The organism is Acetobacter pasteurianus subsp. pasteurianus LMG 1262 = NBRC 106471 (genome assembly GCF_000285275.1).
GTDB lineage: Bacteria > Pseudomonadota > Alphaproteobacteria > Acetobacterales > Acetobacteraceae > Acetobacter > Acetobacter pasteurianus.
The window spans coordinates 1-102,611 of record NZ_CADO01000001.1; the positions used below are offsets into that span (position 1 = coordinate 1).

The following is a 102,611-nucleotide window of genomic DNA, read 5'->3' on the forward strand; positions in this document are numbered from 1 at the left end:
CTTCTACACCCCACCCACACACACCGTCAACACCTAAAATCAGAAAAAATTCATATTCTTCAAAGAAATGCATTTTTTCATAAAAAAGGCGGCCATACGGCCGCCTAATTTTTATACTCAGTTTTTGGCAATAGCCTTGGTTTTCTCAGGGAAAGCAGTCTCCCACCCTCCCCCAAGGGCATTATAAAGCTGCACCAAATTACCCGACATGGTTGCTGTGCTATCTGCCAGCTGCGTCTGGGACTGCAAAAGCCGACGCTGTGTATCCAGAACCTGCAGATAACTTTGAAGCCCATGCTTATATTGGCTTTGCGCTAATTCTAGCGAACGTGCATCTGCCGCAACCTGATTGCGAATGTTCTGATTGCGCTTTTGCTCCGCCTGATAGGCTGTAAGTGCGTTGTCCACTTCCTTCCAGGCATTCAGAACCGTTTTACGATACCGCAGGGCCGCCGCTTTCTGGGAAGCCTTTTTCATATGCAGTTGGCCTGTCAGACGTCCACCCTGAAAAATGGGAAGCGTAATGGCAGGCCCGACATTCCACATACGGGAGCTCCAGAACCCCATATCTCGGAAAGAGAAGGACTGGAAACCAAACCCCGCATCAATAGTAACCTTTGGGTAGAAATCAGCTTCAGCCTGCCCCACCTCTGCAGTGGCGGCATGAAGTTCCTCCCCAGCCTCACGGATATCGGGGCGACGTTCTGCCAATTCTGATGGCAAGCCAACCGGCACCTGCGGCGGTACTGGCGGAATACCCGCCGTTTTCTCCAGCTCTGCATTCAATCCACCAGGAGGAGCACCCATCAGCAAGTTGATAGCATTGATCTGCATAGCAATGCGTTGTTCAAACTGAGGGATAAGCGCGCTTGTCCGCTCCACTTCTGACCGGGCGCTATCTACATCCAGTTCGCTCACCAAGCCGCTTTTATAGCGTGATGAACTTAACTGTAGGATTTCTGAAGCCGCATCACGATTCTCTTTCGTGATACGTAACTGTTCCTGCAGGTTACGCAGCGTCATGTAGTCTGATGCCAGCTCTGCCTGACGAGCAATCAGAATGCCCCGGCGCTCTTCCATGGTAGCTTTCATATACGCCTTGGCAGCTTCATACTGCCTGCGCACACGTCCCCAGAGATCGATCTCCCAACTAGCCTGCAGTCCATCCTGCCATTGGTTCAGCAAAGGAATGGAAATGGATGAGGACTGGGCAGAAAGCATTTCCCCCATTCCTGTTCCGGCCGCATTTTCACCAATACGCTCTACAATGCGTTGCAACTGCTTACTGCTATGCTGCGCCCGACGATATGACCCCGAAGCAGCAAGATCTGGAAACCGCTCCGCCCCAGCCAACAACAATTGGCCACGGCTAACTGCAAATTGTTCGGTGGCTTGCTGTACATCAAGGTTCTGATCTGCCAGACGTTTTTCAAGCGAAGTCAGTTCAGGATCATTAAAAATGGCCCACCACTGGGGATCGGGTGCCTGCGTTGTGGGGACACTGAGCAACTGTGATGTATCTTTATCTGCCGCACGCTGCCACTGAGAGGGAGACCATGTATCCGGTTTTTTATAATCTGGCCCCACCATGCACCCCGCCAGCATGAAAACCAGCGCCAACGCGCCTGTGCGCTGTGCATTCCGTTTTGCCACCCGTTCACCCTCACCGAAAATTATATGCCTGATAGAAAATACCAGCCCTTGCACTGACCGACCAGTTCGGTCAGCATGGTAACCTACCTTCTTTCCTCTGTGCGTCAATCGCCTGATCTTTAAAGTCTGAAATCCTGATGTCCGAATCTTCCTCCGTTTCCTCCCTCACTTCTACCTGCACAGGGGAATCTGAAGCAAAGCGAGAGCAGATTTTAAAAGGAGCCTACAACGTGTTTGCTGAACACGGTTACGAAGGCGCCAGTATGTCTGCCATTGCGCGGGAAGCAGGGGTTTCTAAGGGCACATTATATAATTATTTCACCAATAAAGCGGATCTCTTTGGGGCTTTTGTAGAAAAATGCTGCCGGGAAAAACTGCCCCCAGCTCTTGCGCCAGTGCAAAAAGAGGCATCCCCCAAAGAAACACTTACAGCCGTAGCACGCGCTATGGTGCAATTGATTACCCAGCCAGAAAGCTTGATGCTTTACAGAATGATTGTTTCTGAGGCGCCGCATTTTCCTCAGCTTGCAACCATCTTTTGGTCTCACGGCCCGCGGATTGCCATTGAAACCCTGTCTAACTGGATTCGCGAGCAAACCCAGCGTGGCACACTAAAAACGGATGACCCTGTTTTTGCCGCAGAGCAGTTTTTCTCACTTTGTCAGACACGGATCGCACATAGAAAGCGCTTTAACATGCCGTATGACAATATGGCTGAAGACGAAGAAAAAGTTATTCATGCATCTGTAAAGATGTTTCTGGCTACTTACGGTGCATAAATAGCCACTCAAAAAAAACCCCGCACACATAGCTGTATGCGGGGTTGCTTAAGCAAAGAGTTTAAAAGCGAAGATTTATTTCTTCAGCTCTTCAACCAACTGCGGCACAACTTCAAACAGATCTGCTTCCATTCCATAGTCTGCAACCTGGAAAATGGGAGCTTCTGGATCTTTGTTGATTGCCACAATCACGCGGCTGTCTTTCATACCGGCAAGATGCTGGATAGCGCCGGAAATGCCGAAGGCCATGTAAAGTTCAGGTGCAACAATCTTACCTGTCTGCCCAACCTGATATTCGTTCGGCACAAAACCGGAATCCACAGCAGCGCGAGAGGCACCAATAGCTGCACCCAAGGCATCAGCCAGCGGGTCCAGAGTATGGAATTTTTCTTCGCTCTGCATCCCACGACCACCGGATACAACCACGCGGGCTGTTTCCAAGTCCGGACGTTCGGAATCAGACAGCTGAACAGTTTCAAACTTGGAAACCGCTGGCGCATCCACTGCGTCCACAGCTTCAATCGGAGCATTGCCACCTGTAGATGCTGCAGCATCAAAAGCAGCGTTACGTACCGTCAGCACCTTTTTGGCATCTGAGGACTTAACAGTGGCCAGTGCATTGCCCGCATAAATAGGGCGCACAAATGTTTCTGCATCCACAATGCGGATAACATCTGGAATCGGCTGCACATCCAGCAGAGCAGCTGCACGTGGCAGCACATTCTTGCCCGTAGCACCCGCAGCAGCAACGATATGATCGTACTGGCCTGCCAGAGAAACAATAAGAGCAGCCAAAGGTTCTGCCAGTTCGTGTGCATAGCGTGCATCTGCTGCATGCAGCACTTTGGCAACGCCGGGCACCGCAGCCGCAGCCTGTGCGATGGAGGCATCACCCGCCACCAGCACATGCACGTCACCCAACTGGGCAGCTGCCGTTACAGCAGACAGAGCGGCCTTTCTGATCTGGCCTTCTTCATGATCCAGAAGAACAAGAGCGGTCATGATCAGATCACCTTTGCTTCGTTACGCAGTTTTTCTACCAGTTCCCCAACGGAACCAACCTTGATGCCAGCCTTGCGTTCCGACGGCTCAGCAACGGAAACAACGCTCAGGCGCGGCTTCATGTCCACACCCAGTTCAGCGGCTTCAATGGTTTCCAGCGGCTTCTTCTTAGCCTTCATGATGTTCGGCAAAGAAGCATAGCGTGGTTCGTTCAGGCGCAGATCGGCCGTAATAATAGCGGGCAATGTGAGGGAAACTTCCTCCGTGCCACCATCAATTTCACGGCTGACACGTGCATGGCCATCAGCAATTTCTACCTTGCTGGCAAACGTGCCCTGTCCCCAACCAAGCAGACCAGCAAGCATCTGGCCTGTGGCGTTCATGTCATCATCAATAGCCTGCTTGCCCAGAATAACCAGACCCGGTTCTTCCTTTTCCACCAGCTTACGCAGCACTTTGGCTACGGCCAGCGGTTCGGGGCTTTCTTCTGACAGAACCAGAATAGCGCGGTCCGCGCCCATAGCCATGGCAGTGCGCAGTGTATCCTGCGCTTTCTGAACACCAACAGAAACCACAACAACTTCGGAAGCCGCACCTTTTTCGCGCAGGCGCACAGCTTCTTCCACCGCGATTTCATCAAACGGGTTCATGGACATCTTGACGCCAGTGGTATCAACACCACTGCCATCTGCCTTCACACGCGGTTTGATGTTGTAATCAACAACCCGCTTTACAGGTACAAGTATCTTCATGACTTCTTTCGCTTGCAGACGCAGGATGGTTCGGACGCAGCCTTACCGTACTTTACTCCAAATTCACATACCGGCCGGATAATTAGGGCCACCACCACCTTCTGGCGTGGTCCAGTCTATATTCTGGGCGGGGTCTTTAATGTCACACGTTTTGCAGTGCACGCAGTTCTGCGCGTTAATCTGCAAGTGTGGGTTTGTGGCTTCGTCTGCCGCTTCATACACACCGGCAGGGCAATAACGGCTTTCTGGGGCACGGAAAACATCCCAGTTCACCGGTTTCCACAGGCTGGGATTACGCAGGCGCAGATGCACCGGCTGATCTTCCTCATGATTGGTAGCGGACAGAAAGACCGAAGAAAGACGATCAAATGTCAGCTTGCCATCCGGCTTGGGGTAGAACGGCTTTTCAGACAAGGAGGCAGGCTTAAGGGTATCACTGTCTTCATGCTTGAAGTGCAGTGTCCACGGCGCACGGCCACGAAGCAACATGGCATCAATAGCTGCATACACAGCGCCACCCTTGGCACCAAAATGCGCAAAAGCCGGACGAATATTACGTGCAGACCGCAGTTCCGGCCACAACCATGAACGCCGCACCTTTTCTGTAAAGGCACCGGGTTCAACACGGTCGGTTTTCATGGCTTCCACAACAGATTCTGCCGCCAGCATGCCGGACTTCATGGCTGTATGAGTACCTTTGATTTTAGGCACGTTCAGGAAGCCAGCAGAATCCCCAATCAATGCACCACCGGGGAAGGTGAGACGCGGAATGGCCTGCAAACCACCTTCGGAAAGAGCGCGCGCACCGTAAGAAATGCGGCGTCCACCTTCCAGATGCTGGCGGAAGGCCGGATGCAGCTTGATGCGCTGCATTTCTTCAAATGGAGAAAGCCACGTATTGGCGTAATCCAGCCCCACCACAAAGCCGTAGGACACCAGATTTTCACCAAAGTGGTACAACCATGCGCCGCCATAGGTGCTGTCATCCAGCGGCCAGCCAAAGCTATGCTGCACCAAGCCGGGGCGATGTTTTTCTGCCGGGATTTCCCATACTTCCTTGATACCAAGGCCGTATGTCTGCGGGTCCACATCTTTACGTAGATCGTAATGCGCCATCACCTGCTTGGTCAGGGAGCCACGGCACCCTTCTGCAAACAGGGTGTAACGGGCACGCAGTTCCATACCAGGCTGATAATTGGGGCCAGGTGTACCTTCCTTGGTCACACCCATATCACCAGTTACAACGCCAACCACGCGGTTACGCTCGATAATGACATCGGCACCCGCAAAACCCGGATAGATTTCCACCCCGAGTTCTTCTGCCTGCGTCGCCAGCCAACGGCAGACTTCCCCAAGGCTGACAATATAGTTCCCGTGGTTTGCCATATGCGGCATAACCTTATCCAGCAGCGGAACACGCAAGCTGCCGGTTTCGGTAAGATACAGCATATCTTCTGATGTCACCGGTGTGTTCAGCGGTGCACCACGTTCTTTCCAGTCAGGAATAAGTTCTGCCAGTGCGCGGGGTTCAATAACGGCCCCAGAAACAATATGCGCTCCGATCTCGCTGCCTTTTTCAATCAGGCAAACGCTCAGATCTGGAGAAAGCTGGCGTAGCCGAATTGCAGCGGCCAGCCCAGCCGGGCCACCCCCAACAATAACGACATCAAATTCCATCGATTCCCGCACAGGCTCGCTCATTCCCGTTTCATCCCCGTTTAAAGATATGCTGCTTCCCTAAACCCGATTTGGCGCAGAATTGCAAAAACGGGCACGCAGGCCCGTTCTGCCAGAAACAGCCATGTCAGAAAAATCAGTGCTGAACAGAACGCGGCCCAAACGCCAGTTCGTGCACTGCACGCCAGTTCTGATCAACAAAATTAACAATCAAGGTACGTCGTGTGCCTTTAATGGGCCGCTTTACAAAGCCGTGCCATGTCTTGTCCGACGGAATAAAAAGCACCGCCGAATTAAATGCACCTGATGTCCGCACAACTGATTGGCCATCTGGAGTCATCAGATCAGTCCCCAGTTCATCGGCCCCTTCTCCGGTTGAAAGAGAGATCAACAGTGTCAGTTTTTTAGCGCCGATATCTGTATGTGGTTCCAGCCAAAAACCATCCGAATCCAGACACAACTCCAGCCGCAGGGCTGCTGTATGCAGCTGCACATTGCAGATACGTTCAAAAGCCAGCCGCATGGCATCACTATCCAGCAAATGCGCCATGCGGTTGAGGCGTTCATCCTTTTGCCGAACGGCAGGATCAACAAACACGCGAGACTTGTTCCGCGTCTCACGTCGCCCTCCCACGTCTCCTGCAATAGCCGACGCGCCGGGATCCCATTCCAGTAATGCCGCACAGGCATCTGGTTCCAGCACGTTTTCCAACATCCAATGTGGAAAAGGGTCAGAAGCCACTGGCGTTTGCGCCAACAGATTTGGCAGAGAGAACGTCACGCTCTGATCGGGAGCAATGGCATCAGGACTCATGGCGTCCGATCCTTCATCTGTCACAGAATATCGGCTGAGTAAAAGACAGCGCTATAGCTGTCTTGCATAGCTCCCTTTCTTGGAGAGCCTTCCTTCCTTGCGCCAAAATACTGGCACAATCAAGACTTGGTTCTACTTAAAGGGCAGCAGAAAACTGTGGTGTGGCACCTTGCCCAGCACCTTGGGCCTGCTGCTGTAAAGCACGCCGGCGTGTATCAAACACGGCCGCGACATGCCTTACAAAAGGCCGCCCAAACGCCGTAATGCTGATTTTCTGGCCATCAATCTTTACCAACCCATCCTGCTCAAGTGGATGAAGTTGTGCAAGCTCTTCAGAAAAATCACCCCCCTGCCCTACAACGGCAAGATCAACCGCCATATCGCACATAATGCGTTCGATAATGGCCCCACGCAGTTTGTCATCTTCCGTAAAAGCAACACCACGCGCTACGGGGAGGGAATCGGAATTTTCAGCCATTGCCCGTGCATAAGCTGCCACGCTTGTAATGTTCTGGGTAAACCCAGCAGGCAGCATGGAAATGGCAGAAGCCCCCATGCCTAACAAAACAGGACAGGGATCTGTTGTATAACCTTGGAAATTACGGTGCAGCGTGCCTGCTTGCGCAGATTGAGCCAAACCATCTTCTGGTAAAGCATAATGGTCCAACCCTATGGGCCGATACCCCTGCGCCTGCAAAACTCTGTCTATTTCCGCCCGCTGCGCCAATCTTTCCTCAGACTTTGGCAAGGAGGCTTCTGGGATCAGACGCTGTCGTTTTTGCTTCCATGGCACATGGGCATATCCAAATACCGCCAACCGGTCTGGCCGCAACGATGCAATTTTAAGTGCGGTTGCGCCCACGCTTTCAACCGTCTGGTAAGGCAGGCCGTAAATCAGATCTATATTAACGCCAGATACACCGGCATCACGCGCAGCCTGAATGCTCGCTTGCGTCTGTTCAAAGGACTGATGGCGTCCACACGCTTCTTGCACCCGAGGTTCCAGATCCTGCACGCCAAGGCTGATACGAGTAAAACCCAGATCGCCCAATAAAGCAGGATAATCCTGCGGCACATGCCGTGGATCAAGTTCCATGGCCAATTCAGCCTGCGGATCAACCTGAAAGAATGTCCGGATAGAACGCATGATCTGACGCAAAGAATGCGGAGGCAAAGTGGTAGGCGTGCCGCCACCAAACTGCACATGCCTTACCGTGCGTTGTTCCCCCACAAGGGCCACAATACGGCGCATTTCCTCACGCAGAAGGTCACCGTAAGCCAGGCGCCCATCCTCATGCCGCATAACGGATGTATTGCATCCGCAAAATCGGCAGAGTTCATCGCAAAAAGGAACATGAAAATAGAGGGAGACAGGTTCATTCTCAGGTAAAGCTTTAAGCCAGCCTGCAACCTGTTGGGAACCGACCGCTTCCGTAAAGCTGGCTGCGGTCGGGTAACTTGTATAGCGCGGCAGATTCCCACCGTAGCGGGAAATCAGATCAGATACGGATGCCGCGCCCATAATATCTCTTAGAACCGGTAAGCAATACCAGCGGAAACCACTGTCGGATCCAGAGATTCGTGTGCTTTTACTTTCAGGGTTTCTTGCGGGTTTTCAACCCAAGCATGCATACGCACGAACATCTGCTTGACGTCTGCGTTGAAGAACCAGTTGCCGACGATCTGATAATCGAAACCAACGTTCACAGAAGGGCCACCGGTAAAGCCTGCGTTCAGCTTGGTCAGCCCCAGAGCTGCACCATGATTACCGTTCATGTTGTGGAACCACATAGCCGTTGCGCCAACACCCACATACGGGTTGAAGCGCTTATGCGGACGGAAATGCCAAGCAAATGTCAGCGTAGGGGGCAGAACCCATGCGCTACCAACGTCCAACTTGCGGGGACCATGCAGTGCAGGCACATCGCTACCCAGAGCAGCCACTTCATGGCGGGTGCTGGTGGCAATCAGGTCAACAGATAGGTTGTCTGTGATGAAGTATTCCACCGTCAGTTCCGGCATGGCCTGATTGGTGGTGGAAAGATGTGTGTGGTTCAGATGCGTGTAACTACCACCGCTGTTCGTGCTCAGGCTCACGTTGCTATCACGGTCCTGCGGCAGAACGCCGACACCGGACAGGCGGATCATGAAATCACCGCGGCCCAGACCGATCTTGGTGCTGGCGCAGGTTTCAAACAGACCACAGTGCCCTGCACCCGGCTTTGGTGCATCGGGAATGCGCTGCATGACAGGTGCATTCACATATGCAGCGTTAGGGGCTGCTGTCTGAGCCTTGGCGGTGCCGGCCAGAGCGGCAACACCAGCCACCACTGCCGTAAATAGGGAACGGAACTTGACCATGCCTGCGTGTCTTTCCACTGCGCTAGAGAACGATATCTGAAGCGGGAAAAATCATGCGCTCGTTTTTCCAGCCTTGATTTAGATCAAATCCCAGTCATCTCGGCCTCATATGCGACAATACTGTGTCATTTTAACCACAGCGCATTTTAAGGCCTATGGCTAAGGTAAATTGTAACCAATCCACCCCAGACAACCGCGCATTATTGATTTATATCAACAATGACATAATATTTACGCAACATATCTCTTTTCTTTCCGGTCCAGCACGCGCGCCATAATGCTGAAGGTACCGGTTTTCCCGGATTCTGCTCCCATGCCACCTTCTCCTTCCGCTCAGGCACTTCATCCCGCTGGCAAACGTACTGGGCGCGCTGATCCTGATTCCGCGCGATGCTTGATGTGCAAGGTGCGTGAGTACAACCTTTGCAGCAGCATAGAAGATCATGATGTGACGGTTTTGGCACAGGCTACACGCCAGATTTCCCTGCCACCGGGCACAGCGGTTATTGAGGAAGGCACCCCGGCATCCGCTTTTTTCAACGTGATTAATGGCACAGTTAAACTGTTTAAATCTCTGCCAGATGGACGCCGCCAGATTACCGGATTTGCCGATGCTGGGCAGTTTGTGGGCCTAAGCAATTCACGCACTTATTCCTTTGGGGCTGAAACTGTAAGCACTGTATTATTGTGCCGTTGCACGCATACGCAGATAGAAAATTTATTGGCAGAATACCCCGGATTCGCCCGTCATCTTCTCTCCGCTGTCACGCACGAACTGGCTGATGCGCAGGAGCAGATGCTGCTTTTGGGACGCAAAACAGCAAAAGAAAAAGTTGCCAGCTTTCTGCTAGACCGGATCAAGCAATATCATCGCACACATCCGCACGATCCTGATGCGGAAACGACAGCTTCCGTGCCCATGACGCGTGTGGATATTGCAGACTATCTTGGGCTGACAATTGAAACTGTAAGCCGCACCATCAGCACCCTCCGCCGCGATAAAATTATCTCCGGCACAGAGAATCACTGTATCCGCATCCTTTCCCTGCCCAATCTGCAAGATATCGCTTACGGCCTTAAATCCATTTAAGGCCGTAAAAGAAAAAAGGCTGGCCCATTTCTGAACCAGCCTTTCCAACGATTCGGATAACTTTAACCTTTAGTTATCGTCGTCATCACCACCATCATCAGGTGTCGGGGCGTTATTGCCGCCATCTGGAGAAATCGCGATAAACAGGGACTGATTATCCCGCATAACGCGCAACAGCACAGGCTTTTTGGCAGCCAGTGCTGCCTTCACGCTGGCAACTGCCGCACGTGGGGAATCTACAGCCTGGCTACCAATTGCCTGAATAACGTCTCCTGGCCGAATCCCTGCCTGATCGGCTGGGGAACCAGGGTCAACATCACTCACAACAACGCCACGCACATCTGCCGAAAGCCCCAACTGCTGGCGCACATCGCGAGAAAGAGGAGCCAAGGCAATACCAAGCCGCTGGCCACGTGCAACATCAGAATTGCTGCTGCTACCGCCATCACTGGAAGCGGTTTTCAGGTCTCCGATGGTTACAGTAGCTGTCTGGGCCTTCCCGCCACGCAGATAACCAATGGTTGCCTGCTTACCCGGAGCCATAGACGCCACACGCACTGCCAGATCATGTGGGTTGCTGACCTTCTGCCCGTTGAAATCGGTAATCACATCTTCTGATTTCAGGCCGACTTTTTCAGCCGGGCTACCGGGGCTTACGCTTGCTACCAGCGCCCCAATCGGGGGTGCTCCCGGCGTGGCGGGGGCTGGCAAGCCAAGCGCACGCGCCATAACCGGAGAAATAACCTGTGCGTTTACACCCAGGTAACCCCGCACCACATGGCCGGTTTTACGAAGCTGCTCGACCACATTGCGCACGGTATCCGATGGAATGGCAAACCCAATGCCAATGGAACCTCCGCCAGAGGGAGAAAGGATGGCGGTATTTACCCCAACAACTTTACCATCCTGCGTAAACAGTGGGCCACCGGAGTTCCCGCGGTTAATGGGAGCATCAACCTGAATGAAGTTGTCGTAAGGGCCTTCGTTAATGTCTCGGCCACGGGCAGAAACAATACCTGCGGTAACAGTGCCACCCAGACCATACGGGTTGCCAACGGCAATGACCCATTCACCGGGCTGCACATCATCCGATTCGCCCAATTCAATAAAGGGCAGTTTTTCGGACGTCGTGACTTTCAGCAGTGCCAGATCGGTTTTGCCATCACGCCCCACCACTTTGGCAGGCAGCGTTGTGCCGTCATCCAGTGTCACCGTAACCTTGGTGGCGCCTTTCACCACATGGTTGTTGGTAACCACATAGCCATCGGCTGAAATCAGGAAGCCGGAGCCTCTGGCCTCAATCGTCTGGTGTGATGGCTGGGGCATCATCTGGAAAGGGAACGGGAACGGAAAAGGCATTCCGCCCATACCACCGTTATCACCTTCCACGGCATCTGCCCGGATCATGGATGTAATAGACACCACAGCCGGCTTAACCTGCTTAACCAGACTAACAAAATCTGGAATACGCTGAGAAGTGGGGGTGTTTGGCTTAATAACACTATCAGCTTCTGCACGTGCTGGCGTGCTGCACCATGGAGCGGCGGCCGTTACCAATACACAGCTTGCCAGAAGGGCTGACATCCAATTACGGCGTCTGTTCCGCGCCCAAACTTTTGTCACAGATTTTCCCGACATCACGACTTCGACTGTTCCTTGTTTTATCCCGACAGGACAATTCCCGGACGGTCCAAACACCCAGCTCCGGCAGCCACCACAGATTGCCCAGAGTTTACAGTGCCTTACGCCTACAACGCTAACATGGTTTCTTAACCAAGAAAAAAAAGCTGTATCTTTATAATTTCACAAGATGTTATCGGCAGCGCAATTTCTGGAAAAAAGCTTTCAGCATTTCAGCAGCTTCCTGTTCCCTTACCCCGCCTATAACTTCCATACGATGCAGGGTTTCAGGCCGATAAGGCAAACGCGCACCATGCTCCACACCGCCGCCTTTGGGGTCATACGCGCCAAACACCACTCTCCCCAGCCGGAAATGCGCCATAGCCGCCGCACACATCGGGCATGGTTCAAGTGAGACAAATAAAGTGCAATCCGCCAGCTTTTGGCCCTGCCGCTGCTGCACGGCTTCACGCATGACCAACATTTCAGCATGGGCTGATGGATCGTGCAGCTCTTCTACCCGGTTACCTGCCTGCGCCAGCACATTTCCGTTGCCATCCAGCAGCACGGCTCCTACGGGCACTTCTCCATTTTCAGCAGCAAGCTGAGCCTGCTGTAACGCCAGTGCCATGCCGTTCTGTTTAATCATGCTGCGTGCTCACGAAATGTTACTTTCTACAATCCGAAACGTTCAGGTTTTTTTCGCTTTTATATGCTACAAAATATCCAGATTCTTCTTGCAATCATGCATGCTTTTTTGTCATCCTGCCTTAAAGGAGCCTTAATCCGTTCTGTAACAGAGCGTGAGGATGCCTTGTGGGATTGCTTTTTTGCAATCATACCAAACCCGAGCGAGGAGGGTCAGAAACATGCATAGCCTGTCTTTCATTCTGGCTGCTGCGGCCATTGGATTTGGTCTCGCCATCGCAGATGGTGTCAATTACGAACCAGCCACCTTGGCGCCGCCCCCTACCGCTACCAAAACACTTCCTATCAGTATTCCTTCCTTTCTATCCCGCTAACAAACAGGCTGGAAACGGATTGGCTGCACGGGTTTTTGTTTCCCGCGCTCATTCTTTGCTACATACGCCCTGAAAGAACGGTCTTTACCTCTCTCCCTCCCCCGTTCTTTCAGGATAGTGGCATATGATGGAAAAACGCCCCGTTATTGGTATTACACTTGATTTGGAAGATGGCGGCGAAGGCCGTTATTCCCGCTTCAAATGGTATGCCATGCGGGAAAATTATATGTCTGCCGTTTCCACCGCGGGCGGCTTACCTATTGCGCTCCCGTTATTTCCGCAGCTTTGTGCCGATTACATGCACATGCTGGACGGATTGATTATAACGGGGGGCGCATTTGATATTGACCCCACTTTGTATGGGGAAACACGTGTTCACCCCACCATAAACTTGCGCCCCCGCCGCACGCAGGCAGAAGCGACTTATCTGGCTGAAGCCCTACAACGCGATATGCCTGTTTTGGGAATATGCGGTGGTATGCAGCTTATAGCTGTGGCGCTTGGTGGCAGCCTGATCCAGCACATTCCGGAAGAATGCCCAACAGCTCTTCCGCATGAGCAGCCAAACCCACGGAATGAGGCCAGCCATAGCGTAACAATATCGCCCGATACCTTATTGGCACGTAGCATGGGCAGCCCTGCACGTATTGGCGTTAATTCCTCGCATCATCAGGCTGTCAAAACACCCGGGCGTGGCATTATTAACGCCGTGGCAGAAGATGGTATTATTGAAGGGATTGAAGATCCCACACATTCTTTCTGCCTTGGGGTGCAATGGCACCCGGAATTTGGCATAGACCCCGCAGACAAAGCACTTTTCAAAGCCTTCATACAGGCAGCAGGAGATTCAGCGTGACGCAGGAAACCCGAGGGGAACGCATAGCAAAATGGCTGGCCCGCAGTGGCGTTGCCAGCCGCCGTGATGCGGAGCGCATGATAGAGGAAAACCGTATCCGCCTGAATGGCCAACCGGTAACACACCCTGCCACCTTTGTAACAAATGGCGATATTGTGCAGGTTGATGGAGAACCCGTTTCTGCCCCGGAGCGCACACGCTTATGGCGCTACCATAAGCCAGATGGCTTGGTGACAACGCATAAAGACCCGGAAGGCCGGCCAACGGTTTTTGCTTCCCTGCCAGAAGGCATGCCACGCGTTATCAGCGTTGGGCGGCTTGATCTGAACAGTGAAGGGCTACTGCTGCTCACCAATGATGGTGAACTGGCCCGTAGGCTGGAACTCCCCTCCAACGGCTGGCTACGCCGCTACCGTGTGCGCGTATTTGGCGTAGTGGATGAAGAACGTTTGGCCAGTCTGGCTCAGGGCAGCGTGTTTGATGGTGTGCGTTACGGCCCCATTCATGCGGTTCTGGATTCGCGCAAAGGTGACAATGCGTGGCTGACAGTTTCCCTCAAAGAAGGGAAAAACCGTGAAATTCGTAAAGTGATGGCGGGCATGAACCTGCATGTCAGCCGCCTGATACGCACCAGCTACGGGCCTTTCCAGCTTGGTACCCTGCAGCGCCGCGAACTGGAGGAAGTTTCTCCCCGCGTGTTGCGTGATCAGTTGCCCAAGGCAACAGAAAAGGCTCCCTCAGCCCGGCGTGCACCCGCAAAACAGGCAGACTAATGGTTCGGATTATTGCTGGCAGCCGCAAGGGGCGGTTGCTAACAGCCCCAGCGGGACAGGCCACACGCCCCACGGCAGACCGGGTGCGACAAGCCTTGTTTGATATGCTGCTACATGCACCTTGGGGTGGGCATGCGCTTATTTCTGAAGCGCATGTGCTAGACGCTTTTGCTGGCACCGGCGCACTGGGGCTGGAAGCTCTTTCTCGCGGGGCAAAGCATGCAACTTTCTTCGAAACGAGCCGCCCTGCCCTAGCCGCGCTCCGGGCCAACATTCATGCCTGCAAGTGGGAAGAGAACTGCACCGTGATTGCACGGGATGTGACATCACCACCCGCTGGCACTTCCCCGGCTGGGTTGGTGTTTCTGGACCCGCCATATCATCAGAATCTGCCTGAACGCGCACTTAAAGCCCTGCAAAGCAAAGGCTGGATTGCCCCAAATGCCATTGCGGTTATTGAAACCGGACGTGAAGAAGCATTGCCTTTTTCCAACCCGGAAGAAGCGCCAGAAACAGCAAGCACACCGGCTTTTCTGGCAGAACGCCAACATGGTGCAGCCCGATTCTCCATCTGGCGGCTTTAAGCTTTCACCTGTTCGGCCAGTGCGCTACATAGGCAGAACGAAAACGGATTTTACGCAAATAGAAGGTAACGGCATTTATGGCTGGCAGCGTTAACAAGGTTATTCTGGTCGGCAATCTGGGCAAGGACCCCGAAGTGCGTTCCAGCCAGAGCGGTGCAAAGATTGTTTCCTTCTCTCTGGCCACCAGCGACACATGGAATGACCGCGCATCTGGTGAACGACGTGAACGCACAGAATGGCATCGCGTGGTTATTTTCAACGAACGTCTGGCAGATGTGGCCGAACGCTTCTTGCGCAAAGGCCGGAAGGTTTATCTGGAAGGCTCCCTGCAGACCAGAAAATGGACAGATCAGGGTGGGCAGGAACGCTACACGACGGAAGTGATTATCGACCGTTTCCGTGGTGAACTGGTGCTGCTGGATAGCCGCAATAGTAGCGAAGGCGAAGGTGAAGGCGGCGGCTTTGGTGGCGGAAGCGGCAGCAGCTACGGCGGCTATAACAGTGGCGGCGGTGGTTATGGCGCCCCATCATCCGCACCACGCCAGCAACCAGCACAGCGCAGCGGTAGCAATAACTCCGGCGGCTGGGATGCATCTGGCGGCAACGGAGATCTTGATGACGAAATTCCGTTCTAATCACTCAAACTGATTGGAGGCTGGCTGCAATATCAGGTGGCCAGCCTTATCCATTCCAGACATGCCTCCTGCTGTTTCCTCCCCACTCCGTGTCAAACTGGCTGGATATCTGACAGCAACAGGCTTGGTGTGTCTAAGCATCTTCCCATTTTTTCTATTCTATAGCCGCGCCCTTTCAGACACATTTGCTTCTGTTATTGGCGGGTTGTTTCTTCTGCACTGTTGCCTGTTGAGGCACTGGCAATGGGTTAAACAGCCTTGGCTTAAACTTGCTGCACTATTTTGTGGGCTATGCCTGCTTTCCTCTGTGCATGTTGGTATTACGGGGGCATGGGTGCAAGCGCTCTGCCTGCCACGGCTTTTCCTGTTTTGTGCGGCGCTGCAATGCTGGCTTCTTGCCACTGAGGAACGGCGCTTGTGGCTGGAGCGAATCTGCTTACTGGCAGCCTTGTGGTTGATAAGCCAATGCTGGCAACAGTATCTGACAGGCACGAATCTGATGGGTATGCCGCGCTGGGGTGATGGCAGCCTCACAGGCCCATTCACCAAGCCGCGTGCAGGCTTTACGCTGCTGATGTTGTTCTTTCCCGGCATCATGCCGAGCGTTTTGCGCCTGTTACGCCACAACAAGCTGAAATCCTGGGGGCTTGGCTGTGCACTCCTGCTGTTAGGCGTCACAACCATGGTGCTGATTGGCCAACGCATGAGCTGCGTGCTGCTCTTTTTTGGCCTGTCTCTTACAGCGTTTATTTTCCCCCGTTTTCGCCTGCCCTTTGGCCTCATTCTTGCTTGTGCGGGTGGGTTGATTGCCAGCCTGCCTGTGATCTCTCCGCCCGTTTACGCCAAACTTGTTCTGAAATTTTCAGACCAACTGCATCATTTCGCACAAAGCGATTACGGCAAGCTCTTCCGCTCTGCTATCACGATGGTTGGCCAACATCCCTGGATGGGGCTGGGCATGGATGGCTTTAGAAATTTCTGCCACATTCCTATTCAAACCCATGCTCTCTCTTTTCTGGGCATAGAAACCCTTACAAATGATACGGATCGGGGCTGCAATATTCATCCCCACAATTATTACCTGCAAATTGCCACAACAGCCGGTTTACCGGGCCTTATGGTATTTCTAGGTCTGGCTTTTCAATGGTTACACACTGGGTGGAAGGCACTAGATGTAGAGCATCACCCACAGCAAGCCATGCTATTTGTGGCCTGTTGCATTCTGTTGTGGCCCATTACTTCCACCAGTGCTGTTTTTTCTTTCCCCACAGCGGGATGGATTTTTATGTTCGTTGGGTGGCTTATCGCAGCATCCAACTCACAAAAACGTGCATAATTGTGTTAAGAAAGTGTTTATACAGCAGGGAACTTTCTTAAAATATTTTTTCATTACTCATTTTAAATGTAGTCTTTTCTTACTCTTACTTTATCCTTTGTCTCTTTTCTGCGTTTTTGCCCCATAAAATTGTTGGCGGGTGAGCGGGATGCCGCTATAAGCCGCGTCATTCTTTCAAGGCAGGCTGCCTGTCATTGCAAAGGCTGACGACAGACATGATTACCTTACCGCCAGATTATCGCCCCTCTGAAGATGAAGAGTTCATGAATCCCCTTCAGACGGAGTACTTCCGGCAGAAATTGCTTAAATGGCGCGCCGACCTTCTTAAAGAAGCAGGAGATACGCTTGCCAGCCTTTCCGAAGGCGGCATTCATGAAGCTGACATTACTGACCGTGCCAGCGTAGAAACAGACCGTGCACTGGAACTGCGCACGCGAGACCGTGCCCGCAAGCTGATTGGCAAGATCAACCTTGCGTTGCAGCGGGTTGAAAACGGCACATATGGTTACTGTGAAGAAACGGGTGAGCCCATTGGCCTGAAACGGCTGGAAGCACGCCCGATTGCCACACTTTCCATTGAAGCGCAGGAACAACACGAGCGCATGGAAAAAACCCACCGGGACGATTAATTTTTTCGTCTTTTTTACCGCATCTGGTCTTGCGGCGTTCCGCGCGAACAGCTAGAACGCCCGCAGACTATGCTGCTGTAGCTCAGTGGTAGAGCACTCCCTTGGTAAGGGAGAGGTCGACAGTTCAATCCTGTCCAGCAGCACCAGTCTTTCCATTACATTTTGCAAGAATCGCTTTTTCGGGCCGCGTTGTGCAAAGCAGCGCTATGTTTGCCCCTTTACGTGGTCGATTCTGCCTGCTGCACGTGAGGCATTTTAAATCTGCCTTGCCAAATGCCGAAAGATGGCATCGCCATTTTCAAAAAACTTTTCCTTGCTGAACTTTTCCAACACAAATTGTCTGGCATTCTGACCAACTTCAGAAAGCTTTTCTGGCTGGGCAAGAACTGCTGCCAATGTATCTGCCAGCATAACTGGGTCTTCGGGTTGCACTTTCCAACCGGTTACGTTTTCCACAATAGACCGATCCATCTCCCCCACATCACTACCAATTACAGGTAAGCCTGCCTGCATGGCCTCATGCATAGCAATGCAGAATCCTTCCCGCCGAGATGGCTGAAGATAAAGATGCTGGGTGTGCAAAAAATCCTGAGATGAAGATGCAAAACCTGAAAAACGAATATTCGTCAGCTTTAATTCTTTTACCATCTGCTCAAGGTGGGCGCGTTCTTGCCCCTCACCGGCTACCGTCACTTCAAACGCTGGCAAGGATGTGTAGGCCTGAAGGCGTTTAAGAGCTGTGCATAGAATATCGTATCCCTTGGCAATATGCAGCCGCCCAAGTGAACCTGCGCGAATCAGTTCTCCCGGCTTCCAAGGCTCTGCTGGCTGAATATCTGGCAAAGCCTGAAAAACCGGCCAAGACATAACTTTATTTGCAGGAAGGTTAAGACGTTCACACGTAATCTCTGCCACGCATTCCGAATCACACACCCACAGTTTTGAAAAAGATTTGGCGGCCCGTAAAAGGCGGATATTCCCCGGCTTCAGAAACGCGTTGTGCTGCCAGCTGATAACCGGCACCCTCAAACTACGCCCAACCTGCTGCCCAACAAGAGTAGAACGGGTTAAGGATGTCCAAATCTGGGTAGGCTGCCACGCTGCCAGCTTACGGCGCAGCCATAAATAGGCCTGAAGGTGATCACTTTCTCCACCTTCTCTAATGTGTATGTCCAACCCTGCCGCCAATAGTGCAGGCTCTGCGCGCCTATCCCGCGGGGTCAGCACAAATACGCCAACATCACACCCACGCGCCCGAAAAAAACCAGTAATGGAGGGCACCATGGCGCCCGTGCCGCCGCCTTCTAGCGAGTTAATAACATATGCAATTTTTTTAGGGTACAGCACGCCATCAGCCCCTGCGCAGAGAAACAATAAAACCCATCTGTTCAGAACTGATCAGGTAAGCAAAAAACCGTTTCCAGTAAAAAGGCAGCATCCTTCAAACTTTGAAAAATGCTGCCTTGGCAAGATTATCGGTGACCACCGCCACCGGGGCCACCACCGCCAGGGCCTCCATGACCGCCCGGACCGCCACCGCCTCCGGGATGACCACCGCCACCAGGACCACCACCTGGCGGACGACCACCACCTCCGCCGCCGGGGCGTGGGCCGGGGCCAAAGCCACCGGGGCCACCATGACCACCGGGACGCCCCCCAGGGCCAAAACCAGGCCGTGGGCGCGGGCCTCGGCCACCGCCGCCCCAAACGCCATAGCCATAGTAATCATCATATACGGGGCCGTATCCTGAATATCCGTAAGGATAATACAGGCCACCATCACCATAATAGGGGCCACCGCATGCGCTCAGGCTGCACAGCAACCCCAGAGCGGACAGTTTTAACGCCAGTTTTTTCACGGTAGCCTCCTTATCGGTCTATCAGGCTGAAACCCCAACCTTCACCAGAACATGGTGTTTTTTGCCAGCAGAAAGTTTAATGGCGCCATCAACCATATCCTGCTGTGTGATCAGCTTATTTTCGTCCTGTATCACATCATTATTAAGGCGTGCCCCGCCGCCGCGTACCAAACGCCGGGCTTCTCCATTTGTTTTAACCAGTCCTGCTTCTGCAAACAGGCGAAAAACCGGAATACCAGCAGCCATATCTGCCTCTGCCACTTCATGCACAGGCAGATCTGCCGCAGCTACGCGGCCTTCTTCAAACGTCTGGCGGGCGGCTTCTGCCGCAGCCAGCGCTGCGTTGCGCCCATGGCAAAGAGCTGTGGCCTCTGTTGCCAGCACTTTTTTGGCTTCGTTAATTTCCGCACCCTGCAAAGCTTCCAGACGCGCACATTCTTCCAGCGGAAGTTCAGTAAACAGCCGGAGAAAACGGCCAACATCTGCATCTTCCGTGTTGCGCCAGAACTGCCAGTAATCAAACACCGGCAAGCGTTTTTCAGAAAGCCACACAGCACCATTCGCTGTCTTGCCCATTTTGGCACCAGATGATGTTGTGAGCAGCGGTGTGGTAAGCCCCATAACGCTTTTCTGATCTGTACGGCGCACCAGCTCCACGCCAGAAATAATGTTGCCCCATTGGTCTGACCCACCAAGCTGCAACACCACATTCATACGGCGGTTTAGTTCACGGAAATCATAGGATTGGAGAATGGAATAGTTGAATTCCAGAAACGTCAGCCCCTGCTCACGTTCTAGGCGATTTTTCACGGAATCAAACGCCAGCATGCGATTGATGGAAAAATGCACGCCCACATCACGCAGCAGATCAATATAGGCCAGCTTGTCCAGCCAATCTGCGTTATTCACAAGGGCGGCTTCAGATGCACCAGACCCAAAGGTGAGGAACTGGCGTAGGCAGCCTTCAATACCCGCCAGATTGGTCTGGATGATATCTTCCGTCATCAACCGCCGGGCTTCTTCCCGGAAGGATGGATCACCAATACGGGCTGTGCCACCACCCACCAGCGCTATGGGCCGGTGGCCGTGTTTTTGCAGCAGCCGCAACATCATAATCTGGATAAGGCTGCCTACGTGCAGGCTATCTGCCGTAGGATCAAACCCAATATAGGCCGCCACGGATTTTTCTGCCATCAGCGCATCCAGCGCATCGGCATCCGTGCACTGGAAAATAAAGCCGCGTGCAGCGGCCTCCCGCATGAAAGAACTCTTAAACCCGTTCTCGACCATTTATCCTGTCCCTTCTCTCCGGCCCCTGTCTGCAGGGCAGAACCAGCAGACAGACGCTCTAGCATGAGAGAGCAGAGAACAGAAACACTCAGCCCAACAGCATTTGGCGGAAAAAAGCCTTAAGCTGTACCGCCCACGGTCAGTCCGGTCATTTTAAGGGCGGGCTGGCCCACCCCAACTGGCACGCCCTGCCCTGCTTTACCGCAAGTGCCAATACCGGGGTCTAGTTCCAGATTACCACCAATCATGGAAACCTGCGTCATGGCCTCTGCCCCGCTTCCAATCAGAGTTGCACCTTTTACGGGGGCCGTTACGCGGCCATTTTCGATCAGATAGGCTTCGGATGCCGCAAACACGAACTTACCCGAGGTAATATCCACCTGCCCACCACCAAAGTGCACCGCATACAGGCCGCGCTTTACAGAAGAAATCATTTCCTCTGAGGTCGAAGACCCGGGCTGCATGATGGTGTTGGTCATACGCGGCAGTGGCATATGCGCGTATGACTGGCGGCGTCCGTTCCCCGTAGGTGCCATACCCATAAGGCGAGCATTCAGCCTGTCCTGCAGATACCCCTGCAAAATACCATCTTCAATCAACACGGTGCGGCCCGTGGGCGTGCCTTCGTCATCAATAGTCAGGCTCCCACGCCGATCGGGCAGAGACCCATCATCCACTACCGTAACGCCGGGAGACGCCACACGCTTGCCAATACGCCCGGCAAATACAGAGGTGCCTTTGCGGTTGAAATCACCCTCTAGCCCGTGACCAACTGCTTCATGCAGCAAAATGCCGGGCCAACCAGCGCCCAGCACAACCTCCATGGCACCGGCTGGCGCAGGCTGGGCTTCCAGCGCAACCAATGCCTGCCGCAAGGCTTCATCCACAGCGCCCTGCCATGTTTCTTCATTCAGCAGACGGTTGATCTCATACCGGCCACCCAGCCCGTAACTACCGCTTTCACGCTTGCCATCATGTTCCACCACAACAGATACATTCAGTCGCACCAGTGGGCGCAAATCTGCCGCCCGCGTGCCATCGGCCCGCATGATCTGCACCGCCTGCCATTCCCCCGAAAGGGAGGCCATAACCTGCACCACGCGGCTATCTTTGCCACGTGCATAGGCATCTATTTTTGAAAGCAAGCCAGAGCGCGTTGCAAAATCACTATCACCCAGTGGATTGGCATCTGTGTAAAGCCGCTGGTTAGTGGCGCGTGGTGGTGCGGCCATCCGGCCAGAGCGCCCTGCACGCACAGCACTTACGGCATCTACGGCGCGTAGCAAGGAAGAACGGCTGAGTTCATCCGAATGCGCAAAACCCGTTTCTTCCCCCAATACAGCACGCAGGCCAAACCCACTGCTGGTATTAAAGGATGCCGAACGGATAACACCATCATCTAGCGAAATGCCTTCGCTTTCTCTGTATTCCAGAAAAAGCTCACCATCCTCCATTCCGGCCAATGCCGTTTTTGTCAGCTTTTCCGCATCATCTTTATGCAGTTGCGCATCTGGACGATGAAAAAACAGCTGGTCCGTCACGGCGAGAGCACCCGGATGCTGAGAGGAAGAAGACATGCACGACAACCCTTCAGGAAGAAATGGCCATACCGTAATGGCTCATACACAAAACATAGGAAGTTAAACCGCCACGTAAACCCGGCATGGTGGGCTTTTGCGTAGTAAATTTGGCTGGACCCGGCTTATACGCCGGGCAATTCATTAACCGTTACAACGCGCCAGCCCACGTCCAAACGTTCCAGAATGGTCAGCGCCAGATTCTGCACGGAAAAATGAAGTGCTGTTTCCGCATGAATCCGCAAGGCATGAGCCAAAGCCGCACGCACCACACCGCCATGTGTTACCGCTATAATATCTTGCTGCGCATATTTGTCTGCCAGCCTATCCAGCAAGCGGCCCACACGGGCGCAAACATCAATCATGCTTTCGCCTTCGGGCGGGCATTCCGTTGCCCCCACAGCCCAGAACGGATGCGGCGCAAGATTAAGATATTGCGGCAACTCCTCATAAGGTAGCCCCTGCCATGAGCCCAGATTCTGCTCGATCAGATCTGGCTCCACTGTCAGCTTGGCAGGGCCATACCCCGCTTCCTGCACAGCTTGTGCTGTGCGTTGTGTGCGAGATAACGGGCTTACAAGCCAATGCGCAGGCTTGGGCAATCGTTCTGCCAGTGCCCGATACATTGGACGTTGCGCAATAAGGCTATCCGGGCACAAAGGCACATCCATTGCGCCGTACATGCACATACGAGCATTTTCTTCCACCAATGCGTGGCGGATCAGCCAGAAGCGCGTAATACCCGGCGCCAATTTGGGGCCATCCAGAAAATGATCCTGAGATGAGGGTAAAACTTTGGGAAGGTCTCTTATTTCATTCATAGAGTGTGTTGTGCGGCTAGCCAACCGACGACGCAAGAGCCGAAATCGCTGCCCCTACAATGCAACAGGAAGCAATGCTTCTGCCTCAACATTCACTATATTTTCTGGCTGAGCAGACGCTAGCTTGTCCTCCGCTTTCTGCAAAAACGGCCAATAACGCAGGATCAGGGAAACCTTTTGCAGTGCATCCTGCACATTTTGTATCTCTTGCTCCAGATACGTTTGATACGTCATGCCTTGAGGCATATCTGAGCCAGAAATATGGCGTGCGCTCACAGAAATTCTTAAAGCACCCGCCATTTGCCCCTTTACCCGCGCATAGGGCACGGCAACAGGCTGCCCAAGCTGATAACCTCTGGCCATAATCTGGTACGCGGTATCTGGGCAGCCAATCGGCAGATAGCCGGAAAGATCCTGTTTTAACCACACATGCAGTTGCCGACATTCCGCAAGATTTAAAACAGGGGTTATGCCAGTGTTGCCCCCACCATTTACGAGAAAAGAAAAAATGGTTTGCTGCTGATCCCACGCATGGGGCAAAGCATCCCGCTTTACCAAGGTATCTGGCAACAGTTCTATTGTTTCATCCTGTTCCAGAATATGGCGTATTCCACCCAGAAACTGCTCTAAACGGACAGTTTTTTCTGAAGCAGGTACATGGGAGAAACGCTCGATTTCCGCACAAGCGCCAATCCAGCGGAGCAAGAGCCCCAAATTAAACCCATTGTTTAAAGAAGCGGTTGCCTTACAGGCTGGCCACTCTGCCTGATTGAAATAGGCCGCCAAACCCGAAGGCAACACAGCATGGTCCAACCGTTGCCGCCATGTTTCTGGCAATAAAAGCGCCCCACAAAAGGCTGGGCCCGTATAAAATTTGGACCCCGTAACCATAACTGCCCAGCCTTGCTGTAAATAGGCTTTTATACGTTCAGGCATCAGACGCGCCTGGCAAGCATCCACCACAACATCAATCTGGCCCGGATATGTATGGCATAGGGCCTGCACCACCTGCATATCGGGAACAAGCTGGCCGGTTTTTGAAGTGTCCAGCAAATAGAGCAGCACACGTTGGCCGGCCTGAACCGCGTTGTGAATCTGCTGCTGGCAGATATGAAAAATATTTTGCCTGGAATTCAGCTCCCCATTTTCGGTGCGCAATGGGGCTGTTACCAACTGCGTACCTGCAGGAAACCCAGCTATTTTTTCGCTTTTACGAACACGGAACCCCAGCGCAGTTGTGCTGGCAAAATGTCGTCCCTGCGTTGCCAATGGCACACCGCTGCCTGTTTCTTCCACTCCAGCCAAAACCACACCGACTGCTGGATTAACGGCCAAAGAAAGAGCTAACGCGGCCAGTACGGAATCTGTGCCTGAGGGTGCTAAAATACAGTTATCGGCTTTTTCAACGCCGTAGTATTGCGCCAAAAAAGCCTTGATATCCCCTTCCAGCGCAAGCAACGGCTTTTCCGGGGGCTGCGCCAGCATGTCCCGCACCAGCTCCAACCGACATTGCTCGACAGCATTAAATGCATGCAAAGATGGAGATGATGCCGTGGAAGAAGAATACTGCCCGCCTGCTACAGAAGGACGATACGTGCACCCGTAACGATTCTGATGGGTTTGAGGGTCAAGGCCGAGTCTTTCATCTCCACCTTCTGCCATCAGCACATCGGAAGATCCGAGATAGAGCCATACACGCTGCACCCACTGGCAAAAATTATCATCATTTTCTGTTTGACCAGCAAACCCCTGCTGATCGTTCACTGATGGCAATGCAGAAGAGAGGTGTTGTTGGCATACCCTCTGCAACCATTCCATATCAGGCAACCTATCTGCTGCCAGCATTTCAACCCATGCTTCGGGGCACTTCTCGATAGCTCCGCCAGAAGCCTTCCACCAACGCGCAGCGCTGCGTGCACACGCGACCCAAATACGATTTAAATATTTCTTCACATCATGCGCAGGCAGGCCATTCAGAAGAAAAGCCATTTCCAGCGCCATGCGCCCATAAAAAGAAACCGTCTCTTCATTTTCCAGAAACGGTTTCCCAAACACAGGCGTCCATATTCCATTGTGCTGCTCACAAACAAATGGATTTGATTGCTCTGGTTTTCCAACAACAGGAGAGGAATTAGCCAGAAATGCCAGTTCCGGAACCATATGCACCCACTGCATTGGATCTGTTTGGCGGGTTCCTGTCATTGAATTAAAAACACCCTCATTTATAGAAGTTCTACCTCAATTAGACTGTGTATATTTTTGTCTAACGGGTGAGATATCCTTCTCTTTCCAGATTTGCATAGAAAAAACGTAAGAATGCTGGAGAATTGCTTTCTTCTCCCATATGACTGATAAGCTGTTATCAGGCAATTATATCATTCTGGTCTTGAAGAACGACATAGCATGCGCATCTTATTAACTGGTGGTTGTGGGTTTATCGGATCTGCCGTTATTCGCCACATCATACACAATACCTCACATTCTGTCTTGAATGTTGACTGCATGACCTATGCAGCCTCCCCTGAGACAGTTGAAGATGCTCCGGAGAGCGAACGCTATACGTTCTCCCAGACCAACATCACAGATACACCTGCACTGGAAAAGCTGTTCAACAGCTTTAAACCAGATGCAGTTATGCATCTGGCAGCGGAAAGCCATGTTGATCGCTCCATTGATGGACCGGGCGTCTTTATCCAGACAAATGTGGTGGGCACATACTCCATGCTGGAAGCTGCCCGCAAATACTGGATGGGGTTAGATAAGGAAGCGCAGCACGCCTTCCGCTTTCATCATATCTCTACGGATGAAGTTTTTGGCGCACTCGGCCCCAACGATCCGCCATTTACTGAAACAACACCGTATGACCCACGCAGCCCATATTCTGCCAGCAAAGCATCTTCCGACCATCTGGTTCGGGCTTGGTATCATACATTCGGACTGCCTACCTTTGTCACCAACACGACAAATAATTACGGTATCTGGCATTTCCCTGAAAAACTGATCCCGCTGATCACCATCAACGCCATTGAGGGCAAAGAACTGCCCGTATATGGCAAGGGTGACAATGTGCGAGACTGGTTGTTTGTAGAAGACCACGCAGAAGCTCTGGTAAAAGCCGTTGAAAAAGGCAAACCGGGCGAAACCTACGCTATTGGTGCACGCCAACCGCGCACCAATTTGGAAGTTGTGCAGACAATCTGCCGCATTCTGGATGAGCTTTGCCCCGATGCAGCAGGCCCGCGTGAACGGCTGATCCGTTATGTAACAGATCGCCCCGGCCATGATTTCCGTTACGAAATTGATCCTTCCCACGCCGAGCAGGCGTTGGACTGGAAAGCCAAGCATAATTTTGAAACCGGCATCCGCCGCACTGTCCAGTGGTATCTGGACAACCGCACATGGTGGGAAAGCATTCGCGCCCGCCGCTATACTGGCCAGAGATTGGGAACCACTGCTCCATGATTCACAAACCTGCTACTCCTACCCCCATGAAGGGCATTCTGCTGGCTGGTGGATCTGGCACGCGGCTTTACCCCATGACACTGGCAGCCAGCAAACAGTTGCTGCCAGTTTATGATAAACCGATGGTTTACTATCCGCTTTCCACGCTAATGCTGGCAGGTATCAAGGATATTATGATCATCAGCACACCGCTGGATCTGCCGCAGTTCAAACGTCTGCTGGGAGATGGTTCTCAGTTTGGTGTGAACTTTGAATACCGTGTTCAGCCTTCGCCCGATGGTATCCCGCAGGCTTTTCTGATTGCTGAAGACTGGCTACAGGATTCACCGTGCGCATTGGCTCTGGGTGATAACCTGATTTTTGCAGATCACCTCAGTGCTTCCCTGCAGAAAGCAGCTGCACGCCCTCAAGGCGCTACTGTTTTTGCTTATCAGGTGCGTGACCCAGAACGTTATGGGGTTGTTTCCTTTGATGAAACAGACCGTGCCCTTGATATTGTGGAAAAGCCCACCAACCCACCTTCAAACTGGGCCGTAACTGGCCTGTATTTCTATGATAACCGTGTGCTGGATTTTGCCAAAAAGGTGAAACCTTCTGCCCGTGGTGAACTGGAAATTACAGATCTGAACCGTTTTTACCTGGAAGAAGGTAACCTGCAGGTTGAGCGTCTGGGCCGTGGTTGTGCATGGTTGGATGCGGGTATTCCTGACAGCCTGCTAGAAGCCAGCCAGTTTGTACATACCATTCAGGCACGGCAGGGAATGCTTGTAGGTTCCCCGGCAGAAGTGGCCTTCCGTATGGGGTATATTTCTGCTGATCACCTTAAAGAACATGCCAAGCGCATGGGTAAAACAGAACTGGGGCGGGTGCTGTTTAACCTGGCTTCATCTGAAGGTGCAGGCCACTAAGGCCTGCTTTTTCTTTTTCCCCCATAGCAACGCAGGAGTTTTCCGCGCATGAAATCCGAACGCCTTGCCATTCCCGATGTTATTCTGATTACGCCACCACGCTTTGGTGACAATCGTGGGTTCTTTTCAGAAACCTACAATATCGAACGCATGCGCGAAGCTGGCATTACGGAACCTTTCGTGCAGGATAACCAGAGTCTTTCCCGCCAGAAAGGTGTTATCCGCGGCCTGCATTGCCAGCTTGATCCGTTTGCACAGGGCAAATTAGTGCGCTGCACGCGTGGGGCTATCTGGGATGTTGCCGTAGATGCCCGCACAGGCTCCCCTACTTATGGAAAGTGGGTTGCGGCCGAACTGTCCGAAGAAAATTGGTCTCAGCTCTGGATTCCGCCGGGCTTCCTGCACGGCTTCTGCACCCTGACTGAGAATGCAGAAGTGCAATACAAATGCACGGCTCTTTACAGCAAAGCATCTGAACGCGCCGTTATCTGGAACAGTGCGGAACTCGGCATAGATTGGCCCGTTAAGGCCGAAGACGCCGTATTGTCTGAAAAAGACTTGCTGGCACCGGAATTTTCAGCTGCCAAAGGGTGGTTCCAGTATGCAGGGAAAGAAGGCTGAGCATGAGCATTCTGTCTGAAACTGGCGGCCCTGTTCTGGTAACTGGCGGAAAAGGCCAGCTTGCAACATCTTTGGTTAATCTTGGTGGACCACGCATCCGTTGTGTTGGCCGGCCAGATTTTGACTTTGACCGCCCTGAAACACTTAAGACAACGCTAGACGCCATCAAACCTGTTGCTGTGGTAAATGCTGCAGCATGGACGGCTGTTGATCTGGCAGAAAGTGAACCCGAAGCCGCAGCCCGCGCCAACACCACAGGGCCAGAACTTCTGGCCCACCTGTGTGCAGAACGCGGCATCCCCTTTATCCATGTTTCCACAGATTACGTATTTGCCGGAGACAAAGGTGCACCTTATGTGGAAACAGATCCTGTTTCCCCCCAGACTGTTTACGGCAGCACCAAAGCTGAAGGTGAACAACGCATTCTGGTAGCTGACCCACGCAGCATTATCCTACGCACCTCTTGGGTTTATTCAGCGCACGGAAAAAACTTTGTACGCACCATGCTCAATGCTGGCGCCAAAAACCCAGCACTGAAGGTAGTAGGCGATCAGCGTGGTAACCCCACCTGCTCCGATGATCTGGCGCGGGCGATTCTTTCCATTCTGGCCACGATTGAAAAAACCGGCTGGAAAGATGAATACGCAGGCATTTATCACGCCTGCGGCACTGGTGAGACAACATGGCATGGTCTGGCCGAAGCTGCGCTTCAAAAAGCGTCTGAATACGGCCAAACTAAACCCACCATTACGGCCATACGCACAGAAGATTGGCCCACACCTGCCAAACGTCCGGCGGATTCTCGCATGGATAACAGTAAACTTGCGCGCGTATTTGGCGTTCAGATGCCGCAATGGCAGGAAAGCGTGAACAAGGTGGTACACCACATCTTCACAGCACCTTCCTGACACCTCTCTGGGGGAACAGGCGGCCCCAGAAGGTTATCTCAATCAATACCGCCTGATAGAATGTAGAAGTGAACAGTTAGGTGCAAACACTAAACGTGCAACACGGGATGGATCTTCCCCAACATCAGGAAACTGCTCCTGTTGCCGTTTTACTTTCCGTTTACAATGGCGCTGCATTTTTAAATGACCTGCTAACATCCCTTAAACAGCAAACACATACAAACTGGGTTCTGCTCTGGCGGGACGATGGTTCTACTGATGCCAGTATAGATTACATGCATCAATTTGCGTTGGATGTTGGCACTCAACGTTGCAGACAAATTACGTCATCCCCCGCGCATATGGGAGTCGTACTTTCTTACGCAACACTTCTAAAGGATGTGCCAGAAGGTTATTTTATTGCCTTCTGTGATCAGGATGATGTCTGGTTTCCAGATAAACTGGAACGTGGGCTTAAAGCGCTTACAGTCACCCAAAAGCCCGCGCTTTATTGCTCACGCCAACGCTTAACAGACACCAGGCTGCGCCCCATTAGTATTTCGCCGCAGTTACCGCCACACCCGTGCTTTCAAATGGCCTTAACGCAGAATATTGCTACGGGCTGCACCATTATGCTTTCCCCTGCGGCGGTCTCTCTCGTACAAAGTAGTTTCCCCCCGCCCAACCATATTTTGCATGATTGGTGGGCTTATCTGGTTGTTACTGGCGCAGATGGCACCATTATTACGGACAATCAGCCCACATTATTTTACCGTCAGCATGATAATAACGCTGTGGGGGCCCCTGCCTTATTCACACAACGGGCATTAGCTGCTCTCCGGCGTGGCCCGTGGCAATTTATGTCCATTTTTCGGGGCAATCTGGCCTATCTTGCTCAACAAACCTACCTTTCAGCAGATAACCGCCATTTCGTAGCTGCATTACGTAAAGTGCTGTCACAATCAGGTTTGATAGGAAGATGGCACAGATGGCAGATGCTACAGCGCTCTTCCAAACTGCGTAGATATACTTGGCCGGAACAAATTATTTTCAGGCTATGGTTTCTGTTAGGTTGAATAATATCTGGTACTTTATCAGCAGGTTTTGCTCTTTCCTGTCATCCACAGCGTGAAAATGAAACATCATGAGCAAGATTATGTGCTCAAGAGCTGGATTTTCTCTGCATATTCCTTAACAAAACCACTTTCCAGTGCTTCTGCTATAAAGCTGTTCACGATAGATTACCGCTACTGTTAAAACCGAATCATTCTCATCAATCACCCGCAAACATTTTTCCAGCGTGCTGGAAATGTGTTTCGGCTTCTGGAGTCAGGATCAACACCCTTGGCGCGCATAAGCCCTACGCAATCCGATCAGTATCCCCCATCCTCACACAAAAGCACGTTGCGTTTGCGCCTAGAGGAAGGTGGTGGGCTCGCGCTATGCGTTTTGGCCTGCGCTTTATTGGCTGCACTTGTCAGCTATAATCCCAATGATCCGTCTTTCAACACAGCAACAGGGCAACCGCCAACCAACCTGTTAGGTATGAGCGGCGCCTTTTTTGCCGATACGCTGTTACAGGGCGTGGGGCTAGCGGCCATTCTGCCCGCGCTTATTCTGATCGCATGGGGCTGGCGGTTTATGAGCCACCGGCTGCTGGGCCACGAATCATGGCCTGTATTTGCCATGCGTGTTGTGGCCATTTTGTGCCTGTTGCCCGTTTCTGGCGCGCTATTGGCCGCTATTCCTCTGCTCTTTACAGCTTTGCCTGCCATTAACTGGCCAACCCAAGCTGGTATTGGCGGGGGCATTGGCCATTCCATCGCTCAAACATCCATTGCAGCTGGCATGGCGGCCATTGGCCCGGCCGGTGGCATGGTGCTGTGGCTGCTTGGGCTACTACTGGCTTTTCTGCTTATGGCTTTGGCCACGGGCCTACGGCGGGAGGAATGGTTTGCCATCTGGCGCGTAACACTTATGTTGCTCCGCTTGCCGGGCAAACTCGGGGTGCGCTTTGTACGCTACTATGCCAGCCGCAAACCCCAGACAGATACCTACACCACTACCGCAACGGCTGATCCTTATAAAAACCGGCCCCAGGCATCCGCACAGTCCCTCTTTTCCCATGATGAACCAGAGGTAGAGGACATCCCCCACACGGCACCAATATCTACACTTGCATCATCAGGCACCGCTTTGATGCTCCGTGATGAGGAAGACATCAAAAAACCTGCGGCTTCTTCTTCCATGGAGCTGGCACATCATACGCCGGATCCAGCGCCCGCTGCCACGCCAGCTCCTGTTGTTACACAAGCTCCCCCTCCGCCGCCGCCAACACCAGAAAAACCAGCCAAATCGGGTATTCTGGGGCGTCTGTTTTCTGGAAGCGCAAATCAGGAAAACAACACCGGCCCTACGGTGCGTGCGGGTGCCACTGTACGAAAAGGTGGATGGGAACTGCCTTCTCTCAGCCTTCTTAAACCGGCTCCGGCCAATACACGCACGGGCCCTTCCCCAGAAGCACTGCATGCAACTGCACGCCTGCTGGAACAGGTGCTGGCTGATTACGGTGTGCAGGGCAAAATTGTGGGCATGAGCGCAGGCCCTGTTGTGACACTCTATGAACTGGAGCCTGCTCCAGGTATTCGTTCTGCCCGAATTATTGGCCTTTCAGACGACGTGGCACGCTCTCTTTCCGTGCTGAGTGTGCGTATTGCCACCGTGCCCGGCCGCAACGTGATGGGCATTGAAGTGCCCAACCAAACACGTGAAACTGTTTATCTTTCCGAACTCCTCAATCAGCCCACATGGCGGGATGAGCCAGGCCAGCTTCCTTTGGCTTTGGGTAAAGATATTTCTGGTGAACCGGTGTTTAGTGATCTGGCGCGTATGCCGCACCTGCTGGTAGCCGGCACCACGGGTTCGGGTAAATCCGTTGGTGTTAACGCCATGATTCTTTCGCTGCTTTATCGGCTTTCCCCCGATGAATGCCGCCTGATCATGATTGACCCCAAGGTGCTGGAACTTTCCATCTATGATGGCATTCCGCATCTGCTCACACCAGTGGTGACAGAACCACCAAAAGCCGTAAATGCCCTTAAATGGGTGGTGCGCGAAATGGACCGCCGTTACCGCACCATGGCGCATATGCAGGTGCGTAACATTGCAGGCTATAACGCCCGTGCAGCAGAAGCCCGTGCCGATGGTGAAGTGGTTGTACGCCGTGTGCAGACAGGCTTTGACCCCGAAACCGGTAACCCGGTTTTTGAGGAACAATCTGTTACGCTAGACCCCATGCCCTATATCGTCGTGATTATTGACGAAATGGCTGACCTGATGATGACAGCCGGGAAAGAAATTGATGCCTGCGTGCAGCGTTTGGCCCAAAAAGCCCGTGCTGCTGGTATTCACGTTATTATGGCCACGCAGCGCCCTTCTGTGGATGTGATTACCGGCACCATTAAAGCCAACTTCCCCACCCGCATTTCCTTCCAGGTTATCAGTAAATTTGATAGCCGCACCATTTTGGGCGAACAGGGTGCTGAACAGCTTTTGGGCCAAGGTGATATGCTGTTCATGCAAGGTGGTGGCCGCATTACCCGCGTGCACGGCCCGTTTGTGGCGGATAGCGAAGTGGAACAGGTTGTTAACTTCCTGAAAGAACAGGGAGAACCTGTTTACGATGACGATGTGCTGGCAGAACCTGTGGATGAAACAGCATCTTCCAACAGTGGTTCTGGTCGTTCTGGAGGCGGTGATAACGGCGAATCTGAAATGTATGATGAAGCTGTTTCTATTGTGACCACTGAAGGCAAAGCTTCCACCTCTTTCATTCAGCGTAAGCTTTCCATCGGCTATAACCGTGCCGCAAAACTGATTGAGCAGATGGAAAAAGAAGGCATTATCAGCCGGGCAGACCATGTTGGCCGCCGCAAGGTATTGGTTGGCGCCAATAGGGAGGACTAAACATTTCCGTCCACCTGCCCCCTATCCTGTATCAGGATCATCATCTGGTTATCCTGAACAAACCTGCGGGTCTGCCTGTTCATGCAGGCCCAACAGGTGGCCCGAGTGTAGAAGACTGGTTTCCCCTGCTTTCACGCCGCAAGGATGGGCCATGGCTGGCCCACAGGTTGGATACAGATACATCTGGCTGCTTGGCCATTGCCTTACGCAAACAACCTCTTTTAGCTTTGCAACAGGCATTTGCCACCAAAACAGCACAGAAAACCTACTGGGCTGTTGTGCAAACAGGGCCGCAAGAAGACACTGGCCGCATAGACCTACCACTTGAAAAACAGTCCTCTAAAAAAGGCTGGCGCATGGTGGCATCTCCTTCTGGCGCAGCAGCAGCTACGCGCTGGAAGGTTCTTGGCCGCAATAAGGATTTATGCTGGCTGGAGCTTATTCTTGAAACAGGGCGCACACATCAGGCCCGTGTGCATTGTGCTGCCATGAACTGGCCTATTCTAGGTGACCCTCTTTACGGCACGCCGCACCCTCAGGGATTGCACCTGCTAGCCAGAAGTTTGACCCTACCTTTTTCTCCACCCATCACAGCAATTGCACCACCAAGGACTGGCATGAAAGCAGCTTTGCAAGCTTGCGGGTGGACACCTGACAAGGAAACCAAACTTTAAAAGTATGGCGTTTATTTTCTTTTTTGCGGCCATGCTTTTACAATTTTCTCATGTAAAAGCTGCCGTTTGTTACGGATGATTTCCGCATCAAATTTGCGGGCTTGCTGGTACCCTGCAACAGACATTTGACTGCGTTTTTGCGGATCATTTATGAGATCCCGCAAGATATTTGCCAGAGCAGGAATATCATCCGGGTTAGCATACACCCCGGCAGTTCCAACAACTTCTGGCAAACCACCACGGGGGGAAGCAACAACTGCGGCCCCCATACCCATGGCCTCCAACGCCACCATACCAAAAGGTTCTGGCCAACGGCTGGGTATCACAACAATGGCGGCCTGCCCCATAGCTTCCAGCACTTTATGATGAGGCTGATACCCAGCCATTGCTACGTGGGCTGCCAGCGCTTGCACGCGCAACTGCTTTAAAAAAGGTGTTTGCGGAGAATCCGGGCCAAATCTGTCTGCACCAATAATTTCAGCACGCCATGTGGGATGAGAAGGCAAAATATCAGCACACGCAGCCACAAAGGAATCCACACCTTTATCCGCTACAACACGGCCTGCAAACAGCAATAGGTTCTCACGCGTTATAGGAACCTCTGGCAGTGCCGAAAAATCCAGACAATTGGGCAGCACATATACATTTGCTGCTGTTGCTGAACTGTTAAAGCGCTTTTGTACCCATTCAGATACAGCAACTACCGCCACCCTGCTGGCCAGAGTTTCTCGTTCTGCTGCTGTGCGCGCCTTTTTCATGCCGCATGGATCATTATGCAGCACCAAAGAAACGGGAAGATTTGGGAAACGCTTGTGCAGCCCCAATGCAATATCTGGCCGGTTATGAACCTCAACAAGTTCCGGCTGAAGCTGCCGAATTATTCTGGCCACCCCAGCGATATATCGGCCTATCCGCCCTAATGGGTACAAAACGGAAGGCACAGGCTGAAAAGCAACACCCTGAAAACTTGGAACAGACAGAGATGACCCTACAACGGTTTCACCTTCTAACGCCGCGCGATGCACTAGCAACGCAATGGCCCCAGCCTGTTGCGGTGCAAATCTTTCTCGGGGGGGTAAAACTGTTAGAACCCGTAAAGCACACACTATTTTACCCCTCCGGTATCATACGCTCTGTAATGCACACTGCAGAACGTCACACCGTATCAGGGGATGGATTCATACATATCCAGCTGCCACTCTGATGGTTCATCCAATGCCTCTTTATACCATTCCTGCATCAGCGGATGCTGGCGTACGGCATCCATATATGCGCGAGAAACATCAGACAGCCTAGTAACACCGTAGGACAGAAAGCGGCAGACAATCGGGGCAAACATGGCATCTGCATTCCCAAAAGATGCCCCAAACAGATAGGGGCCATCTGCCCCATAACGGGTTCTGGCATCTGCCCAAATCGCATCAATCCGGGAGATATCCTTCAGCACATCTTCTGCCAGAGGCTCAACCAATGGGCGGGCATCTCGGCCCAGATTCATAGGCAGAGCAGAACGCACACCCCGGAAACCGGAATGCATTTCGGCTGATATGGAGCGCGCTATCGCACGTTCACACCGTTCGGATGGCCAAAGAGCTGGCTGATATTCTGCGCAGTATTCCGCGATTGAAAGCGAATCCCACACCACCGCGCCTTCATGCTCCAGATACGGCACACACCCGTTGGGAGACAGCCTTTTAAGCACCGTGGTTTTGCCGCCACCGGCCAATGGCACAACATCTATATCCACGTTTAGCTGTGCCAGCTTTACCATCAGCCAGCCCCGCAAAGACCACGAAGAATACCGCTGTGTACCAATAACAAGCCGACCATCAGCCATCATTCGTGCCCTTTACTTAAAAACTTATGCTGGAACAGTTTCTTCCATACGGCGGATAAACCCACCGCCCAGAATACGCGTGCCCTGATAGAACACACAGGCCTGCCCAGGTGCGGGCATGGCGGGTTCTTCCAGATACACCATGGCACCATCTGGTGTGGGCACCACGCGGGCAGCTCGAGGCTCCTCACGCGCACGCATCTGCACACGGCATACCAAGCCTTCTGGTGGCGCATCTACCAGCCAGTTCACATCCCGCACAGAAAGTGCCGTAACAAAAGATTTTTCCCGCGGGCCGATAATCACACGCCTGCGGCCCGGTTCTACACCAACTACCATCTGGCGTTCACCATTTAAGCGCGCAGCATTCCCCAGCCTTTTGCTTTGCCCCACGGTAAAACGCATAACGCCTTCGTGCTGGCCTACAATCTGCCCCTGCTGGTCCACAATTTCACCGGGACCAGCCATTTCGGGATGCATCTTTTCCACCAGATCCACGTAGGAGCCATCGCTTACAAAGCACAGGTCCTGACTGTCCGGCTTGCCTGCAACCACCAGACCAAAGCGCTCGGCTTCTTTTCTGACGGCGGCCTTGTCTGGCATATCACCTAGTGGAAAACGCAAAAACTCAAGCTGATCCCGCGTGGTAGCAAACAAGAACCAGCTCTGATCCCGGTCTTCATCACACGGGCGGTGCAATTCTGCACCATCTGGCCCTTCCACACGGCGAACGTAATGGCCTGTTGCCATGGCATCTGCGCCAATTTCACGCGCAAGGCCTAGCAAATCTGTAAACTTCACGCCCTGATTACACGCCACACAGGGCACTGGCGTTTCACCCGATGCATAGGCATCTGCAAAACGCTCTATGACGCTATCCTTGAAGCGGCGTTCCGCATCAATAACGTAATGCGGAAAGCCCAGAAGGTCCGCCACTGCGCGGGCATCACGAATATCCTGCCCCGCGCAGCACGCGCCTTTTTTTGCAGCCCCGCGCGAATCGTAAAGCTGCAAGGTAGCACCCACAACTTCATGCCCTTCCTCCAGAAGGCGGGCAGCTACAACAGAGCTATCCACCCCACCAGACATGGCAACAAGTATACGCATGAGCGCTATATCCTTTTAAAAACGGCTTCAGGCCTTGCTGGGCAAGCGTACAACCAAGCCATCCAGCGCATCTGTCATAACGATCTGACAACCCAAGCGAGATGTCTTTTCCAGCCCGAAAGCCAGATCCAGCATATCTTCTTCATCATCCGTAGGGGCTGCCAGCTTGGGTGCCCAAGTTGGGTCTACAATCACATGGCATGTTGCACAGGCCAAAGAACCTTCACATGCGCCTTCAAGGTCAATGCCGTGCTTATGGGCAATTTCCAGCACAGAAAGGCCAACCGGCGCATCCACTTTGTGTTCTGTTCCGTCCTGTTCAACAAATGTCATCTGGGGCATTGGTTTCCATCCTGCCAAAGGCTGTTTCATTGCGGCATGTGGGGGTATGGCGTTCTGTTGGGCTGCAACCTGGTAACTTACGCTACACTGCGCACCCGCAAGACAGCCTGCGCCAAATTGTCTGCCGCGCGTTCTGCTTCGGCGGCTGAGGTAAAACGTCCGGGAGACAGACGCAAGCTTCTTCCCGCTTCTTCTCTACTCAATCCCATTGCTTCCAGCACATAAGATGGGGCCAGTTCTGCCGAAGAACAGGCTGAACCCAAAGAAACAGCAAGATCAGGCATAACCGCCACAATATCCAGCGCAGAAACCCCTGCGGGCAAACGCAGATTAAAAATACCCGGCAAACGTGGTGCCGCTGCTGCGTTAACCTCACACCCCGGCAACACGGCATCCAGCCTGTTTAGAAAAACGCGCTGCAACATAGATAAATGCTCAAAGCCGATATCCAGCTCCTGCTTTGCAATCTGGCAGGCCTCCCCAAAAGCAGCCACCAGAAAACCGGGGACGGTGCCAGAACGTACACCTCGTTCCTGCCCTCCACCAGAAAACAGCGGCGCCAAACGTACCCTAGGCCGACGCCGCACAAACAATGCCCCAGCACCTTTGGGGCCATACAGCTTGTGGCTGGAAACAGAAGCCAGAGCCAAGCCCCAAGCGTGCACATCTACAGGAATTTTTCCTGCGGTCTGCGCCAGATCAGAATGCAGTAAAGCGCCTGCCTCATTCACCAAGCGGCTCAAAACAGGCATGTCTTGCAGCACGCCTGTTTCATTATTAGCTGCCATAATGGAAACAAGGGCTGTGGGCACTTTTAACGCCTCTTGCAGCACAGATGGATGAAGCAGGCCGTTAACATCTACTGGCAGCACAACAGGTTCAAACCCTTCCTGCGCCAGATCCCGCACGCTTTCCAGAACACATTTGTGCTCTGTTGCTACAGTTATAACGCGTTTGCGCGGGCTGCCCTGTGCAGCCAGATGGCGCACAGCCCCTTTAATGGCTAGATTGTTGGCCTCTGTAGCACCTGATGTGAAAATGATTTCCTTCGCATCTGCCCCTATCAGGCTAGCGACCTGGTTACGCGCATGTGCCACTCTGTCTGCTGCGCGCATACCCGCTTCGTGCGTTGTGCTGTGCGGATTACCATTTTCATGGTCCAGAACATCCAGCAACACCGCACGTACACGCGGGTCACACGGTGTGGTGGCTGCATGATCAAAATAAATGGAAGAAGCCATGATCGAAATTACACCACAGAATCCACAAGCCCAATAGCTGCCGGGCTTTGCGCCATACGAGTGTAAGATTCTATAAAGCGGGCAACATCCTGCTCTGTCACATTCCAAGGCAAGGAAACGCGCAAAGCTTGCCCAGCCAAGTCGCCTGCACCCATAGCTTTCAACACGTGTGAAAACGCCACTTTGCCGGAAGAACAAGCAGAGCCAGCCGAAACACAAATACCGTCCAGATCCAACCGCATGAGCTGTGCCTGAGCGCGCTTGCCCGGCAATGCCAGAGAGGTGGTATTATTCAGGCGTGGTACATCTGCCCCAAACACTTTTGCACCTGCGGCCACAGCTACCTGCTCAATACTATTTCGCAACGGGGCCAAGTCTCGCGGTTGTTCCAGCGCTGCGCCCAAGGCTGCGGCCAATCCTGCAATGGCAGGTAGCGGAGGTGTGCCGCCACGGCGGCCCTGTTCCTGCCCGCCACCTTCGAATATTGGCAGCACACGTGCGGGTGCCGGGCCACGCAACAACAAAGCCCCAGCCCCTTTTGGCCCACCCATTTTGTGGCCTGAGCACGCAAGGCTATCGATTCCGCTTTGTTCAACAGAAAGTGGCAGGCGCCCTGCTGTCTGCACGGCATCGACGTGCAAATGCGCGCCATACTTCCGGCACAGCAAAACCACATCATCAATCGGGTGCAGCACGCCTGTTTCATTATTGGCCAGCATCAAACACACAAAGGCAGGTGTTTCGTCCTGCGCCAGTGCCTGTTCCAGCTTGTCCAGTTGCACCTGACCGTTGGCATCCACATCCAACCATACCACTTGCGCATCTTCTGGCGCACCTTTGCGCACAGCATCATGCTCTGTACGGCCGATCAGGAATCGGCGTCCTTGGCCGAGTCCCCTCATCGCCAGCACATTGGCTTCTGTGCCACCTGATGTGAAAATACAGTTTAACGGCGCTACATCCAGATAACGTGCAACTGTATTACGGGCTTGTTCCAACAAAGCGCGGGCCTTACGACCAGCCCGATGCACGGATGATGGATTTCCTGTTAAATCAGCAGCTTCCAGCAAGGCTTCCCGCGCTTGGGGGCGCAACGGCTCTGTTGCATTGGCGTCCAGATAAACCACACCTGAACCACTGCTGTTTCTTTCTGTTCTGCTTGTCATGATGCCCCGAATCAGATCGCCTGCCACACAGACATGCCATACCCAAAAGGGCTAAAAACAGCCATTATAACGATTTATGTGGAAATCTTGGCCGCACAGCCGCTATAGAAAGCCGCATGGTCAACACCACGAGGTGCAGCATGCCCCATCACGCTGGGAGAAAAGACTTCCCCCACGCATTACGATCTCCACGGAATCTTGGTGCATGATTATGCCTGTGTCTTCCCCAAGGTCAACGGCAGAAAACATCTTCTGCTATTTTCTCTACACACCAGAGACACCATATACCTGAAGAACCTTTGTTTTCCGTTTTCTCCCCACAAACGGAAAACAAAGGAGTGTTGAACATTTAACTGCGTGGCCTCTGCCCCGCATGGCCTGATTGGAAACGCGGCATCGTTTTTAACCAGACCTGTTTACAGAACCCGGAAACGTCATGCCCACGGACGTTTTCCATGATCAAGCGGAACCCGAATGCCAGAGGTTATGTTTGCCGGCCCTGATGGTCGTCTTGAAGGGCGCTATCACCATTCAAACGAGCCCAACGCCCCGCTTGCCCTCGTGCTGCACCCTCACCCGCTGCACGGCGGCACCATGAACAACCGCATTACCTATGCGCTGTATCGCACGTTCGAAAAGATGGGCTTTTCCGTCATGCGTTACAATTCGCGCGGGGTCGGCCGTTCTCAGGGGCGGTTTGATGGCGGTATTGGCGAAATTTCAGATGCCGCCGCAGCACTAGACTGGATGCAGATGGTTAACCCCAATGCCAGCGGGCTGTGGATTGCCGGTTATTCTTTTGGCGCTTTTGTTGGCATGCAGTTGCTGATGCGCCGCCCGGAAATTACCGGCTGGATCAGCATTGCACCACCTGCCGCGCATTATGATTTCGGCTTTCTGGCACCATGCCCCTGCGGTGGCCTGATGATTGCTGGCGGCAAGGATGATATGGCTCCAGAGCCTGCCATTCATAAACTGGTAGATAAGCTGAACACCCAAAAGGGTGTAACGGTTGATTACCGGGTTTTCCCCGAAGCGGATCATATCTTTGCCAAGCAGGTAGATAAGATCACCAACGCGGTGGAAGACCACGTAACCAAAGCCATGGCACACCACAACATGCCTTTGGCGGCAGACTAAAAAGCCGCTTTACTGCTGCCAGCCGTTTCTTATGGGCTGGCAGCAGATACCTTGCCTTTAAAAAATATCAGTCTTTCCGGCGTGGATGTGCCAGTTCTCGCACAACGCCATGTAGCGTGCGCAGTTCCTGCTCAGTGACTTCGCCGCGTGTGAAAAAGTGGCGGAGGTTCCGCACCATACCGGGGCGCTTCTGCTCATTTCGCAGAAAACCGCAGTCATCCAGCTCACGCTCCAGATGTTGCAGAAAATTCTCCAGCTCCCCTTTGGTCACCACATGAGTCTCGTTCGTCATGAGTTCACGCGGGGGTGTCTGATCCTCTGCCATCCACCATTCATACGCCATGATCATGACGGCCTGCGCCAGATTGAGCGACATAAAAGCCGGGTTAAGCGGATAACGAATAAGCGCATCTGCCCGCGCCATATCTTCATTATCCAGGCCAGCACGTTCGGGGCCAAACATCAGGCCTACCTTTAACCCACGCCCTGTTGCCGCGCGTAACTCTGCTGCACCTCCGCGGGCCGTTAAAACTGGCTTGATGATATGCCGCGGGCGTGGGCACGTTGCATAGACATGGTGCAAGTCTGCCACGGCATCATCTACACTTTCATGCACTGTTGCAGCTTCCAGAATCCGATCTGCTCCGGAAGAGGTACGCCATGCACGCTCTTGCGGCCATCCATCCCGCGGGCTGACAAGCCGCAAATGAAAAAGGCCGCCATTGGCCATGGCGCGCGCTGTGGTGCCAATATTTTCCGCCATTTGCGGACGTACCAGAATAACAACAGGCGTATTACCTATTGGCTCCAGAGGCGCCCCCCCATCCCGACCGGTCATGCCCGCCTCCAGCTTGTGCCATCTTTGGTATCTTCCAGCACAATGCCCTGAGCCTGAAGCTGATCACGCAGCGCATCTGCCTTTGCAAAATCGCGCGCTTTGCGGGCCACCAGACGTTCGTTAATCAGGGCCTCAATGGCCGTATCTTCATCAGAGGCATCGCCTTTAAACCACTGTTCCGGGTCACCCTGCAAAAGCCCCAGCATGCCTGCACCCGCTTTAAGAGCACCTGCGGCCTGCCTGTCTCCTGCCAGAGCCTGCGCTGCAAGAGCGTGCAGTTCTGCAATGGCTTTAGGTGTGTTCAGATCATCTGCCAGAGCTTGCATCACGCCCTCCGGCACATCCGTTTCGGGCACAGGACCTGCAGCAAGGGCACGGTAGAACCGATCCAGCGTTTTACGTGCTTCCTGCAAACCGGCCTGCGTATAATTCAGGGTGGAGCGATAATGTGCTCCTAACAGCAATAGCCGCAGAGCTTCTGCCGGAGCCTGTGCCAGCACATCCCGAATGGTGAGGAAATTGCCCAAAGACTTGGACATTTTCTCGCCCTCAACCAGCAGCATGGCATTATGCACCCAGTAATTGGCAAACTTGCCATGAGGGAAGCAGCACAGGCTCTGGGCACGTTCGTTTTCATGATGAGGGAACAAAAGGTCTGATCCACCACCATGAATATCAAAGCTATCTCCCAGATAACGGTGAGACATAGCGGAACATTCAATATGCCAGCCCGGTCGGCCACGGCCCCAAGGACTATCCCACCCTGGCTGATCTGCGTCCGATGGTTTCCACAGCACAAAATCACCCGGCGCTTTTTTGTAGGGAGCAACCTCTACACGTGCACCAGCTTCCAGCTCTTCGGGGTTGCGGCCAGAAAGTGCGCCATAGGACGGGAAGGAACCAACTGAAAACAGCACGTGGCCCTCGGCCTCATACGCGTGGCCGTTTTCAATCAGCCGCGCGATCATGGCCTGCATTTCACCAATATTATGCGTGGCGCGCGGCTCTATATCCGGCGGCAGCACATTCATGGATGCCAGATCCTGATGGAACTCTTCCGTAGTGCGCTGGGTTAGAGAGCCAATATCCTCCCCATTCGCGCGGGCTCGTGCGGTAATTTTGTCATCAACATCCGTGATGTTCCGCACAAATGTCACGCGCGGATAAACATGCCGCAGCAGGCGCACCAGCACATCTGCCGTAAGCATGGCCCGCAAATTGCCAATATGCGCCAAGTCATACACTGTTGGTCCACAGTAATAGACTTTTACGTGTGCCGGATCGATTGGCGTAAACGGCACCGTGGCACGACTTTGGCTATCGTGCAGGGATAGAACTGGGTGAGGAGGAAGATGAGAGTGCGGCATGCAGCCTAGATGCGCCAGCAGCGGTTTGGATGCAATATCCTGCGAGCCCAAAAAACCTTTCATCAACACAAAAACAGGTCTTGACGAGTGGGGGTGGTTTCAGCTTAATTCTGCCCCTGCGAAATACGCATCAGTGCCCTTATAGCTCAGTGGTAGAGCAACCGCCTTGTAAGCGGTAGGTCGTGGGTTCAAATCCTACTGGGGGCACCACTTTTTCCCATTAAAAATTTGGCTATAAATGGCAGGTAGCCGGTTTTACGCGGCCACCCATCCATCCTGCTTGAGCGCAACACCAGCCAGATACAAGCTGCCACAAATCAGCACTCTTGCATGCTGTTGAGGGTTTTGGGCCACCAGCGCATCCAGCGCATCAACCAGCGTTGGCCCTATCTGAGCCTTTCCGCCAGAAGCTTCCACAATTGCTTCCACCGGCAATGCCAAATGCTGCTGAGGCTCGCAAATAGCCCAAACGCTAGATGCAAATGGCAGCACCGGATTTAAAAAACCTGTGGCATCCTTGGTCTGCTTCATCCCTACCAGCACGTGCAGAGGCTGATCTTTCCAGTGTGCCAGCTCCTGCGCCAACGCATTGCCTGCCCCGGGGTTATGGCCACCATCCAACCAAAGTTCCCAGCCCTCCGGCAAATGAGAAGCCAACTTGCCGTGGAGTTGCTGCATACGTGCAGGCCAGCTCACGCGGCCAATGCCCTGCCATGCCTGTTCCGGCACATGCAGGCCGGAAACACGCAAGGCTTCTACAGCAAGGCCTACATTTTCAACCTGCCACGCCCCAACCAATGCTGGCTGCGGTAATGTGAGCTCTCCGGCCTTATCTGCAAATCTCAGCTCAGCCGTACCCGACTCCGCATCATTCTGCGGAGAAATCGACCATTCTGCCCCACGCCGATAAAGCGGCGCACCCACCTTATCAGCCTGTGCTTGCAAAACCTTCATAACCGCTTCTGGCTGATTGCCTGTTACGGCAGGCACGCCGGGCTTGAAAATACCGGCTTTTTCTCCGGCAATAGCTTCCAGTGTGTCGCCCAGAAACGCCTCGTGATCACGCGAGACAGAGGTGACAATACACGCAGCAGGTTTACGCAGCACATTGGTGGCATCACACCGGCCACCCAGCCCTACTTCAATAATCGCCAGATCTGCCGGGTGGCGGGAAAAAAGCAGAAAGCCAGCAGCTGTCAGAACTTCAAAGACGGTAATGGGTGCGCCATCATTCACCCGCTCGATCTCTTCCAGCGTGGCAACCAGTTCCGATTCGCTCACCAGCTTACCGGCGATACGAAACCGCTCCGTCACATCCACCAGATGCGGGGATGTCATCACATGCACACGCCAGCCTGCGGCCTCACCAATAGCGCGTAAAGTCGCGCACGTGCTGCCCTTCCCGTTTGTACCAGCAACATGGATAACTGGAGGCAGCTTTTCTTCCGGGTGCCCCAGCTTTGCCAGCAGTGCTTCCAGCCGCCCCAAGGAAAGATCAATCAGTGCTGGATACAGGTTATTCAGCCGTTCCAGCACCGCGCCTGTCCGGCCCGTAAATTCTGCTGTGGGGCCGGAAGCTGCTGCTTTTGTCATGGAAGGATTACTCTGCGGCGGCGGGAGCCGGTGCCTGCGGGCGCGGCGGCGGGGCTTTTACATCTGCTGGTGCATGCATCAGCAGCCCGATCACACGGGCCAATGTTGCGGGCACATCCTTACGCTGCACCACCATATCCAGCATACCGTGATCCAGCAGGTATTCGGACCGCTGGAAGCCTTCAGGCAGCTTTTCGCGCACCGTGTCCTGAATAACGCGCGGGCCAGCAAAACCGATCAGCGCATTGGGTTCGGCCATCTGCACATCACCCAACATGGCAAAGGAGGCCGTAACCCCACCTGTGGTCGGGTTGGTCAGCACCACAATATAAGGCAGCCCGGCTTCTTTAAGCATCTCAACAGCTACAGTAGTACGAGGCATCTGCATCAGGCTGATAACGCCTTCCTGCATACGCGCGCCACCAGAAGCGGTGAAGATAACCAGGGGAGCCTTTTGAAGAATGGCCAATCGTGCTGCAGCCACAAAGCGCTCACCAAATGCAGCTCCCATGGTGCCTGCCATGAATTCAAACGCCATTACGCCAACAACAGCCTGATGGCCGCCAATGGTGCCGTGGGCCACAATGAGCGATTCGTCCAGATGGCTTTTTGCGCGCGCATCCTTAAGGCGATCTGTATATTTTTTCTGATCGCGGAACCCTAGCGGATCAACCGGAGCAGAAGGCAGCTCAATACGGGTGAAGTCTCCGTTATCAAACGTCCATTTCAGACGGTCCATAACCGGTGCACGCATGTGGTGCCCACAATGGGGGCACACATTCAATGCCTTGTGCAGCTCTTTGGTCAGAATCATCTGGCTGCATGAGTCACAGGTCGTCCACAGATTATCCGGCACATCCCGACGCAGCAGGCCGCGAATTTTGGGACGAACATATTCGGTGATCCAGCTCATTTTGAACCCTGTGACTGCACAATACAAATTGCAGGGACAAATATATGGCCCAGCACGCGTTGCATTACGCTGGCTGGGCCTATCTGCCAAGTTTTATGAAAACCTACAGGCCAAATGCCCCTGCGGAAAATAAGCCTGAAGCTTGCAGTTTACCTTTAAGCTTCAGGCCATATCGAAGCTCTGATTACAGAGCGCCTTCAACCCATGCCTTCAACTGGCTTTTGGGCAGGGCACCTTGTTTTTTGTCTATGATCTGCCCATTGCGCACCAGCATAAGAGTTGGAATTGCCATTACGCCATATGCTGTTGGTGTTTCTGGGTTATCATCAATATTCACTTTGGCAACGGTTACCTTACCAGCAAACTCCTTGCCAATTTCTTCCAGCGCTGGACCAATCATCTTGCAAGGGCCGCACCATTCTGCCCAGAAATCTACCAGCACAAGGCCAGACGCCTTGAGAACATCTTTATCAAAGCTGGAATCGCTGACAGCAAGCGTGTGTTCACTCATTTTCTGGTTCCTTAAACTCTCCGGCACGCGCCTGCATGCCGTGAACTGCCTTTACCAATACAGGGCAACAAGCTGAAACGGCTTTCTACCCAACTCTTCCTAACACTTAAGGTTGCGCTTGCTGCGGTCAAGATACAGCCGCAGGCAAAATGCCGGGCGCATACTTATCCAGCAACGCATCTGGCAGAACATCTGCACGTGGCATTTCTGTCCAGACCAAAACACAAACTACGGGCCGATCGGGCCATATGCCTTGCAGAAGGGCACGATAAGCTGCCATCTGCCGGAGGTATAGAACAGGTGTATCCTGCACCCTACGGGGGGCATGGCGGCCGGTTTTAAAATCACACACCAACACTTTGTTGGGCAGCACACGTAAACGGTCAACCTGCCCCACAATAACTTGCCCGCCCGCCACACCGGCCAAACGCTGTTCCGCCCGTGCAGACGGATCAAACAGATCTACCAGTTCAGGCAGCCGCAAAACTGCAATAACCTGTTGTGCAAGTTCGGCAGCTTCATGTGATGACAAACCACTTGCTGGCCGCGCCAACCACTGATGCGCCATGGCAGGTTGCTGCTCTGCCGAACAGGCAGGCAAAAACTGCAACAAAGAATGTACCAGATTACCACGCCGAAAAGCTGCCTCACGTGCTTTAGCTGGCGTTACGGCAGCAATGTCCAACGGCGAACGTACAGGGGGTAACGGCCCCAACATGGCATCATCTGGTTTACTTGGTGCCAACGGGCGCGCCAGCGGGCTTTCAGCTTCTGGCAAAGTAGGTTTCCACAACGGAGCAGTTCCCATCCATTGCGGTAGCAAGGCTGTATCCTCGCTCTGCTCAACAGAAGTCGGGACAGATTTTTTGGGGTTGGCTTCTTCTTGTGGCGTTTCTTCCAGAAGCAGCATGGAGCCAGACCATCCACCTTCCTGAAAGTCTATTTCTGTCGCACCTGCTTTTTCAAAACCAATTCGGCATCTTTCGTACCAACTTTCTGCTGGCACATTGCGTCCCGGTTTCCAGCCACAAACAACCAGCCGATCTGCCGCACGTGTAAGCGCTACGTACAGCAGGCGATTATATTCCTCTACCACACGGCTACGCATCACGTCTTTTAAGCTACGCGTTAAGCCAACAGACAAAGCATTACGCGGCACATACAAAGGCACATCTATATTTTGTTTTTTATCATGCGCCCAAAACAATCTTTCCTCAAAACGTGGGAGACCAACTGTATCTGGCAAAATGACCAGACCGGCCTGTAACCCTTTAGAACCATGAGCTGTCATGATTCTTACAGAATCTCCGCCAGCTTCAGCTTCCCGCTTCACGGTTTCCTCAGAATGACGCATCCAATGCAGAAACCCCTGCAAAGAAGGTGGATGCTGATCCTGATACCTTATTGCTGCAGAAAGTAGTTCATCAATTGGTTCCGCTGCTTCTGGCCCCAATCGGGCAAGAAACCGTGCACGTGCACCCCCCGGCCCCAATGCAGCAGAAAGAAACTCATAGGGCGTTAAATAATCTACCTGCCTGAACAAACCATTCAAAAAATTCCAAGCCTGTTTCCAATCTGACTGCTCTGCATGACGCTCTCGGAGTGCTGACCACAACGGTTCTCCTTTTTCACGCCCAGCAGCCAAAGCCATCAAGCTGTTATCCGACACACCACCTAGCGGAGATGTAAGCACACAAGCCAATGTTAAATCATCTTGTGGCAACAGGAGTGCTGCGCACAAAGAAAGCATGTCCTGCACAGCCAGATGCTCGGCCAACCCTGTACGCACAAGCGTAACTACAGGAATGTTATGGCCTTTCAAGGCACGAACGAGCATTCCGACAAATGGTGAACGACGTGGCACAAGAACCAAAACATCACCCGGCGTTAAAGGCTTTTGTCCAGATAAGGGTTTTTGATTTAACTGCCTGAAAATATACCCCGCTACAGCATCTGCCAATTTCTGGCGTGGGCTCTGCCGCGTTGCATTTCCTTGCGCTGGCTCCCACGGGCTAATAACGTCTTCTTCCTTTTCGGCCTCAACCAACGGCCATAATTCTACACGCCCACCTTCGCCGGGACGCGCAGTAATATGTTCCATAATTTGACCGGGTTCTTCCACAACCCCTTTAGCTGCCTCTGGATCTGCAAAAACAGCATCAACAAGTTTAAGAACTGGTGCAGTTGATCTGAAAGAAACCGTGAGTTCAGGCTCACGCCATAATAAATGTGCATCCTGAACACGCTTTTTGAACTTCTGACGCCATTCCCGAAAAGAATCAGGATCTGCCCCCTGAAATCCGTAAATGGACTGCTTATAATCCCCTACGGCAAAAATAGTCCGAGGCCGCTCATCTTCACTCCGCCCACCAAGGCCTGCAAAAAATTCTTCTGTCAGATCACCTGCAATACGCCATTGCTCAGGAGAGGTATCCTGCACCTCATCCAGCAACAAATGGTCTATGCCGCCATCCAGCTTATACATCACCCATGCAGCACCGGGTTCTCGAAAAAGCCCTAATGCACGTTGAATAAGATCATCATACTCAATTTGACCATGACGCGCTTTTTGCGTTGTATAGAGGCTAGAAACAGCCGCTGCCATCTTAAGCAATGCGCTTCCCATTTCAGCCAGTTTTCGAGCGCGCAGCTGTTCCTCTACCTTGGAAATACGTTCAGATTCTTTTTGAATATAGAGTGAAATATCAGAGTATTTTTCAGAAAGTTTTTTAGAAATCAAACCAACAGAGCGTAGTTTTCCCTCTTTTGTAAGAAAACCATTGCGCCACACAGACCATTGCGCTGCACGTTCTGATGCAGGCAGGGATAGCCAATCCAAAAGAGAAAAAGCATTCCTTTTTATTGCTTCGGATCCCTCCTTAGAAAGAATCTGAAACCCCTCTCTTAAATTCTGTTCTTCTGGAAAATTCGTGCATGTTTTTTCAAGAAATTCAGAAGTGTTTTCATGTAGTATATCAGGTGACAACCCTAGTATCTGGCATAATATAGCTTCAGCCTTATCGGAATCCTTCACAACGATTTTCAACAAGGAAGATGATCTTTCATCTTTTCTCAAAACACCTGAAATAAAAATAAAATCTCCCAAAGATATCTGACCAGACAAGGGAGAGATAACACCTTCTTGTTGCTGACCTAAAATAGCTTCTACACACGCCTGCAAAGCCAAGGAGGCATCTGTTTCTTCCATAACCGTAAAGTGTGGATTCATGGAAGCTTCAAGAGGAAAACGCCGCAACAGAGATTGGCAAAACGCATGGATTGTTCCAATACGCATACCCCCTGGAAGATCAAGCACTTCTGCAAATAATGCCCGTGCACGACGCCGCGTTTCCTCTGTGCAGGGAACGTACAACCCGGCTAGTTCTTCATCTAATTCTTTATCTGATAATGTTACCCAACGGCCAAGGCGCTTTTGCAGACGAATAGACATTTCTGCTGCGGCCGCCTTGGTAAAAGTCAGACACAAAATACGGGCAGGAGAACTTCCGGGCAGGATAGAACCATCTTCTGCCAAACGCGGCAACATCAGGCGCAAGAGGCGATCAATAAGCAGTTTGGTTTTACCGCTTCCCGCAGAAGCAGAAACAAAAACTGATGCTGAAGGATCCGATGCCAGGGCCTGTTGCGCATTGGCCTGAGAAATAGCTTTTTGTAAAGCTTTCTGTGCAGATATGCTCATTCCTCATCCTCCTTGCGGGCCGAATTCCACTCGGGCACACGTGCCAGACGTGCATAATCGGCAAAGCGTGGTTCTCTACCCGGATGAGGGTGAGAAAGGTAAGGCTGATCTGGTTGATCGTATGCTGCTATCCGCAATAGCAAATTTTCCCAAGTTTGTTCGGCCAGGTCTGTAAGGCTGAGTGCTTCACGGGTTTTGACAACCACCTCTTCTCCCGGCTCTGCACCACCAGTTAGACGCCAATAAATAAGATCTGATATTTCTCTTGAATGTTCAGGAACTTCCTTAAAACCACCCCGAATAATCATAGCAGCCTCAAGCGGTAGCTGCGGGCTCCAACCGGCCAAAACATCTTTGGCAGATGGTAACGTGCCAGTTTTGTAATCCTGCACAATCACGTGCCCGTCAGCATTTAATTCTATACGATCTGCTCGGCCAACAATGTCAAACTTACCGCCCGGGGCATCCATAATGCTTACACGCCCACGAATTTCTGTAAGAATAGCGCGTGGCACACCGTGTTCATTCCGCCGCTTTTCTTCAGCCTGCACGACCCACTGAGCAATACGCGTTAACCTAGGAGCCCACCATGCACGCAATGCTGGACGCAAAACATGTTCCTGTAAACTTGCAGAAAATAAATCGCATAATTTCTTTTCTGCATTATCAGGCCATGTCACACCATATGCTTTCACCCAACGCTCTAACGCTTTATGCACAATCATCCCGTAATCGGATGCATCTGCGGCTTCTTCCAACTCAGGCAAAACTTCAAGACGTAAAATGTGTTTTGCGTAAATAGCGTATGGATCTCTTATCCAGGTTTCTATTTCTGTCACACTTAAACGACGAGGCCGCAGTGCAACGGGTGGCATAGGCAGCGGCGGTGCAACAGGTATTGCTGGCCCTACTGGCTGATCCAACTTATTCAACCAAAGCAAAGCTGGGTGATTAGGAATATGCCCCTTACGGCCAGCCAAGAAAGCATCCAGCCGTGTAAGCCATCTGGTCGGCACAACAGGCGCTCCTTCTCTGCGTCGTGCGCTGGAAAGAATAACTGTACCTGCGGCAGCTGCGCTTGCAAAAAAATCATGTGCCGCCTGTCCGACAGCTTGCTCTGGAGATGGAAGCCCCATTCTTTGCCGCATAGGGCGACTCATCCACGGGCCAGCATCCACTACGGGCGGCCATACTCCTTCGGAAAGGCCACCCAAAATAACTGTTTCTGCCGTTTGCAGGCGCGATTCAAACAAACCCCAGATAAGAACACGTGGATGTAAAGATTTTGGATCTCCACCTCGGCGCATAGCAACGCGTTCAGGAGCCAGAACCGCTGTTAACAAACCATCTAAAACAACAGGAGGTTGAGGCGGCAAAACCTCTGATGCCAACATTAATTCTGTTAATTGGCTGGCAAGCAGATTGCCTTCCTCACCACGCCACAAACGTTCTGATGCACTTTCTTCATCAGTAGCAACCAAGCGCTCTACTGTGGCGATTAATGCTGCCAGCAAATCTGGTACAGGGGCACAATGCTGTTCTAAATCTTGCGCTATCTGCATACCTGCTTCTGCCGCATCCAGTTCCCATCCAAGAACCGGCTCCAGACAAAATTCCAGACGCTCCATGAAAACAGACAATGCAACCGGACCAAAAGGGCGATCAGCTGTAACGCCTCCTTCTAGCTTGGCTTTTTCCCTTTCATTCGGGTTTTCTAAAGCACTTTTCACAACCTGACATAAAGCGGCAAAACCAGGAGGAGGCGCCGGCCCCCGTAATATAGCACGCTCCAAAAGGCGCGCTGTTGCGCGGCAGACACCTGCTGCAAAACCACATGCAACCAAAGGATGTTTTAAAACACTTAAAAGAGATACGGGCGAAAACTTGCTATCTACCATTTGCGCAACAAGACGCAACAGAACAGCCGCTGGTGTATCCACCAAGGATGAACCTGCACTATCATCCGCCAGTACACCCCATCGCGCCAGCTCTGTGGCGACACGTGCAGCCAACACACGATCGGGTGTTACAAGAGCCACACGATGCGCAGGTTTTTCAATAGCCTCACGCATGATCATACTGATTGCAACAGCTTCTTCCTGCTGATCAGCGGCATCTAGTCTGTAAACATTTTCTAATTCAGCCCCACCTGAATGAGACCAATCACCCAAAGCTTCGGCCGGAAGAAGAACACGTGCAAGAGTAGATGCACGCTCAGATCCCGTACCTTCACCTTCCCAAACTTCAATCTTATCTCGTGTGATTTCTAAATTTTTTAGTAAAGAACTCAGTCCAGCCTGAGGGTGACTATCTGGCAAGGAAAAAAAAGTCTCTTCTGCCATCATCATATCCAAGCCAGGCAATATAATCTTGCCTGCGGGACACTCCAGAACGGCCTGCAACACTTTTACTGTAGGCTGCATAACGTGTGTAAACCCTGCAGCCCATATAGGTGTAATCTCACCCTGTTGCGCAAGTTTACGCCATAAATTGGCCTGTGCCTCAAGCAATGCCACCTGTCTGGCCACAGGGTTTATCACCCCATTTTCCTTGAGCCATTCAGGCCATGCTTGTGTCACAATTTCGAGAAATCTTAAAATAATTTGCCAATGTTCAGCAAAATTTTCCTGCACAGCTTCTGGCAAACGTTCTGCCAGATTAACGCCAGACCACTCTGCCTCATCCATTAAATCTGCCAGAGCTTTTGCCAGAGGCCATGCCTGATCTAACGTTGGCCGCGTGCCAAATGCTTTATCTGCCTGCAAAACCAGCCGGGCCAACACAGCCAGCCTTGTCATTCCAGCGACAGCGGGAGGCAGATCCAACGCCAGTTCGCCACCTATGCCGGCAGATAACCCAAGTTCCGCTTCATCCAACGCACCAATAGGTACAATACGGGGCAGCAATACACTCTGCCCATCCATATGGCGCAAAAAGGCTTCTGTTAATGCACGTGCGGCACGCCTACCGGGCAATACAATAATGCCCTCACCTATAGCTTCTACATTATGATGTGCAGCTTCAATCCAACGTAAGGCAAGCTGGTCCAGAAAAGGAAGATGCGCGGGAATTGTTGCAAGTTTCATATGCCAGCCCCGTAGCCTGCCAAATCTGCCTTTTTCAATCTTTCACCCCACCCCGATAACCTGGCTTGGCGTTGCCCATCTGCCAGAACATGTATTTCGAGATTCAAGGCATCTTCTGGCAACAGATCTTCCAGTTTTTGAGGCCATTCAACAAGCACCACGCCCTCTCGGGCTTCATCCCATCCAAGCTCTTCCAGTTCATCGGGACCACCCAACCGCCATAAGTCAAAATGAGATACGGTGCATGAAGGAGCTTCGTAGGATTGCACTAAGGTGTAGGTAGGGCTTGGCACCTCCAAACTGGGCGCATGGCAAAATGCGCGCAAAAAAGCCCGTGCAAAAAGGCTCTTCCCAGCCCCAAGCGGCCCAGAAAGTAAAATGGCATCGCCTGCTCGCGCATATTCTGCCAGTTTTGTGGCCAGTTTTATTGTGGCGTCTTCATCTTGCAGAATCATATCTCTGGCCATTTTAGCCTTCTCCATGCATTGCCCAACCATGTATTATAAATCACAATCATGAGAGATTTTTTGTTGCACTCGCTCCGATATCACAAAGATGTGCATTACAGGCATAACAAACAAATATTCCATATATCCCATTATTTATAAATAACTTTCTTAAAACCTTCCAAATAAAAACCTAACATTTTTTATAATTTCCTTAATCTTTCCTCATTATTATATTTGTTTCGATATGCATAAAACGCATACTTGGTACGCGCTAAAGAGAAGCCCTGAACGAAATATGGTTTGTTTCTTTTTAAAACACGTATAGGTTTAGACGTATCAACAAAATGCAACCACAGGGTGCATTTCTGATTCTCTGAACCATAATGAGGTTCCACCATGCGTATTTTACTTTTAGAGAATGATTTCACTTCTAGTCGGACCATATTTTCAGCATTAACAAAAGCTTCTTTTTCGGTGGATATAGCTCAGTGTGATCAGGAAGCTATAGAATTACTCAGAAACTATGATTATGGCCTTGCCATTCTACACTTGCAGCAGCCTGATATTCATGGCTACGAGATTCTTAGCACATTACGATCTTTAAAACTTGCAACACCAGTTATTGTTATCTCACCAGTTAACAACCCAGAAGTAAAAACCAAAGCTTTTGCCGCAGGCGCTGACGATTATATCATGGATCCATTTGATGCGACTGAACTTACAGCCCGCATACAAGCTATTTTACGGCGGGTGCACGGCTATGCCCACCCTGTTGCACAGATTGGCGATCTTACAGTTAACTTCAACAGTCATACCGTAACAGTCAATAATCAGCCTGTGCACCTGACCGGAAAAGAATTTGCCATTCTTGAACTCCTTGTATTGCGCAAAGGCATTGCTCAAACCAAGGAAACCTTCCTCAACCATCTTTATGGAGGGCGGGATGAACCGGATATAAAAATTATAGATGTTTTTATCTGTAAACTTCGTAAAAAACTTCAGGCCGCAGGGGCAGGAAATCTTATTTCCACCGTATGGGGCAGAGGTTACATTCTAAATGATCCTCAGGCATCTCAAGCATACGAGTCCATGTCCGCTCTCAGTAAACCTCTTGAAAAATCGCAATCAACCTCAAACAGGCATGCCTCTCGCAAGCATGAGGATCCTTTATCTTTACTCTAAAAAATAAAGTGTGATTATTTCAATATTCTCTAAAACTCATAATGAGAATTCTAGGGAAAAGAATTTCAAAAATTCCTTTCCCTAGAATTTGTTTTACGCAGGAACCTTTACCTGCTCAAGCACATCGCACATCTGGTCAACAACTTCATCAACCAGATTTGCGTCTTCTGCTTCCGCCATAACGCGCACCAAAGGTTCTGTACCGCTTTTGCGCAGCACCAAACGACCACGCCCTGCAAGCTTACGCTCTACCTCAGCTTGGCGGCTTTTTACTTCAGCCATATCAAGCGGACATGCACCCTTGTATCGAACATTTTTCAGCTTTTGGGGAAACGGCTGAAATAGCTGGCACACTTCACTAGCCGGACGACCATCCTGCACCAAAACTGCCAGGATCTGCAAAGCTGCAATCAGCCCATCCCCTGTTGTTGCAAAGTCTGTCAGCACCATATGCCCGGATTGCTCACCGCCAATGTTAACCTGCCGTTCCAGCATGCGCTCTACAACATAGCGATCACCCACCGCCGTACGTTCTAAGCTGAGGCCTAGATTTTCAAGAAACCGTTCCAATCCCATGTTGGACATAATGGTTGCCACAACGGAATTACCCATCAGGCGCCCTTCACGCACCCAAGACTGCGCAATAAGAGCGAGAATCTGATCACCATCAATCAGGCGGCCGGTTTCATCTGCAATCAACACACGGTCTGCATCGCCATCCAGAGCAATGCCCAAATCCGCCTTATGTTTTACAACAGCGGCACACAGAGCCTCGGGATGTGTTGAACCACATTTTTCATTAATATTTACGCCGTTAGGCTCACACCCTATTCGGATGACTTCTGCACCCAATTCCCACAATGCTGTGGGTGCAACCCGATAAGCAGAGCCATTGGCACAATCAATAACAATCTTCATGCCATCCAACCGCAATTTGCGCGGAAATGAGGCTTTAGCACTTTCTATATATCGACCTGCAGCATCATTCAGCCGGGATGCCCGACCGATATGTTCTGGCTTTGCAAGATATGCCGTAAGATCTTTCTCCATCAGAGCTTCAATTTCGCTTTCATCCTGATCAGAAAGCTTGAAACCATCTGGGCCAAACAGCTTAATGCCGTTATCCCCAAAAGGGTTATGAGAGGCAGAAATCATAACGCCCAGATCTGCTCTGAGGGAACGTGTCAGCATAGCAATGGCAGGTGTTGGCAACGGGCCTACCAACGTGACATCCATACCCGCAGAAAGAAAACCCGAAACCATGGCGCTTTCGATCATATATCCAGAAAGTCGCGTATCTTTTCCTAACAGAACGCTATGCCGATGATCCCCCCGCTTGAAATGCAACCCGGCAGCCTGCCCGAGTTTTTGGGCCACTTCCACCGTCATTGGGGCAACGTTAGCGGTGCCACGAATACCGTCTGTTCCGAAAAAACGCTTCATTCTGCTCATTCCATTCTGTCCGCCTCAGACAGAAAAAGCCCATCCTGCACAAAGAACGGAACTGCCTTCTTGCGGTTTTCTTTTATTTCCTAAAACGGTTTCAGGCTGGAAGAAACCTTGTTCAGCCCGGAAACTTACTTTTTTAGATCTGATATATTTCCCGCCACACGTTTACAGCCTGCATCATGCCCGTAACATCATGCACGCGCAAAACCGGGTTACCTAATGCAATAGCAGGAAAGGATGCCGCCTGCGTTCCTGCATCCCGCAAATGCGGTGTAGTTTCACCAGTAAGGTTGCCGATCATCCGCTTGCGAGAAACGCCAAATACAACCCGACAGCCCAAGTTAGCCAGTAGCAGAATATGCCGCAATAGCTCCTTATTCTGCTCAAAGTTTTTTGCAAAACCAAATCCCGGATCAACCATAATCCGATGTCTTGCAATGCCACCTTTTACGGCAACCTCAATTCGTTGTGCGAGTTCACGCACCACGTCTACACTCACATCTTCATACACGGCATGCTGCGCCATAGTTTGGGGTGTGCCGCGCATATGCATGAGCACAACACCGCAATCTTGTGAGGCCAGAAGCGGCAAAGCCGCAGCATCATATGCAAGGGCTGTCACATCGTTGATAATATGCGCTCCAGCAGCCAAAGCACGCTGCATGACATAACTGTTCCGCGTATCTACAGAAATAGCCACATTAGGCAGTTCTGCCTTTAGGGCAGCAAGAACCGGACCAACACGTTGCCATTCTTCTTCTGGTGTTACTGTGGCGGCACCAGGGCGTGTGCTTTCTCCCCCAATATCCAGCACGGTTGCGCCAGCCCGCACCATTCCATGTGCTTTTAAAAGGGCCTGATCACTACTTGCCAGTTCGCCACCATCACTAAAACTATCTGGCGTGATATTCAGGATACCCATGATCTGGGCACCTGTAGACAAACCCACTGGCGGTACAGAGCGCGTTATCAGCTCAAGCTCCGGAGCCCAGTCCTGCGGCACTTTCTGTACAGGCATTAAACCTGCTGTTTGATAGCCTTCTATCAAACGCACAAACGTAAATGCCGCCGGACCACCACACAAAGGTAAAGCATCACCCTGCTTGATAGCTGCTTGCGCTATGCTGCCATAAACAAGCCCCAAGGGTTCAATCAGCCGCGCATACGTCATTTCATCAGCTCTTCCCAAACGAAAAGAGGCGACATTTCTGCCGCCTCTTTCCACTTTACATCTTTATTTGAAAGTTAGCTTGGCTGAGGCACTGGGGCTGGTCCGCCGGTTCCATTTTCCGGTTTATCCGAACCCTGAACATCCGGCCCACCAACCTGAGGCACAGAAGAACGCCGGTTAACCGGGTCGCTTTCTTCCTCTTCCTTACGTTCAATTGGCTGGCCACGCATGATCTGGCGGATTTCTTCACCACTCAGGGTTTCGTATTCCAGCAGAGCTTCTGCCAGACGGCGTAGTTCATCGATGTGATCATGCAGATAGTTCCGGGCCTGCACATAGGCTTCGTCTACAAGACGACGAACTTCTTCATCGATCTCACGCGCTGTTTCTTCCGAGAAATTGCGAGAAGCCCCAGCAAAGAAACCACCATTCTGGTCATCATCCGCGTAGGCAATCATGCCCAGCTTGTCGCTCATACCCCATTCAGTCACCATGCTACGGGCCACGCGGGTTGCCATTTTAATGTCACCCATGGCGCCGTTGCAGACGTTATCCTTACCGTAGATAACCTCTTCTGCAACACGGCCACCCATAGCCACCACAAGATGCGCGAATGCGTTTTTCTTGCTCATGGACAGGCGATCATCTTCTGGCAGACGCATCACCATACCCAATGCGCGACCACGCGGAACAATGGTTGCCTTATGGATAGGTTCACTTTCAGGAACCAGAACGGCGGTAATAGCATGCCCTGCTTCATGATAAGCGGTGCGCCGTTTTTCATCATCGCTCATAATGAGGGAGCGACGTTCAACACCCATCAGCACCTTATCTTTTGCGTCTTCAAATTCACGCATAGAAACGGTGCGGCGCCCCAGACGTGCAGCAGACAGCGCAGCTTCGTTCACCAAATTGGCAAGATCAGCACCAGAGAAACCGGGGGTGCCACGGGCAATAATACGTGGGTCCACATCAGATGCCAGCGGTACCTTGCGCATATGCACACGCAGGATTTTTTCGCGGCCAGACACATCCGGGTTTGGCACCACAACCTGACGGTCAAACCGACCAGGGCGCAGCAATGCCGGGTCAAGCACATCTGGGCGGTTGGTAGCAGCAATCAGGATCACGCCTTCATTGCTTTCAAAACCGTCCATCTCAACCAGCATCTGGTTCAGGGTCTGCTCGCGTTCATCATTGCCGCCACCCATGCCAGCACCACGATGGCGACCAACGGCATCAATTTCGTCAATAAAGATAATGCAAGGCGCTGCTTTTTTGCCTTGCTCGAACATATCACGCACACGGGATGCGCCAACACCTACAAACATTTCAACAAAGTCGGAACCAGAAATGGTGAAGAAGGGCACATTGGCTTCACCAGCAATGGCACGTGCCAGCAATGTTTTACCTGTGCCCGGAGGACCAACAAGCAGCACGCCTTTGGGGATCTTGCCGCCCAAACGCGTGAACTTCTGTGGGTCCTTCAGAAAATCCACGATTTCCTGCAGTTCCCCTTTGGCTTCATCAATCCCAGCCACATCATCAAACGTGACGCGACCATGCTTTTCTGTCAGCATCTTGGCGCGGGATTTGCCAAAGCCCATGGCCCGGCCACCAGCACCCTGCATCTGCCGCATCATGAACAGCCATGCAGCCACCAGCAGAATAATGGGCAAGGAATTAAGGAAGTAACGCAGCAGCGGGCTGCCTTCCTGCTCCAATGGTTTGGCCACAACCTCTACCCCTTTGCCCACCATGCGGGTCACAAGGGAAGGATCAAGCGGCGCATAGGTTTCAAATGCCGTGCCATCAGTCAGCGTGCCGGAAATGTTATGATTTTGCATCACAACAGACCGAACATGCCCTGTATCCACATCGGCAATAAAGTCCGAATATGCCAGCTGCTGTGCAGCGTGCTGCGTGCTCCCCGGCTGGAACATGTTCACAAGCAACAGCAGCAGCAGGATAATGCTGACCCACAGCGCCAGATTGCGGCCTAAATTGTTCATCTTGCCCGTATATCCATACCTAGTGCGAGAATGCCGGAAGAGTCTTTATCTGACCGGCTGCCGCAGAAAAAAGCAACCTCTCCCTTTATTAAATGGGAGGCCACCTGCGTATTCCTAGTCTGCGAGCTGCACATATTTTAAGAATCTTGTGCAACTGCACCATACACGCTGCTGCTGGTAACCGAAACCGCCGGGCGGAAAATGAACTCTGCCCCAAGTAAATCGAGCTCATCTTCTGCCACCCAGCCCAAGTGCGGCACAGCAACACGCTTACCTGCGCGCCATAATGCAGGAAGCACAGCACAAAACCTTGCCTGCTGCCCATTACGAATTTTACGCGCCAGCCCATACCCGGCAGCAGCAACCATCAGCCCTACTTTTGAAACCGAGGCAGGAAGGCATAACACAAACCGGTTATCCCACACGGTGCCGTTTTCTGCCTGCTGCGCGGGGGCCATTGCTGCTGCTTCGCGCATAAGCACCCATTTCTGTGCATGCCGTATCAGCCGTGTGCCTGCTAACGTGGCTTCTGTTGCCATATCTTTCAAGCGCACCACAGCAGATTGAGCAGGCGGATATTCAGCCCCACCAATACTGCGGATAAGGGCTGCAAGCACATCAACATCTGGCAATTCCGGCCCAAGGGCTGCCCAACCTTCCGGGCACATTACAACATGCTGGACAAGCTGTACGGCGCGTTCGCGCTCTTTGCGCATCCGAAGCTGGCCGGATTGCATGCCCAATTTCCAGAAATGCGCACGTTGATCGTTTTCTTGCAGCAGAAAACGCAAACGCACACGCTCCGCCCGCTGGTCCTGATTGGAAGGATCATCCACCCATTCAAGATGCGCTTGCCGTAACGTGTTCCGCAATGCAGCTCGAGAAAATCCAAGCAAAGGGCGAATAAGCCGGATATCGGGCCGCACAGTTATCCAGCCCATACCTGCCAGCCCTTCTGGCCCGCTGCTGGAATTTTGGCGCATCCAGACTGTTTCAGCCAGATCATCCGCCTGATGACCCAGCAAAAGGTCCGTGCACCCATATTCCTGACAGGCGGCTATCAGACGTGCATAGCGGGCCTCTCTGGCTCTGTGCGCCATGGCCGAACCTTTTTTAAGGTCTGTAAGCACCAGCAATTGCGCCGGAATATTCATTGCCCGCAAACGCGCAATGGTCTGCTGCGCTTCCTGCCCAGATTCTGGACGCAAGCCGTGATCTACCACCAAAGCCAGCAGGTTTTTCCGCCAGAAAGACGCCAGCCACGCAAGGCACAGGCTATCTCCGCCTCCAGAAACAGCCATAGCAATAGGAGGATAATCTGATTGATCAGGAAAAAATGGCCCTAACTGGGCCATACATTGTGCAAAACAGGCAGGAGAAACGGGCTGATCGGAAAAAACATCACGCCCAAATAATACAGGAGCAGACACCTTTCCCGATACCACGCCAACCGTTATTCGCAGCTGCCCCGTTTGGCATATACTTCTGCCGCATGCGCAACTCGGGTGGAAGGTGTTGGAAATTCTGCTTTCAGCTTGGAAAGTGCTTCACATGATGCCTTTTTATCACCCAATGCCAGCAGGGACGCAGAAACACCCAACAGCGCATCTGGCGCACGCCCGCTTTTAGGAGCCTGACGGTAAGCATCATAATAGGCCACGGCAGACTGACGATACTGCTTTTGCCCAGCCAAAGACTGCGCCAGCAGAAACTGTGCATCTACCTTAAAAGCACCTTTAGCATTCTTGAGTGCTGATTCGGCATCAGACTGCGCTTCTGCATAATCTTTCTTCTGCAAAGCAGCTTTGCCGCTGGCAAGCATCCCATCCGGTGTTGTGGGTTTTGCTGCTTCCTTAGGCGTTGTGTCTGTTGAAGCAGCGGCGGCTGTAGAAGCCCCGGCTGCACCAGCGTTTGCCTGTGCCGCAAACTGGTTATCTGCTATCTGCTTGGAAAGAGCTGCTGTTTTTTGCTGCAGTTCATTGGTCAGTTGATCGATTTCACCGCGCATATCACGCTGCTGCTGCTCCAATGTGCTCACACGGTCCAGCAACTGGGCAATCAGATCATTCGTGCCTGAATTTGCAGTATCCCGCGCCCATGCAACTGGCACACACACACTGCTTATTGCGGTTGCCATTGCCAACGCCGCAAGCCCTGTGCGGACATGCCGCGATGCTTTGAAGCAGACTTTCATCAGGTTCTTACCCTTCCACAACATATAGGCAGCAACATCATACCACTTTTACTGAAAGACAAGTGTTTACAATACAAAACAGGCCGGGCTTTAACACCCGGCCTGTTTCTGCTCTGTCAGCTTTCAGAAAAATCTGAAATCTTATTTAACAGAGGTAATGGCGTTACGGTTCTGAGCCCATGCATCTTCATCATCACCCAGGGCGGTCGGACGGTCCTTACCGTAGGAGATGGTGGAAATGCGGGAAGAAGCTACGCCCTTGGCAACCAGGTAATCACGCGCTGCATTGGCACGGCGCTGGCCCAGAGCAATGTTGTATTCTTCTGTGCCGCGGTCATCGCAGTTACCTGCAACTTCAACGTTAACCTGCGGGTATTTTGCCAGCCAGTCAGCCTGCTTCTGCAGGGTGTCTTTGGCATCATCGCGCAGGCCGCTTTTGTTCAGGTCGTAGAAAACGCGGTCACCCACGTTTGCAACTAGATCAGCTTCACTGCCGGGAACGGGGCCGCTAATGGTCGGCTGCGTGGAAGCAGCGCTGTTGGAGGCACCAGTGTTTGCATTATCGTGGGCGCAGGCTGACAGCAGGGCAACCATACCAAGCGCGGCAACTACTTTTAGTCTCATGTGTCGGATCCTGAGAATTGGTTCCTTGCGGAACTATTCGGGAGAAAAGAGTTCTAACCTTGTATCCCCGCGTCTTCTTCTGCTCCTCTCCGAACCCTTCGAAGAGCCGACGAATTTTGGAGACCAACTTGCCCTAAGCCATAGCTTATTCTGTGGGTCAAGTTGCATCTCTGTATCTCATACCTGCCATACACTTAGTGAGACGAAAAAGACACAGTTCTGCTTATTGCCTGTATCCGCCTTTATTGCGGCCAAATTATGGACAGCAAAAACCCCACATCACATTTTTGTGATGTGGGGTTTTCTTCATAAACAGCCAATTTTTAGCCGTTTAAGGGAGACCATGCCGGATCTGATGCAGCTTCTGGCGTAGGCAGAACACGGTCATTAAAGCCCGTAATATCCACCATTCCGATGGTAGAGTTAAAGCCTGCACCACCTGCACCTGCACGGCTCTGGCGGCAATAGGCCAACACGCGGCCATTAGGGCAGAAGCTCGGGCTTTCCACCGTAAAGCCCTGTGTCATGATTCGCTCACCTGTGCCGTCCGGCGCCATAACACCAAGCGAGAACATACCGCCAGCAATACGCGTAAACGCAATCAGATCCCCACGAGGAGACCAGACTGGAGACCCATACGTGCCCTGACCGTACGAAATACGGCGCGCACCACCACCGGAAGCCGGCATGATGTAAATTTGCGGGCTACCACCACGATCCGAGTTAAAGACGATCTGAGATCCATCCGGGCTAAAGCACGGGCTGGTATCAATAGCACCAGAAGACGTAATCTGACGGCGAGAACCAGATGCCAGATCCACAATATACAGATCAGATCCACCGTTGCGGGTAACTGACAGCACAACAGAACGCCCATCTGGTGAGAAGCGCGGTGCGAAGGAAATCCCTTCAAACTCACCCAGAATCTGCTGGCGGCCACTGGTCAGGTCAAACAGGTAAACGCGTGGGCGGTTGTTGGCGTAGGACATGAAGGCAATCTGATCCTTCACCGGGCTAAAGCGCGGTGTCAGGGTCAGCCACTTGCCTGTTGTCAGCATACGGGCATTTGCACCGTCCTGATCCATAACGGCCAGACGTGTGCGCTGGTGGCCACGCGGGCCAGAACGGGAGATAAAGGCAATGCGGGTATCAAAATACCCTTTTTCCCCCAGCATCCGCTCGTAAATAACGTCGCCCACAATATGGGCAATACGCCGCCAGTTTGCTGCTGAAGTTGTGTAGGCCGTGCCCTGAATTTGCTGATGGCTCAGCACATCCCACAGGCGCATTTCCACCCGCACAGAAGACCCACCGCCAGAAACAGAACCTGTTACCTGCGCGTGCGCACCCATGCTTTTGGAAGTTGCAAAATCTGGCGTGCCAGATGTTGTGCTGCCCGGCATAACCTTGAACAGGCCTGTATTGTTCAGGTCGTTCGTCAGCACTTCGGCAATTTTCTCGCCCAAGCCACCACCAAAATTGGGGATGATAATGGGAATAGGCGCCGTGCGGGCCTGATCAACCGTAATTTCAGCTTCTGGGGCACTGGCGGCCGCAAATGCACCAACAGGCATGGCCATAATACCGCCAGCAGCCACACTGGCCCCCAGCAGGCTGCGCCGACGCAGCGCGCCAGCCAGCACATCGGCTTCCTGATCGGAAATAAGGGGGCGGGTACTCATCACCATGTGTTTTCCTCCCTAAGGCCTGCTCAAGGCCTGAATACAAATTTCAGTTGCCGTGGCTGCCCCAGCAGTTCCTTGGGAATTGGCAGCTTGGCACATGTTGGACTTAGAACAGCAGCCCGTGCTCTTTCAGCCAGCGCACGATACGAAGAATCCGCATTCATGCGGGCCTGTGTTTCTGGCGCAAACTGCACAATGCGGGCTTCACCGGTTCCATCTACCGTAACCACCAAATGCGCCACAAAACTGGCATAATCCTTGGCGGCAGTATCTTCTGTGTAGCAGCGCCTTACCGCAGCCCCGATAGCTTTTTGCTGCCCAGCGCTCAGGCTGCCCGTAATGTTACTGCCAACAGGTGAACCACCACCCTTAGGCGCGCCACCAGCAACCGGATTGGCACGTGCCTTGGGAGCATGCGTCTGCTTCTGATCTGCCCGGAACGTATCTAACGTTTCCAGCAGGGAATGAGACTCTGCCTGGCTTTTCTTCGCCTTGTTTGGCTGCGTGATATGAGACGGAACTGCCTCATCCGGCAGCGTATCCGTTGGCTGCGTAATGGGTGAAGGCGGCGCAACACTATTTGTCGGCTGCACCGGAGATGGTGGAGACGGCGGTGTTTTCACAACCTCAGGAGAAGGCTCTTCCGCCTTGGGGGGCAGAGGCACATCTGGCAGCTTTTCAGATTCCGGCACAGGTGGCGGCGGAACAGGCTGTGGCGGCGGAGGTGGCGGCGGGGCCTCCTCATTCGGCACATCCTTCGGAGGCTCTGGCGTAGGCGGAGCTTCCTTTTCTTCCGGGGCTGGCGGCTTGGGTTCAGCCGCAGCCTTTTCTGCCTTGGCGGCAGGACCACCCTCTTGTGCGTCCGACTGCTCGAACTGCATTTCAATCGTAGGCTGTGGGGGCTCTTCCGGCGGCTTGGGCGGCGGAAGAGTGATCAGCAGTGCCAGTAGGAGCGCGACATGCGCGCCCCCTGACAGATAAAGCGATCGCCGGAGTATAATCTGATCAGACCGGCGTGGCCTTGCCATGGGCATTGTTCGTACCTCTCCACCCTATCGGATGGCTTAATGCCCACTGCTGGCAGGTTGCTGCGCCAGCAGAGCCACATGCGTAAAGCCGCCTTCCGTAATCTGCCCCATAACCTGCATGACCTGCCCGTAATCAATATGGGCATCACCCCGTACAAAAATACGGTGGGAAGGATCATTGTTGGAGGCAGCCTTCAACTGGGCCACAAGCTGATCTGCTGTAACGGGGTTATCCCCCAGATACAGCGTGCCATCAGACTTGATGGAAACGGTAATGGGCTTGCTGTCTGAATTAACCGGGCGCGCATCTGTTTTGGGCAGATCAACATTTACGCCGCTGGTCATCATTGGAGATGTCACCATAAAGATGATCAGCAGCACCAACATCACGTCCACCATGGGAGTGACGTTAATTTCGGCCATCGGACGCCTGCGGCGGCGTCCGCTTCCTCCCGACGGCATTGCCATATCTCAGGTCCTCTCTTCAGACTGGCGAGAAAGAATGGCAGCAAACTCGGTGCCAAAACCTTCCAGACGATCCTGAAAAAGGTCCATACTGTTGCTGATGACGTTATACGCCACATAAGCCGGAATAGCCGTTAGCAGGCCAATGGCCGTTGCAAACAAAGCTTCGGAAATACCGGGGGCCACAACGCTGAGGTTTGTGTTGTGTTCAGCAGCAATGGAGCTGAAGGAATGCATGATCCCCCACACCGTACCAAACAGGCCGACAAAGGGTGCAACAGGTGCAACAGTGGCCAGAAAGATCACCCAGCGGCGCAGGCGATCCATTTCCCGCGTGATGGTAATGCCAATAGCGCGGTCAACACGTTCCTTAACGCCGCCACGCACCAGATCCACACCGGGAATACGGGCTGAACGCCGCCATTCCCCCATGGCTGCACCAAATACGGCAGACATCGGGTTGGTTGGCTTGGCGCCATCGCTTTCATACAGATCATCAAGGCTGCCACCAGACCAGAAGCGATCTTCAAACCCTGTGGCTTCACGATTGATACGACGCAATGTGACAAACTTGTCTAAAATAATTGCCCATACCATTACGCTGCAAATAAGCAGCCCCAGCATGACAATTTTAACAACAAGCGAGGCGTGCATGAACAACGCCCATACTGACAAATCTCCCGCCGCACTTACGCCGAGATTTGCCGCATCAACCGCACGATCCAATAATGCCTCCTGCCTCTGCACCCCTTACGGGCGATCTGTCTCCGACTCGGTCGAGACACATGCTTTGCCCGACGCTTCTGCTTCTTACTTGGTTACTCAAAAAAGCAGAAGAGGCGCTTTCATCCCTTTGGTGCCAATTTCTGCAACAAATCACGCCATAACGGCGGAAATCGGGCAGGACGCCCATCTGATACTTTCACGCAGGCCAGACCAACCTCAACCTGAGCGCATATATCATCACCGCGGGTGCATAGCTGATCCAAGCGGCAGCTAGCTGCTCTCAGGTCAATCAAACGGGTGGTAACAGTTACAATATCATCCAGTTTCAGGGGCATTTTGTAGGCAAGGCGGGCATCACGCACCACAAAAACAAGCCCATATTCTTCCTGCAAACTTGATGCTGGCATACCCAAGCTCCGAATCGCCTCGGTACGCGCACGTTCTGCAAACGCCAGATACCGTGCGTGGTACACAATGCCGCCGGCATCTGTATCTTCGTAATAGATTCTAAAATCTATGGAGTGGGTGGTCATTCTTCCCCCTCATCCTCGCCTGCAAGGAAATCCATCTGCTGGTTGCCCCCGGTAGCAGAAGCCGGAGGGGTAAGCCCCAAATGCCGCCAGCCACGTTCACCAAGAACACGACCGCGCGTGGTACGCAAAACCAGACCTTCCTGAATCAGGTAAGGCTCAATCACATCTTCCAATGTATCGCGCGATTCGGCCAGAGCTGCCGCCAGCGTTTCCACCCCAACCGGGCCGCCATGATGATATTCGGCAATCCGCCGCAGGTAACGCCTATCCATGGCATCCAGCCCAAGCGCATCCACCTCTAGCCGCTTGAGTGCAGCATCTGCCACTTCTGCTTCTACCGGCACTCCGGCAGGCACGGTTACAGATGCAAAATCCCGCACCCGGCGCAACAGCCGCCCGGCAATACGGGGTGTGCCGCGGGAACGCCGGGCAATTTCCATTGCGCCACCTAGAGTTAGGGCAAAATCCAGCTTTTCTGCACCACGGGCCACAATTTTACACAGCTCTTCTGGTGTATAAAAAACCAGCCGGAGGGGAATACCAAACCTGTCCCGCAATGGTGTGGCCAAAAGCCCTGCCCTCGTGGTGGCAGCCACAAGCGTAAACGGCGGCAGATCTATGCGAACAGACCGTGCAGCAGGACCTTCACCAATGATCAGATCAAGCTGGAAATCTTCCATCGCAGGATAGAGAATTTCCTCAATGGCGGGCTGAAGGCGGTGAATTTCATCAATAAACAGCACATCACGCGGCTGTAGATTGGTAAGAATGGCTGCCAGATCACCCGCACGCTGGATAACGGGGCCAGATGTGGCCCGAAAACCTACACCTAGTTCGCGCGCAACAATCTGGGCCAAGGTTGTTTTCCCCAACCCCGGTGGCCCATGCAGCAAAACATGATCCAAGGCATCACCACGCTGTTTGGCTGCCTTGATAAAGATGGAAAGGTTTTCCCGGCTAGCCTTCTGGCCCGTAAAATCATGCAGAGTTTGCGGGCGAAGTGTGGATTCACCAACATCTTCCTCCCGCCGTGTCGCATCAATTTCCCGATCAGGCGTAAACTCCGCACTCATCGGGCAAGGTCTTTCAGGCTGTCACGAATCACCAGATCCAGTGTGGCAGCCGCCCCATGTGCATCCATGACTTTCCGCACCACAGGCGCTGCTTCTGCCCGGCGGAAACCCAAACCAGCCAGCGCCATAAGCGCATCTGCTTCTATACTGCCAGCAGGTGTTGCCATGGCCGGAATGGTAATACCGCCACCACCACCGGGCATTTTGCCGGCTTTATCACGCAGCTCTGTCAGAATCCGTTCTGCCAACCTACCGCCTACACCCGGCGCACGTGTGAGACTGGCTTTGTCTGATGTCATCAGCGCAGCCACCAATTCTCCCGGTGACAGAGTGGAAAGGATACCAAGAGCAACCTTTGCCCCTACCCCCTGCACGCTTGTTAGCAGCCGGAACCATTCACGCTCTGCACTTTCCATAAAACCGTACAGAAGAATGGCATCTTCACGCACAACGGTTTCTATCAGAAGCCGGGCTTTTTCTGGTGGGTTCGGCAAAGCCGCCAAAGTGCGTGTAGAGGCTGCAACAAGATAGCCCACACCGTTTACGTCTATAACGCAGCTTCCCAGATCAACCTGAATGACCAATCCGCATAAAAACGCAATCATGCCATTCTTACCCCGGCTGCAATATGGCGTGCACTGGCACGATGATGGGCGTGGCAAATAGCAACAGCCAGCGCATCCGACGCATCTGCACGGATAATTTCTGCTCCGGGCAAAAGCCGCCGCACCATCATTTCCACCTGTTTTTTATCTGCTGATCCGGTGCCAACAACCGATTTTTTAACAGAAAGCGCACCGTATTCCGCCACACTCACGCCAGCCAATGCGGGCACAAGCAACGCCACGCCTCGCGCATAACCCAGCTTAAGAGTGGCCGAACCATTACGGTTTACGTAAGTTTCTTCAACAGCAGATTCTTGTGGTGCCAACCTGTCTATCAGCATTAACAGGTTATCATGCAGCACCTTTAAGCGGTCTGGCACGCTATCAGCGCTATTGGTTGCAATAACACCATTTTCAACATGCCGGAGCCGATTGCCCTCGACATCAATCACGCCCCACCCTGTAAATCGCAGGCCGGGATCAATGCCGAGCAGACGTACCATTATGATTTATGCCGAAAGTTTTTCGGCCAGATCATCCGGCAGGTCAAAATTGGCGTACACATTCTGCACGTCATCGTGGTCTTCAAGCGTATCAAGCAGCTTGAACAGGGTGCGTGCTTTGTCTTCATCCAGCGTTACGGTGTTTTCGGGGCGCCAGTCCAGCTTGGCACTTTCCGGTTCACCAAAGCGTGCTTCCAGCGCATCCTTCACGGCAAAGAAGGATTCCACTTCACACGTTACTTCATGTGAAGTTTCGGTGGAGACAACGTTTTCTGCACCAGCTTCAATAGCGGCTTCCAGCATTTCATCTTCAGAAGCAACAGAAGCCGGGTACGTGATCACACCCAAGCGGCGGAACATGAAGGAAACGGAATTTGTTTCCCCCATAGAGCCACCGTGCTTGGAAAATGCTGCACGCACGTCTGATGCGGTACGGTTACGGTTATCGGTCAGCCCTTCAACAATAACGGCTACACCGGCAGGGCCGTAGCCCTCGTACCGCACTTCCACATAATCATCACCACCCGCAGCGCCAGATGCTTTTTTAATGGCGCGCTCAATGGTGTCTTTGGGCATGTTCACTTCACGCGCGGCAGAAATGGCTGCACGCAGGCGTGGGTTAGCTGCCGGATCAGGCAAGCCCGAACGCGTTGCTACCGTAAGTTCACGAATAACCTTACCGAACTGCTTGGAGCGTTTTGCATCCTGTGCACCTTTACGGTGCATAATGTTCTTAAACTGGGAATGACCAGCCATCTTCCTTACCTTGTCGTCTGCAACAGTGCCGGGCAGGCTTTAGACAAGCCGCCCATGACAATGCTTGTATTTCTGGCCCGAGCCACATGGGCAGGGCGCGTTACGAGGTGTTTCACCCCAGCTTGAAGGATCATCCGGCATAATGGCACTGCCACCGATAGGCGTGGCCATTTCCGGCGATGCACCGGGTGAAAGGCCCGGCCCCGGTTCCGATGCATATCCCTGCACTTCCGGGTCAGCATGAATTTCTGCCGTATCGGCAAACGGATCAGCCGCTGCTGGCGGGGGTGTCACTTCCACCCGTGCCATCAGCCCCACCACACGCTGGCGCATTTCTTCCAACATGAATGTAAAGAGCTGGAAGGCTTCGTGCTTATATTCGTTCAGCGGATCTTTCTGGCCATAAGCACGTAGGCCAATGCCCTGCCGCAACTGATCCAACGCATGCAGATGCTCTTTCCACACGGCGTCATATGTTGTCAGCAGAATCTGCTTTTCAATAAAGCGCATCAGATCCGGGCCAATATTGGCGGCTCGGGCAGCCTGCGCCTGCGTGGCAGCCTGGCTGATCCGGTCAGCCACAGCCTCGGCATCCATACCATCTTCCTTGGCCCAAGCTGCTATAGGCAGATCCAAGCCAAAGGTTTTCTGCACGTCTTCCGTCAGCCCAGCCACATCCCACTGTTCCGCAAAGGATTTTTCCGGGATACGGCGCGCGACCATTGCATCGATGACGTCTTCCTGAGCTTCCGTCACGATGGAAGAAACATCCTCAGTCGCCATGAATTCACGGCGCTGGGCATACACTTCCTTGCGCTGGTCGTTCATCACGTCATCATATTTGAGCGTGTTCTTGCGCATATCGAAGTTGCGGGCTTCGACTTTTCTCTGCGCCCGTTCCAGCGCCTTGCTCAACCATGGATGAACAATGGCCTCGCCTTCCTTCATGCCCATTTTCTGGAACATCCCGCTCATGCGGTCTGACCCGAAAATACGCATCAAGTCATCCTGAAGCGAGATAAAGAATTTGGAATTACCGGGGTCACCCTGACGGCCTGCACGGCCACGCAGCTGGTTATCAATACGGCGGCTTTCATGCCGTTCCGTGCCGACAACATACAAGCCACCTGCTTGCTGCACGATGTCATGATCCCGTGCAACGCGATCACGAATTTCCTTCTCAGCAGCTTCACGCTCTGGAGACTCTTCCATATCCCCCAAGGTCTGGGAGATCAGCATTTCCACGTTGCCGCCGAGCTTAATATCCGTGCCTCGACCAGCCATGTTGGTGGCAATAGTGATGGCACCCGGTGCACCCGCCTGCGCCACAATCTTTGCTTCCATTTCATGGAAACGCGCGTTCAACACGTTATGTGGAATTGCTTCACTTTTCAGCAGGTCTGAAAGCGCTTCACTTTTCTCAATAGACGTGGTGCCCACCAGAATCGGCTGGCCGCGTTCGTGCACATCTCGGATGAGTTTGACAACAGCAGCAAACTTTTCCTGTTCTGTCAGATAGATCTCGTCGTCTTCATCCTTACGGGCAACCGGACGGTTGGTGGGAATGGCCACCACATCCAGATTGTAGATTTCTGCAAACTCATCCGCCTCTGTCATGGCGGTGCCGGTCATGCCGGAAAGCTTGGGATAAAGGCGGAAATAGTTCTGGAAGGTGATGGAAGCCAGCGTCTGGTTTTCCTGCTGAACTTCCACGTGCTCTTTGGCTTCCAGCGCCTGGTGCAGACCATCGGAATACCGGCGGCCTTCCATCATGCGCCCGGTGAATTCGTCAATAATCACCACTTTGCCATCACGCACGATGTAATCCACATCCCGCGAGAACAGCGTATGCGCACGCAAGGACTGCTGAACGTGGTGTACCACAGCCACATGCTGCAGATCGTAAAGACCACCCTCATCCAGCACACCTGCCTGACGCAGCAGGTTTTCTACATGGTCAGATCCGGCATCAGTCAGAATAACCGTACGGAACTTTTCATCTTTTTCAAAGGTTGTCGGATCCTGCACAAGCTGAGCAACCACGGCATCCACTGCGCGGTACAGGTCTGAGCTATCTTCTGCCGGGCCGGAGATAATCAGTGGAGTACGAGCTTCGTCAATCAGGATCGAATCCACTTCATCCACAATCGCGTGGTAGAAGGGGCGCTGCACCATTTCGCCCAACTGGTACTTCATATTATCACGCAGATAATCGAAGCCGAATTCGTTGTTCGTGCCGTACGTAATATCAGACGCATAAGCCTGACGGCGCGCATCATCAGGCATGTTGGGCACAATCACGCCCGTTGTCAGGCCCAGAAAACTGTAAAGCCGCCCCATCTCTGCAGCGTCACGCGCTGCAAGATAGTCGTTCACAGTAACAACATGCACGCCCTTGCCTGCCAACGCGCTGAGATACACAGCCAGCGTAGCCACCAGGGTTTTACCTTCCCCGGTGCGCATTTCTGCAATGCGGCCAGAATGAAGCACCATGCCGCCAATCAGCTGCACGTCAAAATGCCGCATCCCCAACACCCTGCGTGAGGCCTCACGGCACACAGCAAAGGCTTCGGGCAGCAGATCATCCAGACTTTCGCCCTTGGCGATCCGGTCTCGGAATTCCTGCGTTTTGCCAGAAAGAGCGGTATCATCCAACGCCTGCACCTGTGGTTCAAGCGCGTTGATCTCCGGCACCCGGCGTTGAAATATCTTAAGCGTCCGGTCGTTGGCGGTGCCGAACAGGGCGCGGACAAAGCGTGAAAGCATGAACACCTTTCCGGAACAATGCGGCCCCTTACCCCTGCACTACCCCAAATGGTAATGCAGCAAGGGACACTGGCATGGCTGGCTTGCCGTGCAAAATAGGACCGGGGCGGGTTGCGGTCAACCAACCGTACCGGTGGAAGCAGGATTGAAACAGGGGTTGCCGGGTGGAAAGCCCTCCTTCATACAGGATAAACAGGTTTTAATGGCTTTAAAGGTTTTAATACACATGCGGCTTATTCCCCACGCGTTTGGACTGGCAGCAGCAGCTCTTTTTGCTACTACCACCCTTTGCACGCCCTCTTTTGCAGCAGACCCGGCCCCCGCAGCAGCGGCCGCACCTGCAAAGCCAGCAGACCCCAACGCCGTGGTAGCCACCGTGAATGGTGAAAAAATCACGCTGTCTGATGTGCAGACGGCCATGATCTCTCTGCCACCGCAGATGCGCCAGCTACCCCCGAACCTGATTTTCCCCATGCTGGTCAACCAGTTGGCAGATCAGAAAGCCATTCTGATTACAGCCCAAAAAGAAGGCTTGGATAAAAAGCCTGAAACCCAGCAGATGATGGTGAACGCATCCAACACCGCATTGCAAAATGCGTGGTTGTCTGAGCAGGTTATGCCACATCTGACTGATGATGCCGTTAAGCAGTATTATGATCAGAACTACGCAGGCAAGCCAGCTGAAAAAGAAGTGCATGCCCGCCATATTCTGGTGAAAACCGAAGCCGAAGCGAATGATGTAATCAAGAAGCTGAAGGCTGGTGCAGATTTTGGTAAACTGGCTGCTCAAGTTTCTACCGATAAGGGCAGCGCCCAGCAGAACGGTGGTGATCTGGGCTGGTTCAAGAAAACAGACATGATCCCGGCCTTCTCCGATGCCGCCTTCGCCATGAAAAAGGGTGAAATCAGCAGCACTCCGGTGAAAAGCCAGTATGGCTACCATGTCATTCAGGTGCTGGACACACGTACAGACCCGGTTCCCACACTGGACGCAGTGCGTGACAAAATCCGTCAGGCCCTTATCCAGAAATATGTGCGTGAAGCCGTGGATAAAGCCACCAATCAGGTCAAAATCGTACGTTTTGACCCCAACACCGGCAAGCCGCTGGCTGATGCGCCTGCACCTGCCGCTGCACCTCAGAAATAAGACCATTAAACCGCAAAACTCGCCCCTTATTTAGGGCGAGGTTTTTGCTCAGATACCCTTAAGGATACCGCCAGATGGCGCAGACAATCCCCGTTTCCCCCCTGGCCCTGCCAATGCCGGAACTTGGTGTTGTGCGTGGGATTCGCCTTGGCGCTATTGCAGCTGGTATTCGTTATAAGGGCCGCACAGATCTGGTTCTGGCAGAAATGGCCCCCTGCACCACAGTGGCGGGCGTATTTACCAAATCCAAATGCCCCGGCGCACCTGTAGACTGGTGCCGCGCTATTCTATCCAAAGGCGAAGCCCGTGCACTAGTTGTAAACGCCGGGAACGCCAACGTATTTACCGGCCAAGCCGGACGCAAAACATGCGAAGCCACAGCAGAAGCAACTGCCAGACTGGCCGATTGCTCTGCCGAAAATGTTTATTTGGCTTCTACCGGCGTTATTGGGGAAATCCTGCCCGCCGAGCGCATTACCTCTGCCCTCCCCGCGCTGCATACCGCCCTTTCTGAAACCGGATGGGAAGATGCCGCACGCGGAATCATGACTACGGATACCTTCCCTAAAGCTGCTGTCCGTAAAGCCACCATTAAAGGCACGGAAGTTATTATTCAGGGCATTGCCAAAGGTAGTGGCATGATTGCGCCAGACATGGCCACCATGCTTGCCTTTGTGGCAACGGATGCCAAACTACCTGCTCCGGTGCTACAGGCCCTGTTGAGCGCTGGTATCCAAAAAACCTTCAATTGCATTACGGTGGACTCGGATACTTCAACCTCCGACATGGTGCTGCTATTTGCTACCGGAGCGGCGCAGAATCCGGACATTGCCGCCACCACAGATGCTCTGACAGACCCGGAACTGGCTGATTTCCGCACTGCGTTGAACGCCGTTCTGCACGATCTTGCGCTGCTGGTCATTCGCGATGGTGAAGGCATTACCAAGCTGATGAGCATTAAGGTCAGCGGTGCTGTTTCCGATCAATCTGCATGGCGTGTGGCTATGGCTATTGGCAATTCCCCACTGGTGAAAACTGCCGTAGCGGGAGAAGATGCCAATTGGGGCCGTGTTGTTATGGCTGTTGGCAAATGTGGGGAACCCGCAGACCGCGATACGCTTTCTGTTTCTATTGGCGGTGTATGCATTGCTCGTAACGGCACCGTTGTGGATGGGTATGATGAAACCCCTGTGGTGGCGCATATGAAAGGGCAGGAAATCGACATTGCTGTTGATCTCGGCCTTGGCGCAGGCACTGCTCAGGCCTGGAGTTGCGATCTAACCCACGGCTATATTGATATCAACGGGTCTTACCGCAGTTAAACACTACTTTCTGCCCACTGCTTATTTACTTATCTTTCCTGCGGAGCAGGTTCTTATGTCCAATTCGGCACCGCCTCCCGGCTGGGGGGCTCCTTCTGGCGATTTTTATGGAATGCAGCCCGGCACACCCGCTCCTGTATGGATTTACGCCGGCTTCTGGTGGCGGGTATGGGCTTTTCTGATTGATGGCATTATCCTTGGAGCCATAGAAACCGTTCTGGGCTTTTTTGTTGCACCCAATGTCACTGTGGATTGGCAGGAACTCCCCATTGATGGTTCCGGACAAAGCATGAATGTGGTAGATGTTGCCTCCTTCGTGCAGCCTGAAAACATCTCGGTTCTTATCCCACACATTCATACAGGTCCCTGGCCACTTGCCAGTCTACTGCTCGCCCTCATTCCGGCGATCTATTATGTGTTGTTTGAGGCATCTTCCCTCCGTGGTACCCCCGGTAAACGAGTATGCAGGCTGGAAGTGGTAACACTTTCAGGTGGGCAGATCAGTTTGGCACAGGCTATTCTGCGCTTTGTCATCAAGGCCTTTATCTCTTTCCCGCTGCTATATATCGGCGTCATCATGGTTGCGTTTACGCGGCGCAAGCAGGGATTGCATGACCTTATAGCCGGCACGTTGGTTATTCGGGCAGAAACGCAGCAAGTTGCACCCTTTCAACCACACCGGTAACTGACCCGCTCCTTCCTGAACAACTGCTATCAGCACGCATCATCTTGATGCCGCCCAATTTGCCTCCTACCCTAGAGGCAGATTGGGCGGCACTTTTTTGCGCGCCCTTATTATCTTACCCGTTCAGCAAAGGATGCAGCGCCCCCATGGCGGCCAATAGCCCGGATCAGAGTCTATCCTTTTCACCCTCTCCGCCTCAGTCGCCTTCTTTGGCTGCATGGCTTTGTCGTCTTTTTTGCCTATTTGCGTTGGGATTGGGTTTTCTTTTCCCTGTTACGCATGCGCGGGCAGATACGACAGCAGCGGTTCCTCAAACCAATGGTCTGACACAACAGGATGCTCAGCAGTTACTGAACGTTCTGAACGATCCGCAGAAGCGGGAACAGTTTTCCAAAACTCTTTCCCTCATGGCCAAGGGCTTACCGGCTGCACAACCAGCCGCCGCATCCAAAGCGGCTCCAGCGCCCGCAGCGGCTAAACCACAAGCCGATAACGCTGTGATAGACAGCGATGTCCATTCAGAACTGGATACGCTGCAAAGCTCGATTCATGGCTATCTGAACAACTTCACCAGCCTTTTCAAAGATTTGAGTGTTGTTGGGCCATGGTTCAAAAATGAAATCCGCAATCCGGCTTCTCGGCAAACTCTGATTGATGCGTTTAGTCGCGCCCTGCTGATTATTGGTCTCGCCCTCGTGCTGGAGCGTGCCACCAGCATTGCAATGCGCAAACCGCTGAACTCTGTAACGCAGCATGCAGAAAACAGGGAAAAACGGCTCGAAGCCTCAGCCGAAACTGCCGCAGCAGCCGATAGTAGCGATGCCGCAGCAGCAAACGATGCGGATACCACGCAAACGCGTGAAAATGACCAGCGGCGCGGCACCGAGGTGCTCCGTTACCTAGTACGCGTGCCATATAATGTGCTGCATTTTCTTATCAAGCTGCTGCCCGTTGGGGTGTGCCTGCTTGTCGGCTATCTGGGCGCAGAATTCCTTACCACTACAGCACAAGCCCACACTGTTTCCCTCACCCTTATCAATGCTTATGCCATTGCGCGTGGGCTTTATCTGGTTGTGGAAACAACATTGGCACCACGTTCCCCTGCTATCCGGCTTATTCCTGCATCGGATGAAACAGCACACTTGCTGACACGGTGGTGGAACGTGTTGGTGGCGGCCCCTTCCATTGTGATCTGTCTTTCCACCTTGGGAAGTGAGTTTGACCTTAGCCCCCGCGGTGTGGACGCCATGCAGCGTGCTGTGGTGCTGATCCAGCATCTGATTATTGCTGCCTTTATCTGGCGCCTCCGCCATATTGTGGCACGGGCACTGCAACCTTCCCCCAACATGCGTAAAAATGCCCTATGGGCTTTTGCTGGTACGCTGGCGCATGTGTGGTGGGTGCCCGTGATGTTCCTGGACATGGCGCTGTGGTTTGTCTGGGCCGCACATCTTAAAGGCGGGTATCAGTGGATCCTGCGTGGAACACTGTTGACGTTTCTCTGCTTGGTGCTTTCCCGCGTTATTGCCCTGTTGGCATACGGCCTGCAGGACAGGCTGTTCCGCATCAGCCCCACGTTGGAAGCCAGTTATCCGGGCATGCAAAAACGGGCGGATTTTTATTACCCGTTCGTGCGCCGGATTATCACCATTGCCATTATTTTCATCACCATTGTCTGCCTTGCTCAAAGCTGGAGCATCCCCAGCTTCCGCTTCTTCTTTGATTCCGCTCTTGGTGGCCGTCTGATTGGCGCAGCTATCTGTCTGCTTATCGGCATGACAGTTGCCGCTGTGGCGTGGGAAGTGGTGAACGGTCTGCTGGAAAAACAGATTACCCGTTACACCTCCAGCGCACAGGCCGCGCGCGCGGCACGTCTGCGTACAGTGCTGCCTATTATCCGCACTGTCCTACTGGCCGTTATCATCATCTTTGTGGCGGTTACCACGCTCTCCCAAATTGGTATTAACGTCACGCCCTTGCTAACCGGTGCCGGTATTTTGGGTGTTGGTCTTTCCTTTGGTTCTCAGAGCTTGGTTAAAGACGTTATCACCGGCTTCTTCATGCTGGCGGAAGATGCCATTCAGGTTGGGGATTGGGTAACCACCGGAGGGATTGCCGGTATTGTTGAGCATCTTTCCATCCGTACATTGCGCGTGCGCTCTGTGGATGGTGACCTACACATCATTCCCTTCTCGTCCGTAACCTCCATTGCCAATACGGCCCGTGGGTTTAACCAGGTTATTGTGCACCAGACGGTGGATCTGACCGAAAGCAGCGAACGCGTTGCCAAGATCATGCAGGACACCGTTCAGGAAATGCGCAAGGAAGATGCTTACAAGAACATCATCCTGTCCGATTATGTTGATCTGGGTGTTGATAGTTCGGACGGAAACGGTGCTGTGCTGGTGGGCTCCATCAAAACCGCACCTATGATGAAGTGGAAAGTGCAGCGTGAGTTTTACCGCCGCATTGCAAACCGCATGGCAGCGCAGGGTGTAAAATTCTACACGCCAACATCTTACTCCACCACGCCACCCGGCACGCCGGTCCATTTGGCAATGGACACAATGCCGCCGGAACTGCTTGAAAAAATCAACCAACGTGCAGCTCAGGCGCAGGAAGAAGCTAAACCTTCTGCCCCAGAGGCACCGTCTGCAGCAAAAGAACCACCACATGCCTGAAACCGGCCTGAACCTTTCAGGGGGTGCAATATCCCTTGATTGTATTGAAAAACCGCTAGCGCAGGAGGGCTTTGCCTTCCTGCAAGCGGCCAGCATGCGCCCCATTCTGCAAGGTTTTGGGTTAGCTGATTGGGATCAGTTTGCCGCAAGCTGGAATGATCTGGGATGTGACCGATATATGGCGGATGGCGGACGGTATCGCCGCCGCCGCTACGCCACGTTCTCACTTTCTGATCAGGAAATCCTGCGCAAACCTCATCAGCCCCATTATCAGAGTCGAGATTACAATACACTGAATGGAGGGATTGAACGCTGGTTTCAGCCTGTGCTGCCAGAAATTGGCAATAACCCAGCTTTATTATCCATTCTAAAGCTTATGCATCGGCTGGCAGTGGATATGACCCCTGCCAAGCAACGCCCTTCAGCATGGCATGCAGAAATTCATCAGTTCCGCATTGAAGCCAGCAAAGATACTGCCGGGCAGCCTACGCCGGAAGGCCTGCACCGGGATGGAGTGGATTGGGTCTGTGTTGTGATGATCCGCAGAGAAAATATTGCGCGCGGAGAAACATCCATTCACGATCTTAACCGCCAACGCGTAGGTGGCTTTACACTCACCAACCCTCTGGATACCGCATTTGTAAACGATAGCCGCGTGTATCATGGGGTAACGCCTGTGCAGGCTGTAGACCCTGCCTTACCCGCTTATCGTGATGTATTGGTTGTGACACTTCGCCACGAGTAAAAGAAAAAGGCCGGTTTATCCGGCCTTTTTGTTAGTAGCCTGCGTAATAAATAGCGTGCAGGCCTAATGCCAGGCAGGCAAATACAAAAAACATGGCACCTGCCATCTGGCAGCATTCTTTAAAAGAAATGGTATCATAAGCAGAAGCTGCAGAAGCCGGAGAAACTACACTGTTTTGCCGTTCTGCTTCACTCATACCTGTGCCCTTTTCATTTTATGCAATGCTGGTTTGTCTGTGGCACTTATCTGGCTACGATTACCCTTTTCGTCAAGAGCTATGGGTTGGCCCCATGTCCTAAAATGGGTGGACGCCACCCCCGCCGGGGGTTCACATAAGAAGAAATTCATTTGGAGTTTCAGACTTGAAACAGATTGCCTCGGCACTGCTTGCCACCAGCCTCCTTGTCTCTCCCGTGTTCGCCCAAACCCCAGATAAGCCTGCCGCAACAGAAAAAGCTGCGCCGGCCCAGCCTTATTCCATTGCAAGTTTTATGGGGAAATGGGCTGTCACAATGGTTATGGAACCCATTACCATTATGGGTAACCGCGCTGTTGGTCCTGCGGCACGTTTATTGGTGGTTGTGCCAGACAATATCAGCAAAGTTGTCAAGCAAAACCACTTTGCCCTGGCGCGTAAATCCAATGAGGTATGGGAAGGACAGCAAGAAGACGTAACTGCTACGCTAACTCGCCTTTCAGAAAATACAGCTCAACTGGTGCTGCTTAAAAAAGACGGACATAAAATGGAAGTTCCTCTTTACCGCGATGACGGTGAATAACTGAAACTCCATACCTTTCCCCGCCCAAAAGAAATGAGCGGGGAAAGATTTTATCGGCCTGAATTATTTTTCTTCTGCAGGTTTCCAGTTTTTCAGAAACTCCTGCAAAGCGGCATCTGGCTTGCCGATTTTTACTTGCAGCGTCACATACAAATTACCCGCTGGGCGTGATCCATGCGCCTGCACGCCTTTACCGCGTAACCGCAATACGCTTCCTGTATCCGACCCCGCAGGTACGTTCATCTTCACCGTTCCTGTTGGGGTTGGCACCATAATAGCCCCACCAAGCACAGCAGTCTTAAGATCTACATCCAAATTTTCCCGCAGGTCATTCCCTTCCCGCGTGTATGTGGGATCAGGCATCACGGTAACGGTAATCAGCGCATCCCCGTCTGGGCCGCCCTGCACCCCTGGTGCGCCTTTACCACGCAGGCGCAACACTTTGCCGTCTTCTATCCCCGGAGGGATCGTCACATTAAGCGTGCTACCTTGGGGCAAGGTAATACGAGATTTACCGCCGTTCACCGCATCCAGAAAGCTGACCTTGAGCGTATAGGACCGATCTTCCCCCTTGCGAGGGCCAGAACGACGCGCCCGTGCGCCACCGCCAAACATGCCCCCGAAAAGATCACTCAGATCTTCTTCAGTAAAGCCACTTGCACCACCAGGACCGCCACTGTAGCGGAAGCCTCCGGCACCGCCGCCAAAATCATTAAATCCACCGCCACCACCAAAACCAGGATGACGTTCCTGCCCGGCGGCATCAATTTCACCCCGGTCAAAACGCGCACGTTTTTCTGGATCTGAGAGCAGATCGTTCGCCTGATTAACGGCTTTGAATTCTTCTTCCGCTTTTTTGTCATCCGGATTCAGGTCTGGATGATATTTTTTGGCTAATTTGCGGTAAGCCTTGCGAATGTCATCTTGGCTGGCACTTTTGGAAATACCCAGCACGTCATATGGATCACGCGCGCTCATGCAGCACCTCCCTGCTTAGCTGGGCTGGAATCGGAAAAATTATCCGTATCCAACAGGCTCATAAGCAGAGCAATCACCACATCACGCGAATACCCGGCCTGTTCTGCCTCTTTCACAAAAGCTTCCAGGCGGGGTTTAAGATATGCCTCCGCCGTTAAATTGTTCATAAATCACTTTCTCCATATCCCTGAAGGCCGCATAAAAAGAGCATGCACGTGCCCTCAGCTTTTTCATTACATTACTTATAATAATGGGAACGCTCGCAAGCGCGGTCAATGGATGCCCGGCACCATATGAATGGCTGATACCCATATATCCCGCAGCCGCTAAAAGTAAGGCGTGGCATCTGGCGCTCATACTCTTTATAAAGCCCAGAACGTAAGATATCGGCATACACACACTTTGGTAACATTTATGCCGCAAACCAGAATGATGGAGAAACCGGTCATGGCTGACAAACCGCGCTTTTTTGATGATCTTGCCGGCGTGGCCGGTGGAGCTTTTTCCGCCCTTACAGGTGTGCGCGAAGAAATCCACGCTATTGTCCGCAGCCGCGTAGATGAAGTGCTGACAGGCCTGCAGGTTGTGCGCCGTGAAGAATTTGAAGTGATGCGTGATCTGGCGGCCCAGGCCCGCATTGGCCAGGAAGAAGCCGAACGCCGCCTTGCTGCGCTAGAAGAACGCGTAACTGCTTTGGAACACAAGCTGGCCCATAACACGCACGAACACGGGCATCAGCATCAGGACTGAAGCACTACTTCCCCTTAATATTCTTTATCTGCCTTCCCGCAGGCACGGAGTAACCCCATGCCAGCATTGACCTCTGAAGCATCATCCATGCTCACCAATCCGCTTGACCTCATGGAGCAGGTGATTGGTGGACATGGGTGGACATTCGAACGCTGCACACCCACAGAAATGGCGGCAGAAGCCCCTTCCCGCTGGTGTGATTACGGATTGTTCTTTTCATGGTCTGCCGAACTGGGCGCTATTCTGTTTACCTGTGCGTTCGATCTTAAGGCAGCACCCACGCAGTATTCTGATCTGTACGAACTGATCGGGTTGGCGAATGAGCAGATCTGGGTTGGGCACTTTAGCCTGGATACAGAAGATGGCGTTTTGCTCTTTCGCCATGCGTTGCTGTTACGCGGCACGCCATCTGTTACCGATGTATTTGAAGACATGATTGATATTGCATTGGCTGAATGCGAACGCTTTTACCCTGCTTTCCGCTTTTTTCTACACGCAGGGTTGGATGCCAAAACAGCACTCGCAACAGCCATGATTGATTGTCAGGGAGAAGCATAATGACAAACACCCCCCTCCTGCCCTCCATTCTTTTGGTTGGTTGCGGTAAAATGGGCGGTGCCATGCTGGAAGGCTGGTTGGCACGCGGGCTAGCCCCTTCTGTAGTTATGGATCGGCACCTTGCGGAGCTTCCTGCTCCTCACCGTGTTGTGCGCTCTCTTGATGCAATTCCGGCTGATTTTAAGCCCGATATTATTCTGGTTGCTGTCAAACCCCAAAAAGCCAATGGCGTTTTGGCAGAGCTGGCCCAGCGCTTCCCTAACGGCACACTGCTTTCCGTTATGGCTGGCCGCACGATTGCCAGCCTGCTGGCAGCTTGCCGGGAAGGAAATGCTGCGGCTTCTCCAATGATCATCAGAAGCATGCCCAATACGCCTTCTGCTCTGGGCGCTGGTATGAGCGGGCTTTACGCACCGCCCGAAGCCTCTGAAAAGCAGAAAAAGCAGTGTGATCAACTCCTCAGCGCTGTGGGTAAAACCGTATGGGTTGAACAGGAAGGGTTGATCGATTCCGTAGCTGCCATTTCCGGTAGCGGACCCGCTTATGTTTTCCTTCTGGCAGAACTGCTGGAACAGGCAGGCGTGGAGCAAGGGTTGGATGCCAAAACAGCCCGTGCGCTCGCGCGGGGCACCATTTATGGAGCGGGGCAAATGTTGCATCAGCTCCCCACTGATGCGGCAGAATTACGCCGGAATGTTACAAGCCCCGGCGGCACAACAGAAGCGGCCCTGAAGGTTTTGATGGCATCTGATGCATGGCCACACGCTGTTTCAACCGCCATTGCGGCTGCAGTTAAGCGCGCCAAGGAACTTGCATCCTGATTTTTGCCTTTATGACTGTTGATTATATTTTCTCTTTCTTCTCCCGCGGGTTTTTAAATGGACAATGATGATTTTGATGCAGCGCTGGTTTCATCTGCTTTAACGCTTGCTGCAGAGCGTGGCTGGTCTAGCATTTCTGTATTGGATGCCGCGCGTGATGCTGGCCTTTCCCTGCGTGAAGCACGGCAACGCTTTCCGCTTAAGGCGTCCATCCTGCTCCGTCTTGGCCGCATGGCCGATGATGTGGCTTTGGCTGATGACACGGTAAGCGGTAACACGCGTGAACGCCTGTTTGACCTGTTGATGCGGCGGCTGGATGTGTTCCAGCAATATCGCGATGGTCTTGGCTCTGTGCTGCGCAGCCTGCCTATGGATCCTCCCCTAGCTATTATTCTGGGCGGGGCCACGCTTGAAAGCATGCGCTGGATGGCAGATGCCGCAGGCATTAACGCCAACGGGCTGGGTGGCTTTGTGCGCGTGAACATGATTGTGGGCATATGGACCCACACTTTGCGCGCATGGGAAAAAGATGACAGCCCGGATATGGGCAGCACAATGGCAGCTCTGGATCAGGCTTTAGACAAAGCAGCCCGCTTTGGCCTCTTCCCTGCGGGTGATGAAGCGGCTTCTCTGGATGATGGATTGCCTGATCTTGAAGTGCTGCCCAATGCAGATTCCAGCTTTGCAGAAGGCCACTAATTCTTTACTTCTGATAAAGATCTGAAAAACAGACTTTACGAGAGCTGCCAGTTTGCCTTAAAAGAGCGGCACTGGCAGCTTAATGCTGATGGGGCGTAGCCAAGCGGTAAGGCAGCGGATTTTGATTCCGCCATGCGGAGGTTCGAATCCTCCCGCCCCAGCCAGAACTGATATCTCCAAAAAATATTCGCGTTTCCTGTTTTTATACAAAAAAGTGAAACCGTTTAATTTTAAGAATTTTTGTGTTTTATATTTTATTAAACAAGTAAAAAATCACTGCTACATTCAAATTCCCAAACATCTCATCCAGAAAAATAAAACTATTCTGAGCACATTTTCTTATACTCACACTTACTCTTGACGTTACGGGATATTCCTTTCTCTGGTAGAAAACGCCATTAGTGCTTTTTCTGTTGCTCTATCAGACTGCCCCCGTTCTCATGACAAACCCTTCTGCGCCGTCACCTTCACTTTTAAAACAATCAGGTATTCCTGCTGTTCTGGGAGGCAGAACACTTTCTGCCTTTGCATCTCAAGTTCAAGCCGTGGCTGTAGGGTGGCAGGTTTATGCCCTTACGCACAGTGCAGCCGCATTAGGCTTTGTGGGGTTGGCGCAATTTTTACCTATGGTGCTGTTTATATTTCCTGCCGGGCACGCAGCAGACCAGCATAACAGGCAGCGTATTGTTATTTCGTGCCAAGTGATTGAAGCGCTTGCTACGGCATTCATGGCGTATGCATCCTTCTCACATCACCTCACTTCCTTCATGATCTATGGGCTTGTGGTGATATTTGGCATCTGCCGCGCCTTTGAAGCACCTGCACAACAAACCTTTCTTCCCTCTCTGGTGCCACCTGCACTCTTCCCTCGTGCAGCCGCCCTTTCTTCTTCCCTATTTCAAGTAGCCTGTATCGCAGGGCCATCTTTGGGCGGGTTACTGTACGGTTTGGGTGCTGGAGTATGTTACGCGCTGTGTGCGCTTAGCTTTGCTATTGCAGCGTTTTGTACTTTTTCCATGAAATTACAATTTCCAACACGCGCCAAACAACCTGCAACGCTAGGTGCTGTTTTTGGCGGTATTGCTTTTTTACGCCGCAAACCCACCATGCTGGGCGCTATTTCTCTGGATCTGTTTGCTGTTCTGTTAGGGGGGGCAACAGCCATGCTTCCCATTTTTGCAAATGATATTCTGCATGCTGGCCCTTGGGGGTTAGGTTTGCTGCGTGCGGCTCCCGGTATTGGTGCTTTATTGGTGGCCGCTATTCTGGCGCGTCATCCTTTAGGACGGCATGCTGGATTATGGATGTTTACAGCCGTTGCCATTTTTGGATTTGCCACTATCGCCTTTGGTTTTTCTCGCTCCATTGCCGTTTCAGTTGTCATGTTAGCAATATTGGGCGGAGCTGATGTTATTAGCGTTATGGTGCGTGGCGCATTGGTTCAACTTGGCACACCAGATGAAATGCGTGGCCGCGTTTCTGCCGTGAACATGCTCTTTATCGGTTCGTCCAACCAACTGGGAGAGTTTGAAAGCGGGATGCTGGCCGCTGCTATTGGCCCGGTTCCCGCCGTTGTATTAGGCGGTATTGGCACATTGTGCATTAGCGGAATCTGGATGGCACTCTTCCCCGGCCTCCGCAAGCTGGACAGGCTGGAAAACATTACTCCCGATCATTCCTGATACAAAAAGAGCCTTACGAAACAATGTCCGTAAGGCTCTTTCAAAAGCTTATTCAGCTACACAACTGTGCAGGCTTAAACAGCCTTTTTCAGATTCGGGCTTGCTTTAAAGCGTACTGTTTTACCAGCTTTGACCTTCACCTGCTCACCTGTGCGGGGGTTCAAAGCCTTACGAGCTTTGGTTTTACGCACTGTAAAAGTACCAAAAGAAGGAAGTGTAAAACCACCTTCGCGCTTCAGTTCTTCTACAATTGCATCAATAAGGTCATTCGCTGCCTGATTGGCGGCAACGCCGGTGCAGTTGATCGAGTCCTGGATCACTGCTGCAATAAAGGCCTTGCTCATGAAGTACTAACTCCCTTTCAGACAGAACTGTATGCACAAGAATTATTTGGCTATCATGCCTATGCTTTAAGGGCTTGTAGTCACATTTTGATGAAAAAACCAACTTAAAAAATGCAGCATCTTTTAAATCCTCCCGATCCTGTCAGCAAAAACGGGTCATGTGACTTTTCAGACACAGGTTTGCCGCCGGGGTCTGTGTGTCTTTTTGCTGCATTCGCACCAGATGGTATTTTACCAATTTTTACACGGTTTTACCTAAAAAACATTTTGGACTGCGGCTTTATTCTGCATCTGGTTCTTTCTGGTGAAACACCACCAGATGAAGAAACCATTGTTTTCTGTAAAAAAAACAATATTCACGTTTGGCAACGCCCTAATGGAGGGATGGACTTTGGCGCATGGCGCTTTTTGTTCCAAAAAAACGTTGCATCTCAAGCCCCATACATACTTTTAGCGAACGACAGCGTTTTCGGGCCATTTCGGCCACTTGCCGACATGCTAAAACAAGCCCGCGCATATACTTTACCCGCTTGGGGGCTTGTTGCCTCACGGCTTGTTACGCCGCACTTACAATCATGGTTTGTTGGGCTTTCACAGCAAACACTCCAAGCCGCACCCGTGCAACGCGTTTTCTCCCTACCCTTTGAACAGATGAGCCGGAATGAAATTATCTGGCATGGAGAATTAGGGTTATCCGTTGCACTGCAAGAGGCTGGTATTCCCCTTCAGGCAGCCTGGAGCGATTTACACTCACCCTTCGCGCGCATTCTACCTACAAACCCTATGCACACGCACTGGTATTCTCTTGCCGCCTCTGGGCAGGTGCCTTTTATCAAGCGAGAACTCTTACGTAACAACAGCTTTGCCATCTCGAACTTGCAGCAATGGCCGGAAGTTATTCCACCAGCCTGCGGGTTTGACCCACAATGGATTACAGACAGCTTTTGCAAAAACGAACCCAGACCAGCACCTGCTGCCACAACAGCAAAAGGCCGCGCGCTTTATAACCTTATCAGCAGGGCAGATAGCCTACGCTGGAAAGTAGGCTATCTAAAACGGTCTATGCGTTAACCTGAAACTTGAGCTACTTCGCGCAACCAGTTTCCCAACTCTGCGCTTTGCTGCTCAAACGTGGCAAGGCTGGCTTTGTTCGGGTTCACATAATTCTGCATAAATCCGGGTGTATCCAGAAGGTCTTCTACCGCCATCTGCAAGGTTTCCGGCCTGCCATCTATAGGGATAAGGGTGCCATTCACCCCATCCTCAATATCCTCTGCCTGCCCGCCTGGGGCGGTAGAGATCACCCATACATCGCGCGACAATGCTTCACGCACAGTTAAACCATAGCTTTCCTTCCACTGAGAAGGAAACAGAAGCACATCAATGCTATTGAAAAATGCATCTATGGTTTCACGCGTATAGGCTGGAATGGTGGAAACCTGCCCCTGTGTTTTCCATGCCCCTGTGTAAACAGATTTGATACCTAGATTAAGCTTGTTATCAACGATAATCAGTTCCCAATCATCTCGTTTCAGCGCTTCAAAAGCACGCTTTACAAGAGAGTATCCTTTTATTTCTTCCGTTCCCCCAACATAGCCAAACCGCAGCTTCTGGCCAGCTGCTCGTGGTGTATGAGGAGATTTGGGCCACAAAAACCCGTTCCGGTTAATGCGAATTTTGTCTGCTGAAATTCCATTCGCAACAAAAAGCGCACGGTGTTCGGCACTTGGGGTCAGCAAGAGCGCTGCGTGCTGCATAGCCGTTGTCATCAATACCTGACGTTCCGCAAGATGCCGCGCATGCGGCACACAAAGCTGGCACGTATGCAGATTGATTTTTTCCTGAAAGCAATAATGTCCATCGGCTTTGACCATGAACTGCCGTTCACATAGCCACCACGCATCATGCAAGGTAATGACGTAAGGAATATTTTTTTCCATACATACTCTTACACAACCTAATCCCAACCCCTGTGTTGCATGAAAATGCACAACAGAAGGACGAAAGGCCTCTACCCACTTTTTAAAGGCCAGCGTAGCATCTGTATTATCCAATCCCGCTACAGAATCATGATCTGGGGGGGTTATAACACCCAGAATATCTGTGCCTTCCATACAATAGCGAATACTCGCCTTGCCTCGCTGCGCTAGAGCAGGACGAGATGTAAACACAGCAACCTTTGTATTTTTCTGCTGCTGGAGCCTACGGGCCATTTCCTCTGCAACAAATGTTGCCCCCCCGAATGACCGGGGTTCATAATAAATATTGGCACATAATATGCGGAATTCTGCTGACAGCTGAACATCCGGCTTTCCAAAAGCTGGCAAAACCTGATTCTTCACAATGGCTTCTGGGCTATAGTGGTCCAGAACGTCTGTACGCGCTTGATCGCCGAGTGTTTTGCGGAATGTGCTATCAGCCGCCAGCTTTAAAATAGCATCGCGCCATTCTGCATCTGTCTGCGCAACAAGCCCATTTTGGCCATCCTGTACAATCTGCATAAACGCATCACGCGGTGAACAGATCACTGGCAGGCTTAGAACAGCAGCTTCCAGAAATTTGATATTGCTTTTGGCATCATTGAAAATTGTAGGTTCTAATGGGGCAATCGTAATATCTGCTTGTGCCAATAAGTGCATATAAGCAGCGTAATCCAACCCTGTCTGGGTTTGTACACGCTCACCCAACGCATCAAACTCTGATGGCAGAGTGAGATCTCCGATAATATGAAGTGTCAGGCGTGGGTCTGCTTGCATGGCCGCAAGAATGCCTGCTGCTGCCAGCCTGAAATCAGCATCATGTGTGCGTGTGCCTGAACCATAGACAATACGTATCTCGCGTTGCGTATCATGTTGGGGCACACCGTTTTGCCGAATGTCGGCCACCACATCCAAGGTCTGCTGATCCAGCGCGTTTTCTATAACAACGGTATGCTGAATACCGGCTTTCTGCATTGCCTGAGCCAATACGCGCGTAGAGGCGATGGCTTTATCGCAGGACAGCAAACATTTACGAAAAAGCCGAACGCCAAAAAGAAGCTCTTCTTGCTCCTGCTTATCCAACGTAGCCAGATTACCGTTCTGCTTATAATCTTCTGCAGAAAAGATAAGGTCATCTACCTCCCACCAAGGTGAAAGTTCTAAGCGCCGAGCTTCCTTAAGAAGCAATTCAACTGCGGGAAAAGCGGGAACACGGTAAAAAATTACCTCTGTGCATACTTGAAGGGCTGAAAGAGCTTCTTCCGTTTCTCGCCAATCAACAACGTCTACAAGCCAGCCTAAAGACCGTAGTTGCTCTTCTTTCTGCCAAACCCGATATTTGGCACATTGGCGTAAAGATAACTCTGCAATAATGAGTATCCGAGGTGTAAAATCCTTTAAGCGGTCCTGACTTACATACGCGGAATAAACCTGATTTATTTTTTCTTCATGCGTTAAAATACTTGTAGTTTTCTTAGCTCCACCATCAACCGTCGCAACAACTTTGGTGGGTTTGCGTTCAAATAGACGCTCAGCAGCACGGCCAATAGATGAACGTGCCAAGCGATGAGAAATACGAAACCGTACCCCTGCAGCACCTTCATCCTGATAAATTTCTTGCAGCCTACGGTAAACGTCCGAGATTTTTCGGCCTGTTGGTAACTGCCCCTTACTTAAGTGCCGGACAACCCTCAACGGAGCCGTGAGACGCCAAGATAACGTATGCTGCCAGATGCTAAGCTGATGTTGAGACTGTGAAAGTTCATGCCGAAGGGAAGACGCTTCATGCGCTATGCCATTTATACGCATAGCCTGAATACGCATACTGGCCCGATAACTAGCTGTAAGAGCTTCTTCAGTAGACTGCTGCTTTTCAGGCGCGTTACACGGCAGTTTAGAATACGCCATAAGCTTTAATTCTTTCACAATACTGTAAAAATATCACATTATCTTTTTATACAACCTGTTCCAAAAAGAAAAGCCGGACCATAAGGCCCGGCTTTCCTTTTAAGCAAGAACGTAAATCTGTTCTAAAGACTTACTTCAGGCCAGAGAACTGGCTTTCGTTCAGGCTATCAACATTCACAAACGTAATCTGGCTGTGGTCAGACAGAGTAATTGTGGTGTTGTTACCGTTATGTGTTGCTTTATCCAGAACATCTGCCTGGAAAGAAGCTTTAGTGTAGTCGTAGTCCACCAACAGAACGGAGTTGCCAGCAGCGCTGCCAAAATCCTGAATGGTATAGTCTGCGCCAGCAACGCTGTTACGGAAACCGAACACGTTAGCGGCACCACTACCACCTTCCAAGGTGGCATCGCCTACACCGGCAACCAGCGTATCGGAAGCTGTGCCACCGATGAAGGTCTGGGTACCTGTTGTGCCTGCGTTGTTACCGAATGCCTGGAACCCGAATGCAGAAGATGCACCATCCAGCGTTTCGTTACCATCATTTGCAACGAACAGGTTGTTTGCACCGGAACCATCGATGGAGCCCTGCTGGCTTGCACCAACATGGATATCCAGACCGTTGGAACCGAAGATCGTGGCGTGACCAGCCGTAATGGTGGTTTCACCCGTGCCACCAATGAAGGTGAGATTATCGGAAACGTTGATCAGTGCAGAATCGGTGTTTTCGGTCTGCAGGTTACCATGAGCAGCGGAAATCGTGCTGTTCTGGCCACCTTCAACAGTGCCTGTTGCACCAGAGAAGTTGATGTAATCCAGAGAACCACCGGTAACGGTAGAAGCACCACCAACCGTGATCTGCTGGCTACCATTGGCATCTACCACCAGGGAGTTGTCAGACAACTGCACTGTGGAGCTGCTGCCGGACAGAGTAACACTCTGACGACCAGAGGTTGCTGTAATGGTGTCCTGGCCGTCGGAATGAACATAGTTCATGCCCGAACCCAGATCGATGGTGTTGTGGCCCAAGCCGGCAGCGATGGTGTTGTTACCAGCGCCACTGTTAACGGTATCATCACCGTTACCGGTCATGATGTTCCAGTTACCAGCGGAAGACAGGCTGTTGCCTTCGAACAGATTATCGCCAGATCCAGCCAGGAACTGGCCGCTCTGATCGCCTGCACGGAAAGCAATACCTGTATTGGTGCCGCCAAGAACGGTCATGCTGGAGGCAGTGCCACCATATGCATTCACGTTCACCCAACCATCAAGGGCAGTACCCGGCTGGCTGCTGGCATCGGAACCAATGCTCAGATAATCAACATTACCAGCAACGCGGTAAGAACCAGCAGAGGTAATAACCCCATAGCCGGCTTTGTTGCTATCGCTAAAGGTTGTATCCCCAGCAGAAAGGTTCTGTGCATCAAGCGTGCTGATGACTGAGTTCAACTGGTTCGACAGGTCAGTGGCCTGGTTGTACAGGGCCGAATTCTGTGCGCCGTCTACGGTAACCTGAACATTACCAGACGCACCGACAACCGTGATAATCGGCATGTATCCGTCCTTTTTCTTTACATTTTGCCGCGCCAGCCAGAAATTCCAACCCGCCTACGGCAATCTAACGCTATTCTTTCCTGCTTCGCAAAATACTGCACGAAACGCAAGCAGATTATAGTGTTATTACCTCGCTAACGACTGACACTGCAGTGCGTTGCCAGTCGTTAGCACTGTAAGAAATTTCTCTCCTTGATGAAATGAAAAACACCCAATCTATAGTGACAAATATTTATAATTTTCCTGAGAGTTGTATAAACATAGCCCACTAGCGTTGTTTGTTATTTTTCATCACAAAAACTGGACTCGTGCCGGACTCATGCCTGTAGCGCCTTCTTCTCTCTCAGAATCTCTTTCGTCATTGGAAGATTCTCCACTTTTCACCCCTATTGTACTGATACAAAACAGTACATCTGGATGTGAAAATATACCTTTCCTGACATGGATTCTTAAGGAGGCATTTTTTAGCGGATTATTATTGGTTGGGAGCAGTCTTTCCGTTAAAGAAACTTTAAATTTTAGCTCCAATATTCACCCATCACCTTTCCAGCTTACTTTCCAATCAGAGCTTCCATCTTCAATTACTCGTAAAAATCAGGTTATTTATATAGCTGCCAGAATGTGGCAATCAGCCGAACCTATTCAACAATTTCTAAATACTGCTCCTGAAGGCACTCTCCTTTTATTAGAAGACATAAAGGATTCGCGTCGCGCAGAAGCCTGGGAACACCTTTCTGCTCTCTTTCCATCCTTTGCGCTCATGCAAGGAAAAGGATTGGGCCTTCTGGCCACAACAGAAATTGCCTGCCTGTTTCCCCTGCTCACACCGGATTCCCGCCTTTCAGATGCGGAAAAAACTACCAAGTGCCTGCTGCGTGAACGCTTCGCTTTTGCTGGAGACTTCTGGTTTAACAAGGCACTTCTAGATGCTGCACATACCCAGATAAATACACTCAAACAGGATCTGGTAGAAACGCGCAGTCACATTTTCTCCCAGCAAATGCTGACGCACCATGAGAACGACCAAAGTGCACAGAAAATCGACTCGCTTCAAAAAGTCTTTCAACAAACTCAGAAAAACGAACAGGCGCTTATTCAAGAAAAACAAGAGATTACAGACCGTTTAGCTGCCTTTATTGACGCAGTTAAACAGAGAGACCTCTGTTATCAGCAACAGACTGAAGCTCTCAACAACCAGATAAGGGCCCTCAATACATATATAGAGTCATTAAAACAGACCTACCTATCCTATACACAGCACATTCATAACTTGTGGAGTCGGTTCGCTCAGGAGGTTCTTGACCGAACTGAAGCGCAAAATGCCCTTAAAACGTATCTCTCAACACCTTCCGGCATTATTCGTTCTATTGCGCGCGCCTTGGTAAAAGGGGTGGTTGTTCCATATGTGCCTGATTTACCCCAACCACCTCAAATAGAACCTGTGCCGCAAGCCCCTCCGGCTCCGCAACCTCTTGTGCTTGAATATAGTTCAACTGCACCTCTTGCCTTTCCCGAAGTTCCAGAAACTGATTCAATTCCCGCTCTTGAACAACCGTCACAGGGTTCTGGGTTTAATGTTCTGTTTGTTGCCGGTGAACCAGATTCCCCAGGCGTAAATTACCGCTGTATTCGCAATGCAGCTGCCTGCTCCCTTGTCGGTTTTCCTGCACAATGGAAGCGCTGCGCAGATGTTGGCCCCGATGATATCAACTGGGCTGATGTCATGGTTCTATGGCGTGTGGAATTCAGTGGCCATGTAGACATCATGCTGCGGCTGGCACGAGAACAAAACATGCCAGTTATTTTTGATACAGATGATCTTACGTTTATTCCTGGCCTTGCACGTATGGATATCATTGATGGCATACGCAGCATTGGCGCCACGGAAGAACGTATTGAAACCGTCTTTACAGATATGCAGCGCACCCTTTTGCGCACAGATATTGGTTTTGCACCAACAGATACCTTGGCAGATGCAATGCGGGTGTATCAGCCCGTTACCTATACTGTACCTAATATATACAATACGGAATGCTTGGCCCTAAGCCGCAAAGCTTATCGCATGCGCCAGCTTAACCCGGATGAACAGATTATCCGTATTGGCTACGCAACGGGTTCGCGCACACATCAAAAAGACTTTGCACAAGTAAGCCGCGTTCTTGCACGCCTGTTGCTGGAAAAACCCAACCTCCGGCTTGTGCTGTTCCGTGAAACCGGAAACCATCGTCCAGTTTTGCTCATGAACGAGTTTCCTGAATTTGAGCCTGTATATGACCAGATAGAATGGCGAGACATGTGCTCTTTGCCTGATCTTCCTTCTGAACTGGCCCGTTTTGATATTTCGATTGCGCCGCTGGAAACACAGAATCCATTCTGTAACGCCAAAAGTGAATTAAAATTCTTTGAAGCAGCTTTAGCTGGCGTGCCGTCCATTGTTTCCCCAACAGCCCCTTTCCGCCAATGCGTGAAAAACGGTCTTACCGGGTTGTTCGCCACCACGCCAGAAGAGTGGGAAACCGCGTTACGCACACTTATTGAGAATCCGGATTTGCGGCACCGTATGGCGCAAAATGCGTATCATGCTGCTTTGTGGCACTTTGGCCCCCAACGCCAGGCCATTCTTTTGGGCACTATTATGGAAAGCCTGAAAGGAGAAAAACAGGCCGCCAAAACCGCTGAAATACAGATTGCACGCAGCAACTATCTGGCACGCAACCTACCGGATATTCCGGATTGCAACGTATTGTTCCTGCATGATGCCCTGCAAGAAGCAAATGTTACCGTTATTATTACATCTTATAACTACGAAAGTTTTATTCTTGAGGCACTAGAATCCGTTCGGCTACAAACCCTTCCAGTCCTTGATCTTGTTGTTGTTGATGATGGGTCTTCAGATGGATCACTCAGCCTGATTAAAGGCTGGATGGAAAAACAGACAGTACGCTTTAATCGCCTCGTTCTGCTTCAAACCAATACCAATGCAGGGTTAGGCGGAGCGCGAAACTGTGGCGTTGCCTATGCTGAAACTCCATTCTTCCTACCCTTAGATGCAGACAATCGACTTTTGCCCCATGCATGCGAAACACTTTTAAATGCTACGGATGCGTTAACCGCCTATGCCTATCCAATTATTCAGCAATTTGGAGATCCTGCCCAACACCCAACATTAGGGCAGGAACCTTTCCAGCCCATGCAGTTGGTAGCTGGAAATTACATTGATGCCATGGCTCTGGTCGCCAAATGGGCGTGGTCTGCCGCAGGTGGTTACTACGTAAGCCGGGATGCAATGGGGTGGGAGGATTACGATCTCTGGTGCACCATGGCAGAATATGGTTTGCGAGGCACCCACGTGCCGGAAGTGCTGGCTGAATATCGCGTGCACCAGACATCCATGACCAACAATGTGACCGAAAAAATGGCACACAAACAGCGCGTGGTCTCATTGGTAGAAGCACGGCACCCGTGGATTAGGCTGGTGCAAAAAAGCGCCAAACAGCGTGAGGTCGCAACAAGCTAAAACTTACGGATAAAGCGCTGAGCCCGCAAACAAGCATACTGTTTGTGTGGCTTAGCTTTTGGCTTTGTGAAATGCGCAAAAAAACAGAACCCCATTTCTGGAATTCTGTAAACCGCTCTGATTTTCTTGGGAAAATCTGGAGCGGGCGATGGGATTCGAACCCACGACCCCAACCTTGGCAAGGTTGTGCTCTACCCCTGAGCTACGCCCGCATTGGATGGCCTCCTTTTACGGATGATCATTCAGATAGGCAAGAGGGAAAATGAAAAAAAATGCCTGAATCTGCATTTTCTTCCTTCAGCCCTGTCCTACTTGTGTTGGAAAGGGCTGTTGGCGCTTTTCAGCCTGTGCTGATACTGATGCTCAAACGCTTTTGCGCCGCAAGGAAGGAAAACCGTGTCTGCTTCCATGTTCCGGTCCCTTTATCATCAGGGATTTGCCCGCGTAGCCGCCTGCACCTTGCCTGTAGCGCTGGCAAACCCGGCCATAAACGCACAACGTATTCTGGAATCCGCCAAAACAGCCGCCACAGATGGTGCTGTTTTGTGTGTATTTCCTGAACTGGGGCTCTGCGGATATACGCTTGAAGACCTGCTGCAACAGGAAGCCCTTCTGGCAGAAACCAGAAAAACGCTTCTTTCCTTGGCTCAGGCTTCTGCCGCGTTGTGCCCTGTGCTGGTAGTAGGCGCACCGCTGTTATGGAAGAACGCACTTTATAACTGCGCAATTGTTATACATTCCGGCAAAATTCTGGGGGTGGTGCCTAAAAGCTATATCCCCAATTACCGAGAATTTTACGAGGCACGACATTTCCGCTCCGGCGCAGATATTCGCGGGCAGACAATAGAGATCAATGGCCATACCGTGCCATTTGGGGTGGATCTCCTGTTTGAAGCAGAGGATGTGCCCTCGTTCTGCCTGAGTGTAGAAATCTGTGAAGATATGTGGGTGCCTATCCCACCTTCGGCACATGCTGCAATGGCTGGTGCCACAATTATTGCCAACCTTTCAGCGAGCGACATTACGGTTGGCAAAGCAGAAACCCGGAACATGCTGTGCCAATCGCTTTCTGCCCGTAATATTGCCGCATACCTTTATGTCGCAGCAGGGGAAGGCGAATCCACCACGGATCTGGCATGGGATGGCCAAACCGCCATTTTTGAAAATGGCACCTTACTTGCCGCCAGCGAACGCTTTCCCTCCGGCGCAACCACTGTAATTGCCGATGTGGATCTAACACTTTTGCGGCAAGAGCGCCTGCGCATGGGCAGCTTTGCTGATGCAGCACATCAAGCAGATACAGATGCATGGCGGCACATTCGCTTTATCTTAGCGCCTCCCTCTGCAAATCTTGGACTCAAACGCCCCCTCTCCCGCTTTCCTTTTGTGCCCGCCGCTCCAGAACGTCTGGCGCAGGATTGCTTTGAGGCCTTTACCATTCAGGTATCCGCTCTCAAGCAGCGCCTTAAAACAAGCGGCGTTAAAACCATGGTTATCGGTATTTCCGGTGGGCTGGATTCTACGCACGCCCTGTTGGTGGCTGTACGTGCAGCGGATGAGTTAGGTTGGCCGCGCAGTGCTGTGCGCGGTTATACAATGCCCGGCTTTGGCACCACGGACAAAACCCTTGCCAGCGCCAATGCACTGATGGCCCAACTGAACATCACGCACGAAACGTTGGATATCCGCCCTGCTGCAGAACTAATGTTGCGCACCATGCTGCACCCTTATGCAGAGGGGCTGCCCGTGCATGACGTTACATTTGAAAATGTTCAGGCAGGTTTGCGCACGGATTTCCTGTTCAGGCTCGCCAACCAGCATCATGGCATTGTTATTGGCACAGGAGATCTCTCTGAACTGGCGCTGGGATGGTGCACCTATGGTGTGGGCGACCAAATGGCGCATTACAATGTAAATGCAGGTTTACCTAAAACACTTATCCAGCACCTTATCCGCTGGTGCATTGCTTCGGGCCATTTTGCCCCTGCTGTTGGCAAGGTGCTGACAGACGTTCTGGCCACAGAAATTTCCCCCGAACTCATACCTGTTGGTGAAAACGGCCCCCAAAACACGGAAAGCATTATAGGCCCTTACGCTCTGCATGATTTCGCGCTGTTTTATATCCTGCGCTACGGTTTCAGCCCATCACGCGTGGCCTTTCTGGCAGAACAGGCTTGGCAGGATGCCTCAACTGGCCAATGGCCTCCGGGTTTTCCTGCATCCGAGCAAAAAAGCTACGATCTACCTACCATTCGCCACTGGCTGGAAATATTTGTGCGGCGCTTTTTTGCAACCAGCCAGTTCAAACGCTCGGCCATGCCAAATGGCCCTAAGGTCATGTCCGGCGGTAGCCTTTCTCCCCGCGGAGACTGGCGCGCACCCTCCGATGGCAATGCTCGCCTCTGGCTGGATGATCTAAAGCAGAATGTGCCCGAAGCCTGAGCCATAAAGAAGGGTTTCTGCTTACCGCTGCCCAGATGGCGTTACGCCCCATCTTGGGCTATACTGGCCAACATTATGAAAGCATCGCGCCAAGCCACCATCCATCGCGTTACAAGCGAAACCGATATCGCCATTACCCTTGATCTGGATGGATCCGGGCAGGCCGATATTCAAACCGGACTCGGTTTTTTCGATCATATGCTTACGGCATTAGCCAAGCATGCCCTGTTTGATCTGAAAGTAACCGTGAAGGGTGACCTCTATATTGATGGTCATCACAGTGTTGAAGATACAGGTATTGCCCTTGGCATGGCCCTCAAGCAGGCCTTGGGGGACAAACGTGGCGTGCGCCGTTTTGGCCATGCCCTTGTACCGCTAGATGAAGCTTTGTGCGAAGCCGTGGTTGATCTTTCCGGTCGGCCGTTTCTGACATTTGAAGCCACGTTTACCCGTGATCGCATAGGGGATCTGGACACCGAACTGGTGGAAGAATTTTTCCGGGCTTTTGCCATGTCCGCCATGCTGACGCTGCACCTGAGAGAAAAAGCGGGCAAAAATTGCCACCATATTGCCGAAGCCGCGTTCAAGGCACTTGCGCGGGCGTTGCGCATGGCTGTGGAACCAGACCCACGGGCGCAAGGCAGCATTCCTTCCACCAAAGGCGTGCTATAATTTTTTATACGGGTTATTAACCCAGCCCTGCCCGACACATCTGTTCTGCAGCGCTGGGCACAACCGAGAAGAACGCAAACCTGTCTGGGCTGCGCCTGATATGGCTAACAGGATTCAGACAGGGTCACCAGCAACAAGAGGGTTCCATGACCCAGCCTCTTTCCATCGCCGTTGTTGATTATGAAGGCGGCAATCTGGCGTCCGCTGCCCGTGCTGCCCTGCGGGCTGCTGAGCTTTCGGGCATTGCAGCCGATGTTGTTATTACCAATGAGCCCACGGCTGTTTTGCAGGCAGACCGTATTATCCTGCCCGGGCAAGGCGCATTTGCAGATTGTGCCCGTGGGTTGGAAGCCATTCCCGGCCTAAAAGATTCCATCCTGAACGCTACAGCCAAAGGCACACCCTTTTTGGGCATTTGCGTAGGTATGCAGCTTATGGCTGAACGCGGGCGAGAACATGGGGTAACAGAAGGCTTTGGGTGGATTCCGGGGGAAATCACCCTCATGGAAGCCACGGGTCTTCGCCTTCCTCAAATGGGCTGGAACGAGTTGGAACTGCATACCCAGCATCCCCTCACCCAAGGCTTGGGCGCTGCTCCACACGGTTACTTTGTGCATTCCTACGCCCTGCAGAATACCGCTACCGATGTTCTACTTGCCACTACGGATTACGGTGGCAGCGTGCCTGCCATAGTGTGTAAAGGGAATGTTGCTGGCACACAGTTTCATGTTGAAAAAAGCCAGACAGTTGGCCTCAAGATTCTCGCCAATTTTCTAAGGTGGGATCCGAAAGCGCCCGTATAATGACCCGGAATAAACGCGTTCAACGCATTCTTAACCTAGAAGAAGATGACCTTCAGGCCTTATGTGAAGCCGTAGACGCTTCCATTCTGGATGGTGGTGGCTTTGGCTGGCTTCAGCCACAAGGGCGGCAGGTGCTGGAGCGCTACTTCAAGGGCCTGTTGCTTGTGCCTGAACGCATGCTGTTTGTTATCCGGCATAACGGCGTGATTGTAGGATGTGCACAGCTTGTACGCAGTGCCCGTAATAATGAGCTGCAAGCCATGTGCGTTACTCTGGCGCACTTGTTTATTGCACCATATGCGCAGCGTCAGGGCTTAGGCACGGCCTTATTGCATGAGGTGGAAAATGCCGCCCGCAGCATGGGCTTTCGGATTATGAATATCGAAGTGCCTGAAACGCAGGAAGGGGCCATTGCCCTTTTCCGTAAGGCTGGTTTTCTGCATTGGGGCACACACCCACTTTATACCCGTTTGGGCGACACTTACCTGCGCGGTCTGTACTTCACCAAATCATTGGATACAGACCAGCCTTTCCTTCCTACTTCCTTTCAGCAAACGCGGCCTGAAAACATGACAGCATCTTCCTCCACGCATCCTCTGACCCTTTACCCCGCCATCGACCTTAAGGATGGCGCCTGCGTACGTTTACGCCGCGGGGAAATGGATGATGCCACCGTGTATTCAGATAACCCCGGTGCACAGGCGCTGGCGTGGGAGGCTGCCGGCTTTAAATGGCTGCACGTAGTGGATTTGAACGGTGCCTTTGCCGGACAATCTGAAAATGCAGATGCGGTACGCTCCATTGTGGAATCAACAGATATTCCCGTGCAACTTGGCGGCGGCCTGCGTGACATGAAAGCCATTGAAGCATGGCTGGAAGCCGGAATCAGCCGCGTTATTTTGGGATCTGTTGCCGTAAAAAATCCTGCGCTTGTGCGTGAAGCTTGCCGCGCCTTTCCCGGCCGCATTGTTGCGGGCATTGATGCCCGATCTGGCCGCGTAGCAACCGAAGGCTGGGCCGAAGTTTCTGACATGCAGGCAACTGAACTGGCCCTGCGTATGCAGGAAGCTGGTGTAGCCTCCATCATCTTCACGGAAATCAGCCGTGATGGCATGCTGGAAGGACTGGATGTGGAACAAACTGTTACTCTGGCCAATACGGTTTCCATTCCCATTATCGCCAGCGGTGGCGTTGGCAGCATTGAACATCTGATTGCCCTGCGGGAAGCCACGCAGGAAGCTCCAGGTATTGAAGGCGTGATTGTAGGCCGCGCATTGTATGATGGGCGTGTAACCCCGGCTGAAGCCCTGAAGGTCTTAAGCTGATGCTCAAACTACGCGTTATTCCTTGCCTGGATGTGAAAAACGGCAGAGTGGTCAAAGGCGTTAACTTCGTTTCCCTGCGCGATGCGGGAGACCCGGTTGAACAGGCCGCAGTTTACGATGCTGCCGGGGCTGATGAACTGACCTTTCTGGACATCACCGCCAGTCATGAAAACCGTGATACGATTTTAGAAGTTGTAAGCAAAACAGCGGAAAAAATCTTTCTGCCTCTCACAGTCGGAGGTGGTGTGCGTACAACGGACGATATGCGCCGCCTTCTTTTGGCTGGGGCAGACAAATGTGCCATGAACTCGGCGGCGGTTAACCGTCCTGAACTGGTAAATGAAGCCGCCAACAAATTTGGCAGCCAATGCGTTGTGGTGGCTATAGATGCACGCCAGACTGCACCGGGAAAATGGGAAGTGTTTACCCACGGTGGCCGCACCCCTACCGGAATAGATGCCATAGACTGGTGCCGGGAGGTTGCAGAACGTGGTGCCGGAGAAATCCTTCTCACATCCATGGATCGAGATGGCACAGGAACAGGGTTTGATCTGGAACTTCTTAAAGCTGCAACACAGGCCGTAAGGCTTCCGATTGTTGCATCTGGCGGCGTAGGCAAGTTGGAACACTTTGTAGAAGGTGCCAAAGCTGGTGCCACAGGCCTTCTGGCAGCAAGTGTTTTCCATTTTGGCCAGTTCACCATTCCTCAGGTTAAAGCGGCATTGTCAGAAGCAGGCTTGCCGGTTCGCCCTTCCCCCGCTCCTTTTGCAGGTTAATCCGTATCATGACAAAAAAAGCACCTTCTAAAACAGAAGCAAAAACAGATACAAAATCTAAAAAAAACAAAGAGGCTCTAACGCTTCCTGAAATTTCAGAAGCAGATATTTCCGTTCTAAACCGCCTTTACGATGTTGTGCAGAGCCGCAAGGGCACAGACCCATCCGTAAGCCATTCAGCACGCCTGCTTTCCCGCGGCACTTACAAGATTGCCCAGAAGTTTGGGGAAGAAGCTGTAGAATGTCTGATTGAAGCCGTAGCTGGCCGAAAAGACCTTATGATTGGTGAAAGTGCTGATGTGCTCTACCACCTTATTGTTTTGTGGGTAGACGCTGGCATTACTCCAGATCAGGTTTGGGCGGAACTGCAGCGCCGTGAAGGTACAAGTGGCATTGCAGAAAAAGCGGCCCGTTCCAAAACCACAAAATCTGTAAAGGAATAATCAGAAATGGCTGTAACAGGTAGAGGGCCATATGACCCGCAAAACGTTTTTGCAAAAATCCTTCGCGGAGAAATTCCCTGCAAGGCTATTTTTGAAAACGAATGGGTTCTGGCATTTTATGATATTGCGCCCAAAGCCCCTGTTCATGTTCTGATCATTCCCAAAAATCCTTATGTTTCTTTTATGGATTTCAGCCAGACTGCACCGGCAGAGGAAATTGCAGGCGTTATGCGCGCTGCGGGCCAGATTGCGCTTGACCTTGGACTGGAAGAAAACGGCTACAGGTTGATTACGAATGCGGGCCTCCATAGTGGGCAAGAAGTTCCCCATTTCCATATCCATCTTCTGGGCGGAAAAGCATTGCCAGCCTTCCCGGCCTGATCTTTTGTTTCTTATCCAGACGGACATATCCTTATGACACCCATGGACATGCTTTTATCCCGTGCATCTACGGATCACCTTAAGGCTCCGGCACCATCTGAGGCGCAAATGGCAGAGGTTCTGGCGGCTGCCATGCGGGCTCCAGATCATGGAAAACTGCGTCCATGGCGTTATGTTATTGTAAAAGATGATGCACGCCGCCTACTGGCCGAACGTATTGTTGCCAGTATGGTTCGGCTTGACCCTGAAGTGCCTGAATTTAAAAAAGAAAAGCGCTTTAATAGATTTTCCACAATCCCCATGACACTCGTTCTGGGCATGCACTTGCGGCCAGAACATAAAATCCCGTTATGGGAACAGGAAATGACTGTAGCCGCAGGTGCCATGAATATCCTGAATGCACTGCACGCATTAGGGTTTGGTGCTGTTTGGGTTTCTGGTGATGTTGTGAACGATCAGGTTCTTGCTGAAGAACTCGGTTTTCCTGCACCGCATAAATTGGCAGGGTTTTTATTTATCGGCATGCCAGACGCGCCGCTTCCTACACCCAAACGCCCAGATCCAGCTCAGTTCACGGCAACCTGGCAGGGCCAGCCTGTAAGTTTTGCAGCTGATGGAAAAACACCATGACACATATAACAGATGCTGTTGTTATTGGTGGTGGCCCCGTTGGATTAGCAACAGCTCTTTCCTTAGAAAAAGCTGGTCTTTCTGTAACCGTGCTGGAACGTTCTCCACTGCCAGCATGGGAAGAACCTTCCTTTGATGGGCGGGAAATAGCCCTTACGCATTATTCCAAGCGTATCCTTAAAGAATGCGAAGCATGGGACCATATCCCGCAAAGCGTTATCTGCCCTTTGCGCGAAGCCCATGTTGAAACAGGAAGTTTTCGTCACCCGCTTACATTTGATACAAATGGGCGCGGAGAAGAAGCTCTGGGCTGGCTGGTTTCCAATAACCACATTCGGCGCGCCCTGTTTGCCGCAGCAAGTGAAAAAGAGCGCATTCACCTACAGCCACACACCAGCGTAGAAACGGTAAGACAAGGCCAAGATTATGCCGCCGTCCATCATTCGGGCGGACAGATCAAGGCGCGTCTTGTTGTGGGAGCTGATGGCCGCTTTTCTCCTACACGCAGACGTGCAGGTATTGGCGCCATTGTGCATGATTTCCACAAATCCATGCTGGTGTGCCGCATGGCGCATGAATCACCGCATCACAACATCGCCCTGCAATGGTTTGATGAAGGGCAGACAATCGCTTTGCTGCCTGTAAACGGTATGGCCTCCTCTTTGGTTCTCACACTCCCAGCAGACGAAATCCAGCGTCTGCTCGCAACACCACGTGATGAATTCAATGCAGAAATTACCCGACGGGTTGGAGCCAGACTGGGGCAAATGCGCCTGGTAAGCACACGGCATGCTTATCCACTTAAAGGGGTGTATGCACATCGCTTCACAGGCCGGCGTTTAGCTTTGGTTGGCGATGCTGCTGTGGGGATGCATCCCATTACGGCACATGGTTTCAACCTAGGGTTGAAGGGGCAAGAAACACTGGCGCAGTGCATTGGCAAAGCCTTTAACACTCAGGCTGATGCCGGAAACGCACAGGCCTTGCGGCAGTATGAACGGCAACACAGACGGGCAACTGCTTTGTTATTTGCAGGCACAAACGGCATAGCCTCGCTTTACACGCATGATGCACTGCCATTTAAGCCCATTCGGCAAGCCTGCATCCGTCTGGCAGACAGGTTTACGCCCTTCAAACAGGCCGTTACCACGCTTTTGATGGATAAAAAAACGACTGCTTGATGACAAAAAAGGCAGCCTGATTAGGGGCTGCCTTTTTTATTTTCACGTTCTACGGCGTGTCGTCAGTTAAGCTCTGAGTGTGGCACGTGAGGGTTGTAGTT

At 52.2% G+C, this 102,611-nt stretch carries 91 protein-coding genes and 4 tRNA genes; 43 read left to right on the forward strand and 52 right to left on the reverse strand.

Features of this window, described 5'->3' with window-relative positions; genetic code table 11:
• Positions 1–117 precede the first annotated feature (117 nt).
• Positions 118–1,707 (reverse strand): efflux transporter outer membrane subunit, encoded by a 1,590-nt coding sequence (locus APA10_RS00005; protein WP_003629709.1) that lies wholly within the window; start codon positions 1,705–1,707, stop codon positions 118–120.
• Between the two features lie 83 nt (positions 1,708–1,790).
• On the opposite strand from APA10_RS00005, the gene APA10_RS00010 reads away from it, so the two are divergent.
• Positions 1,791–2,432, forward strand: coding sequence for a TetR/AcrR family transcriptional regulator (locus APA10_RS00010; RefSeq protein WP_003626479.1), 642 nt, complete (start codon positions 1,791–1,793; stop codon positions 2,430–2,432).
• A gap of 75 nt (positions 2,433–2,507) precedes the next feature.
• On the opposite strand, the gene APA10_RS00015 is transcribed toward APA10_RS00010, so the two are convergent.
• The 6 genes from APA10_RS00015 to APA10_RS00040 form a co-directional block, all read right to left on the reverse strand.
• A complete protein-coding gene (locus tag APA10_RS00015; protein WP_003626481.1) occupies positions 2,508–3,434 on the reverse strand; it encodes an FAD-binding protein in 927 nt (308 codons plus the stop codon).
• A gap of 2 nt (positions 3,435–3,436) precedes the next feature.
• Positions 3,437–4,186, reverse strand: coding sequence for an electron transfer flavoprotein subunit beta/FixA family protein (locus APA10_RS00020; protein WP_003629707.1), 750 nt, complete (start codon positions 4,184–4,186; stop codon positions 3,437–3,439).
• A gap of 63 nt (positions 4,187–4,249) precedes the next feature.
• A complete protein-coding gene (locus tag APA10_RS00025; RefSeq protein WP_035365835.1) occupies positions 4,250–5,887 on the reverse strand; it encodes an electron transfer flavoprotein-ubiquinone oxidoreductase in 1,638 nt (545 codons plus the stop codon).
• 112 nt (positions 5,888–5,999) lie between these two features.
• A complete protein-coding gene (locus APA10_RS00030) occupies positions 6,000–6,677 on the reverse strand; it encodes a 2OG-Fe(II) oxygenase (protein ID WP_035365834.1) in 678 nt (225 codons plus the stop codon).
• A gap of 136 nt (positions 6,678–6,813) precedes the next feature.
• Positions 6,814–8,199 (reverse strand): oxygen-independent coproporphyrinogen III oxidase, encoded by a 1,386-nt coding sequence (hemN, locus tag APA10_RS00035; protein ID WP_003629703.1) that lies wholly within the window; start codon positions 8,197–8,199, stop codon positions 6,814–6,816.
• Positions 8,200–8,207: 8 nt separating this feature from the next.
• Positions 8,208–9,038, reverse strand: coding sequence for an OmpW/AlkL family protein (locus APA10_RS00040; RefSeq protein WP_035365833.1), 831 nt, complete (start codon positions 9,036–9,038; stop codon positions 8,208–8,210).
• Between the two features lie 277 nt (positions 9,039–9,315).
• Here APA10_RS00040 and APA10_RS00045 point away from each other — a divergent pair, with 277 nt between their 5' ends.
• Positions 9,316–10,128: a Crp/Fnr family transcriptional regulator gene (locus APA10_RS00045; RefSeq protein WP_003629700.1), complete on the forward strand. Its 813-nt coding sequence runs from the start codon at positions 9,316–9,318 to the stop codon at positions 10,126–10,128.
• A gap of 69 nt (positions 10,129–10,197) precedes the next feature.
• On the opposite strand, the gene APA10_RS00050 is transcribed toward APA10_RS00045, so the two are convergent.
• Together APA10_RS00050 and APA10_RS00055 are read right to left on the reverse strand one after the other, a co-directional pair.
• Positions 10,198–11,766, reverse strand: a complete 1,569-nt coding sequence (locus tag APA10_RS00050) for a Do family serine endopeptidase (RefSeq protein WP_014457571.1) — start codon at positions 11,764–11,766, stop codon at positions 10,198–10,200.
• A 175-nt stretch (positions 11,767–11,941) separates the two neighbouring features.
• Entirely contained in the window at positions 11,942–12,397 is a 456-nt protein-coding gene (locus APA10_RS00055) for a nucleoside deaminase (RefSeq protein ID WP_003629698.1), read from the reverse strand.
• 220 nt (positions 12,398–12,617) lie between these two features.
• On the opposite strand from APA10_RS00055, the gene APA10_RS15050 reads away from it, so the two are divergent.
• From APA10_RS15050 to APA10_RS00090, 8 genes are all read left to right on the forward strand, one after another.
• Complete coding sequence (locus tag APA10_RS15050; protein WP_003626506.1) at positions 12,618–12,770, forward strand: hypothetical protein; 153 nt, start codon at positions 12,618–12,620, stop codon at positions 12,768–12,770.
• A gap of 124 nt (positions 12,771–12,894) precedes the next feature.
• Entirely contained in the window at positions 12,895–13,626 is a 732-nt protein-coding gene (locus APA10_RS00060; protein WP_003629697.1) for a gamma-glutamyl-gamma-aminobutyrate hydrolase family protein, read from the forward strand.
• Positions 13,623–14,399, forward strand: a complete 777-nt coding sequence (locus APA10_RS00065; RefSeq protein ID WP_003629696.1) for a pseudouridine synthase — start codon at positions 13,623–13,625, stop codon at positions 14,397–14,399. The genes APA10_RS00060 and APA10_RS00065 overlap by 4 nt, the downstream gene beginning before the upstream one ends.
• On the forward strand, positions 14,399–14,983 hold the full coding sequence (gene rsmD, locus APA10_RS00070; protein ID WP_003629694.1) for a 16S rRNA (guanine(966)-N(2))-methyltransferase RsmD: 585 nt from the start codon (positions 14,399–14,401) through the stop codon (positions 14,981–14,983). Before APA10_RS00065 ends, rsmD begins: the two co-directional genes overlap by 1 nt.
• 77 nt (positions 14,984–15,060) lie before the next feature.
• Positions 15,061–15,618, forward strand: a complete 558-nt coding sequence (gene ssb, locus APA10_RS00075; protein WP_003629691.1) for a single-stranded DNA-binding protein — start codon at positions 15,061–15,063, stop codon at positions 15,616–15,618.
• Positions 15,619–15,679: 61 nt separating this feature from the next.
• Complete coding sequence (locus APA10_RS00080) at positions 15,680–16,954, forward strand: O-antigen ligase family protein (RefSeq protein ID WP_003629690.1); 1,275 nt, start codon at positions 15,680–15,682, stop codon at positions 16,952–16,954.
• Positions 16,955–17,169: 215 nt separating this feature from the next.
• Positions 17,170–17,583, forward strand: coding sequence for an RNA polymerase-binding protein DksA (gene dksA / locus APA10_RS00085; protein ID WP_003626519.1), 414 nt, complete (start codon positions 17,170–17,172; stop codon positions 17,581–17,583).
• Between the two features lie 71 nt (positions 17,584–17,654).
• A tRNA-Thr gene (locus tag APA10_RS00090) sits at positions 17,655–17,729 on the forward strand.
• A gap of 109 nt (positions 17,730–17,838) precedes the next feature.
• On the opposite strand, the gene APA10_RS00095 is transcribed toward APA10_RS00090, so the two are convergent.
• From APA10_RS00095 to APA10_RS00120, 6 genes are all read right to left on the reverse strand, one after another.
• On the reverse strand, positions 17,839–18,930 hold the full coding sequence (locus tag APA10_RS00095) for a glycosyltransferase family 4 protein (protein WP_035365832.1): 1,092 nt from the start codon (positions 18,928–18,930) through the stop codon (positions 17,839–17,841).
• Positions 18,931–19,055: 125 nt separating this feature from the next.
• Positions 19,056–19,442, reverse strand: coding sequence for a hypothetical protein (locus APA10_RS15055; RefSeq protein WP_003629687.1), 387 nt, complete (start codon positions 19,440–19,442; stop codon positions 19,056–19,058).
• 21 nt (positions 19,443–19,463) lie between these two features.
• On the reverse strand, positions 19,464–20,732 hold the full coding sequence (gene tyrS, locus APA10_RS00105) for a tyrosine--tRNA ligase (protein ID WP_014457582.1): 1,269 nt from the start codon (positions 20,730–20,732) through the stop codon (positions 19,464–19,466).
• Between the two features lie 119 nt (positions 20,733–20,851).
• Positions 20,852–22,309: a metalloprotease TldD gene (gene tldD / locus APA10_RS00110; protein WP_003629685.1), complete on the reverse strand. Its 1,458-nt coding sequence runs from the start codon at positions 22,307–22,309 to the stop codon at positions 20,852–20,854.
• 125 nt (positions 22,310–22,434) lie between these two features.
• Entirely contained in the window at positions 22,435–23,130 is a 696-nt protein-coding gene (locus tag APA10_RS00115; RefSeq protein WP_003629684.1) for a histidine phosphatase family protein, read from the reverse strand.
• A gap of 54 nt (positions 23,131–23,184) precedes the next feature.
• Positions 23,185–25,332, reverse strand: a complete 2,148-nt coding sequence (locus APA10_RS00120) for a hypothetical protein (protein WP_003629683.1) — start codon at positions 25,330–25,332, stop codon at positions 23,185–23,187.
• A gap of 201 nt (positions 25,333–25,533) precedes the next feature.
• Here APA10_RS00120 and rfbB point away from each other — a divergent pair, with 201 nt between their 5' ends.
• The 7 genes from rfbB (at position 25,534) to APA10_RS00155 (ending at position 33,648) form a co-directional block, all read left to right on the forward strand.
• A complete protein-coding gene (gene rfbB, locus APA10_RS00125; RefSeq protein ID WP_035365830.1) occupies positions 25,534–26,592 on the forward strand; it encodes a dTDP-glucose 4,6-dehydratase in 1,059 nt (352 codons plus the stop codon).
• Positions 26,589–27,500 (forward strand): glucose-1-phosphate thymidylyltransferase RfbA, encoded by a 912-nt coding sequence (gene rfbA, locus APA10_RS00130; RefSeq protein ID WP_003623399.1) that lies wholly within the window; start codon positions 26,589–26,591, stop codon positions 27,498–27,500. The genes rfbB and rfbA overlap by 4 nt, the downstream gene beginning before the upstream one ends.
• 48 nt (positions 27,501–27,548) lie before the next feature.
• Positions 27,549–28,121, forward strand: coding sequence for a dTDP-4-dehydrorhamnose 3,5-epimerase (gene rfbC, locus APA10_RS00135; RefSeq protein ID WP_003623397.1), 573 nt, complete (start codon positions 27,549–27,551; stop codon positions 28,119–28,121).
• A 2-nt stretch (positions 28,122–28,123) separates the two neighbouring features.
• A complete protein-coding gene (gene rfbD / locus APA10_RS00140; protein ID WP_003629681.1) occupies positions 28,124–29,029 on the forward strand; it encodes a dTDP-4-dehydrorhamnose reductase in 906 nt (301 codons plus the stop codon).
• 80 nt (positions 29,030–29,109) lie between these two features.
• On the forward strand, positions 29,110–30,084 hold the full coding sequence (locus APA10_RS00145) for a glycosyltransferase family 2 protein (protein ID WP_174714367.1): 975 nt from the start codon (positions 29,110–29,112) through the stop codon (positions 30,082–30,084).
• A gap of 235 nt (positions 30,085–30,319) precedes the next feature.
• Positions 30,320–32,974 carry an FtsK/SpoIIIE family DNA translocase gene (locus APA10_RS00150; protein ID WP_174714368.1) on the forward strand — a complete coding sequence of 885 codons (2,655 nt, stop codon included), beginning with the start codon at positions 30,320–30,322 and terminating at the stop codon, positions 32,972–32,974.
• Between the two features lie 53 nt (positions 32,975–33,027).
• Positions 33,028–33,648, forward strand: a complete 621-nt coding sequence (locus tag APA10_RS00155; RefSeq protein WP_231111218.1) for an RluA family pseudouridine synthase — start codon at positions 33,028–33,030, stop codon at positions 33,646–33,648.
• A gap of 11 nt (positions 33,649–33,659) precedes the next feature.
• Here APA10_RS00155 and APA10_RS00160 read toward each other — a convergent pair whose 3' ends face one another.
• The 6 genes from APA10_RS00160 to APA10_RS00185 all read right to left on the reverse strand — a co-directional run bounded on the left by APA10_RS00160 (position 33,660) and on the right by APA10_RS00185 (position 39,368).
• Positions 33,660–34,754: a glycosyltransferase family 4 protein gene (locus APA10_RS00160; RefSeq protein WP_035365829.1), complete on the reverse strand. Its 1,095-nt coding sequence runs from the start codon at positions 34,752–34,754 to the stop codon at positions 33,660–33,662.
• Between the two features lie 59 nt (positions 34,755–34,813).
• Positions 34,814–35,485, reverse strand: coding sequence for a glutathione S-transferase (locus APA10_RS00165; RefSeq protein ID WP_035365841.1), 672 nt, complete (start codon positions 35,483–35,485; stop codon positions 34,814–34,816).
• A 24-nt stretch (positions 35,486–35,509) separates the two neighbouring features.
• On the reverse strand, positions 35,510–36,592 hold the full coding sequence (gene mnmA, locus APA10_RS00170) for a tRNA 2-thiouridine(34) synthase MnmA (RefSeq protein ID WP_003623382.1): 1,083 nt from the start codon (positions 36,590–36,592) through the stop codon (positions 35,510–35,512).
• 27 nt (positions 36,593–36,619) lie between these two features.
• Positions 36,620–36,934, reverse strand: coding sequence for a ferredoxin family 2Fe-2S iron-sulfur cluster binding protein (locus tag APA10_RS00175; protein ID WP_006115619.1), 315 nt, complete (start codon positions 36,932–36,934; stop codon positions 36,620–36,622).
• 77 nt (positions 36,935–37,011) lie between these two features.
• The gene (locus APA10_RS00180) at positions 37,012–38,175 is read right to left on the reverse strand and encodes a cysteine desulfurase family protein (RefSeq protein WP_003629674.1); all 1,164 of its coding nucleotides are present in this window, start codon (positions 38,173–38,175) and stop codon (positions 37,012–37,014) included.
• A gap of 8 nt (positions 38,176–38,183) precedes the next feature.
• On the reverse strand, positions 38,184–39,368 hold the full coding sequence (locus APA10_RS00185) for a cysteine desulfurase family protein (protein ID WP_003629673.1): 1,185 nt from the start codon (positions 39,366–39,368) through the stop codon (positions 38,184–38,186).
• Between the two features lie 447 nt (positions 39,369–39,815).
• Between APA10_RS00185 and APA10_RS00190 the strand changes: the two genes are divergently transcribed.
• The gene (locus APA10_RS00190; protein WP_003623374.1) at positions 39,816–40,481 is read left to right on the forward strand and encodes an alpha/beta hydrolase; all 666 of its coding nucleotides are present in this window, start codon (positions 39,816–39,818) and stop codon (positions 40,479–40,481) included.
• Between the two features lie 67 nt (positions 40,482–40,548).
• Here the strand turns inward: APA10_RS00190 and APA10_RS00195 are convergent, their stop codons facing one another.
• Together APA10_RS00195 and cysS are read right to left on the reverse strand one after the other, a co-directional pair.
• Entirely contained in the window at positions 40,549–41,319 is a 771-nt protein-coding gene (locus APA10_RS00195) for an RNA methyltransferase (RefSeq protein WP_003629672.1), read from the reverse strand.
• The gene (cysS, locus tag APA10_RS00200) at positions 41,316–42,749 is read right to left on the reverse strand and encodes a cysteine--tRNA ligase (protein ID WP_003629671.1); all 1,434 of its coding nucleotides are present in this window, start codon (positions 42,747–42,749) and stop codon (positions 41,316–41,318) included. Before cysS ends, APA10_RS00195 begins: the two co-directional genes overlap by 4 nt.
• Positions 42,750–42,821: 72 nt before the next feature.
• On the opposite strand from cysS, the gene APA10_RS00205 reads away from it, so the two are divergent.
• A tRNA-Thr gene (locus APA10_RS00205) sits at positions 42,822–42,896 on the forward strand.
• Between the two features lie 45 nt (positions 42,897–42,941).
• Here the strand turns inward: APA10_RS00205 and APA10_RS00210 are convergent.
• The 6 genes from APA10_RS00210 to tsaE all read right to left on the reverse strand — a co-directional run bounded on the left by APA10_RS00210 (position 42,942) and on the right by tsaE (position 52,986).
• A complete protein-coding gene (locus APA10_RS00210) occupies positions 42,942–44,279 on the reverse strand; it encodes a bifunctional folylpolyglutamate synthase/dihydrofolate synthase (protein ID WP_003629670.1) in 1,338 nt (445 codons plus the stop codon).
• Positions 44,280–44,286: 7 nt separating this feature from the next.
• The gene (gene accD, locus APA10_RS00215) at positions 44,287–45,192 is read right to left on the reverse strand and encodes an acetyl-CoA carboxylase, carboxyltransferase subunit beta (RefSeq protein WP_003623367.1); all 906 of its coding nucleotides are present in this window, start codon (positions 45,190–45,192) and stop codon (positions 44,287–44,289) included.
• 184 nt (positions 45,193–45,376) lie between these two features.
• Entirely contained in the window at positions 45,377–45,703 is a 327-nt protein-coding gene (gene trxA, locus APA10_RS00220) for a thioredoxin TrxA (RefSeq protein WP_003629667.1), read from the reverse strand.
• A 127-nt stretch (positions 45,704–45,830) separates the two neighbouring features.
• Positions 45,831–49,403, reverse strand: coding sequence for a double-strand break repair helicase AddA (gene addA / locus APA10_RS00225; protein ID WP_003629666.1), 3,573 nt, complete (start codon positions 49,401–49,403; stop codon positions 45,831–45,833).
• Positions 49,400–52,489: a double-strand break repair protein AddB gene (gene addB, locus APA10_RS00230; protein WP_003629665.1), complete on the reverse strand. Its 3,090-nt coding sequence runs from the start codon at positions 52,487–52,489 to the stop codon at positions 49,400–49,402. Before addB ends, addA begins: the two co-directional genes overlap by 4 nt.
• The gene (gene tsaE / locus APA10_RS00235) at positions 52,486–52,986 is read right to left on the reverse strand and encodes a tRNA (adenosine(37)-N6)-threonylcarbamoyltransferase complex ATPase subunit type 1 TsaE (RefSeq protein ID WP_050923485.1); all 501 of its coding nucleotides are present in this window, start codon (positions 52,984–52,986) and stop codon (positions 52,486–52,488) included. Before tsaE ends, addB begins: the two co-directional genes overlap by 4 nt.
• A 348-nt stretch (positions 52,987–53,334) precedes the next feature.
• Here tsaE and APA10_RS00240 point away from each other — a divergent pair, with 348 nt between their 5' ends.
• The gene (locus APA10_RS00240) at positions 53,335–54,120 is read left to right on the forward strand and encodes a response regulator transcription factor (RefSeq protein WP_035365828.1); all 786 of its coding nucleotides are present in this window, start codon (positions 53,335–53,337) and stop codon (positions 54,118–54,120) included.
• 93 nt (positions 54,121–54,213) lie between these two features.
• Here the strand turns inward: APA10_RS00240 and glmM are convergent, their stop codons facing one another.
• The 16 genes from glmM to secA form a co-directional block, all read right to left on the reverse strand.
• A complete protein-coding gene (gene glmM / locus APA10_RS00245; protein WP_035365827.1) occupies positions 54,214–55,572 on the reverse strand; it encodes a phosphoglucosamine mutase in 1,359 nt (452 codons plus the stop codon).
• A gap of 133 nt (positions 55,573–55,705) precedes the next feature.
• On the reverse strand, positions 55,706–56,740 hold the full coding sequence (gene folP, locus APA10_RS00250; RefSeq protein WP_003629661.1) for a dihydropteroate synthase: 1,035 nt from the start codon (positions 56,738–56,740) through the stop codon (positions 55,706–55,708).
• 74 nt (positions 56,741–56,814) lie between these two features.
• Entirely contained in the window at positions 56,815–58,752 is a 1,938-nt protein-coding gene (gene ftsH / locus APA10_RS00255; RefSeq protein ID WP_003629659.1) for an ATP-dependent zinc metalloprotease FtsH, read from the reverse strand.
• A 137-nt stretch (positions 58,753–58,889) separates the two neighbouring features.
• Complete coding sequence (gene tilS / locus APA10_RS00260; protein ID WP_050923482.1) at positions 58,890–60,197, reverse strand: tRNA lysidine(34) synthetase TilS; 1,308 nt, start codon at positions 60,195–60,197, stop codon at positions 58,890–58,892.
• 8 nt (positions 60,198–60,205) lie between these two features.
• Positions 60,206–60,970, reverse strand: coding sequence for a tol-pal system YbgF family protein (locus APA10_RS00265; RefSeq protein WP_003629655.1), 765 nt, complete (start codon positions 60,968–60,970; stop codon positions 60,206–60,208).
• Positions 60,971–61,087: 117 nt separating this feature from the next.
• Entirely contained in the window at positions 61,088–61,570 is a 483-nt protein-coding gene (gene pal / locus APA10_RS00270; RefSeq protein ID WP_014457603.1) for a peptidoglycan-associated lipoprotein Pal, read from the reverse strand.
• Positions 61,571–61,893: 323 nt separating this feature from the next.
• Positions 61,894–63,258: a Tol-Pal system beta propeller repeat protein TolB gene (tolB, locus tag APA10_RS00275; protein WP_003623347.1), complete on the reverse strand. Its 1,365-nt coding sequence runs from the start codon at positions 63,256–63,258 to the stop codon at positions 61,894–61,896.
• 23 nt (positions 63,259–63,281) lie between these two features.
• A complete protein-coding gene (locus APA10_RS00280) occupies positions 63,282–64,289 on the reverse strand; it encodes an energy transducer TonB (RefSeq protein WP_080587097.1) in 1,008 nt (335 codons plus the stop codon).
• Positions 64,290–64,319: 30 nt separating this feature from the next.
• Entirely contained in the window at positions 64,320–64,751 is a 432-nt protein-coding gene (gene tolR / locus APA10_RS00285) for a protein TolR (RefSeq protein WP_006115643.1), read from the reverse strand.
• Between the two features lie 3 nt (positions 64,752–64,754).
• Positions 64,755–65,495: a protein TolQ gene (gene tolQ, locus APA10_RS00290; protein WP_003623344.1), complete on the reverse strand. Its 741-nt coding sequence runs from the start codon at positions 65,493–65,495 to the stop codon at positions 64,755–64,757.
• 98 nt (positions 65,496–65,593) lie between these two features.
• Complete coding sequence (ybgC, locus tag APA10_RS00295) at positions 65,594–66,007, reverse strand: tol-pal system-associated acyl-CoA thioesterase (RefSeq protein WP_003623343.1); 414 nt, start codon at positions 66,005–66,007, stop codon at positions 65,594–65,596.
• A complete protein-coding gene (ruvB, locus tag APA10_RS00300; RefSeq protein ID WP_003629651.1) occupies positions 66,004–67,080 on the reverse strand; it encodes a Holliday junction branch migration DNA helicase RuvB in 1,077 nt (358 codons plus the stop codon). Before ruvB ends, ybgC begins: the two co-directional genes overlap by 4 nt.
• Entirely contained in the window at positions 67,077–67,685 is a 609-nt protein-coding gene (gene ruvA / locus APA10_RS00305) for a Holliday junction branch migration protein RuvA (protein WP_003623341.1), read from the reverse strand. Before ruvA ends, ruvB begins: the two co-directional genes overlap by 4 nt.
• A complete protein-coding gene (gene ruvC, locus APA10_RS00310) occupies positions 67,682–68,188 on the reverse strand; it encodes a crossover junction endodeoxyribonuclease RuvC (RefSeq protein ID WP_003623340.1) in 507 nt (168 codons plus the stop codon). The genes ruvA and ruvC overlap by 4 nt, the downstream gene beginning before the upstream one ends.
• A 6-nt stretch (positions 68,189–68,194) precedes the next feature.
• Positions 68,195–68,944 (reverse strand): YebC/PmpR family DNA-binding transcriptional regulator, encoded by a 750-nt coding sequence (locus tag APA10_RS00315; protein WP_003629649.1) that lies wholly within the window; start codon positions 68,942–68,944, stop codon positions 68,195–68,197.
• Positions 68,945–68,983: 39 nt separating this feature from the next.
• Positions 68,984–71,710, reverse strand: a complete 2,727-nt coding sequence (gene secA / locus APA10_RS00320) for a preprotein translocase subunit SecA (RefSeq protein ID WP_035365826.1) — start codon at positions 71,708–71,710, stop codon at positions 68,984–68,986.
• A gap of 88 nt (positions 71,711–71,798) precedes the next feature.
• Here secA and APA10_RS00325 point away from each other — a divergent pair, with 88 nt between their 5' ends.
• The 5 genes from APA10_RS00325 (at position 71,799) to APA10_RS00345 (ending at position 78,290) form a co-directional block, all read left to right on the forward strand.
• Positions 71,799–72,857, forward strand: coding sequence for a peptidylprolyl isomerase (locus tag APA10_RS00325; RefSeq protein WP_080587098.1), 1,059 nt, complete (start codon positions 71,799–71,801; stop codon positions 72,855–72,857).
• A 74-nt stretch (positions 72,858–72,931) separates the two neighbouring features.
• Positions 72,932–74,179 (forward strand): bifunctional glutamate N-acetyltransferase/amino-acid acetyltransferase ArgJ, encoded by a 1,248-nt coding sequence (gene argJ / locus APA10_RS00330; protein WP_003630299.1) that lies wholly within the window; start codon positions 72,932–72,934, stop codon positions 74,177–74,179.
• Between the two features lie 55 nt (positions 74,180–74,234).
• Complete coding sequence (locus APA10_RS00335; RefSeq protein ID WP_003630300.1) at positions 74,235–74,864, forward strand: RDD family protein; 630 nt, start codon at positions 74,235–74,237, stop codon at positions 74,862–74,864.
• A 47-nt stretch (positions 74,865–74,911) separates the two neighbouring features.
• On the forward strand, positions 74,912–77,545 hold the full coding sequence (locus APA10_RS00340; protein ID WP_080587099.1) for a mechanosensitive ion channel family protein: 2,634 nt from the start codon (positions 74,912–74,914) through the stop codon (positions 77,543–77,545).
• Positions 77,538–78,290 (forward strand): 2OG-Fe dioxygenase family protein, encoded by a 753-nt coding sequence (locus tag APA10_RS00345; RefSeq protein ID WP_003623333.1) that lies wholly within the window; start codon positions 77,538–77,540, stop codon positions 78,288–78,290. Before APA10_RS00340 ends, APA10_RS00345 begins: the two co-directional genes overlap by 8 nt.
• 31 nt (positions 78,291–78,321) lie before the next feature.
• Here the strand turns inward: APA10_RS00345 and APA10_RS15060 are convergent, their stop codons facing one another.
• Positions 78,322–78,486, reverse strand: coding sequence for a hypothetical protein (locus tag APA10_RS15060; RefSeq protein WP_003623332.1), 165 nt, complete (start codon positions 78,484–78,486; stop codon positions 78,322–78,324).
• A gap of 166 nt (positions 78,487–78,652) precedes the next feature.
• Between APA10_RS15060 and APA10_RS00350 the strand changes: the two genes are divergently transcribed.
• Complete coding sequence (locus APA10_RS00350) at positions 78,653–79,069, forward strand: hypothetical protein (protein ID WP_003623329.1); 417 nt, start codon at positions 78,653–78,655, stop codon at positions 79,067–79,069.
• Positions 79,070–79,132: 63 nt separating this feature from the next.
• Here APA10_RS00350 and APA10_RS00355 read toward each other — a convergent pair whose 3' ends face one another.
• Together APA10_RS00355 and APA10_RS15065 are read right to left on the reverse strand one after the other, a co-directional pair.
• Positions 79,133–80,047, reverse strand: coding sequence for a DnaJ C-terminal domain-containing protein (locus APA10_RS00355; protein ID WP_003630302.1), 915 nt, complete (start codon positions 80,045–80,047; stop codon positions 79,133–79,135).
• Positions 80,044–80,214 (reverse strand): hypothetical protein, encoded by a 171-nt coding sequence (locus APA10_RS15065; protein WP_003623324.1) that lies wholly within the window; start codon positions 80,212–80,214, stop codon positions 80,044–80,046. The genes APA10_RS00355 and APA10_RS15065 overlap by 4 nt, the downstream gene beginning before the upstream one ends.
• A gap of 280 nt (positions 80,215–80,494) precedes the next feature.
• Here APA10_RS15065 and APA10_RS00360 point away from each other — a divergent pair, with 280 nt between their 5' ends.
• From APA10_RS00360 to APA10_RS00385, 6 genes are all read left to right on the forward strand, one after another.
• On the forward strand, positions 80,495–80,797 hold the full coding sequence (locus APA10_RS00360; RefSeq protein ID WP_026019353.1) for an accessory factor UbiK family protein: 303 nt from the start codon (positions 80,495–80,497) through the stop codon (positions 80,795–80,797).
• 57 nt (positions 80,798–80,854) lie between these two features.
• Positions 80,855–81,355, forward strand: a complete 501-nt coding sequence (locus APA10_RS00365; RefSeq protein ID WP_003623320.1) for a type III secretion system chaperone family protein — start codon at positions 80,855–80,857, stop codon at positions 81,353–81,355.
• Positions 81,355–82,176, forward strand: a complete 822-nt coding sequence (gene proC / locus APA10_RS00370) for a pyrroline-5-carboxylate reductase (RefSeq protein ID WP_003630304.1) — start codon at positions 81,355–81,357, stop codon at positions 82,174–82,176. Before APA10_RS00365 ends, proC begins: the two co-directional genes overlap by 1 nt.
• 57 nt (positions 82,177–82,233) lie before the next feature.
• The gene (locus tag APA10_RS00375) at positions 82,234–82,875 is read left to right on the forward strand and encodes a hypothetical protein (RefSeq protein WP_003630305.1); all 642 of its coding nucleotides are present in this window, start codon (positions 82,234–82,236) and stop codon (positions 82,873–82,875) included.
• An 89-nt stretch (positions 82,876–82,964) separates the two neighbouring features.
• Positions 82,965–83,039, forward strand: a tRNA-Gln gene (locus tag APA10_RS00380).
• Between the two features lie 237 nt (positions 83,040–83,276).
• Positions 83,277–84,557, forward strand: coding sequence for an MFS transporter (locus APA10_RS00385; protein WP_003623314.1), 1,281 nt, complete (start codon positions 83,277–83,279; stop codon positions 84,555–84,557).
• Between the two features lie 74 nt (positions 84,558–84,631).
• Here the strand turns inward: APA10_RS00385 and APA10_RS00390 are convergent, their stop codons facing one another.
• Positions 84,632–84,901 (reverse strand): HU family DNA-binding protein, encoded by a 270-nt coding sequence (locus APA10_RS00390; RefSeq protein WP_003623313.1) that lies wholly within the window; start codon positions 84,899–84,901, stop codon positions 84,632–84,634.
• A gap of 111 nt (positions 84,902–85,012) precedes the next feature.
• On the opposite strand from APA10_RS00390, the gene APA10_RS00395 reads away from it, so the two are divergent.
• On the forward strand, positions 85,013–85,972 hold the full coding sequence (locus APA10_RS00395) for a rhamnan synthesis F family protein (protein WP_003630307.1): 960 nt from the start codon (positions 85,013–85,015) through the stop codon (positions 85,970–85,972).
• On the opposite strand, the gene APA10_RS00400 is transcribed toward APA10_RS00395, so the two are convergent.
• Complete coding sequence (locus tag APA10_RS00400; protein ID WP_035366050.1) at positions 85,969–88,788, reverse strand: glycosyltransferase; 2,820 nt, start codon at positions 88,786–88,788, stop codon at positions 85,969–85,971. The genes APA10_RS00395 and APA10_RS00400 overlap by 4 nt on opposite strands.
• Positions 88,789–88,918: 130 nt before the next feature.
• Positions 88,919–90,340 carry a beta strand repeat-containing protein gene (locus APA10_RS00405; protein ID WP_035366052.1) on the reverse strand — a complete coding sequence of 474 codons (1,422 nt, stop codon included), beginning with the start codon at positions 90,338–90,340 and terminating at the stop codon, positions 88,919–88,921.
• Positions 90,341–90,659: 319 nt separating this feature from the next.
• On the opposite strand from APA10_RS00405, the gene APA10_RS00410 reads away from it, so the two are divergent.
• Positions 90,660–93,857, forward strand: a complete 3,198-nt coding sequence (locus tag APA10_RS00410; protein WP_003630310.1) for a glycosyltransferase — start codon at positions 90,660–90,662, stop codon at positions 93,855–93,857.
• A 137-nt stretch (positions 93,858–93,994) separates the two neighbouring features.
• On the opposite strand, the gene APA10_RS00415 is transcribed toward APA10_RS00410, so the two are convergent.
• Positions 93,995–94,069 (reverse strand) — tRNA-Gly (locus APA10_RS00415).
• Between the two features lie 196 nt (positions 94,070–94,265).
• Between APA10_RS00415 and APA10_RS00420 the strand changes: the two genes are divergently transcribed.
• From APA10_RS00420 to ubiM, 9 genes are all read left to right on the forward strand, one after another.
• Entirely contained in the window at positions 94,266–96,299 is a 2,034-nt protein-coding gene (locus tag APA10_RS00420; RefSeq protein ID WP_035366054.1) for an NAD(+) synthase, read from the forward strand.
• A gap of 75 nt (positions 96,300–96,374) precedes the next feature.
• Positions 96,375–96,971 (forward strand): imidazoleglycerol-phosphate dehydratase HisB, encoded by a 597-nt coding sequence (gene hisB / locus APA10_RS00425; protein ID WP_003623301.1) that lies wholly within the window; start codon positions 96,375–96,377, stop codon positions 96,969–96,971.
• A gap of 146 nt (positions 96,972–97,117) precedes the next feature.
• The gene (gene hisH, locus APA10_RS00430) at positions 97,118–97,774 is read left to right on the forward strand and encodes an imidazole glycerol phosphate synthase subunit HisH (RefSeq protein ID WP_003630315.1); all 657 of its coding nucleotides are present in this window, start codon (positions 97,118–97,120) and stop codon (positions 97,772–97,774) included.
• Complete coding sequence (hisA, locus tag APA10_RS00435) at positions 97,774–99,099, forward strand: 1-(5-phosphoribosyl)-5-[(5-phosphoribosylamino)methylideneamino]imidazole-4-carboxamide isomerase (RefSeq protein WP_003630316.1); 1,326 nt, start codon at positions 97,774–97,776, stop codon at positions 99,097–99,099. Before hisH ends, hisA begins: the two co-directional genes overlap by 1 nt.
• Positions 99,099–99,875: an imidazole glycerol phosphate synthase subunit HisF gene (gene hisF, locus APA10_RS00440; protein WP_003623295.1), complete on the forward strand. Its 777-nt coding sequence runs from the start codon at positions 99,099–99,101 to the stop codon at positions 99,873–99,875. Before hisA ends, hisF begins: the two co-directional genes overlap by 1 nt.
• Before the next feature lie 8 nt (positions 99,876–99,883).
• On the forward strand, positions 99,884–100,318 hold the full coding sequence (locus APA10_RS00445) for a phosphoribosyl-ATP diphosphatase (RefSeq protein ID WP_003630319.1): 435 nt from the start codon (positions 99,884–99,886) through the stop codon (positions 100,316–100,318).
• 6 nt (positions 100,319–100,324) lie between these two features.
• Positions 100,325–100,699: a histidine triad nucleotide-binding protein gene (locus APA10_RS00450; RefSeq protein ID WP_003630321.1), complete on the forward strand. Its 375-nt coding sequence runs from the start codon at positions 100,325–100,327 to the stop codon at positions 100,697–100,699.
• 33 nt (positions 100,700–100,732) lie between these two features.
• Positions 100,733–101,329, forward strand: a complete 597-nt coding sequence (locus APA10_RS00455) for a nitroreductase family protein (protein WP_003630322.1) — start codon at positions 100,733–100,735, stop codon at positions 101,327–101,329.
• On the forward strand, positions 101,326–102,510 hold the full coding sequence (gene ubiM / locus APA10_RS00460) for a 5-demethoxyubiquinol-8 5-hydroxylase UbiM (protein WP_003630323.1): 1,185 nt from the start codon (positions 101,326–101,328) through the stop codon (positions 102,508–102,510). The genes APA10_RS00455 and ubiM overlap by 4 nt, the downstream gene beginning before the upstream one ends.
• Positions 102,511–102,611: the final 101 nt, after the last annotated feature.

Bases quoted from the DNA above. Each gene is read 5' to 3' on its own strand.
- APA10_RS00180 (WP_003629674.1), bottom strand. From the start codon at position 38,175: ATGGCTTCTTCCATTTATTTTGATCATGCAGCCACCACACCGTGTGAC.
- APA10_RS00345 (WP_003623333.1), top strand. From the start codon at position 77,538: ATGCCTGAAACCGGCCTGAACCTTTCAGGGGGTGCAATATCCCTTGAT.
- APA10_RS00410 (WP_003630310.1), top strand. From the start codon at position 90,660: ATGCCTGTAGCGCCTTCTTCTCTCTCAGAATCTCTTTCGTCATTGGAA.
- APA10_RS00015 (WP_003626481.1), bottom strand. From the start codon at position 3,434: ATGACCGCTCTTGTTCTTCTGGATCATGAAGAAGGCCAGATCAGAAAG.
- APA10_RS00455 (WP_003630322.1), top strand. From the start codon at position 100,733: ATGACACCCATGGACATGCTTTTATCCCGTGCATCTACGGATCACCTT.
- proC (WP_003630304.1), top strand. From the start codon at position 81,355: ATGACAAACACCCCCCTCCTGCCCTCCATTCTTTTGGTTGGTTGCGGT.
- ubiM (WP_003630323.1), top strand. From the start codon at position 101,326: ATGACACATATAACAGATGCTGTTGTTATTGGTGGTGGCCCCGTTGGA.
- APA10_RS00195 (WP_003629672.1), bottom strand. From the start codon at position 41,319: ATGACCGGTCGGGATGGGGGGGCGCCTCTGGAGCCAATAGGTAATACG.
- hisF (WP_003623295.1), top strand. From the start codon at position 99,099: ATGCTCAAACTACGCGTTATTCCTTGCCTGGATGTGAAAAACGGCAGA.
- APA10_RS00340 (WP_080587099.1), top strand. From the start codon at position 74,912: ATGCCGCCCAATTTGCCTCCTACCCTAGAGGCAGATTGGGCGGCACTT.
- secA (WP_035365826.1), bottom strand. From the start codon at position 71,710: ATGCTTTCACGCTTTGTCCGCGCCCTGTTCGGCACCGCCAACGACCGG.
- APA10_RS00395 (WP_003630307.1), top strand. From the start codon at position 85,013: ATGCAGCATCTTTTAAATCCTCCCGATCCTGTCAGCAAAAACGGGTCA.
- rsmD (WP_003629694.1), top strand. From the start codon at position 14,399: ATGGTTCGGATTATTGCTGGCAGCCGCAAGGGGCGGTTGCTAACAGCC.
- APA10_RS00055 (WP_003629698.1), bottom strand. From the start codon at position 12,397: ATGATTAAACAGAACGGCATGGCACTGGCGTTACAGCAGGCTCAGCTT.
- ybgC (WP_003623343.1), bottom strand. From the start codon at position 66,007: ATGACCACCCACTCCATAGATTTTAGAATCTATTACGAAGATACAGAT.
- ruvB (WP_003629651.1), bottom strand. From the start codon at position 67,080: ATGAGTGCGGAGTTTACGCCTGATCGGGAAATTGATGCGACACGGCGG.
- trxA (WP_003629667.1), bottom strand. From the start codon at position 45,703: ATGAGTGAACACACGCTTGCTGTCAGCGATTCCAGCTTTGATAAAGAT.
- APA10_RS00360 (WP_026019353.1), top strand. From the start codon at position 80,495: ATGGCTGACAAACCGCGCTTTTTTGATGATCTTGCCGGCGTGGCCGGT.
- APA10_RS00060 (WP_003629697.1), top strand. From the start codon at position 12,895: ATGATGGAAAAACGCCCCGTTATTGGTATTACACTTGATTTGGAAGAT.
- APA10_RS15050 (WP_003626506.1), top strand. From the start codon at position 12,618: ATGCATAGCCTGTCTTTCATTCTGGCTGCTGCGGCCATTGGATTTGGT.
- APA10_RS00030 (WP_035365834.1), bottom strand. From the start codon at position 6,677: ATGAGTCCTGATGCCATTGCTCCCGATCAGAGCGTGACGTTCTCTCTG.
- APA10_RS00240 (WP_035365828.1), top strand. From the start codon at position 53,335: ATGCGTATTTTACTTTTAGAGAATGATTTCACTTCTAGTCGGACCATA.
- APA10_RS15060 (WP_003623332.1), bottom strand. From the start codon at position 78,486: ATGAGTGAAGCAGAACGGCAAAACAGTGTAGTTTCTCCGGCTTCTGCA.
- APA10_RS00390 (WP_003623313.1), bottom strand. From the start codon at position 84,901: ATGAGCAAGGCCTTTATTGCAGCAGTGATCCAGGACTCGATCAACTGC.
- tsaE (WP_050923485.1), bottom strand. From the start codon at position 52,986: ATGGTTGGGCAATGCATGGAGAAGGCTAAAATGGCCAGAGATATGATT.
- APA10_RS00025 (WP_035365835.1), bottom strand. From the start codon at position 5,887: ATGAGCGAGCCTGTGCGGGAATCGATGGAATTTGATGTCGTTATTGTT.
- APA10_RS00315 (WP_003629649.1), bottom strand. From the start codon at position 68,944: ATGGCTGGTCATTCCCAGTTTAAGAACATTATGCACCGTAAAGGTGCA.
- addB (WP_003629665.1), bottom strand. From the start codon at position 52,489: ATGAAACTTGCAACAATTCCCGCGCATCTTCCTTTTCTGGACCAGCTT.
- tldD (WP_003629685.1), bottom strand. From the start codon at position 22,309: ATGTCTTCTTCCTCTCAGCATCCGGGTGCTCTCGCCGTGACGGACCAG.
- APA10_RS00050 (WP_014457571.1), bottom strand. From the start codon at position 11,766: ATGTCGGGAAAATCTGTGACAAAAGTTTGGGCGCGGAACAGACGCCGT.
- APA10_RS00080 (WP_003629690.1), top strand. From the start codon at position 15,680: ATGCCTCCTGCTGTTTCCTCCCCACTCCGTGTCAAACTGGCTGGATAT.
- APA10_RS00445 (WP_003630319.1), top strand. From the start codon at position 99,884: ATGACAAAAAAAGCACCTTCTAAAACAGAAGCAAAAACAGATACAAAA.
- APA10_RS15065 (WP_003623324.1), bottom strand. From the start codon at position 80,214: ATGAACAATTTAACGGCGGAGGCATATCTTAAACCCCGCCTGGAAGCT.
- APA10_RS00405 (WP_035366052.1), bottom strand. From the start codon at position 90,340: ATGCCGATTATCACGGTTGTCGGTGCGTCTGGTAATGTTCAGGTTACC.
- accD (WP_003623367.1), bottom strand. From the start codon at position 45,192: ATGAGCTGGATCACCGAATATGTTCGTCCCAAAATTCGCGGCCTGCTG.
- APA10_RS00420 (WP_035366054.1), top strand. From the start codon at position 94,266: ATGTTCCGGTCCCTTTATCATCAGGGATTTGCCCGCGTAGCCGCCTGC.
- APA10_RS00375 (WP_003630305.1), top strand. From the start codon at position 82,234: ATGGACAATGATGATTTTGATGCAGCGCTGGTTTCATCTGCTTTAACG.
- hisB (WP_003623301.1), top strand. From the start codon at position 96,375: ATGAAAGCATCGCGCCAAGCCACCATCCATCGCGTTACAAGCGAAACC.
- pal (WP_014457603.1), bottom strand. From the start codon at position 61,570: ATGAGACTAAAAGTAGTTGCCGCGCTTGGTATGGTTGCCCTGCTGTCA.
- dksA (WP_003626519.1), top strand. From the start codon at position 17,170: ATGATTACCTTACCGCCAGATTATCGCCCCTCTGAAGATGAAGAGTTC.
- addA (WP_003629666.1), bottom strand. From the start codon at position 49,403: ATGAGCATATCTGCACAGAAAGCTTTACAAAAAGCTATTTCTCAGGCC.
- hisH (WP_003630315.1), top strand. From the start codon at position 97,118: ATGACCCAGCCTCTTTCCATCGCCGTTGTTGATTATGAAGGCGGCAAT.
- ftsH (WP_003629659.1), bottom strand. From the start codon at position 58,752: ATGAACAATTTAGGCCGCAATCTGGCGCTGTGGGTCAGCATTATCCTG.
- APA10_RS00190 (WP_003623374.1), top strand. From the start codon at position 39,816: ATGCCAGAGGTTATGTTTGCCGGCCCTGATGGTCGTCTTGAAGGGCGC.
- APA10_RS00120 (WP_003629683.1), bottom strand. From the start codon at position 25,332: ATGACAGGAACCCGCCAAACAGATCCAATGCAGTGGGTGCATATGGTT.
- rfbC (WP_003623397.1), top strand. From the start codon at position 27,549: ATGAAATCCGAACGCCTTGCCATTCCCGATGTTATTCTGATTACGCCA.
- APA10_RS00365 (WP_003623320.1), top strand. From the start codon at position 80,855: ATGCCAGCATTGACCTCTGAAGCATCATCCATGCTCACCAATCCGCTT.
- APA10_RS00280 (WP_080587097.1), bottom strand. From the start codon at position 64,289: ATGCCCATGGCAAGGCCACGCCGGTCTGATCAGATTATACTCCGGCGA.
- hisA (WP_003630316.1), top strand. From the start codon at position 97,774: ATGACCCGGAATAAACGCGTTCAACGCATTCTTAACCTAGAAGAAGAT.
- mnmA (WP_003623382.1), bottom strand. From the start codon at position 36,592: ATGCGTATACTTGTTGCCATGTCTGGTGGGGTGGATAGCTCTGTTGTA.
- hemN (WP_003629703.1), bottom strand. From the start codon at position 8,199: ATGGGCGCGGCATCCGTATCTGATCTGATTTCCCGCTACGGTGGGAAT.
- rfbA (WP_003623399.1), top strand. From the start codon at position 26,589: ATGATTCACAAACCTGCTACTCCTACCCCCATGAAGGGCATTCTGCTG.
- APA10_RS00335 (WP_003630300.1), top strand. From the start codon at position 74,235: ATGTCCAATTCGGCACCGCCTCCCGGCTGGGGGGCTCCTTCTGGCGAT.
- APA10_RS00045 (WP_003629700.1), top strand. From the start codon at position 9,316: ATGCTGAAGGTACCGGTTTTCCCGGATTCTGCTCCCATGCCACCTTCT.
- rfbD (WP_003629681.1), top strand. From the start codon at position 28,124: ATGAGCATTCTGTCTGAAACTGGCGGCCCTGTTCTGGTAACTGGCGGA.
- tolR (WP_006115643.1), bottom strand. From the start codon at position 64,751: ATGGCAATGCCGTCGGGAGGAAGCGGACGCCGCCGCAGGCGTCCGATG.
- folP (WP_003629661.1), bottom strand. From the start codon at position 56,740: ATGACGTATGCGCGGCTGATTGAACCCTTGGGGCTTGTTTATGGCAGC.
- APA10_RS00175 (WP_006115619.1), bottom strand. From the start codon at position 36,934: ATGCCCCAGATGACATTTGTTGAACAGGACGGAACAGAACACAAAGTG.
- APA10_RS00115 (WP_003629684.1), bottom strand. From the start codon at position 23,130: ATGAATGAAATAAGAGACCTTCCCAAAGTTTTACCCTCATCTCAGGAT.
- APA10_RS00400 (WP_035366050.1), bottom strand. From the start codon at position 88,788: ATGGCGTATTCTAAACTGCCGTGTAACGCGCCTGAAAAGCAGCAGTCT.
- APA10_RS00355 (WP_003630302.1), bottom strand. From the start codon at position 80,047: ATGAGCGCGCGTGATCCATATGACGTGCTGGGTATTTCCAAAAGTGCC.
- APA10_RS00165 (WP_035365841.1), bottom strand. From the start codon at position 35,485: ATGGCTGATGGTCGGCTTGTTATTGGTACACAGCGGTATTCTTCGTGG.
- cysS (WP_003629671.1), bottom strand. From the start codon at position 42,749: ATGAAAGGTTTTTTGGGCTCGCAGGATATTGCATCCAAACCGCTGCTG.
- ruvA (WP_003623341.1), bottom strand. From the start codon at position 67,685: ATGATTGCGTTTTTATGCGGATTGGTCATTCAGGTTGATCTGGGAAGC.
- glmM (WP_035365827.1), bottom strand. From the start codon at position 55,572: ATGAGCAGAATGAAGCGTTTTTTCGGAACAGACGGTATTCGTGGCACC.
- rfbB (WP_035365830.1), top strand. From the start codon at position 25,534: ATGCGCATCTTATTAACTGGTGGTTGTGGGTTTATCGGATCTGCCGTT.
- APA10_RS00265 (WP_003629655.1), bottom strand. From the start codon at position 60,970: ATGTTGTGGAAGGGTAAGAACCTGATGAAAGTCTGCTTCAAAGCATCG.
- ruvC (WP_003623340.1), bottom strand. From the start codon at position 68,188: ATGGTACGTCTGCTCGGCATTGATCCCGGCCTGCGATTTACAGGGTGG.
- ssb (WP_003629691.1), top strand. From the start codon at position 15,061: ATGGCTGGCAGCGTTAACAAGGTTATTCTGGTCGGCAATCTGGGCAAG.
- APA10_RS00450 (WP_003630321.1), top strand. From the start codon at position 100,325: ATGGCTGTAACAGGTAGAGGGCCATATGACCCGCAAAACGTTTTTGCA.
- tolB (WP_003623347.1), bottom strand. From the start codon at position 63,258: ATGGTGATGAGTACCCGCCCCCTTATTTCCGATCAGGAAGCCGATGTG.
- tyrS (WP_014457582.1), bottom strand. From the start codon at position 20,732: ATGGTCGAGAACGGGTTTAAGAGTTCTTTCATGCGGGAGGCCGCTGCA.
- argJ (WP_003630299.1), top strand. From the start codon at position 72,932: ATGGCGCAGACAATCCCCGTTTCCCCCCTGGCCCTGCCAATGCCGGAA.
- APA10_RS00210 (WP_003629670.1), bottom strand. From the start codon at position 44,279: ATGACAAAAGCAGCAGCTTCCGGCCCCACAGCAGAATTTACGGGCCGG.
- APA10_RS00040 (WP_035365833.1), bottom strand. From the start codon at position 9,038: ATGGTCAAGTTCCGTTCCCTATTTACGGCAGTGGTGGCTGGTGTTGCC.
- APA10_RS00010 (WP_003626479.1), top strand. From the start codon at position 1,791: ATGTCCGAATCTTCCTCCGTTTCCTCCCTCACTTCTACCTGCACAGGG.
- APA10_RS00020 (WP_003629707.1), bottom strand. From the start codon at position 4,186: ATGAAGATACTTGTACCTGTAAAGCGGGTTGTTGATTACAACATCAAA.